General features: G+C 43.0%; 89 protein-coding genes, 12 tRNA genes, 4 pseudogenes and 1 riboswitch (2 of these 106 cut by a window edge). Of the genes and pseudogenes, 59 read left to right on the top strand and 46 right to left on the bottom strand.

Annotated elements, in window-relative coordinates; translation table 11 throughout:
• From H9J30_RS01420 to H9J30_RS01390, 7 genes are all read left to right on the top strand, one after another.
• Window positions 1-1,105, top strand: partial view of a chemotaxis protein CheA gene (locus tag H9J30_RS01420; RefSeq protein ID WP_240129371.1) — the end only. The gene continues 1,166 nt to the left of window position 1, outside the view; the window shows 1,105 of its 2,271 coding nt (coding positions 1,167-2,271); the start codon falls outside the window, past its left edge; its stop codon occupies window positions 1,103-1,105.
• 20 nt (window positions 1,106-1,125) lie between these two features.
• A complete protein-coding gene (locus H9J30_RS01415; RefSeq protein WP_240129370.1) occupies window positions 1,126-2,250 on the top strand; it encodes a protein-glutamate methylesterase/protein-glutamine glutaminase in 1,125 nt (374 codons plus the stop codon).
• 13 nt (window positions 2,251-2,263) lie between these two features.
• Window positions 2,264-2,782 (top strand): membrane anchored protein in chemotaxis locus, encoded by a 519-nt coding sequence (locus H9J30_RS01410; RefSeq protein ID WP_240130041.1) that lies wholly within the window; start codon window positions 2,264-2,266, stop codon window positions 2,780-2,782.
• A gap of 62 nt (window positions 2,783-2,844) precedes the next feature.
• Window positions 2,845-3,636, top strand: coding sequence for a ParA family protein (locus H9J30_RS01405; RefSeq protein WP_011073090.1), 792 nt, complete (start codon window positions 2,845-2,847; stop codon window positions 3,634-3,636).
• Entirely contained in the window at window positions 3,620-4,600 is a 981-nt protein-coding gene (locus tag H9J30_RS01400) for a chemotaxis protein CheW (protein WP_240129369.1), read from the top strand. The genes H9J30_RS01405 and H9J30_RS01400 overlap by 17 nt, the downstream gene beginning before the upstream one ends.
• 7 nt (window positions 4,601-4,607) lie before the next feature.
• Window positions 4,608-5,102, top strand: coding sequence for a chemotaxis protein CheW (locus H9J30_RS01395; protein WP_011073088.1), 495 nt, complete (start codon window positions 4,608-4,610; stop codon window positions 5,100-5,102).
• A 144-nt stretch (window positions 5,103-5,246) separates the two neighbouring features.
• Window positions 5,247-5,645: a DUF2802 domain-containing protein gene (locus tag H9J30_RS01390; RefSeq protein WP_240129368.1), complete on the top strand. Its 399-nt coding sequence runs from the start codon at window positions 5,247-5,249 to the stop codon at window positions 5,643-5,645.
• 127 nt (window positions 5,646-5,772) lie between these two features.
• Here H9J30_RS01390 and H9J30_RS01385 read toward each other — a convergent pair whose 3' ends face one another.
• Both H9J30_RS01385 and H9J30_RS01380 read right to left on the bottom strand, forming a co-directional pair.
• Window positions 5,773-6,081, bottom strand: a complete 309-nt coding sequence (locus H9J30_RS01385; protein ID WP_240129367.1) for an EscU/YscU/HrcU family type III secretion system export apparatus switch protein — start codon at window positions 6,079-6,081, stop codon at window positions 5,773-5,775.
• Between the two features lie 13 nt (window positions 6,082-6,094).
• On the bottom strand, window positions 6,095-7,936 hold the full coding sequence (locus H9J30_RS01380) for a hypothetical protein (RefSeq protein WP_240129366.1): 1,842 nt from the start codon (window positions 7,934-7,936) through the stop codon (window positions 6,095-6,097).
• Window positions 7,937-8,155: 219 nt separating this feature from the next.
• Between H9J30_RS01380 and H9J30_RS01375 the strand changes: the two genes are divergently transcribed.
• Both H9J30_RS01375 and H9J30_RS01370 read left to right on the top strand, forming a co-directional pair.
• Window positions 8,156-8,941 carry an MlaA family lipoprotein gene (locus tag H9J30_RS01375; RefSeq protein WP_240129365.1) on the top strand — a complete coding sequence of 262 codons (786 nt, stop codon included), beginning with the start codon at window positions 8,156-8,158 and terminating at the stop codon, window positions 8,939-8,941.
• A gap of 120 nt (window positions 8,942-9,061) precedes the next feature.
• The gene (locus tag H9J30_RS01370) at window positions 9,062-10,165 is read left to right on the top strand and encodes a response regulator (RefSeq protein WP_240129364.1); all 1,104 of its coding nucleotides are present in this window, start codon (window positions 9,062-9,064) and stop codon (window positions 10,163-10,165) included.
• 345 nt (window positions 10,166-10,510) lie between these two features.
• Here the strand turns inward: H9J30_RS01370 and H9J30_RS01365 are convergent, their stop codons facing one another.
• Window positions 10,511-12,013 (bottom strand): peptide MFS transporter, encoded by a 1,503-nt coding sequence (locus tag H9J30_RS01365; protein WP_240129363.1) that lies wholly within the window; start codon window positions 12,011-12,013, stop codon window positions 10,511-10,513.
• Window positions 12,014-12,487: 474 nt separating this feature from the next.
• On the opposite strand from H9J30_RS01365, the gene rfaH reads away from it, so the two are divergent.
• From rfaH to glmM, 26 genes and pseudogenes are all read left to right on the top strand, one after another.
• Entirely contained in the window at window positions 12,488-12,988 is a 501-nt protein-coding gene (gene rfaH, locus H9J30_RS01360) for a transcription/translation regulatory transformer protein RfaH (RefSeq protein WP_240129362.1), read from the top strand.
• 836 nt (window positions 12,989-13,824) lie between these two features.
• Entirely contained in the window at window positions 13,825-16,590 is a 2,766-nt protein-coding gene (locus H9J30_RS01355; protein ID WP_427915889.1) for an SLBB domain-containing protein, read from the top strand.
• A gap of 159 nt (window positions 16,591-16,749) precedes the next feature.
• On the top strand, window positions 16,750-17,127 hold the full coding sequence (locus tag H9J30_RS01350; protein WP_240129361.1) for a four helix bundle protein: 378 nt from the start codon (window positions 16,750-16,752) through the stop codon (window positions 17,125-17,127).
• Window positions 17,128-17,313: 186 nt separating this feature from the next.
• On the top strand, window positions 17,314-18,288 hold the full coding sequence (locus tag H9J30_RS01345; RefSeq protein ID WP_240129360.1) for a Wzz/FepE/Etk N-terminal domain-containing protein: 975 nt from the start codon (window positions 17,314-17,316) through the stop codon (window positions 18,286-18,288).
• 171 nt (window positions 18,289-18,459) lie between these two features.
• Window positions 18,460-19,740, top strand: a complete 1,281-nt coding sequence (gene tviB, locus H9J30_RS01340; RefSeq protein WP_172591207.1) for a Vi polysaccharide biosynthesis UDP-N-acetylglucosamine C-6 dehydrogenase TviB — start codon at window positions 18,460-18,462, stop codon at window positions 19,738-19,740.
• Window positions 19,741-19,825: 85 nt separating this feature from the next.
• Window positions 19,826-20,848 carry an NAD-dependent epimerase/dehydratase family protein gene (locus H9J30_RS01335; protein ID WP_172591208.1) on the top strand — a complete coding sequence of 341 codons (1,023 nt, stop codon included), beginning with the start codon at window positions 19,826-19,828 and terminating at the stop codon, window positions 20,846-20,848.
• A 2-nt stretch (window positions 20,849-20,850) separates the two neighbouring features.
• Window positions 20,851-21,933 (top strand): dTDP-glucose 4,6-dehydratase, encoded by a 1,083-nt coding sequence (gene rfbB, locus H9J30_RS01330; RefSeq protein ID WP_240129359.1) that lies wholly within the window; start codon window positions 20,851-20,853, stop codon window positions 21,931-21,933.
• 85 nt (window positions 21,934-22,018) lie between these two features.
• A pseudogene (locus tag H9J30_RS01325) lies at window positions 22,019-22,384 on the top strand (four helix bundle protein).
• 3 nt (window positions 22,385-22,387) lie between these two features.
• The gene (gene rfbA / locus H9J30_RS01320) at window positions 22,388-23,302 is read left to right on the top strand and encodes a glucose-1-phosphate thymidylyltransferase RfbA (protein WP_240129358.1); all 915 of its coding nucleotides are present in this window, start codon (window positions 22,388-22,390) and stop codon (window positions 23,300-23,302) included.
• Window positions 23,299-24,375: a DegT/DnrJ/EryC1/StrS aminotransferase family protein gene (locus H9J30_RS01315; RefSeq protein WP_172591211.1), complete on the top strand. Its 1,077-nt coding sequence runs from the start codon at window positions 23,299-23,301 to the stop codon at window positions 24,373-24,375. Before rfbA (H9J30_RS01320) ends, H9J30_RS01315 begins: the two co-directional genes overlap by 4 nt.
• Window positions 24,375-25,097 carry a WbqC family protein gene (locus H9J30_RS01310; RefSeq protein ID WP_240129357.1) on the top strand — a complete coding sequence of 241 codons (723 nt, stop codon included), beginning with the start codon at window positions 24,375-24,377 and terminating at the stop codon, window positions 25,095-25,097. Before H9J30_RS01315 ends, H9J30_RS01310 begins: the two co-directional genes overlap by 1 nt.
• Window positions 25,098-25,103: 6 nt before the next feature.
• Window positions 25,104-26,054 (top strand): DegT/DnrJ/EryC1/StrS family aminotransferase, encoded by a 951-nt coding sequence (locus H9J30_RS01305; protein ID WP_240129356.1) that lies wholly within the window; start codon window positions 25,104-25,106, stop codon window positions 26,052-26,054.
• Window positions 26,035-26,463: a GNAT family N-acetyltransferase gene (locus H9J30_RS01300; protein ID WP_240129355.1), complete on the top strand. Its 429-nt coding sequence runs from the start codon at window positions 26,035-26,037 to the stop codon at window positions 26,461-26,463. The genes H9J30_RS01305 and H9J30_RS01300 overlap by 20 nt, the downstream gene beginning before the upstream one ends.
• Window positions 26,464-26,483: 20 nt before the next feature.
• Complete coding sequence (locus H9J30_RS01295; protein ID WP_240129354.1) at window positions 26,484-27,989, top strand: oligosaccharide flippase family protein; 1,506 nt, start codon at window positions 26,484-26,486, stop codon at window positions 27,987-27,989.
• Window positions 27,976-28,872 (top strand): glycosyltransferase family 2 protein, encoded by an 897-nt coding sequence (locus H9J30_RS01290; protein ID WP_240129353.1) that lies wholly within the window; start codon window positions 27,976-27,978, stop codon window positions 28,870-28,872. The genes H9J30_RS01295 and H9J30_RS01290 overlap by 14 nt, the downstream gene beginning before the upstream one ends.
• A gap of 7 nt (window positions 28,873-28,879) precedes the next feature.
• Window positions 28,880-29,413, top strand: coding sequence for a serine acetyltransferase (locus H9J30_RS01285; RefSeq protein WP_240129352.1), 534 nt, complete (start codon window positions 28,880-28,882; stop codon window positions 29,411-29,413).
• Window positions 29,410-30,663, top strand: coding sequence for an oligosaccharide repeat unit polymerase (gene wzy / locus H9J30_RS01280; protein ID WP_240129351.1), 1,254 nt, complete (start codon window positions 29,410-29,412; stop codon window positions 30,661-30,663). The genes H9J30_RS01285 and wzy overlap by 4 nt, the downstream gene beginning before the upstream one ends.
• Before the next feature lie 19 nt (window positions 30,664-30,682).
• A complete protein-coding gene (locus tag H9J30_RS01275; RefSeq protein ID WP_240129350.1) occupies window positions 30,683-31,660 on the top strand; it encodes a polysaccharide deacetylase family protein in 978 nt (325 codons plus the stop codon).
• Window positions 31,653-32,414: a formyl transferase gene (locus H9J30_RS01270; RefSeq protein WP_240129349.1), complete on the top strand. Its 762-nt coding sequence runs from the start codon at window positions 31,653-31,655 to the stop codon at window positions 32,412-32,414. Before H9J30_RS01275 ends, H9J30_RS01270 begins: the two co-directional genes overlap by 8 nt.
• 30 nt (window positions 32,415-32,444) lie before the next feature.
• Window positions 32,445-33,566, top strand: coding sequence for a glycosyltransferase family 4 protein (locus H9J30_RS01265; protein ID WP_172591636.1), 1,122 nt, complete (start codon window positions 32,445-32,447; stop codon window positions 33,564-33,566).
• Window positions 33,566-35,497, top strand: a complete 1,932-nt coding sequence (asnB, locus tag H9J30_RS01260) for an asparagine synthase (glutamine-hydrolyzing) (RefSeq protein ID WP_240129348.1) — start codon at window positions 33,566-33,568, stop codon at window positions 35,495-35,497. Before H9J30_RS01265 ends, asnB begins: the two co-directional genes overlap by 1 nt.
• Window positions 35,494-36,627, top strand: a complete 1,134-nt coding sequence (locus H9J30_RS01255; RefSeq protein WP_172591634.1) for a glycosyltransferase family 4 protein — start codon at window positions 35,494-35,496, stop codon at window positions 36,625-36,627. The genes asnB and H9J30_RS01255 overlap by 4 nt, the downstream gene beginning before the upstream one ends.
• 35 nt (window positions 36,628-36,662) lie before the next feature.
• A complete protein-coding gene (locus tag H9J30_RS01250) occupies window positions 36,663-37,592 on the top strand; it encodes a UDP-glucose 4-epimerase family protein (protein ID WP_240130039.1) in 930 nt (309 codons plus the stop codon).
• A 5-nt stretch (window positions 37,593-37,597) separates the two neighbouring features.
• Window positions 37,598-38,152 carry a sugar transferase gene (locus H9J30_RS01245; RefSeq protein ID WP_240130038.1) on the top strand — a complete coding sequence of 185 codons (555 nt, stop codon included), beginning with the start codon at window positions 37,598-37,600 and terminating at the stop codon, window positions 38,150-38,152.
• 131 nt (window positions 38,153-38,283) lie between these two features.
• A complete protein-coding gene (locus H9J30_RS01240; RefSeq protein WP_240129347.1) occupies window positions 38,284-40,224 on the top strand; it encodes a polysaccharide biosynthesis protein in 1,941 nt (646 codons plus the stop codon).
• Between the two features lie 108 nt (window positions 40,225-40,332).
• On the top strand, window positions 40,333-41,685 hold the full coding sequence (glmM, locus tag H9J30_RS01235) for a phosphoglucosamine mutase (RefSeq protein ID WP_240129346.1): 1,353 nt from the start codon (window positions 40,333-40,335) through the stop codon (window positions 41,683-41,685).
• A gap of 516 nt (window positions 41,686-42,201) precedes the next feature.
• On the opposite strand, the pseudogene H9J30_RS01230 reads toward glmM, so the two are convergent.
• The 10 genes and pseudogenes from H9J30_RS01230 to H9J30_RS01185 form a co-directional block, all read right to left on the bottom strand.
• A pseudogene (locus tag H9J30_RS01230) lies at window positions 42,202-42,417 on the bottom strand (IS110 family transposase); the annotation flags it as partial.
• 255 nt (window positions 42,418-42,672) lie between these two features.
• Window positions 42,673-44,205, bottom strand: a complete 1,533-nt coding sequence (locus H9J30_RS01225; protein WP_240129345.1) for a hypothetical protein — start codon at window positions 44,203-44,205, stop codon at window positions 42,673-42,675.
• Between the two features lie 427 nt (window positions 44,206-44,632).
• Window positions 44,633-45,814: pseudogene (locus tag H9J30_RS01220) on the bottom strand (ISAs1 family transposase).
• Between the two features lie 271 nt (window positions 45,815-46,085).
• Window positions 46,086-46,942 (bottom strand): annotated as a pseudogene (locus H9J30_RS01215) (IS5 family transposase).
• 171 nt (window positions 46,943-47,113) lie between these two features.
• Entirely contained in the window at window positions 47,114-48,280 is a 1,167-nt protein-coding gene (locus tag H9J30_RS01210; protein ID WP_240129344.1) for a tyrosine-type recombinase/integrase, read from the bottom strand.
• Window positions 48,281-48,693: 413 nt separating this feature from the next.
• Window positions 48,694-50,196, bottom strand: coding sequence for a hypothetical protein (locus tag H9J30_RS01205; protein WP_240129343.1), 1,503 nt, complete (start codon window positions 50,194-50,196; stop codon window positions 48,694-48,696).
• Between the two features lie 7 nt (window positions 50,197-50,203).
• Window positions 50,204-53,149, bottom strand: coding sequence for a hypothetical protein (locus tag H9J30_RS01200; RefSeq protein ID WP_240129342.1), 2,946 nt, complete (start codon window positions 53,147-53,149; stop codon window positions 50,204-50,206).
• Window positions 53,142-54,752 carry a site-specific integrase gene (locus tag H9J30_RS01195; RefSeq protein ID WP_240129341.1) on the bottom strand — a complete coding sequence of 537 codons (1,611 nt, stop codon included), beginning with the start codon at window positions 54,750-54,752 and terminating at the stop codon, window positions 53,142-53,144. Before H9J30_RS01195 ends, H9J30_RS01200 begins: the two co-directional genes overlap by 8 nt.
• Window positions 54,752-55,060 (bottom strand): hypothetical protein, encoded by a 309-nt coding sequence (locus H9J30_RS01190; protein ID WP_240129340.1) that lies wholly within the window; start codon window positions 55,058-55,060, stop codon window positions 54,752-54,754. The genes H9J30_RS01195 and H9J30_RS01190 overlap by 1 nt, the downstream gene beginning before the upstream one ends.
• Before the next feature lie 649 nt (window positions 55,061-55,709).
• A complete protein-coding gene (locus H9J30_RS01185; protein WP_240129339.1) occupies window positions 55,710-56,084 on the bottom strand; it encodes a hypothetical protein in 375 nt (124 codons plus the stop codon).
• A 1,072-nt stretch (window positions 56,085-57,156) separates the two neighbouring features.
• On the opposite strand from H9J30_RS01185, the gene rfbB (H9J30_RS01180) reads away from it, so the two are divergent.
• The gene (rfbB, locus tag H9J30_RS01180; RefSeq protein WP_240129338.1) at window positions 57,157-58,188 is read left to right on the top strand and encodes a dTDP-glucose 4,6-dehydratase; all 1,032 of its coding nucleotides are present in this window, start codon (window positions 57,157-57,159) and stop codon (window positions 58,186-58,188) included.
• 65 nt (window positions 58,189-58,253) lie between these two features.
• Here the strand turns inward: rfbB (H9J30_RS01180) and H9J30_RS21565 are convergent, their stop codons facing one another.
• From H9J30_RS21565 to H9J30_RS01160, 5 genes are all read right to left on the bottom strand, one after another.
• Entirely contained in the window at window positions 58,254-58,379 is a 126-nt protein-coding gene (locus H9J30_RS21565) for a hypothetical protein (protein WP_275679479.1), read from the bottom strand.
• Between the two features lie 2 nt (window positions 58,380-58,381).
• The gene (locus tag H9J30_RS01175; RefSeq protein WP_240129337.1) at window positions 58,382-58,780 is read right to left on the bottom strand and encodes a type II toxin-antitoxin system toxin; all 399 of its coding nucleotides are present in this window, start codon (window positions 58,778-58,780) and stop codon (window positions 58,382-58,384) included.
• Window positions 58,773-59,195, bottom strand: coding sequence for a type II toxin-antitoxin system antitoxin (locus H9J30_RS01170; RefSeq protein WP_240129336.1), 423 nt, complete (start codon window positions 59,193-59,195; stop codon window positions 58,773-58,775). Before H9J30_RS01170 ends, H9J30_RS01175 begins: the two co-directional genes overlap by 8 nt.
• A gap of 105 nt (window positions 59,196-59,300) precedes the next feature.
• On the bottom strand, window positions 59,301-60,065 hold the full coding sequence (locus H9J30_RS01165; RefSeq protein WP_240129335.1) for a HutD/Ves family protein: 765 nt from the start codon (window positions 60,063-60,065) through the stop codon (window positions 59,301-59,303).
• A gap of 275 nt (window positions 60,066-60,340) precedes the next feature.
• Window positions 60,341-60,787 carry a copper resistance protein NlpE gene (locus tag H9J30_RS01160; RefSeq protein ID WP_240129334.1) on the bottom strand — a complete coding sequence of 149 codons (447 nt, stop codon included), beginning with the start codon at window positions 60,785-60,787 and terminating at the stop codon, window positions 60,341-60,343.
• A 229-nt stretch (window positions 60,788-61,016) separates the two neighbouring features.
• On the opposite strand from H9J30_RS01160, the gene H9J30_RS01155 reads away from it, so the two are divergent.
• The 3 genes from H9J30_RS01155 to rfbC all read left to right on the top strand — a co-directional run bounded on the left by H9J30_RS01155 (window position 61,017) and on the right by rfbC (window position 63,940).
• The gene (locus H9J30_RS01155; RefSeq protein ID WP_240129333.1) at window positions 61,017-62,378 is read left to right on the top strand and encodes a sensor histidine kinase; all 1,362 of its coding nucleotides are present in this window, start codon (window positions 61,017-61,019) and stop codon (window positions 62,376-62,378) included.
• Between the two features lie 145 nt (window positions 62,379-62,523).
• Entirely contained in the window at window positions 62,524-63,414 is an 891-nt protein-coding gene (gene rfbA, locus H9J30_RS01150; RefSeq protein WP_240129332.1) for a glucose-1-phosphate thymidylyltransferase RfbA, read from the top strand.
• Window positions 63,401-63,940, top strand: a complete 540-nt coding sequence (rfbC, locus tag H9J30_RS01145) for a dTDP-4-dehydrorhamnose 3,5-epimerase (protein WP_240129331.1) — start codon at window positions 63,401-63,403, stop codon at window positions 63,938-63,940. The genes rfbA (H9J30_RS01150) and rfbC overlap by 14 nt, the downstream gene beginning before the upstream one ends.
• Before the next feature lie 19 nt (window positions 63,941-63,959).
• Here the strand turns inward: rfbC and H9J30_RS01140 are convergent, their stop codons facing one another.
• The 12 genes from H9J30_RS01140 to H9J30_RS01085 all read right to left on the bottom strand — a co-directional run bounded on the left by H9J30_RS01140 (window position 63,960) and on the right by H9J30_RS01085 (window position 78,706).
• The gene (locus H9J30_RS01140) at window positions 63,960-66,338 is read right to left on the bottom strand and encodes a YjbH domain-containing protein (RefSeq protein ID WP_240129330.1); all 2,379 of its coding nucleotides are present in this window, start codon (window positions 66,336-66,338) and stop codon (window positions 63,960-63,962) included.
• Window positions 66,338-67,123, bottom strand: a complete 786-nt coding sequence (locus H9J30_RS01135; protein ID WP_240129329.1) for a capsule biosynthesis GfcC family protein — start codon at window positions 67,121-67,123, stop codon at window positions 66,338-66,340. The genes H9J30_RS01140 and H9J30_RS01135 overlap by 1 nt, the downstream gene beginning before the upstream one ends.
• A 10-nt stretch (window positions 67,124-67,133) precedes the next feature.
• Complete coding sequence (locus H9J30_RS01130) at window positions 67,134-67,844, bottom strand: YjbF family lipoprotein (RefSeq protein WP_240129328.1); 711 nt, start codon at window positions 67,842-67,844, stop codon at window positions 67,134-67,136.
• A 149-nt stretch (window positions 67,845-67,993) separates the two neighbouring features.
• Window positions 67,994-68,236 carry a hypothetical protein gene (locus H9J30_RS01125; RefSeq protein WP_240129327.1) on the bottom strand — a complete coding sequence of 81 codons (243 nt, stop codon included), beginning with the start codon at window positions 68,234-68,236 and terminating at the stop codon, window positions 67,994-67,996.
• 266 nt (window positions 68,237-68,502) lie between these two features.
• A complete protein-coding gene (locus H9J30_RS01120; RefSeq protein WP_240129326.1) occupies window positions 68,503-69,627 on the bottom strand; it encodes a patatin-like phospholipase family protein in 1,125 nt (374 codons plus the stop codon).
• Window positions 69,628-69,902: 275 nt separating this feature from the next.
• On the bottom strand, window positions 69,903-71,615 hold the full coding sequence (locus H9J30_RS01115; protein ID WP_240129325.1) for a proline--tRNA ligase: 1,713 nt from the start codon (window positions 71,613-71,615) through the stop codon (window positions 69,903-69,905).
• 226 nt (window positions 71,616-71,841) lie between these two features.
• Window positions 71,842-72,471 (bottom strand): acyltransferase, encoded by a 630-nt coding sequence (locus tag H9J30_RS01110; protein ID WP_240129324.1) that lies wholly within the window; start codon window positions 72,469-72,471, stop codon window positions 71,842-71,844.
• The gene (tsaA, locus tag H9J30_RS01105) at window positions 72,472-73,206 is read right to left on the bottom strand and encodes a tRNA (N6-threonylcarbamoyladenosine(37)-N6)-methyltransferase TrmO (RefSeq protein ID WP_240129323.1); all 735 of its coding nucleotides are present in this window, start codon (window positions 73,204-73,206) and stop codon (window positions 72,472-72,474) included.
• A 101-nt stretch (window positions 73,207-73,307) separates the two neighbouring features.
• The gene (rcsF, locus tag H9J30_RS01100) at window positions 73,308-73,688 is read right to left on the bottom strand and encodes an Rcs stress response system protein RcsF (protein WP_240129322.1); all 381 of its coding nucleotides are present in this window, start codon (window positions 73,686-73,688) and stop codon (window positions 73,308-73,310) included.
• Window positions 73,689-73,760: 72 nt separating this feature from the next.
• Window positions 73,761-75,047: an amidohydrolase gene (locus H9J30_RS01095; RefSeq protein ID WP_240129321.1), complete on the bottom strand. Its 1,287-nt coding sequence runs from the start codon at window positions 75,045-75,047 to the stop codon at window positions 73,761-73,763.
• Window positions 75,047-78,115 carry an amidohydrolase family protein gene (locus H9J30_RS01090; RefSeq protein ID WP_240129320.1) on the bottom strand — a complete coding sequence of 1,023 codons (3,069 nt, stop codon included), beginning with the start codon at window positions 78,113-78,115 and terminating at the stop codon, window positions 75,047-75,049. The genes H9J30_RS01095 and H9J30_RS01090 overlap by 1 nt, the downstream gene beginning before the upstream one ends.
• A 198-nt stretch (window positions 78,116-78,313) precedes the next feature.
• A complete protein-coding gene (locus H9J30_RS01085) occupies window positions 78,314-78,706 on the bottom strand; it encodes an H-NS histone family protein (RefSeq protein WP_240129319.1) in 393 nt (130 codons plus the stop codon).
• A 310-nt stretch (window positions 78,707-79,016) separates the two neighbouring features.
• On the opposite strand from H9J30_RS01085, the gene H9J30_RS01080 reads away from it, so the two are divergent.
• From H9J30_RS01080 to H9J30_RS01070, 3 genes are all read left to right on the top strand, one after another.
• A complete protein-coding gene (locus tag H9J30_RS01080; RefSeq protein WP_240129318.1) occupies window positions 79,017-79,766 on the top strand; it encodes an electron transfer flavoprotein subunit beta/FixA family protein in 750 nt (249 codons plus the stop codon).
• Complete coding sequence (locus tag H9J30_RS01075; protein ID WP_240129317.1) at window positions 79,767-80,693, top strand: electron transfer flavoprotein subunit alpha/FixB family protein; 927 nt, start codon at window positions 79,767-79,769, stop codon at window positions 80,691-80,693.
• Window positions 80,694-80,788: 95 nt separating this feature from the next.
• Window positions 80,789-80,985: riboswitch (Lysine riboswitch) on the top strand.
• 79 nt (window positions 80,986-81,064) lie between these two features.
• Entirely contained in the window at window positions 81,065-82,633 is a 1,569-nt protein-coding gene (locus tag H9J30_RS01070) for a Na+/H+ antiporter NhaC family protein (RefSeq protein ID WP_240129316.1), read from the top strand.
• A gap of 86 nt (window positions 82,634-82,719) precedes the next feature.
• Here the strand turns inward: H9J30_RS01070 and H9J30_RS01065 are convergent, their stop codons facing one another.
• Window positions 82,720-84,870, bottom strand: a complete 2,151-nt coding sequence (locus H9J30_RS01065; protein WP_240129315.1) for a M3 family metallopeptidase — start codon at window positions 84,868-84,870, stop codon at window positions 82,720-82,722.
• 185 nt (window positions 84,871-85,055) lie between these two features.
• A complete protein-coding gene (locus H9J30_RS01060) occupies window positions 85,056-87,158 on the bottom strand; it encodes a multiheme c-type cytochrome (RefSeq protein WP_240130037.1) in 2,103 nt (700 codons plus the stop codon).
• Window positions 87,159-87,933: 775 nt separating this feature from the next.
• Between H9J30_RS01060 and H9J30_RS01055 the strand changes: the two genes are divergently transcribed.
• Both H9J30_RS01055 and H9J30_RS01050 read left to right on the top strand, forming a co-directional pair.
• Entirely contained in the window at window positions 87,934-88,512 is a 579-nt protein-coding gene (locus tag H9J30_RS01055; RefSeq protein WP_240129314.1) for a thymidine kinase, read from the top strand.
• 274 nt (window positions 88,513-88,786) lie between these two features.
• The gene (locus tag H9J30_RS01050; RefSeq protein WP_240129313.1) at window positions 88,787-91,858 is read left to right on the top strand and encodes a transglycosylase domain-containing protein; all 3,072 of its coding nucleotides are present in this window, start codon (window positions 88,787-88,789) and stop codon (window positions 91,856-91,858) included.
• A 341-nt stretch (window positions 91,859-92,199) separates the two neighbouring features.
• Here the strand turns inward: H9J30_RS01050 and H9J30_RS01045 are convergent, their stop codons facing one another.
• The 12 genes from H9J30_RS01045 to H9J30_RS00990 all read right to left on the bottom strand — a co-directional run bounded on the left by H9J30_RS01045 (window position 92,200) and on the right by H9J30_RS00990 (window position 100,017).
• Window positions 92,200-93,579 (bottom strand): sigma-54-dependent transcriptional regulator, encoded by a 1,380-nt coding sequence (locus H9J30_RS01045; protein ID WP_240129312.1) that lies wholly within the window; start codon window positions 93,577-93,579, stop codon window positions 92,200-92,202.
• On the bottom strand, window positions 93,576-95,387 hold the full coding sequence (locus tag H9J30_RS01040) for a sensor histidine kinase (protein WP_240129311.1): 1,812 nt from the start codon (window positions 95,385-95,387) through the stop codon (window positions 93,576-93,578). Before H9J30_RS01040 ends, H9J30_RS01045 begins: the two co-directional genes overlap by 4 nt.
• Before the next feature lie 99 nt (window positions 95,388-95,486).
• A complete protein-coding gene (locus tag H9J30_RS01035; protein ID WP_240129310.1) occupies window positions 95,487-96,884 on the bottom strand; it encodes a TRAP transporter large permease in 1,398 nt (465 codons plus the stop codon).
• A complete protein-coding gene (locus tag H9J30_RS01030) occupies window positions 96,884-97,531 on the bottom strand; it encodes a TRAP transporter small permease (protein ID WP_240129309.1) in 648 nt (215 codons plus the stop codon). Before H9J30_RS01030 ends, H9J30_RS01035 begins: the two co-directional genes overlap by 1 nt.
• A gap of 66 nt (window positions 97,532-97,597) precedes the next feature.
• Window positions 97,598-98,617, bottom strand: a complete 1,020-nt coding sequence (locus H9J30_RS01025; protein WP_240129308.1) for a TRAP transporter substrate-binding protein — start codon at window positions 98,615-98,617, stop codon at window positions 97,598-97,600.
• A 393-nt stretch (window positions 98,618-99,010) separates the two neighbouring features.
• Window positions 99,011-99,241 carry a hypothetical protein gene (locus tag H9J30_RS01020; protein WP_011073026.1) on the bottom strand — a complete coding sequence of 77 codons (231 nt, stop codon included), beginning with the start codon at window positions 99,239-99,241 and terminating at the stop codon, window positions 99,011-99,013.
• Between the two features lie 151 nt (window positions 99,242-99,392).
• A tRNA-Val gene (locus tag H9J30_RS01015) sits at window positions 99,393-99,468 on the bottom strand.
• 25 nt (window positions 99,469-99,493) lie between these two features.
• Window positions 99,494-99,569: transfer RNA gene (locus H9J30_RS01010), tRNA-Val, on the bottom strand.
• A gap of 26 nt (window positions 99,570-99,595) precedes the next feature.
• Window positions 99,596-99,671: transfer RNA gene (locus H9J30_RS01005), tRNA-Val, on the bottom strand.
• Window positions 99,672-99,714: 43 nt separating this feature from the next.
• Window positions 99,715-99,790, bottom strand: a tRNA-Val gene (locus tag H9J30_RS01000).
• Window positions 99,791-99,817: 27 nt separating this feature from the next.
• Window positions 99,818-99,893 (bottom strand) — tRNA-Val (locus H9J30_RS00995).
• Window positions 99,894-99,941: 48 nt separating this feature from the next.
• Window positions 99,942-100,017 (bottom strand) — tRNA-Val (locus H9J30_RS00990).
• A gap of 525 nt (window positions 100,018-100,542) precedes the next feature.
• On the opposite strand from H9J30_RS00990, the gene gltX reads away from it, so the two are divergent.
• The 7 genes from gltX to H9J30_RS00955 all read left to right on the top strand — a co-directional run bounded on the left by gltX (window position 100,543) and on the right by H9J30_RS00955 (window position 103,019).
• Window positions 100,543-101,952: a glutamate--tRNA ligase gene (gene gltX, locus H9J30_RS00985; protein ID WP_240129307.1), complete on the top strand. Its 1,410-nt coding sequence runs from the start codon at window positions 100,543-100,545 to the stop codon at window positions 101,950-101,952.
• A gap of 104 nt (window positions 101,953-102,056) precedes the next feature.
• Window positions 102,057-102,132, top strand: a tRNA-Ala gene (locus H9J30_RS00980).
• Between the two features lie 64 nt (window positions 102,133-102,196).
• Window positions 102,197-102,272: transfer RNA gene (locus H9J30_RS00975), tRNA-Glu, on the top strand.
• A 107-nt stretch (window positions 102,273-102,379) separates the two neighbouring features.
• Window positions 102,380-102,455 (top strand) — tRNA-Ala (locus tag H9J30_RS00970).
• A gap of 63 nt (window positions 102,456-102,518) precedes the next feature.
• Window positions 102,519-102,594, top strand: a tRNA-Glu gene (locus tag H9J30_RS00965).
• A 175-nt stretch (window positions 102,595-102,769) separates the two neighbouring features.
• Window positions 102,770-102,845 (top strand) — tRNA-Glu (locus H9J30_RS00960).
• 98 nt (window positions 102,846-102,943) lie between these two features.
• Window positions 102,944-103,019: transfer RNA gene (locus H9J30_RS00955), tRNA-Glu, on the top strand.
• Between the two features lie 768 nt (window positions 103,020-103,787).
• Here the strand turns inward: H9J30_RS00955 and H9J30_RS00950 are convergent.
• On the bottom strand, window positions 103,788-105,617 hold the full coding sequence (locus tag H9J30_RS00950) for an ABC transporter ATP-binding protein (RefSeq protein ID WP_240129306.1): 1,830 nt from the start codon (window positions 105,615-105,617) through the stop codon (window positions 103,788-103,790).
• A 178-nt stretch (window positions 105,618-105,795) separates the two neighbouring features.
• Between H9J30_RS00950 and H9J30_RS00945 the strand changes: the two genes are divergently transcribed.
• The 7 genes from H9J30_RS00945 to H9J30_RS00915 all read left to right on the top strand — a co-directional run bounded on the left by H9J30_RS00945 (window position 105,796) and on the right by H9J30_RS00915 (window position 112,920).
• Window positions 105,796-107,421, top strand: coding sequence for a DNA-3-methyladenine glycosylase 2 family protein (locus H9J30_RS00945; RefSeq protein ID WP_240129305.1), 1,626 nt, complete (start codon window positions 105,796-105,798; stop codon window positions 107,419-107,421).
• Between the two features lie 38 nt (window positions 107,422-107,459).
• Window positions 107,460-108,026 (top strand): methylated-DNA--[protein]-cysteine S-methyltransferase, encoded by a 567-nt coding sequence (locus H9J30_RS00940; RefSeq protein ID WP_240129304.1) that lies wholly within the window; start codon window positions 107,460-107,462, stop codon window positions 108,024-108,026.
• Between the two features lie 37 nt (window positions 108,027-108,063).
• A complete protein-coding gene (locus H9J30_RS00935; protein ID WP_240130036.1) occupies window positions 108,064-109,347 on the top strand; it encodes a DEAD/DEAH box helicase in 1,284 nt (427 codons plus the stop codon).
• 66 nt (window positions 109,348-109,413) lie between these two features.
• A complete protein-coding gene (locus H9J30_RS00930) occupies window positions 109,414-109,884 on the top strand; it encodes a phosphatase domain-containing protein (RefSeq protein ID WP_240129303.1) in 471 nt (156 codons plus the stop codon).
• Window positions 109,885-110,020: 136 nt separating this feature from the next.
• A complete protein-coding gene (locus tag H9J30_RS00925) occupies window positions 110,021-110,920 on the top strand; it encodes a chemotaxis protein CheV (protein WP_240129302.1) in 900 nt (299 codons plus the stop codon).
• A gap of 171 nt (window positions 110,921-111,091) precedes the next feature.
• Window positions 111,092-112,318, top strand: coding sequence for a serine/threonine transporter SstT (sstT, locus tag H9J30_RS00920; RefSeq protein WP_240129301.1), 1,227 nt, complete (start codon window positions 111,092-111,094; stop codon window positions 112,316-112,318).
• A 77-nt stretch (window positions 112,319-112,395) separates the two neighbouring features.
• Window positions 112,396-112,920 carry a CIA30 family protein gene (locus tag H9J30_RS00915; protein WP_240129300.1) on the top strand — a complete coding sequence of 175 codons (525 nt, stop codon included), beginning with the start codon at window positions 112,396-112,398 and terminating at the stop codon, window positions 112,918-112,920.
• 331 nt (window positions 112,921-113,251) lie between these two features.
• Here the strand turns inward: H9J30_RS00915 and H9J30_RS00910 are convergent, their stop codons facing one another.
• On the bottom strand, window positions 113,252-114,631 hold the full coding sequence (locus H9J30_RS00910) for a Gfo/Idh/MocA family oxidoreductase (RefSeq protein WP_240129299.1): 1,380 nt from the start codon (window positions 114,629-114,631) through the stop codon (window positions 113,252-113,254).
• Window positions 114,632-114,961: 330 nt separating this feature from the next.
• Here H9J30_RS00910 and H9J30_RS00905 point away from each other — a divergent pair, with 330 nt between their 5' ends.
• A protein-coding gene (locus tag H9J30_RS00905; RefSeq protein ID WP_011073015.1) for a hypothetical protein crosses the window boundary here: on the top strand, window positions 114,962-115,343 show its 5' portion. 53 nt of this gene lie beyond the right edge of the window; 382 of the gene's 435 nt are visible here — the first part of the coding sequence; the start codon lies at window positions 114,962-114,964; its stop codon lies off the right edge, out of view.

The raw sequence follows: 115,343 nt of genomic DNA, 5'->3' as shown, positions 1-115,343 counted from the left end.
TCGTAATCGTTTGGTGAGTTTGGGTATTAGCCGTGATGACGAAGAGATGTCTAAGGCGCTTGCGAATCTGGATTTAGTGACGGCCGATTTGCAAGGTGCGGTCATGAAAACTCGAATGCAGCCCATCAAGAAAGTGTTTGGCCGTTTCCCCCGCGTTGTTCGTGATTTAGCCCGTACGCTCAATAAAGAAATTGATTTAGTGTTAGTGGGTGAAGAAACTGACCTCGATAAAAACTTGGTTGAAGCGCTGGCCGACCCATTAGTGCACTTGGTCCGTAACTCGGTTGACCATGGTATTGAAATGCCGAATGACCGTGAAGCCTGTGGTAAGCCAAGAACGGGTACAATAACCTTGTCAGCAAGCCAAGAGGGTGACCATATCCTGCTAAAAATCGAAGATGATGGTGCAGGTATGGATCCGGAAAAGCTAAAGCAAATTGCCATTAAACGCGGTGTGCTGGACGAAGATTCTGCTGCGCGTATGACAGACAATGAGGCTTATAATCTGATCTTTGCTCCAGGTTTTTCAACCAAGGTTGAAATTTCAGATATATCGGGTCGTGGTGTGGGGATGGACGTGGTTAAAACACGTATCACTCAACTCAACGGCACAGTACACATTGACTCTATGAAGGGTAAAGGCACCATACTTGAGATTAAAGTGCCGTTAACCTTGGCTATTATGCCAACGCTAATGGTTGACGTTGCTAAACAAGTCTTTGCTTTGCCATTATCTAGTGTTAACGAAATTTTCCACCTCGATCTAACTAAGACCAATATTGTTGACGGGCAGCTTACTGTGATTGTTCGTAACAAGGCCGTACCACTTTTCTATCTAGAGCATTGGTTGCATCGAAATAAAACCAACTTTAAACATGGTGACAAAAAACATGGCCATGTTGTGATCGTGCAGTTAGGTATTATGCAGATTGGTTTTGTTGTGGATGCGCTTATTGGCCAAGAAGAAGTGGTGATTAAGCCGCTAGGGGCCCTGTTGCATGGCACGCCAGGTATGGCGGGGGCAACGATTACATCCGATGGTGGCATTGCGCTGATCTTGGATGTTCCAGGGCTATTAAAGCATTATGCGAAAAATAAAAGTTAGTTTCCAAGTTAAGGAATGGAATGGCCATTAAAGTATTAGTCGTTGATGACTCAAGCTTTTTTAGACGACGTGTTAGTGAAATAGTCAATCAAGATCCTGAATTGGAAGTAATCGCGACGGCCTCTAACGGGGCTGAAGCGGTTAAGATGGCTGCTGATCTCAATCCCCAAGTGATCACTATGGATATTGAAATGCCAGTCATGGACGGTATCACAGCTGTCCGTGAAATCATGGCAAAGTGTCCAACACCCATCCTGATGTTCTCTTCATTAACCCACGATGGCGCTAAGGCTACCTTAGATGCGTTAGATGCGGGCGCGTTAGATTTTTTACCTAAGCGTTTTGAAGATATTGCGACCAATAAAGATGAAGCGATTTTATTATTGCAGCAAAGAGTGAAGGCTCTTGGTCGTCGTCGAATTTTCCGTCCAATAACACGTCCCAGTGTTGCTCCAGCTACTCCAAGACCAACTACTGGCACGGCGGTGGGAAATGCGACCACATCCGTTCAAAGCGCCTCTGTGCCAGTTCGTTCTTCTCCTTTATCGTCTATTCGTGCCAGTGGTAAGCAATATAAGTTACTGCTAATTGGCACATCGACAGGAGGTCCTGTTGCATTACAGAAAGTGTTAACCCAGTTTCCTGCAAATTATCCACATCCTATTTTGCTTATTCAGCATATGCCTGCGGCTTTTACCCCAGCGTTTGCGAGTCGGTTAAATGGTTTGTGTAAGATTGAGGTAAAAGAAGCTGCAAATGGTGATATTTTGCGTCCAGGGTGCGCGTATCTAGCGCCAGGAGGGATGCAGATGATGGTCGAACGTGCAGGTGTTACAGGACGAATTAAAGTGCTCGCGGGTAGTGCCGAAATGAATTATAAGCCTTGTGTGGATATCACTTTTGCTTCTGCTTCAAAAGCCTATGGTGGCGATGTTCTGGCGGTTGTGTTAACCGGAATGGGGGCTGATGGCAGAGAAGGTGCACGAATGCTCAAAGCCGCAGGAGCTACGATTTGGGCGCAGGATGAAGCGAGTTGTGTCGTCTATGGTATGCCTCAAGCCGTCGCAAGTGCGGGAATCGCAACGCAATCTATTTCTTTGGATAACATGGCTGAGTCGATTTTAAAAGAGTCAGCGCGTGGCTAGTAGCAAAGCACAAATAAGCACAAATGTTGTGCTTATTATGGTGTTAATGGGTATTGCGATAGTTTGCCTTGGCGCCTTAAGTTTTGATTATCATCGAAAAAATGTCAAACTGCGTGCTGATGTTAAACGCTTAGAGTCAACTCAAGTTATGCTCATGGTGCCAGATGAACAGGCGCAGGTTATTGCTGACTGGCTCGCTACGCATCCAGAGCAAACCAAGGCGATGCTAAAAATGGTTGCACCTGGCGAGCATAAAGCTGTCACGCTTGGTCCTGAGGCATCGGTGGCGAATGGAGAAAATATTCCGCCATTACTTGAACAAGCGCCTGATACTGGCAAGCAACTTTTGCCCGAGCCGCAACCTGCTGCACCATTAGCGATTCAGCGTTTACAGACTGAATCTACAGTGGCAACTGAGCCGCGACAGGAGTCAACTAAGATCCCTGTGGTAATTACAGAAAATGCCGATGGCGTAAAGGTGATCAGTCTACCAAACGGTGGCATAAGAGTGACTACAAGGGAAGAGGAGTAGTGTGGAATGCCGCCAATTCTCGTCATAAATGGCAAAGTATCAACATTTAAGAGGTCAGTGCTTTGAAAGTCTGGACCATTGCGAATCAAAAAGGTGGCGTTGGAAAAACCACTTCAGTAGCCAGTTTAGCGGGAGTGCTCGCTAAGCGGGGTCAGCGCGTCTTGATGATTGATACAGATCCCCACGCTTCACTTGGTTACTACCTTGGCATTGACTCTGAAGAGGTTCCTGGGTCGCTTTTTGATGTGTTTATTGCGCACCAAAATCTCACCAAAGAGTTGGTTAAATCACATATAGTCCCAACCTTAGTGGATGGCTTAGATTTATTACCAGCGACGATGGCGCTAGCTACTCTTGATAGAGCATTAGGTCATCAAGAAGGTATGGGGCTCGTGTTACGTAATCTACTGGCCCTCGTTGCTGATGAATATGATGTTGCCATTGTTGACTGTCCTCCGGTGTTGGGGGTGCTGATGGTGAATGCCCTTGCTGCTAGCCAACATATTGTGATTCCAGTGCAAACCGAGTTTTTGGCCATAAAAGGACTTGAACGTATGGTGAAAACTATGGAAATCATGGGACGTTCTAAAAAGACTCGTTACAGTTATACCGTAGTGCCAACCATGTATGATAAACGTACCAAAGCCTCACCTGCTGCGCTGCAGTTGTTAAGTGAGCAGTATGGTGAGAGTCTATGGCGTGATGTGATCCCAGTCGATACTAAGTTTAGAGACGCAAGTTTAGCGCATTTACCTGCTTCCCATTATGCAAGTGGTTGTCGTGGTGTGAAAGCCTATGAAAGATTATTAGATTTTCTTTTAGCTGGGGAGTTTGGCCATGTCAAAATCGGTTGATGAAACTGTTTTTGATTTTTTTGAATTATTGCTGCACGAAGACGATAGTGCGTTTAGTGCTTCCCCAATTAACTCTAAATCGAGTGCTACTTCAGTATTTGATGTCAGTATAAAAACGGAAGCTCAGCAGTTAAATGATGCCATTTTGGCTGAACACGAGCGGAGTAAAGTGGATGCTAGGGCCTCTACAGTGCCTGAGGCGCAATTGGCTCGAGCAAAAAGTATTGTTACAGTTTCAACTAAGGAAAATACTGAGCCGTTGGTGAATAAACAGGCGTTAGAAAGACTTCTCGCGCCTGTGCTAAAAACGCAAGAGCCCGTCATTGCAAAGCCCACAGTGCTTAACGAGCAGCCTTTATCGTTGCCAAAGCCAGTAGAAGCAATTGCAGTCACTAATGTTGTAAAGCCAGCAGATGTTGAACCACAGCAAGACGAGATCATATCAACTGCCCCAGAAACGCAAGTCGGTTTTGCACCCCCAAGTGTGACAAAAGATTTGCAAGAAGTGCTCGATGATGAGTTTCAAGTACTATTCTTTAAAGTAGCAGGGTTAACGCTGGCAGTCCCTTTAGTCAGTCTCGGTGGTATCGTCAAAGTAGAACGGATAAACCATATCATTGGCCGTCCTTCTTGGTTCCTTGGTGTTCAAACCCATCGGGAAGAGCAATTAAATTTAGTTGATACTTGTGCGTGGGTGATGCCAGAAAAATACACTGATAAACTGGCGCAATCGGTAAATTATCAATATCTTGTATTATTAGAGGGCAGTAATTGGGGATTAGCTTGTGAGTCCCTTCTTAATGCGGTAAAAATTCACAAATCGCAAGTAAATTGGCGCAGCAAAGCGGGGAAACGTCCTTGGTTAGCTGGTGTGGTAAAAGAACAAATGTGTGGCATTTTGCACGTACAAGCCTTAGTACAAATGCTTGATGCGGGTTTAGGCTGTCAGGACTCCATTGGTTGAGGTAAACATGAAAGATACAAGAAATGTCGCAGCCGTGGCTGCAAGTAAAGATGATGCAGTACTGCAATGGGTTACCTTTAAGTTAGATAACGAAACTTATGGTATCAATGTCATGCAGGTACAAGAAGTACTACGTTACACTGAAATTGCCCCAGTACCTGGTGCCCCACACTATGTTTTAGGGATTATTAATTTGCGCGGTAATGTGGTGACAGTCATCGATACCCGCTCACGTTTCGGACTGCAATCAGCAGAAGTCGATGATTCGACACGTATTGTGATCATTGAAGCTGAAAAACAAGTCATTGGTATTTTGGTTGATAGTGTTGCTGAAGTGGTCTATTTACGCCGCTCTGAAATTGATAATGCGCCTAACGTTGGTACGGAAGAGAGTGCTAAGTTTATTCAAGGCGTCAGTAACCGTGATAACGAGCTGTTGATCCTTGTCGATTTAGACAAACTATTATCCGATGAAGAATGGGCAGAGTTAAATCAGCTCTAAGTTTTCATTATTGGCGACAGATAGTTTATCTGTCGCTTTGCTGTTGATAATGCAAACGGTTCATTTAGTCTTTGTTTACTGTTTTTATTTGTCGCCGATGAGCCGCTATTGATTTCTGCTTATTGTGATGCGTAGGGATGATTAATGGGCGATGAATTTTTAATCGCAGCCTTGGTTTATGTGATTGCGTGTTTAGGTTTAGTTCTTTACCTTCAAAAACAATTAAGTAAGTTGCGCAGTAAAGTTGAAGCGTTAACCGTGTTAGTCAAAGAAGGCGATCGTCAACGCGAGACTTTTAAGCGGGAGATGCAGGAGCTTCGCAGCGGTACAATTGGTATGGGGCGCCGTGTGATTGAGCTGGAAAAACGCTTACATCAACAATCTGAACGTATCGAAGAGTCGACCCAACAGGATCCTCAGGCAAAACTTTATTCGCGAGCCATGAAGATGGTGGCCTTAGGTGCTGGTGTGGATGAATTAATTAAAGAGTGTGAGTTACCGAAAGCTGAAGCTGAGCTACTCATCCGCTTGCACCGTAAATAGGTGAATAATTTAGGACACCACCTCATGTCTCTGGGGGAGTATTTAGAACCTAGAAGGAGCGAAGCGACGCTCTGCTTTCTCTAGAAGTGCAGCGCTCTGTTTTTCCTCGCTCCTAACCACCCTTGCTTTAAGCCTGATCAACAATCTTCTTATGCATATTGTTCCACTGCTCCGGAAATTTACCATCCAACATATACACAAATGCGATTAATTCGGCGATAAGCAGATATAGCTCTCTTGGAATTTCTTCACCTAATTCAAGCAATCGAAGAAAGTTACTCAGATGCGGATCTTGATGAATATATACGCCAGAGGCTTTAGCGAGGGCGATAATTTCGTCAGCGACCAGTCCTTCACCGGATGCGACTACTTTAGGTGCATGCTTTCCGTCATAACTTAAGGCGACTGCTTGCTGGTTTTTGTATTCTTCAGTCATGGTGAACTCTTAATTATGCTTTTGTTTTCACAAGGAAATGGTCGCCAGGGAGCAAGGTTGCTGGCACTGGTGCTAGTTGTGTAGACAGTTCTCCCGGTGTAAATCCCAATTGCGATAATTTTTGCCCAAGTGGAGCAAGAAAGTTATCGACTCGATTGAGCAACGACTTACTGTCACCTTTGAATTGAATATCTAACACTTGTTGGTGAAAACGCGCCGATATCAGCAAGGGGCCCTGTGCAAGATTAAATTTCAATTGTAAATGCCAGCCTTTGTGATTTTGTTGTGCATCGCTATCCGCTTCCCGCTCAAATTTACCTTCTAATTGTTCATGTCGTTGATTGATCCCATAGGGAAGGGCAAAAAACCATACTAAATTACCATTACTTTCACTACTAGCCTGCTGATAAATCTGCAGACTTGACGCGAGTTGCCCCATACTTTCTAAGCCGCCTGCTTTGCTAAATTGACCCAGCTGGTGCTGAGATAATCCGATTTTGGTTTGGAGTTGTTCTAAGTAATCGGCTAATTTTGCACTCATTTTACTATTGTTATTATTTGCCCTAACCCCTAATAACAGTTGAAACAATGACGTAATGGCACCTGCATTTAGCAGTGTCGAAGTCTGGTTCAGCTGCGGCGTCGATAAATTTAAGGTAGCAAACCCAAGAATACAGTCTCTTAATTCACTAGGATCGCTTAACTGGCCTAATGGATGTGGACTCAAATTGGGTAAATGTTTTAAAAGTTCTGCGGCTAAATTCGCGCTAGTACGGGATTGCATTTGTTCTGTTGGCAGAGCACCTGCTTTAGTAAAGGCTTTTTGAAGTACTTGATTTACATAGGGATTAGCCTCGTTTGGCTTGTTATGTTTATCTGCAGTTATTGCGTCCTTCGCTTGTGTGTTGAGCTCAGGAGCCTTTGTTTGGAGATTAATCTCTGGAAACTTATTGCTAAGAGTTGCTGTTTGCACTGCAGCAGTCAGCTTTGGTTCAGTATTGGCTTGTAAACTTGAGGCAAGATGAAGATCTGATTGTGAGCTTTTTACACTAGCAACTTCATTGGCAACAGAAGCCGTGTGAGTATGGGGCATTTTTAGCTCTGAAGTTGCTCCTCCTTGCGTGGTAGCCGTATTTAATTTGGTTGCAGAATTATCCGCTTGGGGGACTAGGCCTTCAAGTTTTCGCAAAAAACTCGCAATTATTTGAACGGGCTCCATTTTAGTGATAACGACATCGGCTGTTTTTTTATCAATAATGGGAAGTTGAGTTTCATTTATTGGGGCGCCAATTTGAATTTCGAGTTTGCTCAGTATTGGGGTCAACACTAAAATAGCTTTCCCTTGTGATAAGGCTATTTTTGCTTGATATTCCCCCGAGTTGAGCCGCGTTCCCGGATCTTGTTGTACGACGGTTCCATTAGAGAATTGGAATTCTTTTGCAGTAACAATGACATTCGGAAGTGGATACCCCTGTGGGCGACCCGAAATGGCAAATAGCTTTGCTTCGGGAATCCCATTTTGTTTTGCAAGCAATACGATGGCTTCAGGGAGCTTAAGGTTAATAGTATTGCCCAAGGTAATGAGTTGAGAGAGGGGGGGGATTGCACTCGATTCACTTGTTTGATTTGGCACTTGATTGACTAAATATTGGCTAGCAATGATTAGCGCCTGTCGTTGCTGAGCATTAACAAGCTTTAAATTATATTCTGTACCGTTTAGAATAATACTGTCGCCTTCAGGAGTAAGCTTTACTTCTACGGGAATAGGGCGCGCGTTAGCACTTAGGTCACTGTTTGGTGGCCCAGAAGTGATTAATTGTGCGTTGGTAATCTGGCTAGGTGTAATTGACTCCATATTAGACCCTTGTTGGAATGTCTTTCGGTACGTTATTTAAAAAATTAACAATTGACCAAACTGTTTTGCCAAGTATGCTTATGCGCTTTGTAAAGGCGGTGGCATTTTTCTGTCATACTCAGTATACGACTTAGAAGACTGATCTTTTATCGTCACTTGTTTATGGTCACTTTAACGAAAACTCGTTAACTAGGCAGTACATTTATTTAAGAGAGCAATATGAAGTTGAAATGGATAGGGGTACTTTTAGGATGTGCATTACTGCCCAAGGTTTATGGCGCAGAGGTTGCTGTACCCGATACCACTCCAAAGGACACTGCTTCAGCTGTAAAAATTACTTACGAAGACCCAAGAGACCCCTTTGAGGGATTTAACCGTGTGATGTGGGATTTTAACTATCTGTATTTAGATAGATACCTATATCGTCCTGTCGCTCATGGTTATAACGATTACATTCCGTTGCCAGCCAAGACGGGGGTTAATAATTTTTTACAAAATTTAGAAGAACCTAGTAGCGTGGTAAACAACCTGTTACAAGGCAAATGGGGATGGGCTGCGAATGCTGGAGGTCGTTTTACGGTTAATTCAACCATAGGTTTGCTTGGTGTCATTGATGTAGCAGACATGATGGGGATGACACGTAAACAAGACGAGTTTAACGAAGTCTTAGGCTATTACGGTGTCCCCAATGGACCTTATTTTATGGCGCCATTTGCAGGTCCTTATATCGCGCGTGAACTCGCGTCAGATTGGGTTGATGGTCTATACTTTCCCTTATCTGAACTCACAATGTGGCAATCCGTACTTAAATGGGGTCTCAAAAGCTTGCATGCTAGAGCCTCGGCGATTGACCAAGAAAGACTTGTTGATAATGCGCTCGATCCCTATGCCTTCGTGAAAGATGCGTACATACAACACATGGACTATAAGGTCTATGATGGCAATGTTCCTCAAAAACAAGAAGATGATGAGTTACTCGATCAATACATGCAAGAACTCGAGTAAGCTCATGCGCTAACTTGGCTGCAGGAGTAATATGCAGCCAAGCCAATGCCGTATTAAATGATTCTTCCCATGTCATGATTGAATATTTGCTGTTGCAGTAAACGTTATGCGGGAATTTTTATGGCGTTAAATGATGTTTCAATTCTGTGGGTTGAAGACGACCCAGTATTTAGGCAAATTGTTGCCACCTTTTTAAGCGGCCGCGGCGCACAAGTAGTGCAGGCTGGTGATGGTGAGCAGGGCCTTATTCATTTCAAGCAGCAACGTTTTGACATTATTCTTGCCGATTTGAGTATGCCAAAGCTGGGTGGCTTAGATATGCTTAAGGAAATGAGCAAGTTAGAGCCGCTAGTGCCTTCAATTGTTATCTCGGGTAACAATGTCATGGCCGATGTTGTTGAAGCTTTGCGTATTGGCGCCTGTGATTATTTAGTCAAACCTGTCGCTGATCTTTTTATTATCGAGCAAGCTATTCAACAAGGGTTGCAACGACATCAGCTTGATGATATTTCGCAGACCGACCTTGATTCCTTATCACATCAGGAATTGAGCGATAACTTAACCATATTAGAACAGAGCGTTGAAGCTGCGAAGCAAGTTCAGCAGCAACTTTTTCCTGCTTCAAATATCAGTTATCCCGCCGCAAAAGTCGATTACAGCTTGTTTAAAAGCAGTGATATCAGTAGCTATTTTATTGATTCAACGATGGTGGGAAGTGATTACTTAATCATGTATATGGCCCACCTGTATCCCGAGGATAACCGCGCAGCATTTGCCTGTGTATTGCTACGCAGTTTCGTGAATCAAAAACTTAAGAGTTACCGTAGTGGCCAGAGTAAAACCATTATCGACCCATTCAATATGCTGAGTTACTTGAATGAACGTTTAGTGAAGTCTGGTCTAGATATCACAGTAGATATTGTTTATATCGCGATTGAGTTAACGCGTTATCGCGCTGCGATTGCCCAAGCAGGAAAGGGACTTAGATGTTACTTACGCAATGATGAAGGCCTTAGCCCATTGGCTCTGTCGGATAGTTTGCAGCTAGGTCTATTGGACTGGGGCAAACCGAGTGTTCAGTTTCGCACTATTTTGCCACAGGAACAGCTTTGCATTGCCACCAATGAGACGGAACATAAGCAGCTGTTATTGGATAATCAATTTAAAGGATTAGCTTATAACTCGCATTTACCTGCGGGTGGTTTTATACAATTGAGTTTATAAGAAGATAAGATGCTAGGACGCCACTACGTGGCGCAAGAATCTAGGGCGGCCTTCGGCCTCTAGGGCGCAGCAAAAGTGCTGCTAGGACGTTCTCAAGCTCGCTCTAGAACCTAGAATCTAAAACCTAGTAGCTAGCACCAATGTTCTTACTTGTCAGAGTGAGAAATATCCCATCTCTAACTTCAACGTGCTTTGGTGTAAAGCAATAAAAAACGCTGCATTTCTGCAGCGTTTTTATCGAATATAGGATTATTCGGAATGGTAGAAGCGTTCTAACTGTGCAAAGCTCTAGCAGCGAAGTACCCTAGAGCAGCAATTTTTGCTGCGTCCTAGCTTCTAGCAGCGCTATCGTTTAATCGCTTCGTGTTCAGCGGTTACCGCAATTTCTTCTTCTAACGCTTCAGCTTCGTTATGATGTTTGCTTTCCGCGCCGTGCATCCAATCGACTAATTTATCCGCCATAAAGTACAGAATAACGCCTGATAGAGCGGCGGTAATCGCAATACCAGAGAAAATTGCCATCGCATTGGCTAACTGTTCTTCTTTTTCTCCGCCGTGACCGATAAAGGAACCCACCACTCCACCAATTTTGTTTGCGGCAGCTACGAATAGGAACCAAGAACCCATCATTAGAGAGGCAATACGTAACGGAGCGAGCTTAGTTACCATAGATAAGCCAATAGGTGATAAGCAAAGCTCACCCATGGTATGGAAGAAATAAGCACCTACTAACCACCACATGCTAGATTTAGCGGAGGCATCGCCGCCCATTTCAACAACGGCACCAATCATAAAGAGGAAGCCGATAGCTAACAGCACAAGACCTAAAGCAAATTTAACTGGTGAGTTAGGTTCATTTTTACCTAAACGGATCCAAATTGAGGCAACAACAGGAGCAAATAACACAATGAAAATAGCGTTAAGTGATTGGAAGTAAGTTGTTGGTACTTCCCATGTGCCAATGTAACGGTCAGTGAATTCATTGGTAAATAAATTCATTAAGCCACCAGCTTGTTCGAAACCAGCCCAGAAGATGATGGTAAACAAACCAAGTACCATGATGACCTTAATACGGTCACGTTCAACTTTAGTAAGAGGTTCTTTACGCACATTACCTAACTGCGCTTGGCGTTCACGCTCAAGCCTAGCTGCTGGCACAGTACCAATATCACCCAGTAATTTTTGTGCAAACAAAAACTGGATAACCAAGGAAACTAGCATACCAATCCCGGCACAGAAGAAACCTGCTTGCCAGTTATTGATAAATACTTCTTCACCATTGATAACTTCAGTATGGCCAAAGCTGGTATAAGCCCAAGCAACAACGAAGCCTGATAATGCCGCACCTAAGTTAATCCCCATATAGAAGATGGTAAACGCACCATCGCGTCTGTGATCTCCCTCCTCATACAGATCACCCACCATAGTAGAGATATTTGGTTTGAATAGACCGTTACCTAAAATCAGTGTTCCTAAGCCGATATAGAAAACCGTCGTTTCAATACCTGGAAACCATGCATGCGGTGCCGCTAGCATAAATTGGCCTGCCGCCATTAATGCGCCACCAAAATAGATAGCTTTACGTTGACCCAGAAAATTATCAGCTAACCAGCCACCGATAAGTGGAGTTAAGTAAACTAAAGCCGTGAAGGTGCCATAAAGTGACAGTGCGTCAGCTTGGGTCCAGCCTAAACCTCCGCCTTGCTTACCCACTTGGTCCACCAGATACAGCACCAAAATGGCGCGCATTGCATAATAACTAAAACGTTCCCAGAGTTCTGTCGTAAAAAGTAGGAACAGCCCCTTGGGATGGCCAAGCATTGTCCCTTGTGGTTTTGCTACGCTCATGAAGTTTCCACCTTAAGCTCGTGATTGCCTGTGGCGCCCCTGAAACAGGATGATGTCACCACAGAAAAATGGTTGTTGCTCTGCTCATTTATCGTTAGTCAATTCATGATTTAGCTTTAGCCTAACGCTAAAGGTAAATTGTTGAATTGCTATGATTTAAGTATGAGTTATTGTTACGTTCTTATAATAAAAGTAATATTTTAAGCGTTAAATTGGATATTTTCGCTAAAAACCCACCTTATATACCCTTTAAAAGTAACTAAAGTCAATTTTGACTTGCTAACTGGTGAGATTATCTGCAACTCGCCGCTAATGCCGATTAATATTGATTTTTCTAATATATTGCGTCTTTGTTTAGATACCGAGCGGCTATGCTTTAGCTGCCAAAAAACTGCTTCCATCTGTCTTCACTACTTTGTTATGATTGCGACCCGTGAATGGACGACACTTAACATAGGGTAGTGAGATTAATAGATGAAGGCATGGTACCTTTTGTACTGTAAACCTCGTAGTGAAGCGAGGGCACAACAGAACTTAGCACTTCAAAATTTAGAGACGTATTTACCCATGGTCTCTGAAGAAAAATCTCAACGCGGTCAGAAACGGATCTGCCGTGTGCCTTTATTCCCAAACTATTTGTTTATCAATTTTGACCCAAGCCAAACCAGTGTTAAGCAGGTCCACTCTACTCGTGGTGTGAGTCGTATCGTTAATTGTCAGGAAAAAATGACTCCCATAGACGATCGCATTATTCACGCTATTCGCATGAAAGAATTAACGCCTTCCCAATCGGTTTTAGACACTCCGTTAGAGCTAAAAACAGGGGAAAAAATTCGTTTCAAAGACGGCCCGTTTGCTGACTTAGAAGCTATTTTTCAAGAGAAATGCCCAAACAAACGTTGCCATGTTTTATTTAATATTATGGGACAGATCAATATCTTAACTGTGCCAGAACAGTCGGTGGAACGAGTGTGAGTTGTGAGCTATTTCACTATGATGATTAAGACTTTAGCTTAAAGTCTTGTAAGACATTTGCTATAGGTTGAGTTGTTTCGTTTCAAACAATAGTGAGTTTGAAATAAAAAGTATAAAAATTTCAGTGCGTTATGTTGTTTTGTGTGTTGAAGTGGTCTCACAAAACTAAATTTGCACCATAAAAAGTTAAACAGAAACTGTGTGTAGGTTTTTTGAACAAACGACGTAGTAGTTTAGCTGTACAATTTTTGCGGCTGATTTAAGTGTTAAAACTGCTTTGTGTAACTAAAATTTTACTTGCTTTTTACGCTGTAGCAATATGAGGTTCACAAGCTAAATCTGTCAGCTGGTCTTAGCTCTTTTGACGATGGTAGGCAAACTAAAGCTGCTTAACTGATCAGTTAGGGCTTTCGGAAATGCAACAGTTAAATCGCATTATCGCAAGCGGCAACTGCTAAGCTTTTGAAAAAATAGATTTTTCGCTATGCGAAGGGCAATATAGAGGCCGCAATCTATGGGCGGTAGCGTGCCTGAAAGGCATCGAATGAATAGTTTCATTCGTTAAGCGAACGCCGCAAATAATTGTCTGGAACAATTATTAACAGCTTTAGCTGGCTCGCAGAGTGAAATACAGGACGTATTTCATCAGGGCCTTTGGCCGCCACGCGGATCGGTAGCGTGCCTGAAAGCAAAGAAGACGTTGCTTAGCAACTGCTAGAGCGCCGCTTTAGGACCTAGAACCTAGGGACCCATAACCTATGCCCTAGAATCTAGAAGGGGGCAGCCCGCTCAGCTTTATCATTGTTTTTCATCTTTAACCCAATCGGAGATATCTGGTGTTACAACAACTTAAAAAATACATCAAAGCGGCCAATCGAGTCGCGATATTCGCAGGCATGAGTGCTGCAATATTGATGGGCGCTCAGGCGCAAGCCGTTACGCCCTCTCCGCAGATGATTGAACAATTCAAACAATTACCCAAAGCTGAACAACAGCGCTTAGCAAGACAATACGGAATTGATCCCAGTATGATTTCCGGTAGTCAAGCACAGCCGCAGATAGCAAATCCACAGGTTGTTTCTGATCGTGACATCCAATCTGAACGCTCAAATGCAACAACCGATAAAAAAGAAAAAGCAGAATTAGATTTCTCTGTGGATTCTTCCAATCTCAAGCTTCGTCGCTTTGGTTATGAAATGTTTGCGGGTGAGCCAAGTACCTTTGCACCAGTGTCTGATGTGCCTGTACCTGGGGAATATCTTGTTGGCCCTGGCGATAACATCAAAGTACAGCTTTATGGGAAAGAGAATAAAGAATACGACCTAGTGATTAATCGCGAAGGAGTGATTCAATTCCCTGAGTTAGGCCCTATCCCAGTAAATGGTTTAACGTTTTCAGAGTTAAGAGAAACGCTGGCACAGCGTATTCAACAACAAATGATTGGTATAGAGTCCAATATCACCATGGGTGAATTGCGCTCAATTCGTATTTTTGTGGCGGGTGATGCTTACAAACCTGGTTCATATACTGTTTCTAGCTTATCGACTATCACCCAAGCGTTATTTGTTGCCGGTGGCGTTAACGAAATCGGCTCACTGCGTAATGTGCAATTGAAACGTAGTGGCAAACTTGTTGGCACCTTAGATTTATATGACCTGCTGCTAAAAGGGGATGCATCAGGTGATCTCCGCTTACGTTCCGGTGATGTCGTTTTTATTCCTTCAATTGGTGGCCTTGTTAGCGTCTCTGGTGAAGTAAGACGTCCTGCTATTTATGAGTTAAAAGACAACGAAACCATGGCCGATGTCATTGCCATGGCTGCAGGGTTAAATCCCGGCGCGTATCCTAAAAGCAGTTCAGTTGAGCGTTACAACAATAAATCATTAAAAACAGTGATTAACGTCGACCTCACTAGCGAGCAGGGGAGAATGACGCAGGCCAAAGCGGGTGATGTTATTCATGTTAAAAACGCTTCTGAGCAATTTGAAAGTGCTGTAACCGTAGTCGGTGCCGTTGTGCGTCCTGGTAAATATCAATGGTTTGCTGGGCAAAAAATCAGTGATATTTTCCCTTCAATTTGGGGCGATTTAGCGATATCTGCCGATTTAGATTATGCCTTAGTGGTTCGAGAAGTGAACCAATATGGTGATATTGAAGTTCGTCAGTTTTCACCGGGCAAAGCGATTAGCAATAAAAACAGTGACCAAGATATTGAGCTAAAAGCCCGTGATAAAGTCATCGTGTTTAATTTCTCTGATGATGTGCAAAACCGTTTCGAGCTGAATAAGTTAGTTAAACAGCGCGTTGAGAAGGTAACTTCCTTAAATACCAATACGCTGATCAGTTCTGATTTATTCAAAGCGGGATTTGTCCAGCTTGATAAAAGTAGATTAACCCAGCGTTCGCAGTTGGCTGGAGTGGTTGTTACTGATAAAACTGAGTCAGAAGATGTGGCTGTGGTTAAAGGTGTCGTCAACAAAATGCTGGCGAACTTATTTGATGACGCAGAGTTACTCAAACTCAGTAATCAAATGGCTCGTCAAGAATTACTCTATCCGGTCATGGTTAAACTTAATAATCAGGGGCGAGCAGGGGCAGGGATTCAAGTTGTCGGGGTCGATGGTCAGGTACGTTTACCTGGTCTTTATCCACTAACCTCTGGTGCGAAAGTCAATGACTTAATTGTTGCGGCAGGTGGCTTAAAAGAAGGTGCCTACACAACCAGAGCAGAATTAACATCAACGGTTGTTGATAATTCCGGCTCTAAAACCGAGCATAAAAATATTGACCTTGCTTTAGCGCTGCAAAATAACTCAAGTGCAAACTTGTTGTTATCCGGCAGAGATATTCTCACCGTGATGACCACTCCAGATTGGCAAGAGGCCAAAGTAGTTGAGGTGAGAGGCGAGGTCAAATTCCCTGGCCGTTACAATATTCGCCGTGGTGAGACCTTAAGTGACTTAATTACCCGTGTGGGTGGCTTTACTGAATATGCAGCATTACCTTCAGCCGTGTTTGTGCGTGAGTCTGTGCGTCAACAAGAACAGATTGAAATCAAAAAGCTGGCTGACCAATTGCGCCGCGATATCGCCACCCGCGGAATTTCGAAGGATGGCACGGTAGTTAATTATGCTGATGCACAATTAATGCTAACTGACCTTGAAAATATTAAAGCGGTTGGCCGTTTAGTTGTCGATTTACCCGCAATTTCACTTGGTATTACTCAGGCTGATTTGCAGTTAGAAGATGCTGACATTTTATATGTTCCTTCAACGAAGCAAACGATTGCGGTAATGGGTGAAGTTCAGCATCCTGCCACCCACAGATTTAAAGAGGGTTTAACGATAGACCAGTACTTAGCAATGTCTGGCGGCGCAAGAGAGCGTGCTGATTCAGGCCGCACCTATGTTATTCAAGCAAATGGTTCGGTATTGATGCCATCACGCTCAAGTTGGTTTAGCAGTGGTGAACAATTACAACCCGGTGATACCGTGATTGTGCCATTAGATACCGAATATAAAGATAACTTAACCCTTTGGTCGCAAGTGACAGGCATTATCTATAACACCGCTGTTGCTATCTCAGCCATCGCAGGCTTGTAAAACGAAGATGATAGGTCGCTGCTTAGCAACTGCTAGAACGCTCGCTCTAGGCCGCAGCAAAGAGCGCTGTTCTAGAACGCCACTGCGTGGCTCTAGAATCTAGAAGTTGCTTAGCGACGCTCTGCTTTTCCTCGATTCTCGCGACTGAAAGGAGCTCTTATGCGATTCGAACAACTGGATGTTTGGAAACGAGCTTGCCGCCTTTCATGTGATGTTTATAAGGAACTTAAAAATTGCCGAGATTATGGGCTCAGAGATCAGATGACCAGAGCGGCAGTTTCTATTCCCTCAAACATAGCGGAGGGCGAGGAACGTGAGTCAAATGCAGAGTCAGCAAGATTTCTTTATTTTGCAAAAGGTTCATCTGGGGAACTGATTACTCAGATATATATTGCGATAGAAATTGGCGTAATAGACAAACAAAACGGAATGACTCTTATCAAAGAGGCTAAAGAAATTTCAGCAATGATTGCTTCTTTGATAAAAATACGAAAAGGCAGTGTCCGAGAAGAGTCCGCAGATTATAAAAGTACGTAGAAACTAGGACGGCCTACGCCCTCTAGGACGCAGCGAAAAACGCTGCTGCTAGAACGCTCGCAAGCTCGCTCTAGGCCCTAGAACCTAGGATTTAAAACCTAGAATCTAGTACCTAGCACCTAGTACCCTCTTTAAATATCTTTAAGCTTTCCTAGGGCCTAGCACCTAGGGCCTAGAACCTAAAAAATGAACACACAAATTACTCAAAATCCAAACACATACCAATCCGACGCTAGGTTTCCTCAAGTGCAAGACGACGAAATCGATCTTCGCGAACTGTTCTCTGTCATCTGGCGCGGTAAATGGATTATTTTGGCGATTACCGCAGTATTTGCTGTTGGTGCTGTTGTCTTCGCCATAAAACAACCAAACATCTACAAATCTGAAGCCCTGCTTGCGCCTGCATCTGAGGAACAAGGCGGTGGTTTAAGTGCGTTAGCTTCTCAATTTGGTGGTTTAGCAAGCCTTGCAGGCGTTAATCTTGGTAGCAAAGGCGGTACAGATAAAACCGAATTGGCAATTGAGGTCTTAAAGTCTCGCCAATTTACCAGTGATTTTATTCAAAAGCACAATATCCTTGCCGATTTAATGGCGGCAGAAAAATGGGACAGAGATGCAGATAAACTTATCTTTGATCCTGAGCTATATAACGAGCAAACCAATACTTGGGTGCGCGAAGTGAAAGCGCCATTTAAACCTGAGCCATCAATGCAAGAAGCCTATAAAGCCTTTAGTAAAATGATTGTTGTCAATAAAGCCAAAGATACTGGTATGGTGACTTTATCGGTAGAGCATTTATCCCCAACAGTTGCGCAGCAATGGGTTACTTGGTTAATTCAAGATATTAATAAAGTAATGAAGGAGCGTGATGTTGCTGAAGCACACCGCAGTACTGAGTTTTTAAATAAACAAATCGCTTTAACCAATGTTGCAGATATTAAAACCGTACTTTATAAACTCATTGAAGAACAGGCCAAAACTATCATGTTTGCCGAAGTGCGTGATGAATACGTCTTTAAAACTATTGACCCTGCATTAGCGCCTGAAGAAAAAGCCAAGCCTAAACGCGCATTAATTTGCGTATTAGGCACCATGCTCGGCGGCATGTTAGGCGTTATGTTAGTGCTGGTAAGGCATTTTATGAGAAAAGAACAGAACTAAGATTCTCGGAACTGCCTATTGGGACAGTTTAACGAAAAGCAGTAAAACCTAGGGTTTATGTGAGATGGCAAAGATGTAGCTGTCTCAAAATGGATAGAAAGTGTCTCAGCTTAGTTTGGATGGCTGAGATGTAAATATGACAAATTTCTATTTTTATAAAGGAAGTTTCTAATGAAGTTTGAGCTAGCAAATGCCAAAGTGGGTATAATTGGTTTAGGGTATGTAGGTTTGCCATTAGCGGTTGAGTTTGGTAAGCAGCGACGTACAATTGGCTTTGATATAAACCAATCCCGTATAGATGAACTCAGTACTGGCCATGATAGTACGTTAGAGTGTTCTGATACTGAGTTAGCAGAAGCAAAAGAACTAGTTTATACAACATCACTAGAAGCGCTCAAAGAATGTGATGTCTTTATTGTTACTGTTCCAACGCCGATTGATGAGCATAAACAGCCTGATTTAACACCCTTGATCAAAGCTTCAGAAACCTTAGGTAAAGTCATCAAACACGGCGATGTAATCATCTATGAATCTACCGTTTACCCAGGTGCGACTGAAGAAGAATGTATCCCTGTTGTAGAGCAGGTGTCAGGCCTTAAGTTTAATCAGGACTTTTTCGCGGGTTACTCGCCAGAGCGCATAAATCCGGGTGATAAAGAGCACCGTGTCACTAATATTTTAAAAGTGACTAGTGGATCCTCGCCTGAAGTAGCTGAATATGTTGATCAGTTATACAAATCTATTATTGTTGCCGGTACCCATAAGGCATCAAGCATCAAGGTGGCCGAAGCAGCCAAAGTGATTGAAAACACTCAGCGAGATGTCAATATTGCGCTGATTAATGAGCTATCTATCATCTTTAATAAGCTTGGTATTGATACGCTTGAAGTGCTTGAGGCAGCTGGCACTAAGTGGAACTTTTTGCCATTTCGCCCCGGCTTGGTTGGCGGTCATTGCATCGGTGTAGATCCTTACTATTTAACTCATAAAGCGCAAAGTGTGGGTTATCACCCTGAGATGATCTTGGCCGGTCGCCGCCTTAACGACGGTATGGGCCAGTATGTGGTGTCTCAACTGGTGAAGAAAATGCTCAAAAAGCGTATTCACGTTGAAGGGGCAAACGTTCTTGTGATGGGCTTGACCTTTAAAGAGAACTGCCCGGATCTACGCAACACAAAAGTAGTAGATATTGTCCATGAGCTCAAGGAATACAATATCAATGTGGATATTGTTGACCCTTGGTGTGAAAGCCATGAAGCAGAACAAGAATATGGATTAACTTTGTGCGGTCAACCTAAAGTGAACCATTATGATGCGATTATTATAGCTGTTTCCCATAACGAGTTTCGTTTAATGGGTCCAGAGGCTATACGTGCATTAGGTAAATCAGAGCATGTGTTATATGACCTTAAGTACGTTCTAAATAAAGAAAGCGTAGATATGCGTTTATAGTTAGTTAAAATGAAGGTGCTGATTGTATTTGAAATACTCTAAACCTTGATCTTAAAGCCTAATCTTGCTTCTGATTGGATTTCACATGACACGTTACGAACAAATTAAACAAGACCTGCTAAATTCTCCTAAAACTTGGCTAATAACAGGTGTTGCAGGTTTTATTGGTTCAAATTTATTAGAACAATTACTTAAATTAAATCAAACTGTGATTGGATTGGATAACTTTGCAACTGGACATCAACACAATCTCGACGAGGTGCAATCTGTTGTGACATCAGAACAATGGATGCGTTTTGGCTTCATCAATGGAGATATTCGTGATTATGCTATTTGTGAAGCTGCAGTAAATGGCGTTGATTATGTGCTTCATCAAGCTGCGCTGGGATCTGTACCACGCTCAATAGCCGATCCTATTACCACTAATGCTGCAAATATCACTGGCTTTCTTAACATGCTTCAAGCTGCAAAAGAGGCTAGGGTAAAAAGTTTTACTTATGCAGCTTCCAGTTCAACATATGGTGATCATCCTGCATTACCCAAAGTTGAACAGAATATTGGCAATCCTCTTTCACCTTATGCTGTAACGAAATATGTAAATGAGCTCTATGCAGGGGTATATGCTCGTACCTATGGATTTGAAACAATAGGGCTAAGATATTTTAATGTGTTTGGTCGTCGTCAAGATCCTAATGGTGCCTATGCTGCCGTTATTCCTAAGTGGACATCTTCTATGATTAAAGGGGAAGAAGTTTTTATTAATGGGGATGGCGAAACGAGCCGAGATTTTTGTTATATCGATAACGTTGTACAAATGAACATTTTAGCTGCGACTGCAACACGAGAAGCAAAAAATGAAGTTTATAATGTTGCGGTTGGTGATAGAACAACCTTGAATGATCTTTACTTTGCTATAAAGGATTCATTAAATGCGAATGGCATTAATGTTAAGCATGACCCAATATATCGCGATTTTAGAACTGGAGATGTGAGGCATTCACAAGCTGATGTTAATAAAGCTGTGACGAAGCTCGGATATCAATATACACATAAGATACTTGATGGTATCTCAGAAGCGATGCCGTGGTACAAGGAGTTTTTGGCATAATTATGAAAATTCTAGTAACTGGTGGGGCGGGCTTTATTGGTTCTGCAGTCGTACGCTATATCATTGGGAATACCCAAGACAGTGTGGTTAATATTGACAAACTTACCTATGCAGGCAACTTAGAATCACTTACTAGGGTTGCGAATAATGCTCGCTACGCGTTCGAAAAAGTAGATATTTGTGATCGTACTGAGCTTGAACGAGTGTTTTCACTGCATCAACCGGATGCTGTTATGCACCTAGCTGCAGAGTCACATGTTGACCGTTCTATCACTGGCCCAGCTGATTTTATTCAAACTAATATCGTTGGTACTTATACTTTGCTCGAAGCTGCTCGCCATTACTGGGTACAACTTAATGCTGAGCGGAAATCAGCTTTTCGTTTTCATCATATTTCAACTGATGAAGTGTATGGTGATTTACCACATCCAGATGAGCAAGAAGGCAAAACTTTAAAGCAAAAACCGCCTTTATTCACCGAAAGTACACCTTACGCGCCTAGCAGCCCTTATTCAGCCTCTAAAGCGTCGAGCGATCACCTAGTACGAGCATGGTTACGTACCTATGGTTTACCGACCATTGTGACTAATTGTTCCAATAACTATGGCCCTTATCATTTTCCAGAAAAGTTAATTCCTCTGGTAATCCTTAATGCACTTGAAGGCAAGCCATTGCCCATTTACGGTAAAGGCGATCAAATCCGTGATTGGTTATATGTCGAAGACCATGCTAGAGCGTTATACAAAGTCGTTACCGAAGGTAAGGTTGGTGAAACTTACAATATAGGTGGCCATAACGAAAAGCGGAACTTAGAAGTAGTACAAACTATTTGCAGCATCTTAGATTCATTAGTGCCCCAAAACACACCTTATGCTGAGCAAATTACATATGTCGCTGATAGACCTGGCCATGATCGCCGTTATGCCATTGATGCAAGCAAAATGAGTGCAGAGCTTGATTGGCAGCCACAAGAGACTTTTGAAACGGGTCTACGCAAAACCGTCGAGTGGTATTTAGCTAACCAAGAATGGTGCAAGCATGTTCAAGATGGTACTTATCAGCGTGAGCGCTTAGGCGAACTATAGTGGTGAGTTGTGAATAGTGAGTGATTAGTGTGAATTGTGAATGCATCACTAAGCACTCAACACTGATTAATAATAGGCGCGAAAAATGAGTGAAAATAATATACTCGACAAAGCTTTTCTGTTCGCCATTCGCATTGTTAAATTACAGCAGGATTTAGTAAACACGCATAGGGAACTTGTGCTTTCTAAGCAATTGTTGCGAAGTGGTACATCAATTGGCACTAATATCAATTAAGCTCAAGCTGCTCAAAGCCACACTGATTTTATTGCAAAAATGGCTATTGCCAGTAAAGAGTCAAGAGAAACTTACTATTGGTTGCGTCTTCTATGTGCAACGGACTATCTAAACTCACAAGATGAACACATTAAAAGTCTATTAGTTCAGAGTGAAGAGCTAATTAAAATTCTTACAAGCATTGTGAAAACTGCACAGCAGAATCAAAAGAAGTAAAAAATGGAATTAAACACTCAAAACTCAACACTTAAAACTCACAATACCAAGGGTATTATCCTCGCAGGAGGCTCTGGCACTCGTTTATATCCCATTACTAAAGGCGTATCTAAGCAATTATTGCCTGTCTACGACAAGCCAATGATTTACTACCCTATTTCTGTGCTTATGTTGGCTGGTATCCGAGATATTCTGATTATTACTACACCTGAGGATCAATCTTCTTTTCAACGCCTACTTGGTGACGGTAGTGAGTTTGGTATCAGTCTGCAATATGCTGTTCAAGCAACGCCAGATGGTTTAGCGCAAGCCTTTATTATTGGTGAAGAGTTTATTGGCAATGATAATGTGTGTTTAGCTCTTGGAGATAATATCTTTTGGGGCCAAGGTTTTTCACCAATACTTAAAAAAGCCGCCGCAAGACCAACCGGTGCATCTGTATTTGGTTATCAAGTTAAAGATCCTGAGCGTTTTGGAGTCGTGGAATTCGATCAAGATCTAAAAGCTATTTCGATTGAAGAAAAACCCCTAAAACCTAAATCTAATTTTGCGGTTACAGGACTGTATTTTTACGATAACCGAGTTGTTAATATCGCTAAAAATGTTAAACCTTCAGAACGTGGTGAGTTAGAAATCACTAGTATTAATCAAGCCTATCTTGAAATGGGGGAATTAAATGTTGAGTTACTCGGTCGTGGTTTCGCTTGGTTAGATACTGGTACCTATGAAAGTTTGCTTGAAGCAGCATCATTTGTCGAAACCATTGAAAAACGGCAAGGTTATAAGATCGCATGCTTAGAGGAAATTGCATGGCGCAATAAATGGCTAAGTAATGAGCAAATACTTAAAGTTGCAAATGAAATGTCCAAGAATAGTTATGGACAATATTTATTAGGTTTAGCCGAGATTAAAAAATGATTTTGTTAAATAAGCCAATTGCGCCAAACTTACAAAAATTGAATAGCTACCTAGAGCGCGTTCACGATACTGGTTGGTACACAAATTTTGGTCCACTACATAATGAACTAACAGAAAAGCTGGAAGAGTATTTAGGTGTAAGTAATCTGCTTCTGGTAAGTAATGGAACGTTGGCCATTCAATTAGCTGCCAAAGTATTAAATGTCAAACAAACGATTACAACGCCATTTTCATTCGTAGCAACGTCTTCTTCGCTCCTTTGGCAAGGAATAGATCTTGCGTACAGCGACATTGAAAGGTCATCGCTCAATATTTGCCCTGAGGAGCTAGAAAAGAATTGGAAATCGAATGATTCTTATGACTCTTTACTGGCTACACATGTATATGGTAATCCGTGTGACGTGCAAAAAATTGATGAAATTGCAAAAAAATATAGTAAAAAAATAATGTATGATGCTGCACATGCATTTGGAATAAAAGTTGGAAATAAGTCTGTTCTAAGTTTTGGTGATGCAAGTACTTTAAGTTTTCATGCGACAAAAGTATTTCATACTGTTGAAGGTGGAGCTGTTATTTTCAAAGATAGAAATCACTTTGATGAAGCAAAAAGTCTGATAAATTTTGGTATTCAAAATGATGGTACACTTGGTTCTCCAGGAATAAATGCCAAACTAAATGAGTATCAAGCCGCTGTAGGTTTATGTTTGCTAGAAAGTATCGATGACATTATTTGCCACCGTTCAAATCTTTTTGAAATTTACAGAAAAGAATTAAGTAATGTCATTGAACTACCATTTTGGCATAGAGATTCAAATTATAACGGAGCATATATGCCAATTTTACCTTCAACCGAAGTTGAAAGGTTAAAAATTGGAGAGCAATTGAAAGCAAATAATATTCAGTTCCGTAGATATTTTTATCCTTCATTGGATAAAGCTTATCTTCGAGTGAAAAGCTTTAACTGCCCTGTGAGTAATTATATTGCTGAAAATGCACTGTGCCTACCACTACATATGTACATGACAAAAGAAGACGTACTAAAAATAACAGCAACTATCAAAGAGATCTACTGATGAAAATTGCAATAATGCAGCCTTATTTTTTTCCCTATATCGGTTACTTTAGTTTAATAATGCAATCTGATTCATTCATTATTTTTGATACACCTCAGTTTATGAGAAAAGGGTGGATAGAAAGAAATAGAATTGGAAAATTAACGGGTGGTAGTGTTTACATCAAGGTCCCGCTTAATAAATCAGATTTAAGTACAAATATTAAAGATATGACTATTGATGATAGTAGTGATTGGCGAGGAAAAATTTTATCACAGTTAGAGATATATAAAAAAAGAGCCCCATTCTACAATAAAGTAGTTGAACTGGTAACTGATGTATTGAAAACTGATTCTAAAAGTATTGTAACTCTGAATAAAGTTGCACTTGAAAAAGTCTGTGAATATCTCGGCCTAAAAAGAACCTTTAAAGTTTTTTCTGAAATGAATTTAGATATTGAAGAGCCCAAGGGTCCGGATGAATGGGCATTAAATATTTGTAAGGCTCTAGGTGTTAATAGCTATATAAATGCTGCAGGTGGAGAGAGTTTTTTTAATGTAAATAAATATAAAAAAAATAACATTGACCTGTTTTTTGTAAATCAACCTCTTGAGGAATACAAGCAGTTTAATGATGTTTTTGAACCTGGCCTGTCGATAGTTGATGTGATGATGTTTAATAGCCCAGAAAAAATTATTGCAATGTTATCTAAGGGTTCACTAAAAAAATTAATCGAGGAATAGTTTGAAATGATCACCAAGTCAGCTTCAGATGTGTCTAACTGTAAATATTCATATTCTTTTACAAAAAATGCCAGAACCGCTTGGTTCAAAACGCTAGATGCGCTTAGTGTTTATAAGAATAAAAAATTAACTTTACTTCTACCGGCGTATATTGGTATTAATGAGAAAGAAGGCTCTGGTGTTTTTGATGCGGTTATAAAAAATGGAGCTGACGTAGTATTTTATAGAGTTACCGATAATTTACAGGTTGATATCAGTGATTTTAATAATAAATTAAAGAGTAATGATATTGATGTTGTGCTTGTGATTCATTATTTTGGGTTTTCTAGAGTTGATATGGACTCAATCCGTACCACATGTGAAAAACTCAATGCTATTTTGGTCGAAGACTGTGCCCACGCTTTCTATATCAACACTGATAACAGTAAAATTGGTGATTACGGTGATTACAGCTTTTATTCATTACATAAATATTTAGCTACCTCGACAGGTGGAATGTTAAAAATAAACAATACTTCATTACCTAATCCTGTTCTAGACATAAATGAAAAAATAGATTTTGATGCACTAGAAAAATTTTCAAGTTCAGATTTCAAAAAAATAGCTACTATAAGGCACCGTAATTATTTAGCTTACGAAGAACATCTTGCGACTGATAAAAACATTGATGTGCTTTTTAAGTTAGAAAGTACAGATATACCGCAGACATTTGCTATAAGAGTAAAAAATGGGTTAAGAGAGAAACTTTATTTTTACTTACTGGAAAAAAATGTGCCAACAGTCGCACTGTATTACAGATTGATCCCGCAAATTACAGAAAATGAATTCCCAAATTCACTTTTAATTTCAAATGAGATTCTGAATCTACCGGTTCACCAAGACACGAAAATAAGTGAAGTTGTGTACATATGTGAAAAAATAAAAGAATTCTTTTCAAATGAACAAAATAGAAATTAATCCATCTTTAATTAAAGAGCTATTAGAAAAAGTAGATAATGAGTTTCAACCTCGATTGAGCTCAAAGGTTGATTTAACTGAATATGCTAGAAAGCTAAATGATAAAGCTGTACTTTTCGTAGAACTAGACGAAGAAATTCTAATCGGTTTGTGTGCTGTCTACATGTCAGATCGGATACAGTTGCAGGCCTACTTATCGATGCTAGCAGTAAACCCGGAATACAGAGGAAAAGGTTTTGCCAAAAAACTTATTCTCGATATGGAATCTACAGTCAGAGACAATGGTTTTAAAACAATTAGACTTGAGGTATATAAGACTAATGAGGGGGCGCTCTCAATGTATCTTAAATTAAATTACATCATAATTGATTCAACTGAAAATTCATTTTTCTTGCAAAAAAAATTTTAATCTTAAAATAAGATACTAAAATGTTACGTCAAAATATAATAGCTAGTTATTTTAGTCAAGTTTATGTAACAATCATTGGCATCGCTATTCTCCCGTTGTACATCAAATTTATGGGAGCTGAAGCATATGGATTAATTGGATTCTTCACACTTTTGCAAGCTTGGTTTGCACTATTGGATCTCGGTTTAACTCCGACAATTGCTAGAGAAACATCGAGATTTCAAAGTGGAATATTATCCAAGCTGAAATTTAAGCAGCTATATCGAGCACTTAGTGCCATTTTTCTTATAATTGCCTTAATTGGTGGGCTTTGTTTATTTTATCTCTCTGATGTAATTACAACTAAATGGTTAAATTTTAATGAATTAGACGATAATATTGTACAAATTTGTGTTCAAATTATGGCCATAAGTGTAGCTTTTAGATGGATGGGGGGGTTATATCGAGGTGTAATCACTGGTTCTGAGTCCATTGTCTGGCTTAGTTCGTTTAACTCTATAATTGCAACAATTAGGTTTATTGGCGTTTTCGTAAGTATGTATATATTTAGTTTTACTGCTTATGTGTTTTTCGTACATCAACTTGCAGTAGCAATTTTAGAATTTATGATTTTATTTTTTAAAGCAGACAAGATTATCCCATGCCGAAAAGATTTTACTGAAGATATAGGTTGGTCGTTTGAACCCATAAGATCGATTCTTAGCTTTGCCTTGACTATTGCTTTCACTTCTTCTGTTTGGGTATTTGTTACTCAAACAGATAAGTTATTACTGTCTGGCCTCTTACCATTAGCAGAATATGGCTACTTCACGCTTGCAGTTCTAGTTGCAAGTGCGATTATGGTTGCTAGTGGGCCCATAAGTAATGCGTTAATGCCGCGAATGGTAAAATTATATGCTGAAGATAAAAAAGATAAAATGCTAGATATTTATCGAAAAGCAACACAAGTCGTAACTGTAATAGCAATACCAGTAACTACAACTTTTGTTTTTTCTGCAAAGCCCCTGTTGATCGCATGGACAGGGGATATATTAATTGCTGAAAAAGCATCACCAATCTTACAACTTTACGCAATCGGAAATGGTTTTCTTGTCTTGGCCGCATTTCCATTTTATCTGCAATATGCGATAGGCAGTTTAAAATATCATTTTTTGGGCAACATTTTCATATTCGTAATATTAATGCCATCGATTTTTTTTGCTGCAACTAATTATGGTGGTATCGGTGCTGCTTGGGTATGGTTACTCCTAAATGCATTTATGTTCTTTTTTTGGGTTAGCTACGTCCATCATAAATTGTTTAAAGGTTTGCATATTATATGGTTATTAAGAGATGTATTAAGTATTGCATTACCAACTTTAATGGTTTGCTACTTAGCTTCATTGATCTCTGTAGATTTAATGACCAAATTTCATAATTTAGTGTATACTATCTTTTTTGCATTCATTGGTTTTGTTGTTGCATTACTAGCTTCTTCAAATGCCAGGAACTTTCTAATGTCAAGGGTAAAAAATGACCTCGAATGATGCAGATATCAAGGCTTCGGTTTGTGTTGTTACTTATAATCAAGTTGAATATATAGAACAATGCTTACAAAGCCTGATAGATCAAATTACAAATTTTGAATTTGAGATAATAGTTGGTGATGATTTTTCGACAGACGGCACTAGAACAATTGTTGAGAATTTTCAACGAAAATACCCTCATGTAATTAAACCAATATTTCATAGTAGAAATGTTGGTGCGGCTGTCAATTTTAACGCTGTACATGGTAGTGCAAGAGGCAAGTTTGTTGCTCATGTTGATGGTGATGATTACATGTTGCCTAATAAGCTACAATCACAAGTAGATTTCATGGAAAGAAATCCTAATTGCAATATATCCTGGCATAGAATGTATGTTAGTTGCGGTCAAAATGTTAAGGAAGATTTGTTGGATTTAAACAATTTTAGACAATTGTGTTTCACAAGAGCGGATATTTTAAAGTTTATTACTATTGGTATGAATAGTTCAAAAATGTACCGTGCTGAAACAATGAATTTTCAAAGACCAGATTTTCTGATGCTTGATTATTTTGCAAATGTTGAACAAATTGGTGATGGCCAAGCTTGTTTTATAAGTTCTGACCCTTTGGGTGTATATAGAGCTGGTATAGGAATTGCGAAAAATGATTTTAAGGTAAAAGAAGCCTTAAGCTTGTCATTTTTATATTTCTTGTCTAAATATCCCAAGTTATCAAATGAGATTAATCAATCGGTACTGCTGCTACTTTTAATGGCATTCAAAAATCGAAGGTATAAAGAGCTTTCATTATTTCTTAAAGTTTACCTTAAAAGCTTTAGTTTCTTTACTCCTTGGAAATTATATAAAGATTACGAATTCATAAAAATGCTTAGATTGCCGAAGTAGGAAAAAAATGAGTATTAGATATTTAAAAGAAGACTTGGCTTTTTCTGCGCAAACAAACCGCTCCCTCGTTTTACTAAAACATGCTCTTGTTTCTCATACAGTTCATTTGACTATTTTATTTAGAGCTGGTCAATCGCTTTGTAAGATCCCATATTTAGGTGTTGCAGCACGTATTATCATCGAATACTTAATTAGGGTTATTTATTCAAGTGATATTTCATGTAGGGCCAAGATTGGACCTGGCTTGTCTATAGTCCATGGGCATGACATCGTTATAGGTGCCGATGTTGTAATAGGACGTAATACCAAAATTTTTAATGGTGTTACTTTTGGTAATAAAGATATATCTCAAACTAGTTTTGGTAATCAACCTTCAGTCGGGGATGGTTGTATATTTTGTACAGGGGCGAAAGTACTTGGCTCTGTTAAAATTGGCAATAATGTAATAGTTGGTGCTAATTCTGTTCTTTTACAGGACTGCGACGATCATGACATTGTTGCTGGTGTGCCTGCAAAATTTATAAAGAAATCGAAATTATGAGTCTTGCGAAGGAATATGTTCCATGGTTGTTTGGTTTTATTTTTGTAAATGTAATAGCAACCTTTATTATGCTTGATAGTAATGAGTTAATAGGAGACCTAAAAGGAACCGTTGTCTCAAACCCATATATATTATTGCTGTCTTTATTTCTTATTGTTCTTACATATTTTTTTCTAATGTGGCCATTTTTTATTAGTGTTTTTTCAGTAAAAATTAAAAAGTTAAAATTTAATAGAGATGAAAATGACATATCAGTAAGACTGGGTTTTTTTATTCTTTTTATACAGGTTTGCTTTTTTTTGTTTAATAGTTATTACGGGGTTAATGTTGCTGGTACAAATAATAAAACAGCCGATACACCACTCGCACTCATCTGGGTTATAATACCTGCTGATGCTTTATTTGTTGTATATTATGCTTTTTATCGTGACAGCAAGTTTTTCAAAGTAAACTTAATTTTCTGGTTGTTCTCAAATATTATTCGTGGTTGGGCCGGTGTAATTTTGTTTGTTATTTTTTTCGAATGGTGTCGTTTAGTAAGAAGAAATACATTAAGCTTCACTAAAATACTTGTCGCAGTTCTGCTCGTGCTTATACTTTATCCACTGTTAACAATTGCGAAATGGGTTATAAGAGCAAGTGGAGGTAGAAATTTATCGTTTGAAGTTCTATATGATGCTGTTTTAAAAAATTTAAATGAACAAAGTTATCTTGATTTAATTTATTTTGGGCTTGAGCATATAATAGGCAGGCTACAGCTTACCTCGATATTGAATGAAATTATAAATATGAAAGAAAAACTTCAGTTTTTATATCAGAAAAATGATTTTCAGCCTTTTTGGATGGAAGGTCTTCATGGTATATTTATTGAAAGGTTATTCTACGGAGAAAAAAACCGTAATCTTGGGGTCGCATTTACCGAATATGCAAATTTTAACTGGATTTTTGAGGTTGGTGATTGGAATATAAATGTTTCTTTACCAGCCTGGTTTTTTATTAGTCCATGGTTTTCTGTTTTATATATCTTATACATTTTTTTCCTGTGTTTTTTTTCCGTTTTCCTTGTTAAATTAATAGGTCAAACAAACAGTGCTAGAGACCTTATCTGGCTTAGTTGGCTTGTGTATTTGGTTCCTCTATGGCTGGGAACTTTTGTTGCTCTAATTTATGCACTTTTTGTATTTTTATTGCTGAAGTGTTTTTTCGCGACGAAGGTACATCGAAATGCTAGTAGTACATTATTGCAATAATTCAGTCAGGAGCATGTAAATGGCTATTAATTATGGTGTTTTCACCATATCCTTAGATTTTGAAATGTATTGGGGTGTTCGTGATAAGAGAGCTATTTCTGATTATTCAGTAAATTTAGAAGGTATTCGACCTGCTATTGCTGGTATGTTGGATATATTTACCGAGTTCAAGGTTCACGCTACTTGGGCTACTGTTGGCTTTCTTTTCTTTAGGAATTCTGAACATTTGTTAGCGAATTTACCTAAGGCTATTCCAACATACACTGATATTAATCTATCTCCCTATGAATACATAAAAAATAAAAAGCTTGATGACCGTTATCATTTTGCACCTGATTTAATTCAAAAGATAATTTCTACAAGTGGACAAGAAATTGCTTCACACACTTTTTCACATTATTACTGTCTTGAAGATGGTCAGACGATTGACCAGTTTGAAAGTGATTTGGCTTTGGCCGTAGATACCGCGTCGGCACTTGGCTATAAGCTTTCAAGCTTAGTGTTCCCACGTAATCAATGGAATTCAGAATATCTTTCAGTTTTAAATAAATACAATATAAAATCATTTCGCGGCAATGAATTAAACTGGATGAATTCGGCATCTGGACAAGAGGGGCAGAGTTACTTTAAAAGAGCTGCTCGTCTATTAGATTCATATATTAATATTTCTGGTTTCAACACTCATAATATTTCTACGTGTTTAGAAAATAAGCCATTTAATTTCCCGTCAAGTAGATTTTTAAGGCCTTATAATAATAAATTATCTTTTTTAGATTGTCTTAAATTACGTCGTATAAAAAAAGCGATGACTCATGCTGCAAAAAATAATGAGTTATTTCATTTGTGGTGGCATCCCCATAATTTTGGAGCTGAGACATCGAAAAACTTAGATATGCTAAGAGAAATACTAGACCATTATCAGTTCTTAAATAAAAATTTCGGCATGCGTTCTCTTAATATGGAAGAGTTAAGTTTTTTGGAAAAAGCATATGATTAAAGTTTTACTTCTTTGTGGTAACAGTCAGTCTTCAAGAATTGTCTATAACAGCTTAAAAGATGTGTTTTTATTTGAGCTTGTCATTGTTGAAAACAAGCCATCTAGCAAATTAATGATAAAACGAAGAGTTAAAAAGTTGGGCTTTTTAAGAACTTTCGGCCAGGTTTGCTTTATATTTTTCAATAAACTCCTTTCGATCATCGACAAAAATAAGATTGTTAAATTGCTTGATAAATATCAGCTGAGCGATGAATATTTTCCCAATGCCAATGTCAAAAACGTTTCGAGTATTAATGAACCTGATGTAGTTGCTTTGATAAAATCTGTAGCTCCAGATGTAATTGTTGTAAATGGAACGAGGATTATCAGTAAAAAATTAATTAATTCAGTTGGTGTGCCAATGATTAATACGCACATGGGTATTACACCCAAATACCGTGGAGTTCATGGTGGCTATTGGGCACTTGCTAATGACGACACCCAGAATTGTGGTGTTACTGTGCATTTAGTCGATGAAGGTGTAGATACAGGCGGTGTGCTTTATCAAGATACAATTAAACCTTCCTCAGAGGATACCTTTAATACGTACCCTTTGCATCAAATCGCAGCGGCTATACCACTCATCAAGAAAGCTATCGTTGATATATATAACCGCGATGTAAAAACACAACCAGGTATTGAACCTTCTATATTGTGGTATCACCCAACGTTATACCAGTATTTTTATAACCGGATGATTAAAGGTGTCAAATAACTATTTTTGTCGCTGTTATTAAGGTTTTTAATGAATATTATACATGTTATTGTAGGTTTGCCTGCTAGCGGTGCGGAATTATTTCTACAGCGATTATCTTTTGAACAACGTAACGCAAATTACCATATCACCGTTATCAGTTTAACAACTGAAGGCACCCTTGGCGAAGCACTCAGGTCTCGTGGTGTAAACGTATTGTGCTTAGGTTTAAGCGGTGTTCTATCTGTTCCCCAAGTTGTTTACAAATTAAGAAAGCACATATCGAACATTCGGCCGGATATAATACAAAGTTGGATGTATCATGCAGATTTTTTCAGTAGCCTTGCAATGTTCGGTCTAAACAAAAAACTTATCTGGTCTGTTCGTTGCTCTAATATTCCTGCAGGAAGTTACTTTACATTAGCCCTAATGAAAATTTGCTCTCTGTTGTCCTATGTGTCTCCTGCGAGAGTTTGTTATGTTGCTGAAGCATCGAAAGTTTTTCATCAGTCTCAAGGATATTCTCCAAAAATTTCCATAACCATCGCAAATGGTTATGACTTTAGTAGTCTTGTTTATAATGAAAAAAAGAGAAACTCTTTTAGAGAAAGTCTTTCATTAGATAAGCATGTAACCGTTTTCGGTCTTGTTGGCCGGTTTCATAAAGATAAAGGTCAAGATATTCTGTTAGAAGCTTTTTCAAAACTGAAAGCGGATATTAGCAATTACAAAATTTTACTTGTTGGTCGAGAGTGCAACAATGATAATCATCAGCTTGTTAACTTAATTAATAGTTATGGATTAGATGAAAATGTTATCCTTCTTGGCGAACAGAATGATATTCCTGGTTTGTTGAGTGCAATGGATATTTATGTTATGAGTTCTCGTACTGAAGGCTTTCCAAACGCATTAGCGGAGGCCATGTCTATCGGTTTACCATGTATTGCAACGAATGTTGGAGATGCTGCATTACTTGCTGATAAATACGCTGTTTTGTCGGAAGCCAATTCTAATTCTTTAGCTGATGCTATTCTAGCAGTGGTCAACATGCCTGTCGAACAGCGTAAAATGCTTGGTATTCATGCTGCTGACCACGTGAGAAAATCATTTTCTATAGTTGAAATCAAAAAACTTTACGATCAGCTATATCATTCTTTGTTGGAGAAAAAATAGTGTGTGGTTTTGCCGGATTTTTTAATACTTCAAATTTAACAGACCATACGCGAATTCTTGAGTGTATGGGTCTGGAGTTATTTAATCGTGGACCAGATAGTTTTGGTATTTGGTTCAATTCCGATGACCGTATTGGTCTTGTACATCGTAGGTTGGCAATTGTTGACTTGTCCGCAGCAGGTCATCAGCCAATGACTTCCGATTCTGGCCGATACATTATCTCTTATAATGGTGAAATTTATAACCATCAAGAATTACGTGATGAATTAGAGAGTATTCAGCAGTATCACTGGCGCGGTCATTCCGATACCGAGACTCTTTTGGCTGCTATTGAGCAATGGGGTTTAAAGATCACACTGCAAAAAGCTACTGGTATGTTTGGTATTGCTCTTTGGGATACTATAAATAAAGAACTTTATCTTGCTCGTGATCGATTCGGTGAAAAACCTGTATATTACGGGTTACACAAAGATACATTTATTTTTGCTTCACAATTAAATGCCTTCAGAGCTTATCCTGATTTTAAACCGGAAATAAATCGGGATTCTATAACATTGCTCTTAAGACACAACTATATCCCCGCGCCATATTCTATATATAGTGATATACATAAACTTTTGCCAGCTACCATTTTGAAAATGGATTCAAACAAAAATATTTCGTTAGAAACTTACTGGTCAGCAAAAGATATCATGTCAAATGCTAGTTCTACTGAAACAGATTTACCTGTTGGGAAGCAAGTTGAAGCTTTAGAAAGTACTTTGAAAAAAGCAGTTGCCTTACAAATGTCTGCTGACGTTCCTCTGGGAGCTTTTTTATCAGGAGGTGTTGATTCATCCCTTATTGTTTCTTTGATGCAAGCTCAATCAGACAAACCAGTTAAAACATTTTCAATTGGATTTGATGATCCTAGGTTTAATGAAGCAGTATTTGCCAAAGAGGTTGCTAAACACTTAGGCACTGAGCACACTGAGTTGTATTTGACAGCAGAAGATGCCCTAGAAGTTATTCCTAAGCTTGCTGATATTTATGATGAACCTTTTTCGGATTCATCACAGATTCCAACTTTTCTTGTATCAAAAATTGCGCGTCAATATGTAACTGTATCTTTGTCTGGAGATGCCGGTGATGAACTATTTTGTGGTTACAACAGGTACTTGATGACTTCAAAAGTTTGGAAAAGATTATCTGTACTACCAGTTTTTTTACGTTCTTTTTTAGCAAATGTATTTACCTTTGTTCCAGTTAATGTCTGGAATCTGTTCGGTAAATTGCTACCGTCTCGCCCACAGCTAAGTAATTTGGGTGATAAATTACATAAAGCTGCAGCTGTGCTTGCGTGCCGTGATGTTGAGCAATTATATTTGGGGTTGGTTTCTCATTGGCAAAATCCAGAGCGGGTTGTGCTTGGGGGTAAAGAACCCCTTACCGTATTGACAGATCCTAAGCGTAAAGCTAACTTTTCTGATCCTATTTTGCAAATGATGGCGCAAGATACCTTGAGTTACTTGCCAGATGATATTTTGGTGAAGGTTGATCGGGCTGCAATGGCCGTATCGCTTGAAACTCGAGTGCCTTTCTTGGATCATTCTGTACTAGAACACGCGTGGCGTTTGCCGTTAGATTTAAAGCTGAGAGATGGCAAAACAAAATGGTGCTTGCGTGAAATTTTGTACAAATATGTCCCCAAAGATTTAATTGAACGCCCCAAAATGGGTTTTGCGGTACCACTTGATGCATGGTTGCGTGGGCCTTTGACGGTTTGGGCAGACAACCTACTCGCCGCGGAGCGTTTGCGCCAAGAAGGCTTTTTTGATGCAGAGTTAATTGATCGGATGTGGCAAGAACATAAAAGCGGTAAACGTAATTGGCAATATCAATTATGGGATATTTTAATGTTCCAGTCATGGTATGAGAAATATCATAAATGAGACCCAAAATTCTCTTTGTTGTAAATGTGGATTGGTTTTTTGTCTCGCACCGTTTGCCTATTGCCGTTGCAGCACAAAACGTTGGCTATGATGTTCATATAGCTTGTCAGGTAACCGATAAAAAACAGGAGCTTGAGGATTACGGTTTTACAGTTCACTCAATAAATCTTGAACGAAGCGGCACTTCGGTATTGAAAGAATTTCAGACCATGTTATCTATATATCGTCTGACAAAAAAAATTTCGCCCGCGTTAATGCATATGATTACTGTCAAACCCGTCATATACGCCGGTATAGCCGCGCGTATTTTGGGTGTATCTAAAGTTGCATCCATATCCGGTTTGGGTTTTGTTTTTATAGCTGAAGGTTTCAAGAGTAAACTGTTAAGATCGTTAATTACCATATTGTACAAATTAGCGTTAAATGACGGTAAGTCTCGTGTCATTTTTCAAAATGATTCAGATAAAGGCCTGTTCATTAGACGGGGTATTATCAGTGATTCAAATACATTACTTGTCCGTGGGTCAGGTGTTGATCTGGATAAATATAAGGTTAAACCTGAACCGGAAACATATCCTGTTATTGTATTACTTGCACGTTTACTGATTGATAAAGGCGTTTTGGAGTTTGTTCAAGCTGCTGAAATTTTAAAGTCAAAAGGTGTTCCCTGTAAAATGGTGCTTGCAGGTGATACTGATGAAAACCCCAAATCAGTGAGCAAAATTCAGATAGCTGATTGGGTTAATAAAGGGATTGTAGAATATTGGGGATATTCAAAAGATGTTAACTCAACTTATGCAAATTGCCATATTGCCGTACTTCCTAGCTATAGAGAAGGTTTACCGAAATCTTTGATTGAAGCTGCTGCTTGTGGTCGAGCCGTTATCACTACTGATGTCCCAGGATGCCGTGACGCTATTACACCTAATAAAACTGGTTTATTAGTTCCTGTGAAATCGAGTTTAGAGTTGGCATTAGCGATCGAAACCTTATGTAACGATTCAAAATTACGGCAAAGTTTAGGCCAAGCAGGACGTCAGTTAGCTGAGCAAGCTTTTGATATTAAATCGGTGATACAAATACACCTCAATCTTTATGCAGATTTATTAAAAGGGAAGCCTTCTGTCTAACTTCTGATCGTTGTTAGCAAGGCCGGAAGATGATCATGCCTACACAATCGATATTACTCACAGGGGCTACTGGCTTTTTGGGTAAACAAATTTTGCGGCAATTACCGCAGGCCACTCGCGTGTTTGGTCGCACAAAACCGGCGCGAGATTGCCTTTTTTTTGCAGGTGAACTGACAGCAAATACTGATTACAGATCTGCGTTGAGCGGAGTTGATGTTGTCATCCACTGCGCAGCGAGAGTGCATGTCATGAATGAAACTGCAAATAATGCTGCGCAGTTATATCAAGAGGTGAATACCCACGCGACCTTAGCTCTGGCCGAACAAGCCGCTGCAGCCGGCGTTAAGCGATTTATTTTTATCAGTACCATAAAAGTCAATGGTGAAGCAACGATTGCAGGTCAGTTATTTCGCGCAAGTGACGCACGGCAGCCGTTGGATCATTATGGTGAATCCAAAGCCAAAGCAGAAATTGGCTTATTCGATATTGCGCGAAAAACTGATATCGAAGTAGTTATTATTAGGCCGCCGTTAGTTTACGGCCCAGATGTTAAAGCCAATTTTGCCACAATGTTGAACTTGGCAAAGAAGAACCTTCCTCTGCCATTCGGTGCTATTCATAATAAGCGTAGCATGGTTGCATTGGATAATCTTGTTGATTTAATCGTGACTTGTATTGAACATCCCAATGCCGCTAATCAAATTTTTTTGGTCAGCGACGATCAGGATGTTTCCACCACAGAGTTGCTTAAACTGATGACCGGTGCTGCAGGCAAAAAGCCACGCCTGCTACCTGTGCCCATGGCGTGGTTGAGACTCGCTGGAAAGGTAACCGGCAATCAGGCGATTATTGACAGGTTATGCGGCAATTTGCAGGTGGATATAACCCACACCAAAAATACACTCAGTTGGCAGCCACCAATTACCGTTGAAGAAGGTGTCAGGCGCTGTTTTGTAAAGGAATAATCATGTTGATTCGTTTAATTGATTTTCTCGCAGCCTTTTTCGGGTTGTTATTGCTATGGCCAATATTGGTCGTCGTCACCATCATTGGTTTGTTTGATACTGGTTCGCCGATATTCATTCAAACCCGGGTGGGTAAACATAAAAAGCCATTTAACTTAGTTAAGTTCCGTACTATGAGTAAAGATACCGCATCGGTGGCGAGCCATCTTGCGAGTAACGCAGCGATCACAAACTTTGGGCGATTTCTACGCAAGACTAAAATTGATGAATTACCGCAGCTCATTAATGTGCTTAAAGGCGAGATGAGTTTGGTTGGCCCACGGCCTAACTTATTTAACCAAGTGGAATTGATCGCTGAGCGTGATACGTTAGGTGTATATAACGTATTGCCTGGTGTGACAGGGTTAGCGCAAGTGCAAAATATTGATATGTCTACGCCTAAATTGCTTGCTCAAACTGATAAGCAAATGATCGATACCTTAACCTTAGGTCGATATTTTAAGTACATTCTTATGACAGCTACAGGCAGTGGTAGTGGTGATGCAGTTAAACCAAGTTAGATATAGCATTTGGATTTAGCTGTAACTCGTTATCTCATGTATACTCATTTGCTCGAAAGACTTGATGCCTGTTATCAATGCATAAGCCGTTACTAAACTTCATGAATTACTTAATTAAGTTGGAGCAAAAGATGGATTTTTTGCAGTTTTTATTTTCATTAAAGCGGTCACAAAAGCGTTTAGTCAGCGTGGCGATTGACTCAGTGTTTTTGCTTTTTGCCTTTTGGTTTGCGTTACTCGTTCGCTTGGACTCTGTTGATGTATTGTTTAAATCTCAGTATTGGGGATTGATTGCGTTAACTATCCCTATCAGTATTGCTGGGTTTGTGAGGCTAGGGCTTTATCGCGCAGTGCTACGTTATATTGGTTCGCAAGCGTTTACTGCAATCGTTGCGGGTGTCGGTATTTCTACCATAGCCCTTGTTTTACTTGCCTATTATGGCGGGGTGGATTTACCTCGCACAGTGCCATTTATCTATGCAGCTTTTGCTCTCGTTTTTGTGGGCGGCGCGCGTGCACTCATGCGTTCATTAGTCGGTGCCGGAATTAATCGCCGCGGTGAGCCAGTCATTATTTATGGTGCTGGTGTGAGCGGGCGACAAACCGCGATTGCACTTGCACAGAGCCATGAATACCATCCGGTTGCGTTTGTTGATGACGATGAAAACTTGCATAACACCTCGATTCAAGGTTTGCACGTTTATGCGCCGCATCAACTTAGTAAGCTGATAAAACAGCGACCTACAACCCGTGTGTTGCTGGCAATGCCGAGTGCATCGCGTTCACGTCGTCAGGACATTATTAATCAGCTTGAGCCATTAACTGTTAGGGTGATGACCTTGCCTGCCATGGCTGACTTAGTGAGTGGTGATAAGTTATTTAGTGATGTGAAAGAAGTCGAAATCGAAGATTTATTGGGTCGTGATTCTGTTGCGCCAAGACAGCATTTATTGACTGCGAATATCAAGAATAAAGTAGTTATGGTTACAGGTGCCGGTGGTTCTATCGGCTCAGAGTTATGCCGCCAGATTTTAAAACAGTTGCCTAAACAATTAGTTTTATTCGAGTTATCTGAGTTTGCGCTTTATTCGATTGAGCGTGAACTCTCTGCGACTGCCATTGAGCTGGGTATAGATGTTGAAATAGTCCCAATCATGGGCTCTGTGCAGCGTGAAAACCGTGTGCAAGCGGTGATGCAGGCGTTTAAAGTACAGACGGTTTATCATGCCGCAGCTTATAAGCATGTGCCTTTAGTTGAGCATAATGTGGTTGAAGGCGTGCGTAATAACGTATTTGGTACTTTATATACCGCGAGAGCTGCGATTGCAGCAAAAGTCGAAACCTTTGTGTTGGTTTCTACCGATAAAGCGGTGCGCCCTACAAACGTGATGGGTACCACTAAACGTATGGCGGAACTGGCATTACAAGCATTAGCAAAAGAGGAGCATCACACTCGTTTTTGTATGGTGCGTTTTGGTAATGTTCTGGGGTCTTCTGGTTCTGTTGTGCCATTGTTCCGTAAGCAGATCGCTAATGGTGGTCCTGTAACTGTTACTCACCCTGAAATCACGCGCTTTTTTATGACGATTCCAGAAGCATCACAGCTGGTTATTCAAGCGGGTGCTATGGGTAAAGGCGGCGATGTCTTTGTACTTGATATGGGGAAATCGGTCAAAATCGTTGATCTTGCGACAAAAATGATCCGCTTAAGTGGTTATGATGTGAAGGATGAAGCAAATCCCAATGGTGATATCGCGATTGAATTTACCGGCCTTCGTCCTGGTGAAAAACTGTATGAAGAGTTACTGATTGGCGATGATGTGACAGGTACAGACCATGAGCGGATTATGACCGCGAATGAAATTTACTTGCCATGGGCTGAATTAGAGTTAATTTTGAATCGTTTGGATAAAGCATGCCATGAGTTTAATCATGAAGCGATTCGTGAGATTTTACTTGCGGCGCCTACCGGTTTTGCCCCAACTGACGGTATTTGCGATTTAGTTTGGCAGCAAAGGAAATTATTTAAACCTGCTGATACAAAAGCGAAAGTGGTGACGTTAGTATCTTGATTCAATGTCTTATATGATTTAAATGTTGAAAAGTTGAATTTTTTAAAGCCAAATCCTCACGGGTTTGGCTTTTTGGCTTTTTGTCTTTTAGCGTTTTAAGGATTTTGTATGTCTAGGAAGTATTTTGGTACTGATGGCGTGCGTGGCAAAGTGGGTTCTTTTCCTATTACGCCAGATTTTGCGATGAAGTTAGGCTGGGCGGCTGGCACTGTGTTGGCGTCCACTGGCACTAAAGAAGTGTTGATTGGTAAAGATACCCGCATTAGTGGTTATATGCTGGAATCGGCAATGGAAGCGGGGTTTTCAGCCGCTGGTGTCAATGTGGCATTAATTGGCCCCATGCCAACACCCGCAGTGGCGTATTTAGCTTCAACTTTTAGGGCCGATGCGGGCGTGGTGATCAGTGCTTCCCATAATCCTTTTTATGATAATGGTATTAAGTTTTTTTCAAACACAGGCACTAAGCTAAATGATGTACAAGAGCTTGAAATTGAAGCGCTATTAGAGCAAGCATTTGAGCATAATGCGCTGCAATGTGTCGCTTCTGAAAAACTGGGTAAAGTGCGTCGCATTGATGATGCTGCCGGTCGTTATATTGAGTTTTGTAAGGGGACGTTCCCGAATCATTTAAGCTTGGCGGGACTAAAGATTGTCGTCGATAGCGCCCATGGAGCGGCCTACCATATTGCACCGAATGTGTATCGCGAGTTAGGGGCCGAGGTGATTAGCATTAACGACAAACCCAACGGCGTGAACATTAACGATCATTGTGGTGCAACACATTTAGATAGCTTGCAATCTGCGGTGATGATCCATGAAGCGGATTTAGGAATTGCATTGGATGGTGATGCCGACCGAGTCATGTTTGTTGATCATAATGGCCATGTGGTTGATGGCGATGAGATTTTGTTTATTTTGGCACAAGCGGCATATCAAAAAGGTGAGATACAGGGCGGGGTGGTTGGTACGCTCATGTCGAATCTCGGATTAGAACTGGCACTCAAACAAATGGATATTCCTTTTGTGCGGGCTAAGGTTGGTGACCGTTATGTAGTTGAACAACTTAAAGAAACTGGCTGGAAACTTGGCGGTGAAGGTTCTGGACATATTTTGAGCTTACAGCATGCTTCCACAGGTGATGGCATAGTGGCGTCTTTGCAGGTGCTCAAAGCCATTCTAGAGTCAGGCAAACGTTTAGCCGATCTTAAAGCTGGCATGACGAAATTACCGCAAGTGCTTATCAATGTGCGTTTAACCTCTGGCAGTGCTGATAGTATTTTGGCTAAAGATAGTGTTAAACAAGCTGTGCTAACCGCGGAGGAAGTTTTAGGAGATAAGGGGCGAGTATTATTGCGTAAATCCGGAACTGAGCCCTTAATTCGAGTGATGGTTGAGTCCACAGATTTTAGCTTGACTCAACAACAAGCTGAATATATAGCTCAGGCAGTAAACGCGACATAGGGAGGAGCTAGAATCTAGGGCGTTGCTTCGCAACTGCTAGTACGCAGCAAAAAGCGCTGCTTTTAGTCCCTAGCGCTTACCGCTTTTCCTTTGTGGCTTTACCGTAATCGGTGAGCTAATGATTGCACGAATACAGAAGGTTGAATAACGCAGGAGCAGTTTTCGAGCGTTCTGTCAAACGTCAACCTTCTTGGTTCTTTCCACTGTGAGCGCAGTTCCTAGGGCAAGAAATATTCAATGCGTCTAAAACAACTTGAAAGACACCGTGGTAACTGATTAATATTGTTTACCCTTTTGGATTGTTACAATCGATAATCTATATTTAGACTAAATTTGGCCTTGCTGTTTGCCGCTTGATATGATTACGCTCACTGAATGGAGTTATCTTATTTTTCCATCAACCAGCTAGGGTCTGTTGATCTTTGCTGTACAAATGTTGTTAAGCAATACATCGGCAGTCACATTAACATAGTTCACTCTAATTTGATGATTAATTTTAAAATAATCAAGGGATTCTTCAGCGCTGTGGCCCAACAGCTCAAATTCTCTGGCCCAGTAATTTGCTCCACTACAGGCTTCCATCACAATCAGACACGGCTCAATTTGAGCTAGAAAGGGAAGTAAGTCCTTGCGTCTAAGCATTTTCTTTTTGATTACCTTGCCTGCTTTATCGACACCAACAGCATGAAAAACAGACTTTGCGATATTTAAATCAATTATAGTAATCTTCATAAATGGACCCTTCCTCTTTCTGATGAGTTTTAGCAACTACATCGTGACCCATTGCGAGGCCGATTAAAAGTGGATGGGTCCATTCCATTAACCATGATATCGCCACGGCATTTTTTATCTGCGTACTTCGACAGCTTCGCAGGGGAAGGTGAACTTCTGAACTTTCAGCATTATTTTAAAAATTACGAACGATCCATCTTACTAAAATTTTAAATGGATGAATCGTTAATTTTTTTCAAATTTTAACACCTGTTTTTAATGACTAATACAAACCCCTGACTCACAATTTGGTAAATCTGACCAAAATAACACGTTATCCTCTTTCACTATATTTAACTTCATCATAACTTGCACTAACGGTGATTTTAGAGCCTCTTCCCTATCAGTAATATCTTCAGACGATGTAAACACAATGAAATCAACATTATCAGCTGGAATAGTAAAATATAAAGAGCTGGCTACCCCTGCGACTTTGTCAGGAATCATTCCTGTCATTAACAATAACTCGAAAGAAACTGAAGCCGGAATATTGGTTATATCTTCAAAGCTAGAAATAATATAATCATTAATATCTTCACCACGTGGGTGCCCCTTGAAGAACAGATCATAATCCCGACCTAAGTAATAAGGGCTGGTTTCATTAATTGCATTGTTAATTACATTAACCTGTTGTTTTGCATAGAACTCCCTGGTTTCACCTCCAGCCCAAGTGGTAGTGCCAGTAAATACAAAATTTGGTAATGAGGATGAATCATATTGACTTTGAAGTTTTGCTTTATCGAATCCAACAATGCTTAATAGTAATTTTTGCTTATACAATGGCATTTTCGAAAATTGGTCCCATTGCATTTGAGTCAATGAATCCCCTAAATATTCACGGAAATCATTTAACTTCGGTTCAACATCTAAGTAATCTTTACGTAAAAAATTATAATTCACATTATAAATTCTATGCCAATTATAACGAGCACTCATAGCCTGTGGTCGAACATCACTTTCTCCATCAAGATAAGATTTTAACAGAATCGAATCTCTATCAAGAAGTTCAATCTTACTATCACTTTCTTTCCAAGAATATAAATCCATATATTCGAATGAACCATCGTCATATAAATTAATCTTTGAGATTGTCGCATTGGCGGATGATTTTAACGCTTTTATTATTGGCGACAAATTTGTAATAGAGACAGCAGTATTGGAGAATAATTTAACATTAACCCTATTTTTATTTTTTGCATAATTAACAATAGCATCAATAAATTGGGTTGATATATTATTATTTACAATATTGAAAAATTTTGCATTCAAAATATCCTGTGCAGTCTCTGATAATTTAACTCGTTCCCAAGAAACAAATCTCTTTGTTGTGTCATCTTTATCATGTTCTTCTACCATATGCATTAGTTGTTGCAAGGTTGGTAATGAAGCATGATCTATGTATACCTCAACCGTAGGTGCCACAACAGTTACATCATAAGACTTGACATATGTATCATTTCCTTTGTGACCTGTAAATTCAAAGCAATATTTTTGATCTTTATCTGATTCAGGAGCTAAAAAATCAATACTTAATGAATTTTCATCTTGATTATTTAAAACTGGCACTCCACAGACTTGTACCCATTTAAAAGAATCATAGCTTGTATCAATTAAATACGGTTCAAGTGTGTAATATTGATTCTCAACTATTGTTAAATTTTCTTTTTGTGTATTAACTACGCGCGATGGTGAATCACTACCACACCCATTTAAAAATATAAAAATAAAAAATATCCATGCAAACTTCATATGATCACTCATTAAAAATTAAAATAAAGATTGTAAATTAAACTTATAAATCAAAATTTTGTTAAATTTTTTTGTTGCTTTCTAACAGAGCAAGCGAATAGGTTTAATTTCATTTGAAACCGTTTTCAGTTAACAAATTATGTTATACAACTTCTCCATTCTCTTTTCAGTAAACTAACTATAAAATAAAATAAAATAAAATAAAATAAAATAAAATAAAGTGAAGTGAAAAATTGCTTCATTTATGGGATTGCAGTATTAAATTCCAAACTATTTTGGATATTTACTGATTCTGGCGTGAACAGAGCAAAAATATTTTTGAAAAAATTTAATAAAACTATTCAATTTATTCTTAATATTGCTACTACAAAGCACAATCTGTAAATTTCTTTTAATTATAAATTAAAGTTAATCTGACATCCTTGACTCAAGTCACAATAAAACATATACATATATGGCTCAGGGTTTTCGCATGAATGTGCGTTAATTGACCATTGATGCAAATCCAGCCAACAAGGACGCTCTCCAGAAACAACGGATTCATCGTGCAGCGTTTCTGCTCCATTGGCATGCTGATTTGGGTAGACTCGGCTCGCAGCATGTTCAGCGACCTATGACGCAGACAAGCAACATTTTCTGCCGCATTCTCCCGATAAATTTGGCAGGCATCCTTGCCAAATGTGACATCAAGGATCCAATGCATCGCCTCCATGCCCCAATGTGCCCTGATCGCTTGACAGGCTTCCTCTGCCGTTAACGCTTTGGAACTGATGTAATCTCGGTATTCCAGGATCGGTTTTTTGCCTTTTTCGGCTTGGAAATTTTCCACCATGACAATGCTAGATAGCTCTGTCCAACTGGAAAAGTTACCTTCCATTTGCTCTGCACTGAGTACGTGACATGTTCGGGATTCTACTCGACCGTGATGCTTTTCTGTTTGCCATTGGTCCATGTCTACGCCAGCTTGCCTATGTGAGCTAAAGGCTGCTCGCACTGCCTTGGCCAACCGTTCCTGATTGCCCTTTACCGCCAATAGATAGTTGCCACCTTACTGGACGATGGCTTTGGCTATGTTGGTTTGACAGGCCATCGCATGAATGATGACGAGAGCGCCGCGAAGATCTAGTATTTGGATAAGCTCAGGGATAGCAGTTATCTCGTTGCTTTTGTTGTCGGTTTTCAGCTGTCCCAACACTATCTGATTTGTCGATGCATAGGCGCTGATCATGTGAATCGTGCTGTAGCGATAATCTCGGTTGTAAGAACCCCGCAGGGTTTTACCATCAATGGCGACGATCTCTCCCTGAGTCAGGCTGTGCACCGCCTGCATCCAATCGAGAAAACATTGCCGAAAGGCCTGTGGTACAATGGTGGCGATAAGGCGTGCGAAGGTGTCATCGACCGGGACACCTTTTTCAAATAACTGGTGACGGCGAATCCATTCATGGTGACCCAGAACGTATTCACGAATGTCCGTCCAACCACGAGCCCCCGCAATTACGGCACAGAGTGCACCAAACAGAAAATCAAATAATGGATAGTCGAGCTTGGCACTCTGCCGATTGTCTTGGATGATACTGAAATGTGTTTTAATACTGTCGATAATCATGTTGGTACTCCCAAAAAGAGAGCATAAGATCACAGTTCGAGCTACAGTTCAATCAGATGGAGGTATTGGTCAATAAACATTCATGATCTTGCCCTTTATATGGGCACCTCTGGGTTAACAAGGTAAATATCTACTTTATTTAAACCATATTTATATGGGTTGTTGCCTAAATCAATCTTAGGTATGCCTTTTCCTAACAGGGTTCCTAGTATTAATTGACCCTCTGGCCAATAGGCATACCTAGTCCTATGACTTTGTTCATCACTTTCACTCAAGCCAATGCCTCACCGACTTAGCCGTTGTAGTCACGCAGGTTCAATTTCGGGCTAATCAGCTGCTTATAACAATACATAGCCGTATCTGACAGGGAACCTTGGTGATAGTCATTCTCTTGCTTCCATCGTTTGAGGTCATCGCTTTTCAACGCCCTGACGGCCTCGTTTCTGGGGTGACCATCTTCCCAATAACCCGCATTTTTCGCGGCGGTATCGTAGACTTACCCCCTCTGCATTTCAGCAGCTTATGACAGTTTTAGGTGTCATAAGCACCATCAGCTGAAACTTGTTTTACCTTGCGCCTTAGCGGGTTTAATAACGTTGGTAGAACCTTACTATATGCCACACTCTCTAAACTGACCTCGGCGGCGATAACTTCATGTGTGGCAGCATCTATAGCAAGATGTAACTTACGCCAAGTGCGGCGTTTTTCCTTATCATGTTTACGCATTTTCCATTCACCTTCGCCATATACTTTCAGCCCTGTGGCATCGACAACTAAGTGAGCAATCTCGACTCAGCTAGGGTTGCGGTAGTTAATTTTGACTGTCTTTGCCCGCTTGCTGATGCAACTGTAACCGGGTGAAGTTAATTGCACATTCATCAAACTAAACGCTGAGCTCTGAAAGCCTTCTAGAGCTCGCAAGGGAAGATTAAACAAACCTTTGAGCATCAAGGCGGTTTCTATCGCCGTATTACGGTATTGAAATCCCCGACCTCGACCACCATGATGTTCAGTGTTGTGCCAGAGGTTGAGCGCCTGCTAGTCTTTCCAAAAAGTCAGTGAGCCCCGGTTAGTCAACGCCTTGTGATATTCCGGCCAATTGGTGATGCGATGCTTGGATTTGCCCATCTGATAGCGGTTCCTGCGTGGTATTCACAAGATCTGATCGCATCTGAGGCGGAAGGTTTATTCATTTAGGCAACAACGGCTGTTCACAGCTGAAAATAATTTAGTGTGATCACCGACTGCTGCCGATGATCTCACCCAACATGTGAATACTCACTTACAGCTCAGAATGTTTTACAGCATGTTTTCGTTTCGCATGAGTTTATCAAATGCGTTGCCATCGCTTCGGGATGCGTTTGCAACATATGGTGCATACACATCAAATAATAACCGTGTATCACTGTGGCCAAGCATTTGAGAGATATACAGTGGATTTTCTAGGGCTGCGATATGCAGCACTGCCGCGGTGTGACGAGTTTCATAAGCTCGTCGACGTTTCAGTCCCGCTTTAATGAGTGTCGGGTACCATAATTTTTTGCTAACAAAATGGGTATCCAGTGGCGCATCTGATTTGCCAGTAAACACAAAGCCTGACTCTGACAATGCCAAATTTTTAATGCGTTTAAAGGCATCGTATACCGTGTCACACATCTTAAGATCACGCCTAGATTTTGGTGTTTTCACATCACATACTTCACCATTCACCCAGTTTTGCCGTATGCGAATTAAGCGGTGATCAAAATCAACATGTTGCCACTCTAATCCATGAATTTCACAACTGCGCATGCCGGTCCAAAACCGAATGATGAAGTAATCTTTCCATTCGTGAGGGACGTGGGATAGGAAAAGTTTAACCTCCTTTATCGTCATCGGATGAGACTCAGCTTTTTCTTCTTTAAGTGAGCGATAGCGTCTCAATGGGTATTCAAATTTATATTCTTCTGCCGCGAGGCTTACCATGGAGACGATAGGCCACAGTAAGTTATTAATGCGCCGATTAGATAATTGACGGGTATTATCTGCCTTTACCATTTGCATTAACTGCTGACGATAAAAATCGATCTGCGATAGGGTGATCTCATTCATTAATGTATTGCCAAATTGTGGGATCAGATACTTATCTAAAACGTTTTGCATGGTGTTTCTATAGCTATTTTTCCACGTCGCCTTTTTGCGTTCAAACCACTGATAGGCAAAGTCATTGAAAAATGGATATTCACGATCAGGATGTTTCTCACGCTGCAACTGCTCAAATTGAGCGACTTTTTTACTTTGGGGGAAATAGTCACGGTATTGAAAGCTGCCTAAGTCTATCTCAGCGTTCATTTTTTTGAGTGTCGTCTTGGCTGTTGCAAGGTTTTTAGGTGTGGCCAGCATTTTTGTGCCTTCACGAAAACGGCAGCCATAAAGATGCATGTCGAACTGAATACGCCCATTGGGGCGCACACGAATATGAGCCATAGGTGGCCTCCATCAAATAGCACTGTCCCTATCCGATGGAATTCGTTAGAATTTCGCCATCGGCTGGGTGTCTGTTAATAGCGGTTCGCAGCCGATACGGGGGAGAGTGGTTGCAGCCGCTCTCTCCCAACTGCTTATTTATTAGGTTAACCGCACTTTTACATCGTGCAACTCAACCTGAAATGTCCCTTTCCCAATAGTTGCGGCTTGCCAACTATTGGTTAAAAACACACCTGTTAATATAACTAATACTGTTTATTTGTCCAGTTGTTTGTTTTAAATTGCTGCGCTTTTTAAATTGACCATTTGCCAATGAAAATTGTTGAGCACTTTAGCGGAAGCTTGTTGCCGCCATTTACCTCCCCTATACACAACCACACATAACCGTATTCAGTTTAAGGTTTAGGAGCTGACTAATCATCGGCAAATCCATATTCATCGATAATGGCTAAATCGCCACTGTTATCTGTGATGTTTTTTGAGTGCTTATTGCTTGGTTTATGTGCTAAGTCAGGATGAGTCGTTGGCGAATAAACATGGGTGTTTTTGAGTTTATCTTCTGTTTCTGCTGTGTATTCATCTTTAGACACAATGTCAGTAGTCAGGGCATTAATTTCATCTGGCACATCGCTTGGTTGTTCGGCAAACAAATCGAGTTCTCCTTGGCGCGATGGTGGCAAAATGTAGCGGTCATCGTAAGTGTTCAGGTACTCGTTTTTCAATTTTAGGTATGCAGATAACAAAGATTGTTCTGATACTAAGTTAAGGCTATCAAATGGTGCCATATCTTCTGGCTTGTCATAGAAATTGAGTTTCAGTTCACCATTTTGATTTTGAGTTAACGTAATGCGGATCTCGCCTCCTTTGGCGAAAATTTTTAACTTCATGTCTTTGAGAGTGCGAGGTGAATAAGAAAACAGCAATGCGTCGTGATGATGAAGGTGCTTGACGCTCACTTCGCGTATGAATTCCCTGCGTCCTGGCAACATGCATGAAAATAGTCTGTTGTTATCAAACAGTAGCATCGCAGTATTGAGCGATCTAACGCTGGTTTCTTTTAAGATCATGTTATTTAACTGTTTGAAATCGTATAAATTAGAGGCAAATTCAAGGAGTAACCTGCTGTCCTGCGTTATTTTTTGATGAAATTGATCTATGCCTTCCAGAGAGATACTTTGCGTGTGTTGGTCAGTTTTAAACGTGAGTAGTTCACCCTCTAAACAAAACGCTATGCTGCCTGTTTCAGAGTTCATATACAGCGTTTTAAGCGTTTGGCTTGCGGCTTCAGTCAAGGGGAGGGTATGAGGTAAGTCGATATTGTCTTGTAATCGTTTGGTCGTGACTTCACCATTTTTCTGAAAGCGGATCTCTTTTTCATTTTTTCTAAATTCAACAAAATCAAAGGGTATGAGTGAATTGGTTGAATTGATAATGTCAACAATCGAGCGTCTGTTCAGCTCATGATAAGCACGTTGAGTATTGGCCACCTGATATTGAATATGATTTTCATGAGCAGCGTCTAATTCAAAACGGGACATTGGGAAATGTATTGAATCATCAATCTTTTTGTCGTCTCTGAGTAATAAACAATACTCGATATTGATGTATTTACCATTTTTGTATCTGAGTTCAAAAATATACTGATTGGCTAGGGTATTAAACTCTTGCTGTTGCTCTTTCATGCACATGAAAAAATCGAAAGGGATCGAAAATTCGGCGTTCTTCAAACCATGGCCTTTTTCGAGAGGTATTTCGATTTGTCCGTATTGACCAGGGGCACCACCAATAAGGAGCATACGGCTGTTATCGCTGTCGATAAACACACTGATACATGCATCCGAATGATGTTTGTCTAGTGCATTTATCATGTTGATAAACAAGGGGGATTTGCTTTTCGAAATTATTAATTTTGACATAATACTCCTAGTTAGTCTGTTGAAAATGTGAGAGAAACAGCTGTGTTTGTTGAATGACAAATTGCAGATCCGCTAACTTAGCGTGCTGCTTATGAGGGGTTAGTTTGGTTTCACTCAATTTGGGCGTCAGAGTGATGGTCAGTTCGCTTTGACCAACAGGTTGTTTTTGAAGTGTTATTGTTTCACCCGATTGAGCAAAATTGTCTTTTAACCTGTTTAATAGAATGTCGATTTTTGTTTTTCTGTTCACAGTCAACACAAAGCTGGGCGTTAACCAGCGCCAGAGTGGCTGACGAAATACTGCTGCAAAATGTCGTGCATTTTTGACATTACACGCCAAGGTTAATGTCAATGCTGGATGTATGCCGTTGCTTAGCACGATTGCTGGCAAATTACTGAGCGCTGTGATTTGCGCTTTGGTCATTGGCAAGGATTGATATTTGCCTGGAGATTGCGAGATTTGGCTTAATAACGGCCAGTTAACCTCTTTTGCTTTTCGCATTTCAAGAAATAGATATTGAAGAAAGTCATGAGAAATTTTGTTGGCGTTACCAAGCCATTTTTGATGATATTTGACTGTGTCTTGTGCAATCGAGACTGTATGAAAATCGCTGAGTGGCTTTTGGGCGACACTATTTTTATTCGTCTTAAATAGATGTTGTCTCAGTGCTGTCTCTGTGAGTAAGACGTGGTTTTGACGCTTCTGGTTAATGCTTTTTGCTTGGTAATCAGTGCTGATTAAAGCGAGTTGACGTGATAGATCATTTGAGTCGTGTTTTAACCCCAGTAAATATCGCAATTCACTATGCGAGAATTCTCGAGGCTGTGATTCACCAAAGCCTGGCCGATAGAATGGGTAAAGCCAGTCTATATCGTGCAGATAGGACCAGCGAGTTGTTGCATAGTACTCGTGTCCGATTTGACGAGTGATTTCATCGAACAAAATCCCATCATTGCACAGTGAAAATGGTTGCCCTTCAAGCCAATAGTCAAATCGCGCAGCAAGCACGTCTCCATGGAGTAAGCGTTTCATTTGCTCAGTATTCGTGGTTTGCTCTGGTGGCAGATTGTATGCAAGGTGTAGTGCCTGCAGCATAAATAAATGTACGCCGCTATGACGCAGGTGATGAAACCGCGCTTGCTGGCCGCATATTGCTTTGATGCATTTAGTGACAGGTAATAAGTATTGTAACTGCCGTGAATGGTATGGCTCTTCTGTGAAGCCGATCAAATGCTGGTGAGGTTCACAAAGTTCACTGTTTTTTATCACAATTCTGACTAGAATCGCGAATTCTTCCGGTATGACGGTATAAACAACGCGTGAATGTCTGCTTTTGGTCGTCCCCTCCTTAGTATTTGTGATATTGAAACGAAACAACTGTTTATTAGCGGGATCAACAAATACATCCTTTAAACGAAGACGCAGTAACTCTCCTCGGCGCAACATTGCGAAATAGCTGATAATGACAGTGACTGCGCAAAATAACCTCTGCAATAACTCCCCGTAGGGTGGCGCGATGAGCTTTGCGACGATTTCATGCAACTGTTCTATTGAGATCCGAAACGGATCAACCCCGGGAGGGCAGAGTGGTGGTTCGAACTGGCTAATATCTAAATGGTCTGTGAGTGATTGGTGACGCATAAAGCGAAAAAAGTAGAGCATGATCAGTTGCTCCGTTTCCGTCGCTAAATTGTCATAAATGTTGTGGCTCCATTGTTGTAGTAGCTCTTGGTCTATTGCTTGGTCATAACTGAGCGGACTCGTGAATTTTAATTGAATATTGCAGTATTTTTTGATGGTGCTGTCTGCGAGTTTTTGCTTTTTTACCCCACCAAAAGAGATGAGTTCTAACGTGTATCGATAGAGCATTGTTGGCAGGATATTGTCTACAGGCCAATGAGTTAGCTCTTGGGCACATTCTGTAATCGTATTGCGATTGTTTTGCAGTTCGAGATGCGGCCATTTCTTCGATGCTTGATGGGCTTTAGGTATTGCGGTAACTGCCATTTCGTCATAATCGATGCCATAAATTCTCGCTAATTGTCGTTGTTGGTCCTTATTGTCAACCGAGACTAAAGGAGTTGCGACATGACGTTCTGGGTAACTAATATCTTTTAAGAATGAGGGAACGACATTATCGCGATAGTGCCAAACGGCTTGAAAAAGGTGCTGGTAATGACGAGAAACCTGAGTTGATATGGAGAATGACGTTAATAAGTTATCTAATCCTTTTAGCAATTGCTTTTCAGTTATGCTATGCGAATATGCCTGATATTCCGTCAATGATTGATAGACAAATAATGGCAGGTGATACCGGCTTGATTGTGGTAAACCGTCTTGGTTTGATGGCTTATCTAAGTGATTGATATTAAGATATGTTTGTCTTTCAATACGCTGAATACTGTCTTTGTCGTTAATGATGTTGACGAGATGAGCAATCGTTAGCGGCGCAATTTCAAGTGCTATAATCAATGCCATAAACTCGGCTGACAGTGCGGATCGCTGTTTCAAGAACTGAGTTTTGACGTTTTCATATTCACTTTGCAGTTTAAATGCATCGTTCGCTTGAGCAGTGATGCGTTCATACCATCTTAAATCAGGATCAGGCCAAGGCAGCTTTTTAACCTCAGGAGTTTGCCATTTCAGTGCTTCTTTGAGGTAGACAATAATGGCTTCAAGTGCAAGTTTGTAGTGACGTAACTTGCCTGTCGGAACCGAGCTGATGATTTTGTTGATGACCTGTAAATCTTGAAGAGTGATTTCACGCCTTTGGAGTTGGCAGGTTGATATGTGATTCGGCTTTTGAGCTGAAAGGCTTGAGACTTTGAGTGTTGGGTTAGGCCACTGGTTGAGCACCCAGGTAATGGCATCTATGCTAGCGTTAGACAAACCATGACGTTGGTGATAATTATAAACTTCAACAGGGTTTAATTTGTTGAATAAACTAGACATATTTCAACTCCTTTAACCCGTAACGAGCTGGCAGACTATCGAGAAATAAGTCTTGTTGTTTCATGCTTGCTGGAAATACATGGTCACTGCCCAGATGTTCACCGTACTCCGCGTGTCCCATTAAGCGATCAATTTGGTGTGTTGTCAGTTTATGGATAATGCTGGTGACGGCACTTTGCGCAAATTGATGACGTAATACATAGGGGACAATGCCATTAGCTCTTTGATGTAAAAATTGTCGCAGCGATTTTGCTGAGATTGCGATCGCTTGATTATTCGCATCATATAAACTCCATGCCCAGGGAAGATCATTAACCAAATTCAGCTTGGAATTGAGTTGTTGTTGCAACGAGATGTAATGCAGAATTTGTTGTCTCAGATAGTCACAAATTCTAATCTCGCGTTGAAAGCCCTTATCTGATACTGTCGTGCGGCGGTAATCATAGTGTGATTGTTTATTTATAGAGATAGCATGAGTAGGGCGCATGCCCGTAAGCACTATAAATAGCAGTGCAATATGGTTAGCGCAGAGATTGTGATAATGAATTAAATCGGCTTGAGTGGCTTTGTGATCAGGCTTAGATGAAGTTATCTCGTCATGAATATGGCGAAAAATCGCAACAATCTCACTCTCGGGGATAAGTCGCTTACTACCGAAAACCACGGACTCGTCTGCGTATTTTTCTAGGTCTTCACCAACCCATTTACTATGAAAACTCACACCCACTTTTGAACTTGTAATATTAGCGGGAATGTTTCTTTTGGCGTTGTCATTTAATAGTGAAATGCTGGGAAGTGTGGCATTACTTACTGCTGAACTCGACGAGAATGTGAGTGTCAACAACTTGCTCACACCTAGAGAGTTTGCATGATTGAATAATCGACTAAGATACCGATCTTGCGCGTGAAATAGCTCTGTACGAACGTGTTCACTGTTTTTTTGCTGATAAACCGCTGCATGTCGATGGTGCTGTATATCAGCAGGTAATAATAATGATTTAGTTAAACTGGATAGTTGATTATCTGTGCGAATACAGCGTGTTATGTACTTAAAAAACAATTGCTTTCTTATCGCTGGAAAGTGTTCGATCTCGGCAGGTTTTCGCCATTTGGCCATGAGCAGATTAAGCAATTGTTGTTTTTCAGCTGCCGTTAGCCATGAAACATTATAGCTGTGATTGCTAACGAAGGGTTTGAAAATGTGGATTATGCAATTAGGGATGGGTTGCCATTCGAATTTTTTATCGCCGCTTTGAGTAATGGTTGCACGTGCGTAATAGGTCCAAGACTTGCCATCCTCAAACTTCTGATTTTTGAATCGATGCGCTTCGCATGCATCACTATTTTTTACTTTATGACAGTCGGGAATATCATCTACTGTGATGGGTTTTTCACTGGCTCGAAGGAGAAAGTCATCTAACTGCTGAGTAAGCCATAAATACATCAAAACAACCAATAATTTGCCTGTGTTGGTGTCATGACTCTGTTTTTGGGCTTGATAAAACATCTTCATTAAGGCTGTGTTAGTACTGAGTCTATCTGGCATAACACCGCCGGAATTTTTTATCCTATTACTTTTAGCATTAGCTTGTAGCTTTCCCATTAATCATATCCTTTTCCGATATCTGAGGTATGAATTGCACTGGGAGAGAGTTGCGCTAAGAGCGCTAGTTGCATTTTAGATACAACTGGAGATTCCGCTTGTTTTGCAGCTTGATCTTGATGAGCCTGTGTAATACGGCATCGTGTAGACTTTGGGCAAGATAATGAAGGTGTAAGCGTGTTCAATGTGTTGATGGCATGTGGAATAGTGTTTTCATTGAACGCTATTTGAAGTGCAACAAAGTTGGCGGAGGTGAGGTTCTGTGAAAGTAAATTGAGCCGTACTTGTTTAGATTTCTCGATACACATAACCAAGCTCCAACATCCAAGTCTTAGATTAAATCATGAAAATATAAAATATCTTCAGTTTATGAACTGATTTTGTCAATGAAATAAGATTTCGCTGTTTATGTCTTTATTTTTTAAATTTGTTTTTCCTGTTGATTGTGGTTGTGAGGTTGCATTGACAGTGTTCGCTGGATAATAATACATAATTAAGTTGTTGTGCTACATATTTTTTTAGATGTTAGTAGGTGTAAGGATGCAGTTATCAGTTTTATATTGTATGTCATATTCTGCTGGTGAGGCAGACCTTTTATCGCGTTATTCTGTAAGGTATTTTTTATCATGTAAATCTGATGGTAAATGCAGTTTTGGTGAGCATATTTGTACATCTTAAATCATCTTTTCTTGCTTGGGAATAGGCTTGGTGATTAGAACTGTAGAGGCGATTTTTCTCACGTTGATTTCTGCTTCTGGCGGTCACTTGGCTGGACTGTTGTCTAATTTTATGAAGTTTTTAAAATAAAGTTTTTCGTGGTTACAGAATTAAAGTTTTTCAAGGTTACAAAATTTGAAGTATTGAGTTGTCCATTTTTAATGGACATTAAACTTAAAATGCCTAATAGTATTATGATGGAATGGTTGTCGTTAAAATGCTAAAGGATAAGGGCTGGGGTTAGTGTCTAACCAACTGATCTATATGGCTCATAACCACTTTTAAATGATTGGTTTTTCCGTTGCAAATAACATCTATTGGCCTTGTGCCATTAAAAGGTTCATTATGATTGACCATGTTCATAAACCCATAAATATTTTCAGGGTTACTAAAAAGCGTACTTAAGCCAGCGTGAATATTCAGTATATAGCTGATTCTTTCGACTTGATCTTGACTTAGATTAAATTTTTCTATATCAAGATTGTTATAATTTACTGGCAAATTGAGTACAGCCTGAATTTGTTGCTGATTGCAGTTCCACTTTTTCAATATTAGTAACGCAGTTCTCATGCCAACCCTAGCTGTGGTTAGTTCGTTACAATTTATTTTTGTCATAGTATTTCCTCTAAATTTATCTTATAGCTTGTTACGTTGTAACATCGAATCTTCAGCCTAAACCGGTGTTATGAGTTCTAGTCCTTAATTTTTGCCGCTAACCTATTTAAGGTTTTCTTATTTATAACATGAACGGCTAGATTCAAGTCAGTTCACATTGATATCTCATATGTAGAGAACGTATGTCAATGTTTGCTTCATGAATTTAGCATTATACTCTAAGCTCAAAGAGTATGTTCACTTGACTAAACGTAAATCATAACCATCCATAGTGTAATTTCTATATGCGAGAGCTAGTCTTATTATTAACAACGGTATCTTTTATGCAGGTATAAGTATGTGTGTTGAATATGACAAGTTAGTCGAGGAAAAAAAGAGACGGCAGTTAGTTTATGCTGAGCTTGTATTGAGTGGAGCTAAGCCTTTATGTTCACGGCCCAAATCTAGCTCACAAAGCCCTAGAAAAAACAAAAACATACTAAACATACCCAACTTTAAGTTTTAGTCATCTTAAATCTGTATCTCAGGGCAAGATCACGAACATAATTTGAGTTATTAGAGTGGCATTCGCTCAAAGAGCTGGACGGGTCATACTGGCTGTGATTGATCTGAACCGCTAACTCTGGACACTTAACTAAGCACTATGTTTCAGTTCACAGGACTTGCCACCGAGGACTTTCGTAAGGTCCAGCTTCCATCGTTATTATCAATCCATTCAATGACATCACCATCTTCCCATTTTAGCTCTACAAGATATTCATTAGGTATTCTGAAAAAAGCCTCACCGCCTTCGGTTATTTCGATTTCGACTCCAATGATGATGCTTCGTAACGGCTAGGACGGCCTTCGCCGCAAGTATGCTCGCAAGCTCGCTCTAGAACGCCACTACGTCGCTTTAGACTCTGGCAGCGAAGCGATCTAGCTTCTACGAACGCCGCTTTACGGCTACGGAATGTGCGAGCGTTTCGTAATCCGTCAGCGATATGTTCGGCTTTTCGAAGCCCACCCTATTTTTTGTTGTATACTTGCTGGCTTTTTTGCTTTCTGGCCTTTGTTTGCAGAGATAGGTGATATGCGAATTCTTGTTACGGGTGGTGCGGGTTTTATTGGATCGGCTTTGGTCCGTATGTTGATTGAGCAAACGGAGTCAGTGGTGCTCAACTTCGATAAGCTGACCTATGCGAGCCATCCTGAATCTCTGGCGGGTGTTGCTGATAGTGAGCGCTATCATTTTGTGCAGGCAGATATTTGCGATAGGGCAAGGTTAGAGCTGGTGTTGCAGCAATTCCAACCCGATCATGTGATGCATTTAGCGGCCGAAAGCCATGTGGACCGTTCAATAGATGGGCCCGCGGAGTTTATTCAAACCAATATCGTGGGAACTTACACATTGCTCGAGGCATGCCGTAGTTATTATCAAACTTTAGGGCAAGCACAACAGCGCCGTTTTCGATTGCACCATATTTCCACCGATGAGGTTTTTGGTTCTCTGACAGAAACTGGATTGTTTAGCGAAACCTCTGCTTATGATCCGAGCTCTCCTTATTCGGCAAGTAAAGCTTCAGCGGATCATTTGGTTCGTGCTTGGCATCGAACTTATGCTTTACCAATAGTTATTTCCAACTGCTCCAATAACTATGGCCCTTTTCAATACCCTGAAAAGCTCATTCCCTTAATGGTCACCAATGCGTTGCAGAGTAAACCGTTACCAATTTATGGTAATGGTCAGCAAGTTCGCGATTGGTTGTATGTGGATGATCACGTTAAGGCGCTCTATTTAGTCGCGACTCAAGGCCAGCTTGGACAAACCTATAATATTGGTGGCTCCTGCGAGCAAACTAATTTGACGGTTGTGCGGCACATTTGCGCCTTATTAGAGGAGTTAGTGCCTACTCATCCGCAATCCCTTGCAATGGGTAATGCGGGTTTTGCTGATTTAATTCAGTATGTTGTTGACCGGCCTGGCCATGATGTTCGCTATGCAATTGATGCCAGTAAAATTCAACGTGAATTAGGTTGGAGAGCGCAAGAGTCTTTTGAGTCAGGCCTCAGAAAAACGGTCGAGTGGATTATTAACCAGCCATATCCTAAAACGAGCGACTAGGACTCGCGCAAGCTCACCCTAGAACATCACTATGTGGCTCTAGAATCTAGGTACGCCGCAAGCAGCTACAGAATGTCACTACGTGACTTACGGATAACGGAACGGGCTTCGCTCTCACGGTAAGCTAAGCGTTCTGTGAGTGAGCTTGCGAACGTTCCGTCAACCTTCAACGTTTCTTGTTCTGTCAACATCTTCACTCTGCTTTTATCACATCAATAAATTGCTCAAAATCCTCAAGATGATGCTGTACAACATGCACAACGATATCGAGGTTGAGTTCTTGGTAGTCATGTACTGCGATGTTTCGCAGGCCGACCATTTTCTTTAAGTTATCTGCGAGTGGCTGAGTAATAAGGTTATTTTGTGCGAGTAATGTAAAGCTATCACGGCTACTTTGGGGGATGCCTAGTTGTTGGCGGTTAATATGATTGGCTATGTCGATACAGGCTTCGCAGCAGCGTTGTAAATTGAGGATAACGCTATCTTGCAAGGTGAGGTCTTGTTTGAACTGGCTGCCATCACCATAGACTTGTTGGATGCGCTTTATACAGCGTTTGATGGTGGCTATTTTATTGATAATAATGTCATTCAAAGTGACTCCCCCTATGATCTTTGGCTGCGGTGTTGGCCATTACATCATCAATAATTGCCTGTCTTTCGGCTTGTAGATGTTGGTACATTGAGATGGTCTTTACGGCAAAAAGTTCATCATCTTGTGGTGTTCCCCAAAGTTGCTTCCCTTGAGTGACTACCTGTTGGCATAACACTGTGGATGCTGAGCGTAAATCAACCAGATCAACATCTGAGTCCAACGCCGAAGCGAGTTTTTGGGCAAGTTCCCAGCGTGCAATATTGTCTAAAGTGTCAGCGGCGAGTACCGCGATATCGATATCGCTGTTGCGGTGTTGTGTTCCCTGCGAATAAGAGCCAAACAGGTAGATTAATTGCAACTTTGGGATATTGTCTCGCAGTAACTTTATGATTTTCTTTTCATTTAGTTGTTGCATAGGTCTATTGCACGATTTGATGAATACGGGATGAGTATATAGCATATAAGGCGGAGCCAAAAGGACGGACTCAGGTTTTGAAGACGTCACTGGTGGCTCTATAATCTAGAACTTTTTAGTGCATTCTATAACGATACGCAGTACCTGACATTGTTTATGGTTTAGTAGGGACGGGTTTTCTATATGTGAGTGCTTAAGTATGGGTAGTTCAGCGTCTGAAGAGGTTGCATCGGAAGTTTCAATTTCATCTAATCGCTTCATTTTTGACGGCTGCGCTTTTAAATCCTGGCCTTGTAGGTATTGCACCATATCATAACGCTTAAGTTGAATAATTTGGCCTTGGTAAACTAAGTTCAGCGGTTCAAGGCATAATAACCACTGTTGCAACTCGTTATTGTGTACATTTGATGTTTGATGAGCATCATCAATATAGCTGGTTTCACTAGACTCAGGACTTAACGAGCCATTCAACTCCAGCCGTTCAATATACGCGCGATACTTGCCGCGTTTGGTCATCACATTAAAGTCGATAATTTGCTTATCTAAGAGTTGGCTTTCGATCTGAGTTTCGCCGCTAAAGCAAAATGCAGCTTGGTTCGGACGCAGTAAGAGTTCGCTCGGTTTAGCCCCATTTTCAGGCATCAGCAGCTTTACGCCTTCGCCCTCCAGTATACAAAGTTGCCTATCGATGCCTGGAAATATTGAGAAGGGTCCATCGCTCGAAATGGTGGCAATGCTAATCCTATAATCAAAGTTAGTTAGGTCAGAATCCTTTGGCGATATTAACAGTTGTTTAGTACTGCCGCCGCCATTTTTCCATAGGCTCGATTCGCATTCTTCATAACGGATAATTTGGATATTAGAGTTCACGTGTTGGTTACTCTTTTCAATCTGGGTGGCGCCGACGCGAGAAGATAGGACGCTGACAAGCTTGCTCTAGATCGAGAATCGCAGCGCTCTAACTTCTACGGACACCGCTTGCAGCAATGGAACGTCACTGCGTGGCTCACGGTTTACGAAATTGCTTATCACCGACGGTAAGCGAATCATTTTTCTTTACCGTTATCGGTAAGCAGAGCGTTCTGTCAACGTTTTTACTGTGAGCGAATCGCTCAACGTCTCGCTGTCACGCAGTGATGCCCTTTCTACATTGCTTTCTTTTTCAAGATATAATTTTCAGCTAGTCCGCCGGTGATCCTATTGCCATCCGTGTCTAACATAAATAGCTGGTTTTCTCCAACTAGGTATTTGCTGCCATCGGATAAGATGATCTTTGAGCCGTTACTATCCCAGTCAAATTTTCCTGCCACCTTGAAGATACTTTCATCTTTACCCAAATAAATACTTTTTAATTCAAAGCTGTTATCTGCTTGTAGAGTAAGCGTTGTTTGAATACCTTCGCAGCTCGCACAGGGTAAAACACCTTCATACACGCCAGGCCAATCGAGAGCATTTTGGCTGGTATCACCAAGGGGGATGGTTGTTTGAGTTTCTGTATTTGCTGTGGCGCCTTGGCTTGGTGCATTTTGGGGATCGTTACAAGCGGTAGTCAAGATTGCCACCATGGCGATAGTAAAGAGTGGACGTTTCATATTCTTCTCAAACCTTTGATTTATTAACCTTAGGAATAATACCCGCCATCATCGCTGGCACCAAACTTATTTATCCTGTTGCAAGCTGTTTAGTCATCACCCTAGTCAGTTTGCAGATTGTATCTATACTAAAGACTATTACTTAAGGCTATTACTTAAGGCTATTACTTAAGAATGTGTTGCTAAGGTAATTGTCTGATCCTAAAGCTTGGCGGGGAATCGCATCGTTATGACACGCATGTTAGATAGGATTTTATTTGATGTAAGTCGTTCATCCATTATTGATGGTGGCGATTTAATTGAAACATCACAACTGATTGTTGCTTCTGTGTGCCAAGGCTTAAAAATCAGCCGTGCCGGTATTTGGTTATGGGCTGACGATCATCAAAGTATGTGTTGCTTTTACCTGCTTGATAATATGCAAAGACAGGAAGCTTTTATCTTAACGCGTGAGCAATACCCCTATTATTTCAGCTTATTAGATAATGAAAGGGCGATAGTGGCTAATCAGGCCCAAACTGATAGAGCGACCCATGAATTTGTAAAGGCTTACTTAGTGCCCCATGGCATTACCTCTATGTTAGATAGCCCTATACGCCATCGTGGCAAGATGGTGGGCATTATTTGCTCTGAACATCAAGGTGAACCAAGAGAATGGACTCGTGATGAAAAGGCTTTTGCCTCCGCTTTAGCGGATTTATTTGGCAGAGCGATGAGTGCAAAGGAGATTTTAGATTATCAGCTGCAATTACAGGCGATTAATACTGATTTAGAGGCTCAAGTCGCGCGACGAACTGAAGAGTTAGAAACGGCATTATCCGATTTGCGTTCAACTCAGCACCATTTGATTGAGAATGAGAAAATGGCGGCGTTAGGCAGTTTAGTTGCAGGGGTTGCCCATGAGGTCAACACGCCTTTGGGGATTGCGGTGACGTCAGTAACCCATTGCTTAGATGAGGTTGCGCTGCTGAAGAGCGCATTTGAGCAAAATGAGCTCGATGAAGATAAATTTTTAAACTTTATCAATACCATGCATGATGGTTTAGGACTGATAGAGCGGAATTTGACCCGGGCAGCGGAATTAGTGCATAACTTTAAGCGCACTGCGGCGGATCAATCGGTACTTGAACGTGAACGATTTAATTTAAAGGCTTATCTTTTCCAGATTTTTAGTTCATTAAGGCCATTAATGCGTAAAAAGAATATCGCTTTAACTGTTGACCTCGATGAGCAGATTTTTATCGAGTCTTATCCTGGTGCGATAGCGCAAATTTTTACCAATCTGGTTGCCAATAGCTTTCGGCATGGATTTCCTGAACATTTTACGGGTGATAAAAAAATCATTATCCGAGTCGAAAAGCAAGGCTCTAACATTTGCATGCAATATCGAGATAATGGTGTTGGCATGACAGATGAGGTCAAGATTAAAGCCTTTGAACCTTTTTTTACCACTGCACGTAAAGATGGCGGCACAGGCCTAGGGATGTCGATTATTTATAATCTGGTGACTCAAAAGCTCCATGGCAGCATTCTGCTGACTTCCCAGCCTAATCAAGGCGTAACAATCGATATACAACTTCCGGAGAAATAAAGCGGAATCTAGAACCTAGAACCTATATGCCTAGAAGTCACATAGCGACGTTCTGCTTTTTCTCGTAAGCCATTGGCTGCGCTTAGTTTGCATTTATATGCTACTATCTGCGCCTCGATTCAATTCACTAATCCTCGATATATCAATGAGAAAAGGCATTCTATTAGCGGGTGGTACAGGTTCTCGCCTTTATCCGATGACGCAGGTTGTGTGCAAGCAATTATTGCCTATCTACGATAAGCCAATGATTTATTACCCGTTGGTAACACTGATGCAGACGGGCATAAGAGACATTTTGATAATTTGTACACCTAATGATTTGCCACTTTTTAAAGCATTACTGGGAGATGGGCGATGTTGGGGGATCCGGCTTGAATATGCTGTGCAGCCTTCACCAAAGGGATTAGCTGAGGCTCTTATCATTGCAGCCCCCTTTCTTGCTGGCCACTCCTGTGCGTTAATACTCGGCGATAACCTATTTTATGGACAGCAACTTAGCACCAATCTACGCAATGCAACTCAATTAGACGTTGGTGCCACCGTATTTGGTTATCATGTCGCGAATCCTAATGCTTATGGCGTCGTTGAGTTTGATGGAAATGGCAAAGCCATTTCTATCGAAGAGAAACCAATCGCAGCCCGGTCTTCCTATGCTATTCCAGGTTTATATTTCTTTGATCACAGAGCGAGCATGTTGGCTAAAAACGTTGTTCCCTCGTCACGAGGCGAATTAGAAATTGTCGATGTAATTAACCAGTATCTTCAACTTGGGGAGCTGCAGGTTGAAATCATGGGGCGGGGGACTGCTTGGTTAGATACTGGGACGCCTGATGCGATGGCCGAAGCCACACAATTTATTGCTGCAATTGAGAAGCGGCAGGGGTTAAAGGTGAACTGTCCAGAAGAGGTTGCTTTTCATTCTGATTGGATAGATGCTGCGCAGCTTGCTGCCTTAGCTCAACCTTTAGTCAAAAGTGGTTATGGTGAGTATCTTTTAGGCTTATTAAATAAACAGGTGTTTAATGAAGTGCATTGAAACCGAGCTGCCTGAAGTACTTATCTTTGAACCTAAGGTATTTGGCGATGAGCGTGGCTTTTTTATGGAAACCTTTCGGCACGCCTATTTTACTGAGTGCTTGCTGAGTCGCGGATTTGAATCTCCAGCGTTAGTGCAAGATAACTACAGTCGCTCGCAGCAGCATGTGTTGCGTGGATTGCATTATCAACTCCAGCATCCGCAGGGCAAATTGGTCCGCGTATGTGCTGGTAGTATTTTTGATGTTGCCGTCGATATTCGGCCGCAATCTGCGACCTATGGTAAATGGGTTGGCAGGATTCTTTCTGCTGATAACCATTTACAAATGTGGATCCCGCCAGGATTTGCCCATGGGTTTTATGTGTTGAGTGAATACGCTGATGTGCTTTATCGCTGCACTGATTATTACGCGCCAGATGATGAATATGTGTTGCCTTGGAATTGTGCCGAGTTTGCAATTGACTGGCCGCTGTTAAATGAAACGCCCATTCTTTCCGCAAGGGATGCAAACGCCGTTAGCGCCTAAGCGCTAACGGAGGTTGTGGTTATTTTACTGACTTAGTTTCAGTGCTGGGACGAGTGAACCAAGGTGAGCGAGCATCAGTATTATCAAAGAGGTAATACTTTCTGCCGACCATTTGGCCACCATCTCGGGTGAGTGGCATCCAACTGATTGTCGCCCGGCTATGGGTTGATTTAACGGTCATTAAATCAAATGGGATAGAGATGTAGAAGCCTTTGGTAAAACTGCCTTCACCATATTCCTCGGCAGAAAGGTTGGTCTTAGTCGCAAAGGCGCCAACAATCACACCGCTATCAAATTGTTTGGAGAAATCAACTGTTACACCTTTATCTTCAGTCAAATATTGGCCTGCACTGATCCTTAATAAAGTATTGGGGAACCAGTCGGGTTGATAATAGACAGTCGCATTACCTGTGACAGCTCCCGTTTGTACTCTATAAGGGCGGTTTGTAATAGGATCAAATTGATGTTCATCTTCAAAGAAGCCGAGCATGCTATCTGGGTCGCGCTGCTTTACATAATTAACATCAACACCAAAAGCCCATTGGCTATTAAGTGGTCGGTAGAGGAATTCTGTCCCTACGCCACCATACATCATTTCTAAATAGCCGCCGTAGGCTTGGTAGGAGATATTATCGGTTAAATTATCCATCCAAGTCAGCTGCAGGTTATTCACCCTTACTGGATTTTCATGAACATATTGACGGATAAGTGTACGAACACGTTTTAAGTCTGTTCCATCGGGTGGGACATCGTATAAAAACTTATCGTAGTTATCGTAAAGATTCAGATAAAGGGAACCTGAAAAATCTAAATTATCGGTAAAGCGATAATTTGCACTGCCTGTCACCCCAATGTTGAACATATAAAAACCTTCGGAACCACCAAAGGATTGGGCCATGGTCGGCGAAACATCAAAACTAAGCTTATCCAGCCAATCCTTATCAGTACTATTGACCAGTTGTCCCTGAGGTAAGCTGGGAACTCTTACAACACTGGTGTCAGTAACTTTAGCATTGAGGTAGCTATAGCTAGCGATTTGGGCAAACTTTTTCGCATCGATAAGAGTTTCAGTTATCGGTTGGTTATAACGGGTTTCAATTAGCCGATACTCTTTGATACGAGTTGCATCAGTGTTATTAGCGAGTATGGTTGCCGCTCTTTGATGCGCTTCATTTCTATCACGAAATTTGGTTTGTTCACCGACGACGGTAATGCTGTTGTTATCAAGATAAATTTTGGCGTTGGCATAACCCGCGATAGTTTGTAAGTCCTGAGCAACTACATTCCAATCTACTTGGGTATTCGTTACAGCATGATTGGATGCGTTTACAGGCTCTAGATTTGCTACTTCAGCATTTTGCACTTCTGATTTATGCGCTGCAGAAGTATCAGTACTCACAGACGCTTGGTCGACTTTGGGTGTGTTTACCGGCGTGGAGGATTCCATTTGCGTAAGTGTTAATGGCGCAGCTGGAAGCGGTTTATATTTAGCGGCAGCAGGATCGGTTTTAATCTGCGATAGGGTATTAAAATTGGTTTGCAGGCTAAAGCCAAGTGTCCAAGTATTACCGCGCTCATAACTTAAATGCAGATCGCCCCAGTTGCCAAACCGATAGAGCAGTCCGTAGTTAAATTTACTGTCCTGTGGCATTGGAATGCCGCCACGTACGACGGGAAAATCAGATTGGTAGTCGTTGCCGTCGTACTCCACTTTTACACGCAGTGGCTCCCACGGGGTTTGATATTCAACGCCGCCAAAAAGCGCAGCGCAGCCCTTAAACCAACGCTGATAATCTACGGTTCCACCTGAACCACCAAAAGATGTATCTCTGTCACAGTTGTAATTAAGATCTTTTTTATTGGAAGTGAGGTTGCCACTGTTGCCGATATAGCCCCAGCCAATGCCCAAAGTAAAATCGAGAGGGCCCACTCGTTTTGTTGCTGCGATAAATTCGCCATCAAATAAGCCTGTACCGCCAAAGTCCCGAACCCCAATCGAGGTTTCGGGCAGCCAATTACTTTCTTCGAGTAGACGAACCTTAAAATCTATGCCTTTATCTGTGTATTTAGAGTTACCGCTAAAGCTTGGGTCATCGCTATAAAGTAAATCCTGTACTTGGGTGTAGCGAATAGTGGTTTCAAACCAAGGGAACAGCTGCACAGAAGCGCTAAAGTGCTGATAGTCATCGTTATAAGTGGTGGCAAAGTTAAACTCACCTTCAGGTGCCATGCGGCCAGTAGGCATTTGCATTAGACCAACGCCACCAAAATCAGACTGTGAAGGTTGCAGAGTAGGATAAGAGAATTCATCGGCACTAACATGTAATAAAGGCAGCAGTGCTAATGACAGCGCAGATAAACGCCCGAACGTATGCAAAGTGGGAGTCGACTTTTTCATTACAGAGCCCGATTTTTGAGTAATTCAATAATGTTGTTGTTTAATTTTGCGTGATCATTAAATAGATCTGAAAACTCAACAAAGAGAATGGCACCAGGGGCGATATCCTGAGGCTGATGATTCCAATAGGCGATAGGCTGTTTTATCGCATTGCCATCAGGTTGAATAATCCACACAAAGCTATTTTCGGCATTATCGAGTAAACCCGCTTGGTTTATATAATCTTTACTGCTGGTGCGTGATAGCCATGTTTGTTCACCCGTTTGCGCGACAGCACCCACAACAGTGACAGTAGTTGGTCGAGGCGGTAGCACCAGTAAAAAATCACCATCGATAACCGGATTATAAGCGTCGGTAATACGGACTAAGTCGAGATCTAACGGCTGATTAACTCGCTGGCCTAGTTTGATGTTGCGTAAAAACTGGGCAAATTTGGCCAGTTTAGCAATATATTGACTATTATCGACCTGCTCTCCCATGTCTGCTAATTGTTGCAATACTTGCTTGCGAGTGACTTCTAATCTAGCAGTATTTTTTGTATCTAATAGGGCTGCACCTAGCCAATAAATTGAAACCGCCTCATTTTTCATCGTTTGGTTATAAAGAGGAAGCTGGATTAATCCATCTTGCACCGCTTGCCCTACCCGAATCGCAGTCGGATAGGTAATTTGTAGCTGCGGCGTGTGAGACGCTGAGGTACTGACAGAAAGTTGGGTATTGGCTTCTACGGATGGGAAAAACACTGAACTTACTAGTAGCGCCAACGGGGTAATATAGGATCTCATTATGGCTCCGCTAAGCAGCAAAAGGCTTCAGTAAGGTGATATCAATAAACGGCAGATTGGGCGCAATTTTTTGATGGCTCTTAATAACACTGCCAGTTTGTGGATCTAGCCAAAACTCATTTTGATATTGGATATTGAGTGCATCCACAGAGACGTTTTCACTAAAATGCAAAGCTTGTGTGGGAGTGCCATTGATTAGAATATTTTCGTCGCTAATCAGTTTAAACTCTGATTTTGCTTGGTAGCCATAATGATAACCGGGTTGCCAATCGAGCGTTCGAGTCCACGTTTTGGGTGTGGAGCTTAAGTGCAATCCCAATAACAGTGGATCTGGCTCACTACTTTCAACTGCACTTAAATTACCCATGAGCAAATTATGAGTTTTGACTAGGCGGCCGTTAACGGTTACTAACATGCCTTTATCCGCGGATAGCCATTTAAGCTCTAACGCTTCAGGTGCATTTTTTACTGAAGATAGGCTGATTTTAGGCTCTGCAAAGGCTAATACCACAAATGCTTGAGCGGTATCTTCAATTTTTACATAGATGCTCGCATAAGGATTAGCCGATACTTGCTCCGGGGTGAGCACTACATCTTCATTCCCCCAAAAGGCGAGTTTAACCGTATCGTTTAGTGCACTAATTCGTTGGCTACAGCCCGAAAGGCTCAGACATACTGCCGAAGCAGCGATAAAGGGAAAAAGTCTTTTATATATACGCATCCGAGTTGCTTATTCTCAACAATAGTAGGTAACCAATGTAAATATATGATGAAGTGATTTCAAGCTAGATTGAGCAGGCTTTCACCCGTAAAAAGCTTAAAAAAAACAACCGCCCATAAGGCGGTTATTTAGATATACTCACTAACAGATTAGTTAGTGCCAGTAGTTGTGCCAGTACCAGTACCAGTTGCTGCTGGGCTACCATCAGAACTGTTAGCTGCAACTAAAACACCAGTTACAACTGCACCCGCTGCAATACCACCAGCAACGATAGCACCAGTAGCGCCACCAGCACCAGTACCACCAGTAGCTACACCAGTTGTATTAGCATTAGCAGCAACTGAACCTAACATTGACATAGCAGCGATAAGTGCTAATGAAGTTTTTTTCATCGTGATTCCCTTTTAGAAAAAATTAACCTAATTTTTAGCTAATCTAGTACAGCATGATAGGTGATTCAACTTAAATGATCAATGTTAAATCTATTCCGCTATTCAGACTTTAGACTGATTTTCAGTTTAGCTGCTACTGAATAATCCTTAATTTTTAATGAGTTTCGCACATCTTAGTTAAGGAATTATGTCATCGCCTAATTTATAACATGGCAAGACGCTGGCTTCAATTTGATTTTTTCAAGCCTTTTATAGGAAGTATTGCATTAGGTTAAATTGAAAAATGCTTTAAGTTCGTCAAGGTGCGCCATGCCGTCTTGATAGCCTAAATCGATCAATGCACTGGTATAGGATTTTTCAAACAAGAGATAAGACACAATACTCGAGTCTGACTGCCTGTCGATACCAATAAAGCCTAGTAAGGTCTTAATTGCCCATGGCATATCATCATAAAATCGGGCGGCGATTTTACTTAAGTCTTCACTGGGTTTTATCACTAAGGTTTTGATCGGATGCAATGCTAATTGCGCTCGACTTGCTTCAGGGATAAGGGAAAGCGTGTTATTTATTCGCTCCAAGCGTTCTAAGTCACTGTTTAGAGTATCGGAGAAAATCGTATCCAGCAGATGGCCTGCAATCGTGGCCGTTTTGGGATGAAACTCTAACTCCATCGGATAATGCTTATGGGGACTATCCAAATTAATCACTAACAACTTACTGGCGCCTAAGTGAATAGGGCTTGAGAGTGGCGCAAGTTGGTGGACTGAACCATCGCCATAGTAGGCTTGATTAAGCTTAATGGATGGAAATACCATGGGGATGGCTGAGCTTGCCAATAGATGCTCAGTATTTAACATGCGCCGTTCGCCACTACGTCTGGCGCGGGTCCAGTTTTCAATATCCCTTGATGCTTGAAAAAAGGTCACAGAGCGAGAATTGTTATAGCAGGAGGTATCGACACTCAGAGCGGTTAATGCTCCGTTGCGGATATTGCGATCAATTCTTTTAAAATCAATAAGCTCATTCAATAAATGCCGTAAAGGCTCATTATCAAGCAGGCTGCCTGCATCAGTATTGACCTTATCATCCTGTAGACCTTTTAGGGCCATTTTTGATAGATGCTTTAACACGCCAGGAAGGGAAGCTCGGTAAACTTTTCTGGTTTCAAAATGGCGCCATACCCACTCGAGCTTTTTGACTCCCAGATGAAAACATGACGCATGGGTGGCAATTGACGTGCCATTAATCGCACCTGCTGAGGTACCACAAATGATTTTAAAGGGGATGCCATGGTTGCGCGGATAAAGCTGGACCAGTGCTTTAAGCACTCCCACTTGATAGGCTGCTCGTGCGCCACCGCCACCGAGGACTAATGCTGTTGATGTTGGCAATCTTCAGACTCTTGAATTGTTATTATGAGTTTATTAAAGCAATCACTACTCTAAAAAAGCAAGTCGGAGCAGTTAGTTGGATGAAGTTTATTTAGTGCTGGTAGAAAAGCGAACCGCTGGTGATAGGCTGAAGTGTCAAACTTAAATGATTACTTGAGAAGATAGATATAAAAAACGCACTTAAGTCGGACTTAAGTGCGTTTATGTTTTTAGAGGTTAATGGCTTGCCATTAGCTCAAACTGGCTGAATGCACATTCGGCGCAAAAGACAGGGCTTAAGCTTGTAGATTCTTTAAGAAATCCACGATTTGGTCGAAAGGCACGTCCTGCTTCTCTCCGGTGCGGCGGTTTTTGTATTCGAATACGCCAGCGTCGATATTGCGATCACCAATCACCACTGTGTGAGGAATACCAATCAGCTCCATATCGGCGAACATCACACCTGGGCGCTCTTTACGATCATCGAGTAGCACATCAATACCCGCAGCGCTTAAGTCTTTGTATAACTGCTCGGCGATATCGGTTACGCGGTGCGACTTGTGCATATTCATTGGCAGAATGCCAACGCTAAATGGCGCAATGGCTTCTGGCCATACAATGCCGCGGTCATCAAAGTTTTGCTCAATCGCAGCAGCAACGATTCGGCTTACGCCAACACCGTAACAACCCATCAGCAGCACTTGTGATTTACCGTTCTCATCAAGAACAGTCGCGTTCATGGATTTAGAGTAGTTAGTACCGAGTTGGAAGATATGACCTACTTCGATACCACGAGCCATGGCATAGGTACCTAAACCATCGGGTGTAGGCTCACCTTCAACCACGTTACGGATGTCGGCTGCTTGTGCCAGTGGCAGATCGCGTTCCCAGTTGATGCCAAAGTAGTGTTTGTCATCTTGGTTAGCGCCGGCAGCAAAATCGCTCATCACGCTAACGCTATGGTCAATGATAATAGGCATATTCAGGCCGACAGGGCCTAATGAGCCTGGACCTGCGCCAATGGCATCACGGATCAGCGCTTCTGGGGCAAATTCTAATGGTGATGCCACTAAATCTAATTTGTCTGCCTTGATTTCGTTCAGTTCGTGGTCGCCACGCACAATCAGCGCAACCAGCGGCGCTTCTTCCGTCGCACCTTTCACAATCAAGGTTTTCACTGTTTTAGTGATATCCAAACCGAATTGCTCAACCAACTCGGCAATCGTTTTCGCATTGGGGGTATCGACTAAACGTAATTCTTCAGTCGCCGCGCCGCGCGTTTCGGTCGGCATTGGCGATTCAGCTTTCTCGATATTGGCTGCATAATCGCTGCCAGTAGAGTAAGCGATTAAGTCTTCACCGCTTTGCGCAAGTACGTGGAACTCGTGTGACATGCTGCCACCGATAGAGCCCGTGTCCGCTAAAACAGGACGGAAGGCTAGGCCCATGCGCGAGAGAATGTTGCTATAGGCTTGATACATCGCCTCATAGGTTTCATTCAGGGTGTCCATGTCCAGATGGAAAGAATACGCATCTTTCATCAGGAACTCGCGTGAACGCATCACGCCAAAGCGTGGGCGTACTTCGTCGCGGAATTTGGTTTGAATTTGGTAAAGGTTCAGCGGTAGTTGCTTGTAAGAGCTGACTTCTTTACGGATTAAGTCAGTGATCACTTCTTCATGGGTTGGCCCCAGTACGAAGTCACGGTTATGGCGATCTTTAAAGCGCAGTAACTCAGGGCCAAACTTATCCCAGCGACCCGTTTCTACCCACAAATCAGCCGGTTGTACCATAGGCATTAGGATTTCAATTGCGCCCGCTTTGTTCATTTCTTCACGAACAATGGCCTCAACTTTACGTAATACACGCAGGCCCGTGGGCAGATAGCTGTATAGACCTGAAGCGTTACGGCGGATCATGCCCGCACGTAGCATTAATTGATGGCTGATGACTTCTGCATTTGCAGGTGTTTCTTTTTGAGTAGAAAGTAGGTATTTGCTAACGCGCATTACCGATGTCCAAATTTGAGTTGAATGGGCGCCATTTTATCACCTGCTTTGATGATGTCACCTATGGATTTAGGTTAAATTCAACTAGCTGGGAGACAAATAGCATTTTTTGATGCTGGATAACGGATAACGGATAACGGATAACGGATAACGGATAACGGATAACGGATAACGGATAACTTAAGGAAGAGTGCGGTGCTGCTCGTATCTAGATTTTAGTTTCTGCTTACTTATCTCGCCTATCGCCAATCACCCGTGCAGGATTACCGGCGACGATGGCCCATGCGGGGACATCTTTAGTGACAATACAGCCCATGCCAATCACCGCATGATCGCCAATAGTGACACCATCAACTATCCCCGCCTGGGCGCCAATCCACACATCTTTACCAATCACGATCCCTTTGGAATGTGAGGCTTGTTGGTAAATGGGTGTGTCAGGCGCCATGCCATGATTAAAGGCATAGATGGTCACATGGTTGGCAATACGGGTTTGGGAGCCAATCTGGATCCCCACCCGACCGCCATCGAAGGAGCAGCCATGATTGATGGCGACTTCATTACCAAGGGTGATTGGGCCATGCAAAAAACATTCAGCGGCAATCATACAGCGATTACCGATTGTGATATCGCGATTCGGCTCGGCAAATAACTGTGCCTCGGGCGCAATAAAACAGTTATCACCAATGGTGACGGTTTCGAGGGCGCAAAGGTTGGCTTGCACTTCATCCTGCCAGGGTTTCGCCCAGACTAAGTGTTTTTCTTTGAGTGAGAAATATAGCCAAGGCATCCAAGACAAACGCTTTTTGTGTTGGCTTTGATAATCAGGCTTGGCGGTTGTGATTGGCGTGTGCATTTAGCCACATTTCCCTGGTTTGAGTTCGAGGACTTGAATGTATTCCCGCTCATCCTCATCCACCGCCATCCGCCAAAAGATATCTAAATCATATAAAGCAATTTGATATAACTTTGGGTCATCCTTAGCTTTTTTGTACGCTGGACGAGGGTCTTGCCCGAGCACGCCACGGATAAGCACGGCTAAATCCGTATAGGCTTCTTGTTTGCTGTAGGTGTTTATTTGTTCATCGGCAAGTTTACTAAATTCAACGCTAATCAGTTTCGGTGCCTCTTGGGCCATGCCGCCAACGGCACCTTCAATCGAATCTGAAAAGGGGATATAGGGCTTAATATCGATAATCGGTGTGCCATCAACGAGATCCATGCCTGAAATCTCAAGACACACTTTACCTTTGCGTTGCACCACCCCATGGAGTTTGACCACGGATTGGCCAATGCCATTTGGGCGAAAAGTGGAGCGAGTGGCAAATACGCCGAGTTTTTCATTGCCGCCTAAACGCGGTGGGCGAACTGTGGTTTTCCAGCCTTGGGCGAGATTTTCATGGAAACAAAATAGCAACCAAAGGTGGGAATATTGCTCGATACCGCGCACCGCATCGAGATGATTAACATGGCTTTCCAACTCAACATAACCGCGTGCTTCCACCAAACCTGGCTGTCTTGGAATGCCAAATTTTTGTTTATAGGGCGTGCGGCAGGTTGCCACTGCGGTAATTTGGTTGGTAAATGTCATGCAAAAAACACCTAAAGAACGGCATAACAACCCAAACTCAGATTGTTTAGGTTGTTAGATGCGCACTAATCACTAAAGGCGCGCAGTATACACGCTTTACACTAATCGGCGGAGGCCATTTTAATCGCTTGGCCGACGCATAACGCACGGCTGATGCAACCTTGTGCAGCTTCTTCCATTAGCACGCATTGTTTGATGATAATGCCGTTGGCACCTTTGTCTGCCGCAGCACGGCGGGCTTCGGTTCTCGCTTCGCTTAAGGATGCTGGCACACCATTCACATCGGCTTGGCAGGATTCGCCTTGCACTAGGCCTTTTAATTCATAGTGGCCTTTAGGCAAACTATCACCTTCAAATAGCGTAACATCGCCCGCTTTGAAATAGTCAGTAATCGCCTCACCGTCTAAATTGCTATTAAAACTGTAGTCGCTGGCACAGGCGCTAAGCAGGAGCACTAATGCACTTGAGAGGATGATTTTCATGGTTTGACCTGAGATTAAGGGGATAGAAGCGCAGTCCTATGGACTGCGCGGTGCGATTTATCTCAGCAAATTCTATCGCTTAAGATACTTTTGATAAAGCTGCTGGTGGCGATTATTCAGATCTATTTGCCGCCCCTCGATCCAAATCGACTCAATTTTGCTGCTCATGGGATCGAGGATATCTCCGTCACTGAGGACAACGCTGCCCTGATAACCCACGGCAATGGCGCCCAAATCGCTAATCCCTAACAGCTTTGCCGCATCTAGGGTTACCGACTTTAACGCTTGCTCGGGTGTAACGCCATAAGCAGCGCTGTAACCTGCGGCGTAGGGGAGGTTACGGCTGTTCCAATCCGATGAAAAACCAAGGGCATAGGGAATACCGGCATTGGCTAGCAACGAAGGGATTTTAAACGGCAAATCCACGGGTTCATCTTTACGTTTAGGCAGGCTTAAAGTGTGTGGATAAATCACACTGGCGTTAACTTCCCTTAAACTTGAAGCCAGTCGCCATGCATCATAACCACCGACAATGACCAATTTAAATTGATATTTTTTGGTCAGGGCAATCACTTGCTCGATTTGGTTAACACTGTCTACGTGGGCAAATAGCGTCGCTTTACCTTGATACAGTGGCAACATGGCTTGCCAACGCAGATTAGGCGAGTTGTCCGTATCCTGTGCATTTTGGCTTAAGAAATAGCGGTAGCCATCCTCAAAGGCGATGATGAGTTTATCGATAGCTTGCTGATTTTTCTCAATGGCTTTGGCTTTTTCCTTTTCATCCTCGGGCATGCGCTTTATTTGCGGCCAGTAGAAATGGAATTGGCCTTCGCTGGGTTGAAGGGCGTCTTCAATTGTCCACGCATCAAGGTCAACTACTACGGATTGCCCTGCTAGCCCATTGCCACTGGGGACGATTTGTGCGTGGGTGATGCCATTATAGCGAATGGTCGGCAGTAGCTCGGAGTCTGGGTTATAGGCACTCGCCGCGCTGATTTGCGGATTGACATCACCGACTTCAGCATTATCGACGGTAGGGCGCACCATCTCGATTTCCACTAAGCCAAGACTGGTATCCAGTGCAATAAGGCCGGGATATAAATGTTTACCACTGGCATCAACAACTTGAGTTGATTCAGTTGTATTAGTGCTTAACTGTGGCCCTAGCGCACTGATTTTGCCGTTTTCAATCAACACATCGGTATTGGTTAGTACCCCTTGGATGACAGTATGCACAGTGGCGTTTTTAATCAGTACACTCTGCGTTTGTTTGGGGGCTGGGACCAAGTTATGTGCCTGTGCTGATAAAGTGATGGTCAGCGTAGACAATAGCAAGCTGGTGGGTAAATGTTTCATTATTTCGCTCCCTGATGATGTTGGCCCCAAGCTTGATAATGGGTATCGCAATGCCATTGTGGCTCATTAAGTGGGGTCACTTTTTCGCCTGTTTTCGCGTTATCATCACTACTGAGAATTTTTTGGATAAGGGCTGCGCGCTCAGTGACCACTTGCTGCTGGGCGAGTTGATCCTCTTCTCGGTCGAAATAGCGTTTACCTTCGACCCAAGTGTGCGTCACCTTGGCATAAATCGACAGTGGCTCGGCATTCCACAGTACGATGTCGGCCATTTTGCCTGGGGTGAGCGAGCCTACATATTCATCGACCCTGAGTTGTTTTGCTGGGTTGATGGTCACCATATTCCAGGCATCTTCTTTCGACATTCCGCAATACATCATCGACTTAGCCGCTTCTTGGTTAAGCCTGCGCTGCATTTCATAGTCGTCGGAGTTGATGCTGGTGAGTACGCCTTGTTTTTGCATCAGGCAGGCGTTTTGCGGGATCGCATCATACACTTCAAATTTATAGGCCCACCAATCGGCAAAGGTCGAGGCACCCGCGCCATGGGCGGCGAGCTCACTGGCAACCTTGTAACCCTCGAGTACGTGGGTAAAGGTTTGTACTTTAAAGCGGTAAGCCTCTGCTAGGCGCAGGAACATTAAGATTTCCGACTGCACATAAGAGTGAATATGCACATCGCGCTGTTGCTTGAGTACTTCGGCCACCGCCTGTAGGCGATAGCTTGGGCGTGGCGCGAGGGTTTTCTTCTTCTCACTGCTGCGTAAATCATCATAATCCTTCAGCGCATTCTCATAGGCGAGTGCTGCATCGAAGGTTTCTTCAAATAAGGCTTTCACGCCCATGCGCGTCTGCGGGAAGCGCTGCACAAATTTCTCGCCCCAGTTACTCTGTTTGACGTTTTCACCTAAGGCAAATTTGATGCTCGCTGGTGCATTGGCAAACTTTAGCTGCTCGGCGCTTTCTCCCCATTTCATTTTGATCAATTGTGATTGACCGCCAATCGGGTTGGCGCTGCCATGGAGCAGTTGAGCACTGGTCACGCCGCCAGCAAGCGCTCGGTAGATGGAGACATCTTCAGGATTGATGACATCGCCTATACGCACCTCAGCAGTAACGGCATCCGTGCCTTCATTGGTACCGCCGTTGATGGCAATATGTGAATGCTCATCGACAATACCCGCGGTTACATGCTTGCCCGTTGCATCGAGGACTTGGTAACCCGAAGGGGTAGTAAGTTGTTGGCCGATTTTTTCGATCCGGCCATTAGCCATTAACAGATCAGCATTCTCTAGGATGCCTTGTTTATCTGAGGTCCACAGGGTGGCATTTTTAATGTGGAGTTTCTCGACGTTAGGCGCGTCAGTTAAACCGTAGGCAACATTGGGGTAGGTGAGTTGGCTTACTAAGGCTTGCGTTTTATCGGCTTTTGGAGTGCTGGGTTGTGTGGCTGTTGGAGCAACCGCAACGCCGGCAACATTATTGCTACGACTTTGAGCATCGACCATGCGACCTTGAATGCCATCTTTAGCTAGCCATAGGATAAAACGGCTGATGCCTTGAATACCTGCCTCGCTTAAATCGGCATTAAAGCTGACTCGGCCATCATCTTCGAGGGTGAGGTGAGTGAGTGGGATAGTCTTCTCACCACTACTTAAGTTGCCCTCAAATGTGGTTTTGCCTGCTTTACCCGTTTCCTTAAGGCTCAAATCTAAGGTTAAATTATTCAGCGTCAGCTGATAGTCACCCAACATCTTGGCCTGTGACAGCGAGCGAAGACGTTGTTCTTGTCCCTGCAGCCAGACACTGTAAATCTGTCCATCTTTAAAGATATTGCCCTTCGTTATCACAAAGTCAGCCATATAGCCTGGAGCGAGTTTACCAGTAAAGTCGGCGGTTCCCGCCATTTCGGCGGCTTGGGTGGTGAGGGCGGCAAGGGCCTTATCTTCACTCAGTCCTTGCGCAATGGCTTGGCGTAGGCGTGGCCAAAAGGCATCTGTCTTAATACCAAATTGCGTAAAAGCAAACGGAATGCCCGCATTCGCGACCGCAGCAGGATTTGTCGGGGCGCGTTCCCAGTGTCTTAGTTCAGCAAGTGATACTTCGCGGTCGGCATCATCGGTACCCACATCTGGTGCCTGCGGGTAATTAAGAGGAAGAATTAGAGGGTAATTCAGGGCCTTTAATTCGTTTAGGCGCGCATATTCTTGGCCACTGGCGAGCAAGTTGGCGGGCTGCTTATGTTCTTTTAGTAGGTTAGCGGCGCGCAGCAAATCGTTGAGATTTTTTGTTTCAAATACGATTTGTTTCTCGGCTAGGTTATCTAAACGTTCGAAGGCGATATTAAATTCCATCTGGGGTGATGTTGAGCTATTAACAGGCTTACTCTTATTTTGGTTATACCAGTTAGCATCGGCAAAGGTTTGTCTGATAAGCGCGATACTACCCATTAAGGATTCGGGATAGTCTTGCTCAGAAGTGCCTTTATCAAACGCCATAAAGGGTTGACTACGTGCGCGATAAATCACCTCGTTAGCATTTTTATCGGCTAATGAAAGGCTGACACCTGTGCCGCGGAAAATACCATCAAGCTTACTGCTTTGCACACTGGTAAAGCCGTTATTGATCCAATCCTTTGCCCGTTCTTTATTGGGATAAACGTAATTAAACCATTCTTTTTCAGCGTGAATTGCACCATTTTCAGCATTGCCCCCAATACGCTTAATATCGTAAACCGGACGCTTCAGCCCAAGTTTGGGATATTCAAACTCGATAGCATAATCGGTAAAGGGATCGATAAAACCAGGATAGATAGTATAACCACTGAGATCGACCTTTAATGCCGCAGCAGGGATACCATCTTCTTCAATAATGGCTTTGATACGATTGTTTTCAACTAACAATGTGGCATTTGATAGTCGTTTTCCTGGTGCGATAATTAATTCTGCATTAGTAAATGCGGTTAACTTATTGACGGGGACAATGGGATTGGCCTCGGCAAAAATGGGATGGGATACCAAACTACTTATTATGCCGCAGCTTATTATTATCTTGTTGTTTATCAGCATTTTTTATTCACTAAGATGGAGGGTGAATAAAGAGTAACCTAAAGCAGATGTAAATACTAAAGTTGAATTGTAACGCAATTTAAGCATTTGCTTGAATGCCCACGGCGGGTTTCGTAGGCAATAAAAAAGCTCGCATTGCGCGAGCTTTTTAGTTACCTAGTGTTAATAGCAAACTGCTATTAACAACACAGTTCTGGATTAGATTAAGAAATCATCCATAGAACGGCCTTTATTGACTTCGTTCTTAAATACCGTCGGCATACGACCTTGACCAGTCCACTGGATCACTTCGCCGTCAACTTCAATTTGGTATTTCGCTGGACGAGGAGCGCGTTTTTTGCTCGAAGCTTTAACCGCAACACCGCCTAAGTCGTCGATTGATAAACCAACCGCTTCCATTTGTTGACGGATTTCTTCAATTTTGGCATTACGAGCTGCAATAGCTTGCTGCTCTTCAGCTTCCATTGACTCACGCTCAACTAAGATTTTATCTAGCTTAGCCGCTAAATCACGCAGTTCATCAACGCTGAGATCTTTTACAGCAGCTTTAAAACGACGACCGTGAGTTAATATTTCTAAAAATTCGCTCATATCTATTTTCGTCCCACTCTATTTTTAATACAGGATAATGGTGAACAACAGCTAAATGATAGAAACTAATATTGCTCGAATCAAATAAAATTATGCAATAAACAGAAATTAAATATTATTTAAGTTTTGAACTTTTTATATTTAGCAAATAACTGTTCAAAAATGTGGCCAATACCACAGTCTTAAAAAATGCAAACAGGCGTTTGACTTTGGTTGACGTTAACGTTAACAGGACGTAAAGTGGCTCTATCCTGCATTGGTGATGACCAATGTTTTGTCCATGTACATGAAAGTGTAGGAAGGAAACCCTATGAAAGTATTGGTGCCTGTTAAGCGCGTTGTTGATGCCAATGTGAAGGTCAGGGTAAAAGCTGACAACACCAGCGTTGATACCGCAAACCTCAAAATGGCGTTGAACCCTTTTTGTGAAATTGCAGTAGAAGAAGCGGTTCGTTTAAAAGAAGCGGGCAGTGCTACAGAAGTAGTGGTCGTTAGTATCGGCAATAAAGCCGTTCAAGAACAATTACGTACCGCGTTAGCCCTCGGTGCTGACCGTGCTATCCATATTGATACTGAAGAAGAGTTAGCGCCAGTATCCATTGCCAAATTACTTAAAGCCGTACAAGAAAAAGAACAAGCGCAATTAGTGCTGTTTGGTAAGCAATCTATTGATGGTGATAACAACCAAACGGGCCAAATGTTTGCGGCATTAACCGATATGCCACAGGCAACTTTTGCTTCAGCAATCAAAGTGGAAGGTAATTCAATCCAAGTGGCCCGTGAAATCGATGGTGGTATGCAAACCCTGAGTCTGCCATTACCTGCTGTAGTGACAGCCGATTTACGTTTAAACGAGCCACGTTATGCTTCTTTACCGAACATCATGAAAGCCAAACGTAAGCCATTAGATGTGCTGACGATAGCGGATTTAGGTGTGGCGCTAAAAGCCCATCAAACTGTAGTCAAGGTGACGCCACCTGCTGAACGTAAGGCCGGTATCATGGTTGCGTCGGTAGCAGAGCTGGTTGAAAAGTTAAAGAATGAAGCGAAGGTGATCTAAATGGCCATTTTAGTATTAGCTGAACACGATAATGCGGCGCTTAAACTGGATACCGCTAAGGTTGTCACCGCAGCGCGAGCGATTGGTGATGAGATCCATGTATTGGTCGTCGGCCATCAATGTGGCGCAGTGGTTCAAGCGGCGCAAGCCTTACAGGGCGTCGCCCAAGTTTTAGTCGCCGATAACAGCGTTTATGAAGCGCATTTAGCCGAAAACGTGGCTAAATTGCTGGTGGATTTAGCGCCAAGCTATAGCCATATCCTCGCCGCGGCATCAAGTGCTGGCAAAGATACTTTGCCACGAGTAGCCGCCTTGTTAGATGTTGCTCAAATTTCTGAAGTGATTGCTGTGGTGAGCAGTGATACCTTTGTGCGTCCGATTTACGCGGGTAACGCGTTAGCGACAGTACAAAGCCACGACGCTGTTAAAGTGATGACAGTGCGTGCCAGTGCCTTCGATGCTACAGCGCAGGGCAACAGTGCCGCCGTGATCACATTGGATAAAGTGTTTGCAGCCAAAACTCAGTTTGTATCTCAATCACTGACGGTTTCAGCGCGTCCCGAGTTAGGCAATGCGGGCATTATTGTTTCTGGCGGTCGCGGCATGGGCAGCGGTGAAAACTTCGGCATGTTAGAGCAATTAGCCGATAAGCTTGGTGCCGCAGTGGGAGCCTCACGTGCAGCTGTTGACGCAGGCTTTGTGCCTAATGATCTGCAAGTAGGCCAAACAGGTAAGATTGTCGCACCTAATCTCTATATTGCTGTCGGTATTTCGGGCGCTATCCAACATCTCGCAGGGATGAAAGACGCGAAGGTGATTGTGGCTATCAACAAAGATCCTGAAGCGCCTATCTTCCAAGTGGCCGATTATGGTCTCGCAGCCGACTTGTTCGAAGCTGTCCCTGAGTTGATTGCATGCCTAAGTTGATTTTGTTCGTGATCTAAGTCAGAGTAATCGGCTTTGCGGTGGTAACTGCTTAGCCGCTTATGTTTTTATTTGCCTCACGCCCATGCATGGGCGTTCTTAGAAGTAGAGGCGCACCAAATATCAGTAGTGATCAGTAGGGTGATTCCATTGATCGATCACGAAAGGATTTGGTGCCGAAGTAGTTTGATTTATCACGATCAACTGCTGGGGTTGTGCCTAACAGGTACAACACTGCCATAGTATTTCCTGATACGGATATTAGGAATCGTTACTATGGAGCGCTACTGATAGGACAGGTGATCTTGGGTATCTATTGCCTTTTCCCACCCGTTCAGTCGCCCTCCATTCGTATTTTGACGAAGAAATAATCAATGACTGTAATTAGTTATGCCGATTCGGCACTTTCTTTGCTGCCGCCCGTGGTGGCAATTGTATTGGCGATTGTGACTCGCCGCGTTCTCCTTTCCCTCGGTTTAGGTATTGTGATTGGGGTGTTATTACTCAATCAATTTTCGCCACTGGCCAGCGCTGAGTTTTTATTTAACAACGTAAAAGGACTTTTTTGGTCGGAAGCAGGGGTAAATTCTTGGAATTTAAACATCCTCGGTTTCTTAATTGTATTGGGGATGATCACAGCTCTTATTACCGTGAGTGGAAGTGCGCGAGCGTTTGCCGATTGGGCACGCTTGCACATCCGTAATAAACGCGATGCCAAATTACTGACCATGTTTTTGGGCTGTGTTGTATTTATTGACGATTATTTCAATAGCTTAGTCGTTGGTTCCGTCGCCAGACCCGTGACCGACCGCTATCATATTTCCCGCGCTAAACTAGCTTATTTATTAGATTCAACAGCGGCGCCTGTCTGCGTTATTTCGCCAGTATCGAGTTGGGGTGCCTATATTATTGCGCTGATTGGCGGCATATTAACTGCGCATGGCTTTGCGGATTCAGGGCATTTAACTGTATTTATTCAAATGATCCCTATGAATTTTTACGCTATTTTTTCTTTATTATTACTGCTTTGTGTTGCATTTATGGGGTTAGATATTGGCCCGATGCGCGAACATGAATTAAATGCCATGCGCGGTAATTTATATGATGAACGTAAAGGTTTACCGCCAGGCGCAAATGCCGATTTACCCGAAGCTGAGACAGGTAAAATCCTCGGATTATTTTTGCCTATAACAGTACTGGTATTTGCCACGCTGTATTTTATGATCGACAGTGGTGCCCAAGTGTTAGCGAAAGAAGGTATTGAATTTAATATTATTTCAGCCTTCGAAAAAACCGATGTGAGTTCATCCCTGTTCTTTGGTGCGTTAATTGGTTTAGCGGTTGCGCTGGTGCTTAACCTAGTACAAGGCGTTGAAAAGTCCATGGTGGTCAAAGGAGTGGTGCAGGGCGCTCGTTCTATGCTACCTGCTATTTATATCCTATTGTTTGCTTGGACTATTGCGGGGGTGATTGGTCAGTTAGAAACCGGTAAGTTTATGGCAAGCCTCGCGACGGGCAATATTCCCTTTGCCTTTTTACCGGCGTTGATGTTTGTGTTAGCGGGCTTAACGGCGTTTTCAACCGGTACCAGTTGGGGCACGTTTGGCATTATGCTGCCGATTGCGGCGGATATGGCGATGGGCAGCCATACGGCCATGATGTTACCAATGCTAGCTTCGGTTTTGGCGGGTGCGGTATTTGGTGACCACTGCTCACCTATTTCGGATACCACGATTCTGTCGTCAACCGGAGCGAGTTGCCATCATATTGACCACGTAGTGACTCAGCTTCCCTATGCTGTGATTGTCGCGCTTATTAGCTTGGTGGGTTATGTGGCACTTGGCGTGACGGAATCTGTCAATGCAGGGTTGCTGACGTGCAGCGTATTATTTGTGTTGACCATTATTGGTTTGCAAATTAAATCTACAGGCGTAGTGAAATAGCCAAGGTTGAAGCTATTTACCAAGTCATAAAAACAAATCAGCCAGCAACTATGCTGGCTGATTTTTTATCTATCAATCATCCCAGATTACTTGGTCTGATTGAGTCCACGGCGGTTGAGTAAACCTTCAGTGGTGGGTTCTTGTCCACGGAAGTTTTTGTAAGCTTCCATTGGCGCAATACTGTTGCCCACTTCGCGAATGGTCTTGCGGTATTTCATGCCGATGTCACGGTTTAAGCCACCTTGGGTTTGCACATAGGCAAAGGCATCGGCCGCTAAAATCTCACTCCACATATATGCGTAGTAACTTGCTGAGTATCCACCAGGGAAAGCGTGGGCAAAGTAAGTCGACTTATAACGTGGTGGAACCGCAGTGATATTTAAGCCGTGTTTTTTCAGCGCATTGGCTTCAAATGTTGCTACATCTTGCAGTGGCGCATCAGGGCTTAATGAGTGCCATTCCATATCAACGAGGGCGGCAGCCATATACTCCAACGTATCGAAGCCTTGGTTGAAACTACCTGATTTTAAAAGTTTTTGCAGTAACTCATCAGGAATAGGTTTGCCCGTTTCGTAGTGTTTAGCATAATTGGCTAACACTTTAGGGTGAGCAGCCCAATCTTCTTCGAATGTTGATGGGAATTCCACAAAGTCACGGGATACTGAAGTCCCTGAAAGACTTGGATAAGTCACTTTGGAGAACATACCGTGAGTGCCGTGCCCCATTTCGTGGAACATAGTGGTGACTTCATTGTAGCTCACGAAGGTCGGTTGGCCTTCAGGTGCTTTTTTAATGTTCATCACGTTAACCACGACAGGCTTTGTGCCTTCAAGGAAGGATTGCCCTACAAACGAACTCATCCATGCACCACCGCGTTTGCCTTCACGGGCAAAGTAGTCAGCATAGAAAATCGCCATGCTTGAGCCATCGGCATCAAACATTTCGTAGGCTTTCACATCTGGGTGGTAAACCGGTAAATCTGGGCGTGGTTTTAAGGTAACGCCATAGAGTTCTTTGAGGGTGTAGAACACGCCATCTTCAAGTACGCGGTTGAACTCAAAGTAAGGGCGGATACTATTGGCATCGAGGGCGTATTTTTCTTGGCGAACTTTTTCAGCGTAGAATTCCCAGTCCCACGGTGCAAGTTCAAACTTGCCACCGGTCTTGTTGATCATCGCTTGAATATCGGCGGCTTCTTTTTCGGTATTGGCAACAACGGCTGGCACCATAGATCCGAACATGCTGTAAACCGCTTCAGGGGTTTTAGCCATTTGCGGTGCAAGGCGATAGCTAGCCCAGTTTTCATAACCAAGCAGTGCTGCACGTTCGGCACGTAATTGGGCTAAGCGGGACACTAAGGATGCGGTTTCGTTTTCACCCTTTAATCCACGGTTTGCCGAGGCTTCCCAGATGCGTTGGCGTAATTCACGGTTCTCTAATGAAGCCAGAATGGGTTGGCGCGTGGTGTTAGTGATATTGATTAAGTACTTACCTTCATGACCCGCGGCCTTGGCATCGTTTGCTGCTGAGGTGATTTCATTGTCAGAGAGGCCCGCGAGTTGCTCTTTGTTATCGACAACAATGGCGATGTCTTTGGTTAAGCGCAGTAAGCGTTGGGAGAATTCATTGGTCAGTGTAGATTGCTCTTCGTTTAAGGCACGGATCTTCACTTTTTGCTCATCGGTCAGTTTTGCGCCTGCCATGATGAAGCGTTGATGGTACACCTCGACCAAGCGCACTGCTTCAGGGGTTAAGCCTAAGTTATTGCGATTGTTATAAATCGTTTCTATACGAGCAAACAGCGCTGGGTTGAGGTTGATATTGTCCGAGTGCGCTGCCATTTTGGGGGCCATTTCCCCCTGGATTTTGCGCAGGGTTGGATTGCTGTTTGAACCCGCTAGATTGTAAAACACGCTCGATGCACGGTTGAGTAGGGCGCCACTTTTTTCCATGGCGACGATAGTGTTATCGAAGGTAGGTGCGGCTGGATTGTTCGCAATGGCCAATATTTCTTGGTATTGCTCTTTAATGCCTTGTTCGAGTGCAGGCTGAAAATGCTCATCTTTAATGGCATTGAAATCTGGTGCTTGATATTGCAGCGTGCTGGCTTGGAACAAGGGGTTTTGTGTTTGCACTGCGGCGACATTTGTGGCTTTGGTGTCTTGAGAACTGCAGCCCGTCATTGCTCCGGTCATCAGTGTGGCGCCAATGGCGATTGCAATAAAACTTTTACGCATAGTCGAGTGATTTCCTTAGAATTGTAGTTTTAGAATTGTAGTTATTCGTGACTCTAGTGTTATTAACTTAAATAGGACTGAAAACCTATAGTGTGAATTGTAAGAAAAAGTAAACAAAAAAGCGCCCCAAGGGTTTTGGGGCGCTTTGAACTATTTCCTTGCAGGGAAAATAGCGGTTCGACTAACTATTTACGAGTGAAGTTATGGTATTTTTCGATACCAGCGCTGCTACCTGGATTGTGGCATACGGCACATGCTTCGCCTGTGGGTTGTTTAAACCAATCTGGCACGCTTGGCACACTGATTTCACCTCCATTGCTTAGCATGTGGGCTTTAGCTGCATCGCCCGTGTGGCAAGCATAACAGTTGGCGGAGACTGGGCTGGTCATTTTATTGCCGGGTTCAAGAATGTATTGATTAGGCACTTTGTCTAAATCAACTGCTGTCTCATGACAAGCAACACAACTTGTAACAGGATTGATAGCCCCTGCACCGTTAGCCGTTTTCGCTTGAGTACCATCGGCGGCTACTTCACCCACGTTGGCACCATTACCCCAGTGCCAACTGTGTACCATGGGACCAAAACCTGCGCCGAGTGTAGCGGGTGTGCGTGCCATACCGTTGTCATGACAAGCCACGCAAGCCTTACCACCTTCGTCAAATGCGCCATTTTTATGGAAAGCGGTAGCATCATTGTGGCAAGTGATACAGCTGTTATCACTTACTACGCTGCGGCGCTCAAAGGCGGAGACTTTCGCTGTTGTCACCGGATTGACTACATCAGAGTACGCGGTAAATGATATGCCCATTGAGCCATCATAACCGGTTGTTCTTAAACTACCATTGCTTTGATAGCGTTGGTTACCATCGTATTCCATCCAGCCAGCGGTACTAAAGGTTACGCGTGCAGAGTAGGCATAGTTGGCATTAAAGGCTTGAATATCTGCGAGTCGATGACAGATATTTTTAGACCCGTCAGCATTGTAACCATAGTAGTAATTGGTTCGATTGCCTGGGCGGCCAACTACGCTGCCATTTTCATAGCCATGCAAGTATGCTCCGGCATAGACGATAGGTTTCTTCGCGTCATAGACCAGTGGGTTGGAGTAGTTGAAGTTATCTTTAATGCTAAAGAGATTACCGTCGGTATCTTTGACTGTAAGAGTGGTACACCAGCCAGGTTCTGCCATCACTACTGCTGCACCAGTTGGCGCGTAATGATCAGTTTTTGTTGAAATATCATCAACCTTAACAGGGGTAGATAATTCTAGTTTGTATTTAGCACGAATCGCTTGGCGTTCAGTGATGCCTGTTTTGCTTTCATGTGTAATACGCAGATCGGCACCCGCATTTGGCGTAATAACACCAGGTACACCGCCAGTGTTGTGGCAGTCAAAACAACCAGGGCCTGAAATATTAATATTTTTTGGGGCTTCAACGTGGCAAGTAGAGCAGTTCATCACACTGAAATCTTTGGTAAATTCCTGATGATTGAGATGACCAATTTTTGAGAGTGTATTGGTTGCATAGCCACCAACTGAGAAGCCTTCAGCATTTTTAGCTGCGCGGCTAACGGAGCCGTGGCAGGCTAAACAGCCTTCCACAAAGGTGATTTCTCCATCAACTCCCTTGGCGACATATTCATGGTGTTGGCGAGGGCTAGTCGAATAGTCAACGTGACAGGCGTAACACGCTTCGGTGGCTGTGCTAAATTGGCCTTCTGGTTTATTTACGACGATACGTGCTGCAGCAACAGGGCTCGGAGCGTTTCTTTGAGGACCAACACTGAGCAATACTATGCCTTCAGTGGCAGTTGTGACGCCTTTCATTGGAGCGACAAATTTATAATGTCCGTCATCAATTTGGGTCAATACCGCACCCGTTGTTGCTTGAGTGACTGAACCACCAATGTGAACATTATCTGCAATACCATTAATATCCGCTTCAGTGCGGTTATTAATAAAACCTTTATCCGTTAAGGCGGCTACTTTGCCTTCAACCTGATTAAGTCCATTAATTGGGCTTCCATTTTCATCAGTAATTTCAAACTCATAACTGATGGTCCCTTCGCCTAATGTGTAGTTTATAACCTTGAGATTGGTTAGGGTTGATTTGGTGACAGGCGTTGGTTTCCAAGGCTCACCAGGTGTCCCCGGGGTTCCTGGAGTGCCTGGTGTTCCAGGCGCGCCATCAACACCATCTTTACCATCACTGCCGCAACCTACTAGCGCACCGGTAAGTGCTAAGGCAACGACGTATGCCAGTTTTTTAGAGGTGAATATTCTCATCATAATCTCCATTTAATCCAATATGCATTTAATGGCACGGATTACAGCACTAAAGTTTGCAGGGGAGATTAGTGCCTTGAACCGCTGATTTCATTTGCAAGCATCGATTACTTTTATTTTTGTGAGTACGAGTTGTCTCGGAGGTGATATTAGTGTTAATGGGGTGTTTTATTTTTGAGCTGTGCCACATTTATGTCTAATACTTTGGAGGTAGATCTCGTTTTTAACATATAGTTTACATAAGGTTTTTCTTATAAAAAAAGAACCGAGATTTTTAAGATTTCTTGCAATTAATGCCCCTAGGGCGTGTTGACATATCAGGGGGGGGCTGCAATTTGGTTGGTCTTTATGCTAGGCAAAGTCAGTGTAGTTATTCTATACAAACGGACGATAACGAGGCAGAAACGGTGAGCTAAATGCTGCCCGAAGGGCTCGTCTGGCAAGCCCTTGCTGTTACGTTTGGTCATAAGAGCAGGTTGTCATTTGAGTAGCATCACGACACATCATTCCTCATTACGCGAGAACGTGCTTGCCAGAACGAACAACATCTAATCTCGAAATGTCAAAACGCCCTAGACTTTAACTTTGTAGCAACATCGAATAGCAAGGCTTATTTGCAGTACCACTGCACCTTGTTAAAGTTGGTTTAAAAATATGCCACTAAGGCGAAAGGGGCTAAATGCGAGTGTCGAGAGTGTTTTGATTGGCTTGGCAATGCTAAACTACTGGCCAATTTCACCAAGTCGGTTTGTTATCGTTTTAAAGGGCACATGTTTTGGCACAACTTTACTTTTACTATTCAGCAATGAACGCAGGTAAATCTACTTCTTTATTGCAATCTTCCTATAACTACCGCGAGCGCGGGATGAATACCTTAGTGATGACGGCTTCTATTGATGACCGATACGGTAAAGGCAAAGTGGCATCACGGATTGGTATTGAGACCGAAGCGCAGGTTTTTAGCAGCCATGATAATTTGGTCGAGATGATTACCGCAGCTCATCAGGCTAATCATCTTAGTTGCGTGTTGGTGGATGAATGTCAGTTTTTAAGTAAAGAACAAGTCAAGCAGTTAACCTATGTTGTTGATAATATTGATATCCCTGTGTTGTGCTACGGACTAAGAACTGATTTCCAAGGCGAACTTTTTAGTGGTAGCCATTATTTATTAGCCTGGGCAGATAAATTAGTCGAACTAAAAACCATTTGTCACTGCGGACGCAAAGCCAATATGGTGGTGCGCCTCGATGGCGAAGGTAAAGTGATGCGTGAAGGTGAGCAAGTCGCAATTGGCGGCAATGAAAGTTACGAATCGGTATGCCGTAAGCATTTTCGTGAGTTTATTTGGGATTAACCTAAGCTGGGCTGTTATTTAAGCGATAGCGTAAGTATTTTTGTGCTAACCACTTTGATGCTTGCTGCTAAGTCATTAAAATACGGTGAAACTAACAAAGATACGTATTCCATCCTAGATTAATTAGATCGAGTTCAAACAAGGTTGCGGAATGTATCGCTGCGGTATGTATTACAAACCGCAGTGTGCGTTAGCGTTGTGCTTGACGTATTGAACATAGGTTGGGAAGAATTCCACGTATAAAGGATGTGTTAAGTGATTTTTTGGAGCCGTTTTGCCTAATTCTACACAAGAAATGCAATTCGAAAATTATCGTCCTCGTCCGCCACAACCTGAACCTAAGGCAAAGCGTCAGCGCAAGCCTAGATCTAAAGGGCGCGCTTGGTTTTTGTTATTTATTCTTGTTTTTTGTTTAGCGATTTTGATTGGGCAGGAGATCAAAACTTCTTATTACCAATCTAAGTATATTCATCAATACGCTAAGACACTGACCTATAAGCTGAAAAACGAGCCAACTCAGTCGGTTATCTATCCAAGTTATGGCCCGTTCGATGAGCGCCACGGCTATAGTAAGCTGCCACAATATATCGATAGGTTACTGCAGCGTAATTTCCAAGTGACTCAGCAGGTGGCGTTTTCGCCAGCGCTGCAGGAATATGCGCAAATGGGCTTCTTTCCGCCATATCATGAGAAAGCCCAATCCGGTTTGACCTTACTCGACTGCCGTAATACCGACCTCTACGAGTTCACGTATCCAAAACGTGTCTATCAGGATGACGATAAAATTCCCAATGAAATCGTCAATACTTTGCTGTTTATTGAAAACCGCGAGTTGTGGACCACAGAACCCAAACTCAATCCGGTGATTGACTGGCCACGTTTTGTTGTGGCTGGGATGAGCCAAATCGCTGAAATGATTGGGATGAATGTCTCTACTGCGGGTGGCAGTACCTTGGCGACGCAAATTGAAAAGTTCCGCCATTCTTCCCAAGGATTAACCTTAAGTATCAAAGATAAATTACTGCAAATTGGTTCGGCCACCGTGCGGGTGTATCAGCAGGGAGAAATCACCGAACCTGCACGCAAACGTATTATTCAAGATTATTTAAATACGGTGCCGTTATCCTCTGCACCTAATCACGGTGAAGTGCATGGCATAGGTGATGGCCTATGGGCTTGGTTTGGCACGGATTTCGATACGGCAAATCAGTTGCTATCTTCCCCCCAAATAAAAGCCAATGCAGCTAAACGTGGTCAAGTGTTCCGTCAAGTGGTGGCACTGATGATTGCCCAACGTCGACCTTCTTATTACCTATTACAGGGACATGATGATTTAGAAACGCTGGTCGATAGCCATATCCGTTTACTCGGCCAATATTATCTGATTGACCGTAAGCTCAGGGATGCCGCTCTAGGGCAAAAATTACAGTTTAAAGTCGCTAAACCCCAGCGTAATACCCAATCGGGTGCGGATAAGGGCGTTAATACGATCCGTATTCGTACTGCGGGCATGTTAAATGTGGGGTTATATGATTTAGACCGCCTCGATTTGACCGTGAATAGCAGCCTACACAGTGAATTACAGCAGCAGGTGAGTAACTACTTACGTAGCCTTGGGCAGGCTTCAATGGCTGAAAAAGTTGGACTCTTAGGTGAGCGTTTACTCGAGCCAAGTCAGCTGCAAAATGTGCTCTACAGTTTTACGCTGTACGAAAAAACCGAGACGGCTAACCGCGTGCGGGTACAAACCGATAGTACTGACCAACCTTTTGATATTAACGAAGGCAGTAAGTTAGAGCTTGGCTCTACGGCAAAACTCAGAGTGCTCGCGACTTATCTTGAGATCATTGCCGAAATCCACGACAAGTATTCCAAAAAGCACGGCATTGAGTTGGAATCGATAGTGATTGAACCTCGCGATCATTTGACGCGCTGGGCGATTGACTATTTGATTGTTAATCCCGATAGACGCCTTGATCGTATGCTCGACGCCGCGCTGCAGCGGGAATATTCCGCCTCGCCTAATGAGCAGTTCTTTACTGGCGGTGGTTTGCATGTGTTTAATAACTTTAAGAAAACAGAAGATCTTAAAGTACCAACCATGTACCAAGCGCTGCAGGACTCGATTAACTTACCTTTTGTACGTTTGATGCGTGATATCGTCAACTACAGCAGCAGTATGCAAAACGAAGGCAATATGGCGCGTTTGCTACGCAATGATAAAGATCCACGCCGCGAAGAGTATTTGCGAGTCTTCGCCGACCGCGAGGGCAATACCTTCGTGACTAAGTTTTACCGTAAATACAAGAAAGTGGCGCCCAATGAACGTTTAGAGCTATTTTTTGATGGTCAAACTCAGGCGGAGCAACAACTCACTGCGGCTTATCGTTATTTGCAACCCAATGAGTCAATCGCCGCCTTTAAGGCCTTTTTACAGCAGCGTCTACCGCAAAATAACTACACAGATAAGCGCATCAAAGATCTTTACAACAAGTACGGCCCAGAGAAATATAACCTCCCAGATCAAGGTTATATTGCGCGGGTGCATCCGCTTGAGCTGTGGGTGCTCGATTACTTGAACCAACATCCTGAAGCGAACCTCAACGATATGAAAGAGGCGAGTAAAGATGAGCGTCAAGAAGTGTATCGCTGGCTGTTTAGAACGCGGCATAAAAACGCGCGGGATGTGCGAGTACAAGTGATGCTAGAGGTTGAGGCCTTCCTCGATATTCATCAACGTTGGGCGCGTTTAGGTTATCCCTTTGAATCTATGGTGCCTTCTTTAGGTTCGGCGCTCGGTAGCTCGGGCGACAGGCCTGCCGCTCTTGCAGAGTTGATGGGAATTATCCAAAACGATGGTTATCGTTTGCCTACAGTGCGGATTAATCAACTGCACTTTGCTGAAAATACCCCCTATGAAGTGCGGCTTGAAAACCAAAATACCCAAGGAGAGCGGGTGATGCGCCATGAAGTGGCACAGGCCTTAAAGGCGGCTCTTGGTAACGTTGTTCAAAACGGTACTGCAAGACGTCTAAAGGGGATCTTTACCAATGATAATGGTGCCATGCTCGCCATTGGTGGTAAAACCGGTACAGGCGATAACCGCATTGTGACGCAAATGCAGCAGGGCCGCAAAGTGGCTACCACGGCGATGAACCGCACTGCGACCTTTGTGTTCTACTTGGGCGATAACTACTTTGGCACGCTAACCGCTTTTGTGCCGGGCAGTAAGTCGGATGATTTTAGTTTTACCTCGGCACTACCACTGCAAGTGATGAAGGGCATGATGCCGATCCTTGCGCCCTATGTGAAATCCTCAAAAGGCATGTGCGTGCTGGAAGAGTAATACCAATCACATTAAATATCTAATCAGTTCAGAGCCTCACTGGCATCTCAATCCAAGGCGCATTGACGAAGAAATGGTGATTCCCTTTTAAGTCAATGTAACACGGGAGTGAGATACCTGTGAGGCTCCCGAAGGGCGGGATTGAACGGGCTTTATACTGCGTTTAAGGCTTTCGACAGAGCGCCACTATGCCTTCGAGCCTTCGCCTTGTCTAAAGCCCGTTTAACTCCCGCTGAATGAACAGATATTTAATACGATTGGTATAAGTTAGCGTTTCTGGGATACACAAAACCCCGCAACCGTGAACACGATTGCGGGGTTTTTATTTGAGATAAAGGCGGCTATTCGTCGGCGTTAATATATTGCTTGCGGTCTAAATCGTATTTACGCATCTTGTCGTACAAGGTTTTACGGGGCAGTTCGAGTTGTTCCATGGTCAGCTTAATGCTGCCCTTATTATGGCTGAGCGCCTCTTCAATCAGTACTCGCTCAAAAAACTCGACCCGTTGTAGCAAGGACATACTGGTATGCAAACTGGGCGCATTGCCTAAGGTGCCCGCAAAAGCGGCTTCGCCGCCGAGTAACACATAACGCTCGGCAAGGTTTCTAAGTTCGCGCACATTGCCAGGCCAATCATGGGAGGTGAGAATGGCATTCTGTTCGGCATTAAGGGCAATTAACGCCTTGTGATAACGCGCCGAGGCCATACGGGCAAAATGTAAGAACAACAAGGGAATATCTTCGCGGCGATCCCGAAGTGGTGGGATCGGCACTGTGACCAAATTTAAGCGATAGAGCAGGTCTTGACGAAATTGTCCGGTATCACACAGGGACTTTAAATCTACCTTAGTGGCGGCGATCACTCGAATATCCAAGTGAATACTTTTATTGGAGCCTAGGCGCTCGACTTTACGATCTTCCAATACTCGCAGTAATTTAACCTGTAACGACAGCGGCGTACTTTCAATTTCATCTAAAAATAGGGTGCCGCCATTGGCATATTCAAACTTACCGATACGCAGTTTATCGACGCCAGTAAACGCGCCGGCTTCGGCGCCAAATAACTCGCTCTCAATCAAGTTTTCAGGAATGGCGCCGCAGTTAATGGCGACAAAGTTGGCTTGGTTGCGATTGCTGTGGTCGTGTAAGTAGCGGGCGACTAATTCTTTACCTGTGCCAGTTTCGCCTTCAATTAACACATCGGCAGGGGTGTCGATCACTTGGTCGATAATATGGCGCATACGCAAAATGCCCACACTGTGGCCTAATATCCGCGGCCCTGGCACATTATGGCTTTCTAACTCTTTCTTTAATTTACGATTTTCAAGAGTTAGGCTGCGTTTATCTAGGGCGCGTTTTACCACATCTAACATATGTTCGTTGTTAAAGGGTTTTTCGAGAAAATCGTAGGCGCCTTGCTTTAAGGCATTGACTGCCATGGCGATATCGCCAAAGCCGGTAAGGAGTACCACGGGCAAATCGGCATCTTGCTGGCGGATTTGCTGCATCAGACTGATGCCATCAAGTTGCGGCATATTGACATCAGAAATCACCACCCCAGCCCAGTCTCTGTCGAGTAGTTTGGCAATGCCTTTGGGATCTGTGGTTGCGAAGGCTTTTATACCTTCGAGTTCAAAAAGTTGCACTAGTACTGTGCCAATATGGGGCTCATCGTCGATGATGAGTACGCTATAGTCTTGAATTGAATTGGGCACACTCATAATGACTGGCGTTCCTCGGCTAAATAAATCGGTAAAATAATCTGGAAAATGGCGCCACCGTCTTCTGCATTGGCGACGTTAATCTGCCCCTGCATCGACTCGATAATGCGTTGGGAGATGGATAAACCTAGGCCTAGGCCAGTGCGCTCGCTGGTGGTGAAATAGGGCTCGAAAATTTTCTCCATTTGGCTTTCGCGTACTCCAGGGCCGGAGTCCTGAATACTGATACAGAACTTATCTTGGCAGTTTACCCTAATACTCAGTTTGCGTATTACCGATTGCTGCATGGCGACAATCGCATTGCTCATAATATTGACAAACACTTGCTGTAATCGCACCTTGTCGCCCCAGACCTGATATTGTCCTTCGGGCAAAAGCACATCGAGCTCAACCCCTTGTTTGTCGATTTCGGGTTGGACTATGGTCAGTGCTTGCTTGATGCAGCCCTTAAGATCGGTCGCACTATCCGTGCCTTGGCTCTTACGGGTAAAGCTTTTAAATTGGCCAACAATATCGGCTAAGCGGTCGGTTAGCTCGATAATAATCTTCAAGTTATCCAATGCCTTGTCTTGCATATTGCGGGCAAGGAAAGTTTGGGTATTTTGCGCGTAGCTGCGAAGGGCCGCCAAGGGCTGGTTAAGCTCGTGGTTGATGCTGGCGGATAAACTCCCGATGACGGTTAATTTGGCAGCTTGGATCAGTTCATCTTGGGTGTCTTTTAGGCGGTCATTGGCTTGCTGCAGATCGTAAGTTCTTTCCTCAACTCGTTGCTCCAGCAAACTTTGGGCTAATTGCATGCGCTGCAAGTTACGGCGCCGCTCACTGCTAAAGAGCAAACCTAAGGCTAGCAGCAAGTAGATAGAGGCCGATAACAGCATGAGGGCTGGCATTGACTCGTGAAGCGGTTTCAGAGGTGCAAGAATATGCACCCGCCAACCGGCTTTGGTCATCAAATGATGGGTATCCATATATTGCGCCTGACTGTTGCCTTCGCGGATGTGATAGATATGACCGTTACTGGTACTGTCATCTTGATATTGTGGTTTTATTAGCAATTCACTAATGGGGCGTTCTGCGTAACGTTTCGAGGCATTTAAGGCATATTGTTTAGTTTGCGTGAGTGGCGTCAGTGAGGTTAAACGCCATTCATCAACACTGGAAATAAACACGATATCATCGGGATCGCTGATTAAGAATTGATATTGGCCTGCCATCGCTATACTGGTGCTTTGCTGCTCAATATCGGCGATATCCACTTTCACAATAATGGCGCCCAGAATGCCTTTTCCACCTTGCTGATAAATAGGATACGAAAAGTAAAAGCCGCGTTTATCCGAGCTGGTGCCCACCGCATAGTAGCGACCTAAATTGCCTGAAATGGCATCGGTGTAATAGGGTCTAAAAGAGTAGTCTTTGCCGATAAATGAAAAAGGCTGTTGCCAGTTGCTAGCTGCAATCGCAATTCCTAGCGCATCAATTAGGTATATATCAGAAGCCTCGGTGACATGTTGAATTTCTTCTAAATAGAGGTTGAGCTCTTGTACCTTTTGCAGATTTTGCTGGTCGTTGAGTACATTGGCAAGCATAGGGTTGGTAGAGAGCACATGGGGAATACTCTCATACCGCGATAGAGCGCCATCTAGAAAGCTCACTAGTTCTTTGAGTTGTTTCTCTGACTGTTGTTGGATGTCTATTTTGCCCTGATAAAAATGCACCCAGTAAGTTAATTTTAAGATGGCAAATAAACCTGCAAGTAGCACTATGGTCATAAACAGACGTTGTTTGGCTTTTGGCGTCATGGGCAACATAGCAGGCGATCCTGATCCACACGGAATAAAACAAAGCGAGCCTGAGTAGGCTCGCTTAAAAACTATCTAGAATCAAGGAATAATCTTTATTCCTGAAGATTAATATCCGTTGAGCTTGTCCAGTAATTCTGGCAAGAACAGGGAGATTTGTGGCACATAGGTGATAAGTACCAAGAAGGCCAACATCAATACTAACCAAGGTAGTACAGATTGAATTACCCAGCCAATGCTGCGGCCAGTGATCCCCGCCGTTACAAAGAGGTTAAGCCCCACCGGCGGCGTCAGCATACCAATCTCCATGTTGACCACCATAATGATACCTAAGTGAATAGGGTCAATACCAAGTTGGGTGGCAATTGGGAATAGAATTGGCGCCATAATCAACACGATAGCCGATGGCTCCATAAAGTTACCCGCGGCTAACAGCAGCAAGTTAACAATAATTAAGAAGCCCCAAGCTGGTAGGCCCATGCCCACAATATACTCGGCAATAATATGCGGAATACGTTCAGTGGTGAGCACATGTGCAAACAACATGGCGTTGGCAATAATAAACAGCAACATGATGCTGACCTTGGCACCATCACGCACCACATGGCGGATTTCTTTGTCGATAGGGGTTTTAATCAGCCCAAGTACCATATGACCTAAGTTACGAACGATAGCACTTGGTATGGCTTCATTAGGGTTGCGCCATGCAACATTTTTCAGTGGACCAATATCACGATAGCCAAATACCGCAATAAAGTATGCATACATACAAGCTACGGCGGAGGCTTCGGTTGGGCTGGCTACACCACCGTAAATTGACCCTAATACTATGAAGATCAGCGCCAAACCGCCTAAGGCTTTAGCACTGGAAATACCCAGTTGTTTGAAGCCAGGAAAGGGGCGTGATGGGAGGTTTTTAAAACGTGCGACGATATAAATGACTATCATCAGCAGGAAACCCATCATTAACCCTGGGATTAAGCCTGCCATAAACATTTTGGCTGCGGAGACTTCGGTCGCGGCAGCATACACTAACATCACTATCGATGGTGGGATCAAAATCCCTAAGGTGCCAGAGGTAGTAATCACGCCAGAGGCAAATTTTTCGGGATAACCCGCTTTGACCATGCCCACGATGACAATCGAACCAATGGCGGCAACTGTGGCTGGCGATGAGCCGGAAACGGCCGCAAACAGCATACATGCCATTACTGAAGCCATCGCTAAACCACCACGAATATGGCCGATACTGTCCATTGCAAAATCAATGATCCGCCTTGCCACTCCACCCGTTGACAGGAAGGCTGAGGACAAAATAAAGAAAGGAATCGCCAGCAGGGTATAGTGCTCGGACGATGACTCATAAAGTTTTAATGCCACAGAGGCAAGTGAATCGTTGGAGAATAATAAAATCGTCAGCATGCTAGAGAAACCTAACGCAATCGCGATAGGCATGCCTAAAAACATACAGACGAGTAGGGCAGTAAAGAGGGTCGCAATCGCCATTACTTCGCTTCCTTATTGTCTGTTTGGGCTTGCTTTACTTGCTGAGCACCGTCATCAATTAAATGCATACTTTCTTTCGCTTCATCGGCGAATTGGAAACCGGATACTTGGTTGCGTAAAATGGCGATAAACAATTCTAAGAAACGCCAAGTTAACATGCTAAAACCAATCAGTAGAATGCTTTGGGATAGCCAAATTGGCACAGCACCGTCTTCGACATCAATTTTTAATGTGTTCCACGCAAAGTCAGGATCTAAGCTGTTTAACAGAAACTTAGGAAAGTGAATATCTTCCATCGGCACGCCAATTTGGTACATCTGCGACAGATATTGCCAGCTACCTTTCAGGAAAAGCCCGCAATAAGCCAAGCAAATCAAGGCTGTCACTAGGGATGTGACCTTTTTAGCCTTTGGTGAGAGATTTTTTACAAAAGCATCAACACCGATGTGCGCGCCGACTTTTACTCCGTAGGACATCCCAAAGAGTACAAACCAACCACACAGGGTCAAGGTCAGTTCTTGGATCCATAAAAAACCGGTATTAAAGAAAAATCGTGCCACTACCTCTGTAAACACTAAGAGTGTCATTAAGGTGATCAAGAGGTTAAGCACCCCTTCTTCAAAATAACCAAAAATTCGCGATATCACAGCTGTACTCCCCCTCGCTCAAATACCGCTTAACCCCGAAATGAGATTAAGCGGCTTATTTCATTATTATTTATTTGCAGCAACAGCGGCTTCAATCACATCTTTACCGACTTGGTCTTCAAACTTAGCCCAAACAGGTTTCATCACATCAATCCATTTTTGACGCTCTTCAGCTGTTAAGCTCACCAGTTGTGAACGTTTAGAATCAAGGATTAATTGCTTGTCTTCGTTATCTTTTTCAGCAGCAATTTTATTACCTAAAGCGATTGATTCATCTAAGGCTTCTTTGATCACTTTACGTTTGTCTGCTGGTAAGCTTTTCCAGAAGGCATCAGAGGTTACGACCATGTAGTCCAACACGCCGTGGTTACTTTCAGTAATATGGCTCTGAACTTCATAGAATTTTTGTGAGTAGGTGTTAGACCAAGTGTTTTCTTGACCGTCGATTGCGCGGGTTTGCAGCAGGGTGAACACTTCAGAGAAAGGTTTCTTCACTGGGATAGCGCCCACAGCATCAAACTGAGCGGCTAATACGTCAGATGCCATTACGCGGAATTTTAAACCTTTAGCATCGGAAGGTTGCTTCAGTGGAGTGTTGGCAGTGAATTGCTTCATACCATTATGTAAATAGCCTAGACCCACAATCCCTTTACGGCTCATTGAGTTGAGCAGTGCTTGACCAGCTTCACCTTGTTGGAAACGGTTTACTGCATCCATATCATTGAATAGAAATGGCAAGTCGAAAACCTGTAGACGCTTAGTGTAACGCTCAAATTTAGAGAGTGAAGGTGCGACAAATTGCACGTCGTTTAAAAGAAGTGCTGCTAACTCGTTGTTATCCCCAAATAACTGAGAGTTAGGGAATACACTCACTGTATATTCACCGGGTAAACGTTGCTCAACGAGTTCTTTAAACTTCAGCGCCATTTGACCCTTTGGCGTATTTTCTGCAACCACATGGGAGAATTTGATTTCAACGGGGGCAGCAAATACGTTAAAGCTTGCAGCAAACACTGAGGCTAGTGCCAGCATCTTAGCTACGGTTTTTAATGGACGTGTGATACCCATCTGCTGATTCAATGTCATTTTTGAGTTCCTTTTTCTGTTGTTAGGATTTGTCCTCAGCCTTGGTTAGTTTGTTACCAAGTGTGAGTAGGAATACAGCCTTGATTTCCCTGAGGTCTGTCTTAATAAAGGCAAATACCACGCCAACTTATGACATGCTCTGTAAGTATTTGGTTAACAAAGTGTATTTGATTTGACCTTTGTCACACTTTGGGTTTTGTGGGTGAGATCTCGCTCACACTGGTTTTGGGTTTGGGTGGAAATCCACCCATAGTGAGTTGGTGGTATTAATGGGTTCGGTTTTAAGGTTGATGTTTAACTGAGCAAAATAAGTTGCTTTTAGATCAAAAGCGGTTTGAAAAAGACTATGAGGTAAGAAAATCGGGGAGAAGGATGCGGAAAATGCTATGAGCGCTAACCATGGTCTTCGCCAATTCGCTTAAGAATTTCATCACTCGGGAGTAACTCCAAATGCCCTCGCTCATCGAAGTACCAGCCGGTAATAAAGCCCTTTTGGCGCATGCTCACGAGATTTTGCATAACTTCACGGGCTTCTCTCAGAGCGGTTTGCTCGTCACAGGCATGGGTATGTTTAAGATAAGCTGCAATATTGGTTAGGGATGCTGATTGACTGACACTGGCCATAGTACTGATCTCCAAATAGCCCAAGACAATAAATCAGCGCGATTTTAGCGAGAAATAGGTAGGATTCTGTGTAACAGAGCCACTTAAGTACATGCTGATTTAGATCAAGCATAGTTCAGATGCAGTTAGGGTAAAGATTATGAGGGAAATATGGTGGTCGCTACTGGGATCGAACCAGTGACCCCCTCCTTGTAAGGGAGGTGCTCTCCCGGCTGAGCTAAGCGACCCGGGGAATATTTGTGCTGAAGTATATGGTGGTCGCTACTGGGATCGAACCAGTGACCCCCTCCTTGTAAGGGAGGTGCTCTCCCAGCTGAGCTAAGCGACCTGGGCATTATTGGATACTGTAGAATATGGTGGTCGCTACTGGGATCGAACCAGTGACCCCCTCCTTGTAAGGGAGGTGCTCTCCCGGCTGAGCTAAGCGACCGGAATTCTTACAATATACAATTTTAATGTCATTCTCAGAAATATGGTGGTCGCTACTGGGATCGAACCAGTGACCCCCTCCTTGTAAGGGAGGTGCTCTCCCAGCTGAGCTAAGCGACCTGGGAATGACTACACAGTGAGGTTATATGGTGGTCGCTACTGGGATCGAACCAGTGACCCCCTCCTTGTAAGGGAGGTGCTCTCCCGGCTGAGCTAAGCGACCCGGGTATATAACAACGTTTAAGCCATGATTAAATTTGAATTTAACACATGGTGGTCGCTACTGGGATCGAACCAGTGACCCCCTCCTTGTAAGGGAGGTGCTCTCCCAGCTGAGCTAAGCGACCTCTGCTGTGTGGAGCCGTATTATAGGGAGGTTCGATCGGGTGTCAACGCTTTTTAGTGAAAAAAGCATTGGTCGCGCTATTTTTGTTCGCATTGACTTAATGTTAATCACCACCTCATTCAAAGTGTTACTTTATTAGGCAATTTAAGATTGGGCCATTTAAGCAAGTTTTGTTTATTTGCCAATGGTGAATAGTGCAAAGGTCATAACAGCTAATCTTTCTAAGCTATTTTACCAACGGGATGACGGATGTTTAAGTTGGTTATGGGGTATTAGTTCTAAGAGATTGATAGAAATCGCTACTTGAGTTTATTCAGCCTGCGACGTAGTTAATGCGCTTGCTTTTTATCTTGACTGCGATGCCTACAATCGGCATCTCTATCGAACTTGAGCAATGACTTTTAGGGTATCTGTAATACCTGCTGATATGTTCCATTTGCAGTGCTGACTTAGGCTGCTAGAATAAGCCCACTTTTTATCGTGATTGTCTTTATCTAGACGACTTTATATAGGTTAGTGCCCCATTATGACAACTAAGACGCGTTTTGCCCCAAGCCCAACAGGCTTTTTGCACGTGGGCGGTGCCCGTACTGCACTTTATTCTTGGTTACAAGCCAGAGCCAATAATGGTGAGTTTGTTTTACGTATTGAAGATACGGATATTGAGCGTTCTACTCAGGCCGCTTGTGATGCCATTTTAGAGGGCATGAACTGGTTAGGATTAACTTGGGATGAGGGCCCGTACTATCAAACTAAGCGTTTTGATCGTTATAACGAAATCATCGCGCAAATGTTAGAGCAGGGCACAGCTTATAAATGTTACTGCTCGCGTGAACGTATCGATGCCTTAAGAGAAGCACAAGCTGCAAATGGCGAAGCGCAAAAATACGATGGTTGCTGCCGTAACTTGCCCGCGCGTGACACTGACGAACCTTTTGTGGTGCGTTTCAAAAACCCCATCGGCGGTTCAGTGGTATTTGATGATCACGTCCGTGGCCGTATCGAATTCTCAAACGATGCACTAGATGACTTGATCATCGCCCGTACCGACGGCGTGCCTACCTATAACTTCTGTGTAGTAGTAGACGATTGGGATATGGGTATTACCTGTGTGGTGCGTGGTGAAGACCATATCAACAACACGCCACGTCAAATCAACATTCTTAAAGCACTGGGCGCACCCATTCCTGAATATGCTCATGTGTCGATGATTTTAGGGGATGATGGTGCCAAGCTGTCTAAGCGCCACGGTGCAGTCAGTGTTATGCAGTACCGTGATGATGGTTATCTGCCTGAAGCACTGCTTAACTATTTAGTACGTTTAGGTTGGTCACATGGCGACCAAGAAGTGTTCTCTTTAGAAGAAATGAAGCAGCTCTTTAAGTTAGATGACATTAACAAAGCACCTTCTGCCTTTAATACCGAAAAACTGGTTTGGTTAAACCAACACTATATTAAGACGCTCGACCCTGAATATGTGGCTTCCCACCTACAGTGGCATATGGAGGATCAAAAGATTGATACCTCAAATGGCCCAGCTTTATCAGCTGTAGTGACCGCATTGGCTGAACGTGCCAAAACGTTAAAAGAGTTAGCCGCTTCTAGCCGCTACTTCTATGAAGACTTCGCAGAGTTCGATGCCGAGCAGGCGAAAAAGCATTTGCGTGGTGTTGCGCTTGAGCCATTACAATTAGTGCAACAAAAGTTAGCGGCATTACCTGAGTGGACGGTTGAGGCTATTCATCAGGCGATTGAAGCTACTGCTGCAGAATTAGAAGTGGGTATGGGCAAAGTGGGTATGCCATTGCGTGTCGCTGTGACCGGGGCAGGGCAGTCTCCTGGCTTAGATATCACCTTATTCTTAATAGGAAAGGCACGCTCTGAGCAAAGAATATCCAAAGCGATTGAATTTGTAGCAGATAGAATAAATTCCTAAAAAACGAGTTGACACATTTAGGTGTGCTGCATAGAATGCGCCTCGCAGTTGAGACACAGACGAGCGAATGCTTGTAGTGCACTTAAATGTAGCTTGATAAGTTTGGGGCTATAGCTCAGCTGGGAGAGCGCTTGCATGGCATGCAAGAGGTCGACGGTTCGATCCCGTCTAGCTCCACCAAACTTACCGCCAGTATTAAGCGGGATACTTCCTGAGTAGGTTGTTCAAATTAATATGTCCTTGTGTCCCCTTCGTCTAGAGGCCTAGGACACCGCCCTTTCACGGCGGTAACAGGGGTTCGAATCCCCTAGGGGATACCACTATGTTTTACGACATAGTGCTCCTACCAAATAGCTAACGAGTTGTCTGGTAAGAACAAATCTAAATTTCTGCGATATACTGAGTTTCAGTTTTGTCGAAAGAGTTTGGGGCTATAGCTCAGCTGGGAGAGCGCTTGCATGGCATGCAAGAGGTCGACGGTTCGATCCCGTCTAGCTCCACCAATTTCGCCATATTAAGCGAGAGCACTGTTAGTCATAATAGTTGTCAAATTAATATGTCCTTGTGTCCCCTTCGTCTAGAGGCCTAGGACACCGCCCTTTCACGGCGGTAACAGGGGTTCGAATCCCCTAGGGGATACCACTTTCATCCCAAATGACTAACGAGTTGTTTGGGATAAATAGCCGGTAACAGGGGTTCGAATCCCCTAGGGGATACCACTCTATCCCTAATCAGATAGAGTGCATCTCAAATAACTAACGAGTTGTTTGAGATAAATAGTAAGACCTCAGTTATGAGGTAAAACATAAGTCCTTGTGTCCCCTTCGTCTAGAGGCCTAGGACACCGCCCTTTCACGGCGGTAACAGGGGTTCGAATCCCCTAGGGGATACCACTCTATCCCTAATCAGATAGAGCGCATCGCAAATAACTAACGAGTTGTTTGTGATAAATAGCAAGACCTCTGTTATGAGGAAAAACATAAGTCCTTGTGTCCCCTTCGTCTAGAGGCCTAGGACACCGCCCTTTCACGGCGGTAACAGGGGTTCGAATCCCCTAGGGGATACCACATCAACTAATGTTAATCGCTAATGTTAGTTGAAGACAATAAACCACCTAAAGGTGGTTTTTTTGTATCTAAAGTTATTTATCGTCCCACAAGCCACAAGCCAACTTTTATCGGTTTTCTCAGTTTGTAATGGGTATTTGACTTGCCTAATGCACATTGGAATAGCAGTTTTGAAATGGTGGTTCGCTGTTGGATGCAAGGATCGAGTTTACAACGCTTGTTTCGCCAAACTAACAGCGTCAGTAAACCTTGAATACCTTATCTTGTGTCAGCTTATTAGGTCCGCCCACCTTTTCCAGTTGGTGTAAAGACTCCAATTGACATGCGAGGGAATAATCGCGTTGTGTTTATTTAATGATTGCAGTCATTACACGATCCCAAATGTGTTGGAAAATTATCAACGTAATTTAGTGCGAAATTGTTTTAATACCAATCACATTAAATATCTAATCAGTTCAGAACATTACAGGCATTTCAATCCCTGGCGCATTGATTCAGAAATGGTCATTCCCTTTTAAGTCAATGCAACACCGGAGTGGGATGCCTGTGTGGCTCCCAAAGGGCGGCAGATGTTCACTGTATGGCAACGCGCTTTATACTGCGTTTAAGGCTTAGGCAGAGCACTACTATGCCTTCAAGCCTTCGCCTTGTCTAAAGCGCGTTGAATTCCCGCTGAATGAACAGATATTTAATACGATTGGTATAAATAAAAAGGCGACTTAGTGTCGCCTTAAAAAAAAAATCAAATAGATAAGTTACAATTCAGAACTAATCAACCCCTAAAAATCCGCCTGTTTGGTGAGCCCATAGCTGGGCATAGATACCACCAGCAGCAATCAACTCTTGATGTGTTCCTTGCTCGACGATACGTCCTTGATCGAGCACGATTAATCTGTCCATTGCAGCAATAGTCGATAATCGATGGGCGATGGCAATCACCGTTTTGCCTTGCATCAATTCGTACAAGCTTTCTTGGATTGCAGCTTCAACTTCGGAGTCCAATGCTGAGGTGGCCTCATCAAGCAGTAAAATCGGTGCATTTTTTAATAGCACCCTAGCAATTGCAATACGTTGTCTCTGTCCACCGGAGAGTTTTACCCCACGTTCTCCAACTTGAGCATCTAAGCCATGATTGCCATTAGGATCGGTTAGTTCATTAATAAAATCATGGGCCTGAGCTTGTTTAATTGCATGTTCGAGTTGGATTTCGCTCGCCCCTGGATTGCCGTAAAGAATATTCTCCCGAATGGTGCGATGGAGTAGGGAGGTATCTTGGGTGACCATACCAATCTGTGAACGTAGCGAATCCTGTTTAACCGACTTAATGTCTTGTCCATCAATACAAATTTGGCCTTTCTCAACATCGTAAAAGCGCATTAACAGATTGACTAGGGTGGATTTACCCGCACCAGAGCGGCCGACAAGGCCGACCTTCTCACCCGCTTTGATATTGAGGTTGAGTTCGTCGATCACGCCAGCTTCTTCGCCATAATGAAAGCTCACCTGATTAAAATCGATCCGGCCTTGCTTCACGACTAAGGTATTTGCATCCGGCGAGTCTTGAATGAGTGTGGTCTTGGAAAGGGTGTTCATCCCGTCGGTAACCGTACCGATATTTTCAAATAATGAACTGATTTCCCACATGATCCATTGCGACATCCCATTGAGGCGCAGCGCTAAACTCACGGCAATTGCAATTGCACCGACCGAGATGGCATTGTCACTCCACAGCGCGATTGACACGGCGGCAATACTGAAGGCAAGCATGTAGTTAATGATTTGTACACTGACGCTGATCCCCGTGACGAGGCGCATTTGGCGATAAACCGTATCGAGGAAACTGCGCATACTTGCTTTGGCGTAATCAGCTTCTTTATCCGTATGGGCAAAGAGCTTCACCGTGGTGATATTGGTGTAACTGTCGACAATCCGCCCTGTCATTGTCGAGCGGGCATCGGCCTGCTCGGTTGAAACCGTTTTAAGACGCGGCACAAAATACCATTGCAAGCCAATATAGAGCGCCAACCAAATCAACATTGGGATCACTAGACGCACATCGGCACTGGCCACCATGACCAGCATTGAGGTGAAGTACACGAGGATATACACCAATACATCGAGTAATTTCATCACGGTTTCACGCACCGCAAGTGAAGTTTGCATCACCTTAGTGGCAATACGTCCAGCAAAATCATTCTGATAGAAGGACACGCTTTGCTTGAGCAAATAACGGTGTGCAAGCCAGCGGATCGACATCGGATAATTGCCCAGTAAGGTTTGATGCATGATTAGCGCATGAAATAACACTAACAATGGCATTACCACCAGGACCATTACACCCATTAATATCAGCGTTGAACCTTCATCTTGATAGAGCGTCTCAGGGCTTTTTTTCACTAACCAATCGACTAATTGCCCCATAAAGCCAAAGAGTGAAACTTCGAGCATGGCGATGAAAGCCGTTAACACTGACATCAAGATAAGTGGTAATTCATAACCCTTAGTGTAGTGTCGGCAAAATGCATAGACCCCCGTTGGAGGTTTGGTTGGTTCGCCATCCGGTAGGGCTTCCACCCAAGATTCAAATCGTTTAAACATGAATTGGCTCTTTATAGATTGAAAAAATTGAGGAAAAAACGTTGATGAGTCTAGCAGGATCTTGAGCTTTAAAAGCACTCGCAATGATCCAGTTCCGTTTTCCGCGAGTGTGTTAGCATAGGGTGACTTAATCTAACCGACAAGTACAAAATGGTGTGTCAGCGAGTCAAACAGACAAATGAAGCAAATATCCGTGAGCCTAAATTCAGCCGCTAAACCGCCACTCGAGCAAGTATCTGTAGCGTTACAGGATTGTCATTTATCCGCGAACGTTTGCCGTGAAGCCCGCACCAGCCGCGATCCACGTTTTGACGGTAAGTTCTTTGTGGGCGTGTTAAGTACGGGCATTTACTGCCGAACCGTTTGTCCCGCCGTTGCACCTAAAGAAGAAAACGTGCGTTATTTTGATTCAGCTATCAAAGCCGCGCAGGCGGGACTCAGACCGTGTCTTCGTTGCCGGCCAGATAGTGCGCCGGGCTCTAATCCGTGGAAAGGCACAGGCACTACCTTAGATAGGGCTATTGGTTTGATTGAAGCCGGCGCCTTATCGGGTGAACATGGATTAACGGTCGAAGCGTTGGCGGACAAACTGGGGATCAGTAGTCGCTATTTAAATAAGTTGTTTACTTCTGGCTTTGGCACATCACCTAAGCAATATGCGCTCTATCGGCAACTGTTGTTTGCTAAGCAGTTATTGCATCAAACGCAGCTACCTATCACTCAGGTTGCCCTTGCTGCAGGATTTAATAGTATTCGCCGTTTCAATGAAGCGTTTCAGCAGACACTGCAATTAACGCCGACGCAATTACGAAAATCCAGCCAAAAGTCGACAGCTAAAACAGATGAAGGGGAGTGCACCGATACGGCTTGTACGCAGGAAATGCCTGCGCACAGTTTGAGCCTCTATCAGTACTATCGACCCCCGCTCGATTGGCAGGCGCAGCTGGCCTTTTATCGTCTGCGCGCCGTGGCAGGAATGGAGTGGTTTCGCGAGGGCGCGCACCATGACTCTAACGAAGTCATTTCCCAAGATACATTTGAGTATGGTCGCACGTTGCAAATCGACGATATACGTGCGGTGGTGCACATCATCCATGAGGGGCTTTTACATCGCTTTAAACTCACGCTGACATTAACGGCAGACTCGCCCATAGCGGGCCTACAAAAGCTCATTACCCAAGTGAGGCGCATTTTAGATCTCGATGCCGATATGCAGCAGATTGAACATAACTTACAGCGTTTGACCGATCTTAAACGAATCCCTAAATCAGGGCTTAGGATCCCAGGCGCGGGCTCTCTGTTTGAGGCGGGCTGCCGAGCCATTTTAGGGCAGCAGGTGAGTGTGCAGCAGGCCACTAAGTTACTCAATTTATTGGTCGACGCCTATGGTGAACGCTTTAGTTTAAATGGGCGAGAATATCGCTTGTTTCCCACACCGCAGGCGATTCGCAGTGCTAGTTTGGATGAATTGAAAATGCCCGGTGCGCGCAAGCTGGCGCTCAATGCGCTCGCGGCGTTTATCTGTGAGCATCCTTATGCGAGTGTTGATGATTGGCTTGAGGTCAAAGGTATCGGCCCTTGGACGATTGCCTATGCAAAATTACGTGGGCTTGGCGATCCGAATATTTTCCTTCACACTGATCTTATTGTGAAAAAACAATTACTGGCGAGTGTGGCTGAGCAAAATGGATTGGATGCACAATCGTTGAAACAACTCGATTATCTAACGCTTTGTCAACGTATTAGCGCAGATATTGCCCCTTGGGGGAGTTATTTGACCTTCCAACTCTGGTCGAATGCGTAATATTCAGTCACTTTAATCATTAAAAGGTGAGATTTACGATGAGTACGATGTTATCTCAATTGTTGAGTGCACCAACGGCCAAGGATTACCAACCTTGTGCTATGGCGACACTCGTAACGCCAGTGGGCGAGTTACAACTTAATGCCAATGCTTACGGATTAAGCCACGTAACTGTGATGGGTTCGAGTCGTACGGAGATCCTTCTGCGGCATACCAGCGAAGCGGAATACGCGCGGGCGAATGAGCATATTGAGCAAGCTAAAGCCCAGCTATCGCAATATTTTAGTGGTGACTTAACCCAGTTCAACTTGAGTTTGGCGCCTAAGGGTACCGAGTTTCAGCGTCAGGTTTGGCAGGCACTTATTGCAGTAGACTATGGGCAATGTTGCAGCTATGCCGATATTGCCGAGCGTATCGCAAGACCCAAAGCCGTTCGTGCTGTGGGCGCGGCCAATGGCGCTAATCCCATCGCGGTTATTGTGCCCTGTCATCGTATTATCGGTAAAAATGGCCAATTAACCGGTTATGCCTATGGACTTGATATGAAACAGCAACTGTTAATGCTGGAATCGACAAGCAAGGGCGCGCATTTTACGTTAGAATAGCCGTCATATTTGTTATTGATGAGCCATGTACTTTTTTATGACCCAAGCTTCTTCCTCCGTAGCCAGCTTTGCCGAACTTGGCATTATTGCACCGTTATGTAACCGACTCTCTGAGCTAGGTTATGTTTCTCCCACTCCGATACAAGCGGCCACCATTCCAGCCGTGCTCAGTGGGCAAGACGTGTTAGCGGGGGCGAATACCGGTTCCGGAAAAACCGCTGCTTTTGCATTGCCCTTATTGCAGCGTTTGAGTGAAGCAAAAAGTGCTGATAAGTCGGCCGGTGTTGTACGTTGTTTGGTGCTGGTACCTACACGCGAATTGGCACAGCAAGTTGCCGATAGCTTTTTATCCTATGCATCCCACTTCAATGGCCAACTTAAGATTGTCGCCGCTTTTGGTGGTGTGTCTGTCAATCTGCAAATGCAAAGCCTACGCGCTGGCGCGGATGTTCTGGTTGCAACGCCTGGGCGTTTACTGGATTTATTAGCCAGTAATGCGCTTAAGCTCAATCGCGTTTCGACCTTAGTGTTGGATGAAGCGGATCGTATGTTAAGCCTTGGCTTTACCGATGAACTTAAGCAAGTGCTTGAGGCGCTTCCCGCTAAGAAACAAACCTTATTGTTTTCGGCGACCTTCCCGGAAGAAGTGCGTGCACTGACAACCCAATTACTCCATCAACCGCTTGAATATCATCTGCAAAGTGAGCAAGAAAGTACCATTGAGCAGCGTGTGATAACCGTGAACCGTGAACAAAAAACGGCGTTGTTGGCCCACTTGATTAAACAGCATCAGTGGTCGCAGGCGCTTATCTTTGTTAGCGCTAAAAACACCTGTAATCACCTCGCACAGAAGTTATCTAAGCGTGGGATCAGTGCCGAAGTCTTCCATGGCGATAAGGCGCAAGGCGCGCGAACTCGGGTACTCGATGGCTTTAAAAGTGGCGAAATCAGTGTTTTGATTGCGACCGATATCGCAGCCCGTGGTATTGATATTGATAAACTCCCCGTCGTGATTAACTTCGATTTGCCAAGAAGTCCAGCCGACTATATGCATCGTATAGGTCGTAGCGGCCGCGCGGGAGAGGCGGGGTTGGCGGTGACCTTGATTTCCCATGAGGAATATCATCACTTTGGCGTGATTGAAAAGAAAAACAAAATCAAACTTGTACGTGAACAAATCCCCGGATTTGAAGCCAATGCCGAAATACCGCTTGAAGTGTTAGCGCAGGAAAAACCTCAGGCCAAGCCTGAAGGCACTGGCAAGAAAAAACGTAAGCAGTTACCCGCAGCGAATGTTGAATTTTGGGGTAAAAAGTCTTAATTCTTTAGGCGTGAGTTATGTTTAGCGTATCTTCACGTTCCTTCGAATTGGTTTTGTAGGGGCAGTATGCAGCATTTATTTTGGTTAGTTGAAGGTAAAATTGCAGGTCGAAGTGGTCCGAATAAGGACCCTTGGGATTTAGCCGAACTCAAGGCGGCGGGGATCCGCGCTGTGTTGTCTGTTAATGGCGGAGAGGGCTGTGAGCCTAGCAGTTTTCAGCATCATGGATTGCGTTATGAATGTATTCCCTTTTCCCGTAATGTGCCGCCTCAGGATGGGGATATCGCCATTTGTGTCGCCCAATTACCGAGGGCACTCGCTTTTATTCAACAATGTGAGGCTGATAATTTACCCGTGTTAGTTCATTGTCGTTCTGGCAAAGATCGCACAGGGCTTATCATGGCCTACTATCTTATGGTCAATGGCGCTGCGCCTTTGCATGCTGTAAGCCAAGTTCGCAGTATTCGCGACATTGCTTTTAGCGCTGAGGGGTGGGATCAGTTTGCCTTCGACGTGCTCTATGCTTTGCAGGATTAGTCCCATATTGGCAATGAATGCCGTGAAGGGTTAAGGAAATGACTGATTTCATCACATTTGACCTTAGTCATCACTTTTAAGTCATGCTAAGGTTAAGATATGGGCAGTTGAATTTGAGTGAGTTCTGCGTTTTATTATGAAAAGTAAGGCAAATCAGTCACAAGGTTTACTCCTTTTTAGGTTATCACAACATCAGGTGTTTGCCTTAGGCACACTTAAAATTCGTGAGTTAGTGCCCTACACGCCGCTGAGTAAAATTCCTCAATCCCATCCCACCATCCTTGGTGCAGCAACCATTCGCGGCCATACCATTCCTGTGGTAGATATGGCTGCCGCGATTGGTTATCGGCCTATCAGTGATGAAGAACGTCAGCATTGCTATATTATCATTACTGATTGTCAGCGGATGATTATCGGATTTTTAGTGCGCGCCATTGATAAGATTATCGAGTGCAATTGGCGCGACATTGAGGCGCCATCGGCAAATTTAGGCAAAAATGCCTTTTTAACCGGGGTGACGCGCTACGATAATCAGTTAGTGCAGTTGCTTGATGTTGAGCTGTTGCTGTCTAAGGTGTTCCCTGATGCCCCCGAGGCTAATCGCGCTATTTTAACGGATGTGCAGCGGGAGAAATTAAAACCTATGCGGATTCTCTTGGTCGATGATTCTAAGGTGGCCCGCAAGCAGCTCTCCGATGCGCTCGATAGCATTAATATTCCTTATTTTGTTACTCCAGACGGTAAAGAGGCGCTCTCAATTATGGAGCAGGCCGCGGCCGAGCACCATCCGATTGATATTCTTGTCAGCGATATTGAAATGCCAGGGCTTGATGGTTATGAGCTGGCATTTGAAGTCCGTGATAATCCACAGCTGGCCAACGCTTATATTATTCTGCATACCTCGTTGTCGAGTGAGATCAGTGTCAGCCAAGCCCATCAAGTGGGGGCAAATGAGGCATTGACTAAGTTTGATGCCCATGAGCTGGTGGAAGCCATGTTACGGGGCGCCGAGTTGGCGGCTAAGCGAGCAAATTAGTTCCTTGTTGGATTTTTGTAAGGGTTTTGCATGGGCTGGGTAATTTAATCAGCTTATTTCCCTGCAAAGCTAGACAAGTTAAGTCACATCCTATAAAAACCTAATTGGCCTCAATTTTGAAGGTGTGGGATGGGGAAACTCAGCCAAAATATAATAACGATAGGTTAAATAATGAAACAGGAATCATCTTTTTTAGCCAAGTTGGCTAATGGCAGTTTGGTACTGCAAATTCTCGTGGGGATTATCGCTGGTGTTGCTTTAGCCAGTTTTTCACATGAATGGGCCAAGCAAGTCGCGTTTTTAGGCAGTTTATTCGTTGGTGCATTAAAAGCTATCGCGCCAATTTTAGTTTTTATTCTCGTGGCGTCCTCTATCGCCAATCAAAAGAAAAATTCTCAAACCAATATGCGCCCGATCGTGGTGCTGTACTTATTGGGTACCTTCGCTGCTGCATTAACTGCGGTCATTTTAAGTATGATGTTTCCGACGACTCTCGTGTTGGCCGCAGGTGTTGAAGGCACCAGTCCACCGCAAGGGATTAGTGAGGTGATCAGTACCCTGTTGTTCAAACTGGTTGATAACCCAGTTAACGCGCTAATGACGGGTAACTATATTGGTATTTTGGCTTGGGGTGTGGGTCTTGGTTTGGCTCTACATCATTCGAGCGACTCAACCAAACAAGTGTTTGCGGATGTCAGCCATGGTATTTCGCAAATGGTACATTTTATTATTCGTTTAGCACCAATTGGTATTTTTGGCCTAGTTGCTGCCACCTTTGCCGAAACAGGTTTTGCTGCAATTGCGGGCTACGCGCAGTTATTAGCCGTATTACTCGGTGCGATGGCTATCATTGCTTTAATTGTTAACCCATTGATTGTTTATGTGAAAATTAAACGTAATCCTTATCCACTTGTGATTCGTTGTCTGCGTGAAAGTGGCATGACAGCATTTTTTACTCGTTCAAGTGCGGCCAATATTCCGGTCAACATGGCATTGTGTGAAAAGTTAAAGCTGCATGAAGATACATACGCTGTTTCTATCCCTTTAGGGGCGACTATCAACATGGGCGGCGCGGCGATTACTATTACCGTATTGACGTTAGCCGCGGCTCATACTTTAGGCATTCAAGTCGATTTGTTAACGGCTTTGCTGCTCAGCATAGTGGCAGCAATTTCGGCCTGTGGTGCATCGGGCGTTGCAGGCGGCTCCTTACTGCTGATCCCGCTGGCCTGTAGTTTGTTTGGTATTTCTAACGATGTTGCCATGCAAGTCGTTGCGGTAGGCTTTATTATCGGTGTGATTCAAGATGCTGCCGAAACCGCCCTGAATAGCTCTACGGACGTGATTTTTACCGCTGCCGCTTGTGAAGCCGCTGAAAACAAAGCTAAACTTGGATAAAGTGTGCTGTTGTTAGTGTAGAAGAAAGTATCATAAGAGCAGTCACTTCGGTGGCTGCTTTTTTTATGGGAGTAGTTATGATCCTTTTCGATTTTAAAGACTTAAGTGCGGCAACGTCTTGGTATGGTGTTAATGACACCGTAATGGGTGGTTTGTCACGCAGTAAGCTCACCATTTCCCCTTTAGGTTATGGGATTTTTAGTGGCCATGTATCGCTTGCGAATGGAGGCGGGTTTGCGTCGGTGCGTTGTGAGTTTGAACACGTCAATGTAGCTGAGTTTACGGGGATTTATCTCGAACTTGATAGTGACCGGAGCAAGCAATACAAAGTGAATCTAAAAGATGCTGATACCCCACAAAGTACTGTCTATCAAGCAATTATGCCAGCGCCAACCCATCAAACCTTTGGGGTGAGTGGCGCGAGTGCGATTCATTGGCAACGAATCGAAATCCCATTTACGAACTTTCATCCCCAGTGCCGTGGTAAACCTATAGCGGGTGCAGCGATTGACCTTCGGCGATTAACCAGCATAGGGCTGGTGATTGGTGCGCAGCAAGGTGGTGATTTTGCATTAAAAATTAAATCAATAGGTTGTTATTGAGTCAAAAGATTAAGGGGATAAGCTAGGGCTTGTCCCCTTAATCTAATACCAATCGTATTAAATATCTGTTCATTCAGCGGGAGTTCAACGCGCTTTAGACAAGGCGAAGGCTTGAAGGCATAGTGGTGCTCTGTCGAAAGCCTTAAACGCAGTATAATGCGCGTTGAAACCCGCCCTTCGGGTGCCTCACAGGCATCACACTCCGGTGTTGCATTGACTTAAAAGGGAATGACCATTTCTGCGTCAATGCGCCTTGGATTGAAATGCCTGTGAGGCTCTGAACTGATTAGATATTTAATGTGATTGGTATAAGCTCTCATCCTCACGTGATTTAGGCGCCGACAATCCCTAGGGGTTTAGCATGTTCCCATGCACCGCGGGTAAAGTCGGGGAAATTCACTGAGTTACTGCGGTTATTCAGTGATTGCTCACTTAAAATATTGACCACAGACCAGGAGGCGCCATCATAGACATCCTGATCGAGCGCCTCGCCGTTACGTAGGCAATAGATCATTCGCCAAAGCATCACAAAATCCATACCGCCGTGGCCGCCGTTGATTTCAGCTTCTTTTCCAATGCGTTGCCACAATGGATGATCGTATTTGTCGTACCACTTTTGCATGTCCGTGTCCCATTTGTGGTAGCTCGTTCCAAAACCGTCATTTTCGACTGCAATGCGATTCGGGAAGCCTGCAAATACACCATTGGTACCTTGGATTAGATTATGGCGGCTGTAAGGTCTTGGGGTGGTGGTATCGTGCTGAACCATAATGGTTCGGCCCTTAACGGTTTTGATAAGACTCGTACTCATATCGCCATTAATGTATTTGAGCTGATTACGTTCATGATCGGCTGGAAATTCTCGCTTAGCGTATAAAGCGCGGCCTAAGGCTGGCGAACTCATGGAGGTCAGATAATCGAATCTATCGCCACGGTTGATATTCATATACTGCGAAACAGGGCCCAAACCGTGGGTGGGGTACAAGTTACCATTGCGCTTGGTATGCCAATAAGTACGCCATGAACCGGTTTTATGGTCAATTTCCTTCATTTGCCAACGCAGTTCATGGATATAAGCTGCTTCACCATGGAGTAATTCGCCAAACAACCCTTGGCGCACCATGTTAAGCACCATGAGTTCTTCACGGCCGTAGTTGACGTTTTCCATCATCATACAGTTTTTCTGGGTACGCTCGGCGGTATCGATAATTTGCCAGCATTCTTCGACTGTGAGGGCCAGTGGCACTTCAACAAAGGCGTGTTTGCCACTTTCCATGGTGTCGATTGCCATTGGAGCATGCCATTCCCAAGGAGTGGAAATAATTACAATATCAATATCATCACGGTTTAAAAGCTCACGATAGCTAAGATCATTGCCTGTATAGACCGCAGGTTTTGGGCGCTTTTGCTTAACGATATGCTCCACAGCTCTATCAACAACGGCTTGGTGGGTATCACAAATGGCTTTAAGTTCTACGCCTTCTAAGTGACAAAATTGCTCGACATGGCTAAATCCACGCTCACCCACACCGATAAATCCGACTCGAACGACCTCCATTTTTGGGGCGATAAGTCCGATGACGGATTTTCCACTACGAGGTTTGGGAGCAACGCTGCTGGCGTTAGCGTTGAGGGCAATATTGGCCGTAACAAGGCCCGCAGTGACGGCGCCTGCGGCTTTAAGAAAATGGCGGCGATGAATATTGTGCATAGGCTTCCTGCTTTATTGTTGTTTATTTGTAGGGCGATCTAACGCGTCTTGTTATATCAGAATCTCGCTGAGAGTGGACAATAAAAGATGTAACAATCTCATTCATGGGTGATGAATTTAACGACAATTCAATAGAGTATTTCGCTTTACTTTAGCAATCGGTAAATAGTGATAAAGATCGCGTTTTTATTTTCTAATTAAGCTACACTGCCGATTAATTAATCAAGCGAAATTATCTTTTATTTTTTAAATGTTTAGCAAACTATACTTAACTAATCATTTACATTTTTGGGGTTAGGTGGAATTTGTGCTCGGGGAGTAAAGCGTTAAATGGGTTCTATGCTTAATGTACTACCACAACTGACGTTCACTTTAGGTGATTGGGTATTGCATAAGGATATCAGGATGTCTGGGATTGAAAAACGCCGTCGCCTTCATTGGCGGGAGACAGATATGCAAAATCGTGAAATTATTGGTCGTTGGTTAGACGAACGTCCACTGCTTGGTGACAAAATCACACTCTACAAAGAAGCGGATAAGTATTATTTAGAAACTTGGTTTAGCGATGGCTGCCATAGTTTGGATGAAGTGAATTTAACCGAGACGCCGCAGGGCCAAAAAGTGGAAGACGTAGGCGGTAATTTCTTCGGTGAGTATTTTATGATCACGCCTTCCATGCAACTGCAATTCTGTAATGAGCAGGGCAGTTATT

The organism is Shewanella cutis (assembly GCF_022410515.1).
GTDB classification, from domain to species: Bacteria; Pseudomonadota; Gammaproteobacteria; order Enterobacterales; family Shewanellaceae; genus Shewanella; species Shewanella cutis.
Note: the sequence above shows the minus strand (reverse complement) of the source record. Positions and strands in the feature narration are given on the sequence as shown.

What these genes read in the sequence shown, in the direction of transcription:
- H9J30_RS01415 (WP_240129370.1), top strand. Translation starts at nt 1,126, where the DNA reads ATGGCCATTAAAGTATTAGTCGTTGATGACTCAAGCTTTTTTAGACGA.
- H9J30_RS01400 (WP_240129369.1), top strand. Translation starts at nt 3,620, where the DNA reads ATGTCAAAATCGGTTGATGAAACTGTTTTTGATTTTTTTGAATTATTG.
- H9J30_RS01395 (WP_011073088.1), top strand. Translation starts at nt 4,608, where the DNA reads ATGAAAGATACAAGAAATGTCGCAGCCGTGGCTGCAAGTAAAGATGAT.
- H9J30_RS01390 (WP_240129368.1), top strand. Translation starts at nt 5,247, where the DNA reads ATGGGCGATGAATTTTTAATCGCAGCCTTGGTTTATGTGATTGCGTGT.
- H9J30_RS01385 (WP_240129367.1), bottom strand. Translation starts at nt 6,081, where the DNA reads ATGACTGAAGAATACAAAAACCAGCAAGCAGTCGCCTTAAGTTATGAC.
- H9J30_RS01380 (WP_240129366.1), bottom strand. Translation starts at nt 7,936, where the DNA reads ATGGAGTCAATTACACCTAGCCAGATTACCAACGCACAATTAATCACT.
- H9J30_RS01375 (WP_240129365.1), top strand. Translation starts at nt 8,156, where the DNA reads ATGAAGTTGAAATGGATAGGGGTACTTTTAGGATGTGCATTACTGCCC.
- H9J30_RS01370 (WP_240129364.1), top strand. Translation starts at nt 9,062, where the DNA reads ATGGCGTTAAATGATGTTTCAATTCTGTGGGTTGAAGACGACCCAGTA.
- H9J30_RS01365 (WP_240129363.1), bottom strand. Translation starts at nt 12,013, where the DNA reads ATGAGCGTAGCAAAACCACAAGGGACAATGCTTGGCCATCCCAAGGGG.
- rfaH (WP_240129362.1), top strand. Translation starts at nt 12,488, where the DNA reads ATGAAGGCATGGTACCTTTTGTACTGTAAACCTCGTAGTGAAGCGAGG.
- H9J30_RS01350 (WP_240129361.1), top strand. Translation starts at nt 16,750, where the DNA reads ATGCGATTCGAACAACTGGATGTTTGGAAACGAGCTTGCCGCCTTTCA.
- H9J30_RS01345 (WP_240129360.1), top strand. Translation starts at nt 17,314, where the DNA reads ATGAACACACAAATTACTCAAAATCCAAACACATACCAATCCGACGCT.
- tviB (WP_172591207.1), top strand. Translation starts at nt 18,460, where the DNA reads ATGAAGTTTGAGCTAGCAAATGCCAAAGTGGGTATAATTGGTTTAGGG.
- H9J30_RS01335 (WP_172591208.1), top strand. Translation starts at nt 19,826, where the DNA reads ATGACACGTTACGAACAAATTAAACAAGACCTGCTAAATTCTCCTAAA.
- rfbB (WP_240129359.1), top strand. Translation starts at nt 20,851, where the DNA reads ATGAAAATTCTAGTAACTGGTGGGGCGGGCTTTATTGGTTCTGCAGTC.
- rfbA (WP_240129358.1), top strand. Translation starts at nt 22,388, where the DNA reads ATGGAATTAAACACTCAAAACTCAACACTTAAAACTCACAATACCAAG.
- H9J30_RS01315 (WP_172591211.1), top strand. Translation starts at nt 23,299, where the DNA reads ATGATTTTGTTAAATAAGCCAATTGCGCCAAACTTACAAAAATTGAAT.
- H9J30_RS01310 (WP_240129357.1), top strand. Translation starts at nt 24,375, where the DNA reads ATGAAAATTGCAATAATGCAGCCTTATTTTTTTCCCTATATCGGTTAC.
- H9J30_RS01305 (WP_240129356.1), top strand. Translation starts at nt 25,104, where the DNA reads ATGATCACCAAGTCAGCTTCAGATGTGTCTAACTGTAAATATTCATAT.
- H9J30_RS01300 (WP_240129355.1), top strand. Translation starts at nt 26,035, where the DNA reads ATGAACAAAATAGAAATTAATCCATCTTTAATTAAAGAGCTATTAGAA.
- H9J30_RS01295 (WP_240129354.1), top strand. Translation starts at nt 26,484, where the DNA reads ATGTTACGTCAAAATATAATAGCTAGTTATTTTAGTCAAGTTTATGTA.
- H9J30_RS01290 (WP_240129353.1), top strand. Translation starts at nt 27,976, where the DNA reads ATGACCTCGAATGATGCAGATATCAAGGCTTCGGTTTGTGTTGTTACT.
- H9J30_RS01285 (WP_240129352.1), top strand. Translation starts at nt 28,880, where the DNA reads ATGAGTATTAGATATTTAAAAGAAGACTTGGCTTTTTCTGCGCAAACA.
- wzy (WP_240129351.1), top strand. Translation starts at nt 29,410, where the DNA reads ATGAGTCTTGCGAAGGAATATGTTCCATGGTTGTTTGGTTTTATTTTT.
- H9J30_RS01275 (WP_240129350.1), top strand. Translation starts at nt 30,683, where the DNA reads ATGGCTATTAATTATGGTGTTTTCACCATATCCTTAGATTTTGAAATG.
- H9J30_RS01270 (WP_240129349.1), top strand. Translation starts at nt 31,653, where the DNA reads ATGATTAAAGTTTTACTTCTTTGTGGTAACAGTCAGTCTTCAAGAATT.
- H9J30_RS01265 (WP_172591636.1), top strand. Translation starts at nt 32,445, where the DNA reads ATGAATATTATACATGTTATTGTAGGTTTGCCTGCTAGCGGTGCGGAA.
- H9J30_RS01255 (WP_172591634.1), top strand. Translation starts at nt 35,494, where the DNA reads ATGAGACCCAAAATTCTCTTTGTTGTAAATGTGGATTGGTTTTTTGTC.
- H9J30_RS01250 (WP_240130039.1), top strand. Translation starts at nt 36,663, where the DNA reads ATGCCTACACAATCGATATTACTCACAGGGGCTACTGGCTTTTTGGGT.
- H9J30_RS01240 (WP_240129347.1), top strand. Translation starts at nt 38,284, where the DNA reads ATGGATTTTTTGCAGTTTTTATTTTCATTAAAGCGGTCACAAAAGCGT.
- glmM (WP_240129346.1), top strand. Translation starts at nt 40,333, where the DNA reads ATGTCTAGGAAGTATTTTGGTACTGATGGCGTGCGTGGCAAAGTGGGT.
- H9J30_RS01225 (WP_240129345.1), bottom strand. Translation starts at nt 44,205, where the DNA reads ATGAAGTTTGCATGGATATTTTTTATTTTTATATTTTTAAATGGGTGT.
- H9J30_RS01210 (WP_240129344.1), bottom strand. Translation starts at nt 48,280, where the DNA reads ATGGCTCATATTCGTGTGCGCCCCAATGGGCGTATTCAGTTCGACATG.
- H9J30_RS01205 (WP_240129343.1), bottom strand. Translation starts at nt 50,196, where the DNA reads ATGTCAAAATTAATAATTTCGAAAAGCAAATCCCCCTTGTTTATCAAC.
- H9J30_RS01200 (WP_240129342.1), bottom strand. Translation starts at nt 53,149, where the DNA reads ATGTCTAGTTTATTCAACAAATTAAACCCTGTTGAAGTTTATAATTAT.
- H9J30_RS01195 (WP_240129341.1), bottom strand. Translation starts at nt 54,752, where the DNA reads ATGGGAAAGCTACAAGCTAATGCTAAAAGTAATAGGATAAAAAATTCC.
- H9J30_RS01190 (WP_240129340.1), bottom strand. Translation starts at nt 55,060, where the DNA reads ATGTGTATCGAGAAATCTAAACAAGTACGGCTCAATTTACTTTCACAG.
- H9J30_RS01185 (WP_240129339.1), bottom strand. Translation starts at nt 56,084, where the DNA reads ATGACAAAAATAAATTGTAACGAACTAACCACAGCTAGGGTTGGCATG.
- rfbB (WP_240129338.1), top strand. Translation starts at nt 57,157, where the DNA reads ATGCGAATTCTTGTTACGGGTGGTGCGGGTTTTATTGGATCGGCTTTG.
- H9J30_RS21565 (WP_275679479.1), bottom strand. Translation starts at nt 58,379, where the DNA reads ATGTTGACAGAACAAGAAACGTTGAAGGTTGACGGAACGTTCGCAAGC.
- H9J30_RS01170 (WP_240129336.1), bottom strand. Translation starts at nt 59,195, where the DNA reads ATGCAACAACTAAATGAAAAGAAAATCATAAAGTTACTGCGAGACAAT.
- H9J30_RS01160 (WP_240129334.1), bottom strand. Translation starts at nt 60,787, where the DNA reads ATGAAACGTCCACTCTTTACTATCGCCATGGTGGCAATCTTGACTACC.
- H9J30_RS01155 (WP_240129333.1), top strand. Translation starts at nt 61,017, where the DNA reads ATGACACGCATGTTAGATAGGATTTTATTTGATGTAAGTCGTTCATCC.
- rfbA (WP_240129332.1), top strand. Translation starts at nt 62,524, where the DNA reads ATGAGAAAAGGCATTCTATTAGCGGGTGGTACAGGTTCTCGCCTTTAT.
- rfbC (WP_240129331.1), top strand. Translation starts at nt 63,401, where the DNA reads ATGAAGTGCATTGAAACCGAGCTGCCTGAAGTACTTATCTTTGAACCT.
- H9J30_RS01140 (WP_240129330.1), bottom strand. Translation starts at nt 66,338, where the DNA reads ATGAAAAAGTCGACTCCCACTTTGCATACGTTCGGGCGTTTATCTGCG.
- H9J30_RS01135 (WP_240129329.1), bottom strand. Translation starts at nt 67,123, where the DNA reads ATGAGATCCTATATTACCCCGTTGGCGCTACTAGTAAGTTCAGTGTTT.
- H9J30_RS01130 (WP_240129328.1), bottom strand. Translation starts at nt 67,844, where the DNA reads ATGCGTATATATAAAAGACTTTTTCCCTTTATCGCTGCTTCGGCAGTA.
- H9J30_RS01125 (WP_240129327.1), bottom strand. Translation starts at nt 68,236, where the DNA reads ATGAAAAAAACTTCATTAGCACTTATCGCTGCTATGTCAATGTTAGGT.
- H9J30_RS01115 (WP_240129325.1), bottom strand. Translation starts at nt 71,615, where the DNA reads ATGCGCGTTAGCAAATACCTACTTTCTACTCAAAAAGAAACACCTGCA.
- H9J30_RS01110 (WP_240129324.1), bottom strand. Translation starts at nt 72,471, where the DNA reads ATGCACACGCCAATCACAACCGCCAAGCCTGATTATCAAAGCCAACAC.
- tsaA (WP_240129323.1), bottom strand. Translation starts at nt 73,206, where the DNA reads ATGACATTTACCAACCAAATTACCGCAGTGGCAACCTGCCGCACGCCC.
- rcsF (WP_240129322.1), bottom strand. Translation starts at nt 73,688, where the DNA reads ATGAAAATCATCCTCTCAAGTGCATTAGTGCTCCTGCTTAGCGCCTGT.
- H9J30_RS01095 (WP_240129321.1), bottom strand. Translation starts at nt 75,047, where the DNA reads ATGAAACATTTACCCACCAGCTTGCTATTGTCTACGCTGACCATCACT.
- H9J30_RS01090 (WP_240129320.1), bottom strand. Translation starts at nt 78,115, where the DNA reads ATGCTGATAAACAACAAGATAATAATAAGCTGCGGCATAATAAGTAGT.
- H9J30_RS01085 (WP_240129319.1), bottom strand. Translation starts at nt 78,706, where the DNA reads ATGAGCGAATTTTTAGAAATATTAACTCACGGTCGTCGTTTTAAAGCT.
- H9J30_RS01080 (WP_240129318.1), top strand. Translation starts at nt 79,017, where the DNA reads ATGAAAGTATTGGTGCCTGTTAAGCGCGTTGTTGATGCCAATGTGAAG.
- H9J30_RS01075 (WP_240129317.1), top strand. Translation starts at nt 79,767, where the DNA reads ATGGCCATTTTAGTATTAGCTGAACACGATAATGCGGCGCTTAAACTG.
- H9J30_RS01070 (WP_240129316.1), top strand. Translation starts at nt 81,065, where the DNA reads ATGACTGTAATTAGTTATGCCGATTCGGCACTTTCTTTGCTGCCGCCC.
- H9J30_RS01065 (WP_240129315.1), bottom strand. Translation starts at nt 84,870, where the DNA reads ATGCGTAAAAGTTTTATTGCAATCGCCATTGGCGCCACACTGATGACC.
- H9J30_RS01060 (WP_240130037.1), bottom strand. Translation starts at nt 87,158, where the DNA reads ATGAGAATATTCACCTCTAAAAAACTGGCATACGTCGTTGCCTTAGCA.
- H9J30_RS01045 (WP_240129312.1), bottom strand. Translation starts at nt 93,579, where the DNA reads ATGAGTGTGCCCAATTCAATTCAAGACTATAGCGTACTCATCATCGAC.
- H9J30_RS01040 (WP_240129311.1), bottom strand. Translation starts at nt 95,387, where the DNA reads ATGTTGCCCATGACGCCAAAAGCCAAACAACGTCTGTTTATGACCATA.
- H9J30_RS01035 (WP_240129310.1), bottom strand. Translation starts at nt 96,884, where the DNA reads ATGGCGATTGCGACCCTCTTTACTGCCCTACTCGTCTGTATGTTTTTA.
- H9J30_RS01025 (WP_240129308.1), bottom strand. Translation starts at nt 98,617, where the DNA reads ATGACATTGAATCAGCAGATGGGTATCACACGTCCATTAAAAACCGTA.
- H9J30_RS01020 (WP_011073026.1), bottom strand. Translation starts at nt 99,241, where the DNA reads ATGGCCAGTGTCAGTCAATCAGCATCCCTAACCAATATTGCAGCTTAT.
- gltX (WP_240129307.1), top strand. Translation starts at nt 100,543, where the DNA reads ATGACAACTAAGACGCGTTTTGCCCCAAGCCCAACAGGCTTTTTGCAC.
- H9J30_RS00950 (WP_240129306.1), bottom strand. Translation starts at nt 105,617, where the DNA reads ATGTTTAAACGATTTGAATCTTGGGTGGAAGCCCTACCGGATGGCGAA.
- H9J30_RS00945 (WP_240129305.1), top strand. Translation starts at nt 105,796, where the DNA reads ATGAAGCAAATATCCGTGAGCCTAAATTCAGCCGCTAAACCGCCACTC.
- H9J30_RS00940 (WP_240129304.1), top strand. Translation starts at nt 107,460, where the DNA reads ATGAGTACGATGTTATCTCAATTGTTGAGTGCACCAACGGCCAAGGAT.
- H9J30_RS00935 (WP_240130036.1), top strand. Translation starts at nt 108,064, where the DNA reads ATGACCCAAGCTTCTTCCTCCGTAGCCAGCTTTGCCGAACTTGGCATT.
- H9J30_RS00930 (WP_240129303.1), top strand. Translation starts at nt 109,414, where the DNA reads ATGCAGCATTTATTTTGGTTAGTTGAAGGTAAAATTGCAGGTCGAAGT.
- H9J30_RS00925 (WP_240129302.1), top strand. Translation starts at nt 110,021, where the DNA reads ATGAAAAGTAAGGCAAATCAGTCACAAGGTTTACTCCTTTTTAGGTTA.
- sstT (WP_240129301.1), top strand. Translation starts at nt 111,092, where the DNA reads ATGAAACAGGAATCATCTTTTTTAGCCAAGTTGGCTAATGGCAGTTTG.
- H9J30_RS00915 (WP_240129300.1), top strand. Translation starts at nt 112,396, where the DNA reads ATGATCCTTTTCGATTTTAAAGACTTAAGTGCGGCAACGTCTTGGTAT.
- H9J30_RS00910 (WP_240129299.1), bottom strand. Translation starts at nt 114,631, where the DNA reads ATGCACAATATTCATCGCCGCCATTTTCTTAAAGCCGCAGGCGCCGTC.